The sequence below is a fragment of the Cellvibrio sp. ATLC23 genome (assembly GCF_057196725.1).
Window position 1 is genome coordinate 173,015 of sequence record NZ_JBXUOS010000002.1, and the last position, 115,343, is coordinate 288,357.

Annotated in this window: 96 protein-coding genes (1 of these 96 cut by a window edge); 32 read left to right on the forward strand and 64 right to left on the reverse strand. The window is 46.9% G+C overall.

Features of this window, described 5'->3' with window-relative positions; all coding sequences use genetic code 11:
* A protein-coding gene (locus AC2CG4_RS03775) for a type 1 glutamine amidotransferase (protein WP_484485000.1) crosses the window boundary here: on the forward strand, positions 1–244 show its end. The gene continues 464 nt to the left of window position 1, outside the view; 244 of the gene's 708 nt are visible here — the last part of the coding sequence; the start codon falls outside the window, past its left edge; the stop codon is at positions 242–244.
* Here AC2CG4_RS03775 and AC2CG4_RS03780 read toward each other — a convergent pair.
* The 3 genes from AC2CG4_RS03780 to AC2CG4_RS03790 are packed head-to-tail and all read right to left on the reverse strand — an operon-like array spanning position 224 to position 2,000.
* A complete protein-coding gene (locus tag AC2CG4_RS03780; protein ID WP_484485001.1) occupies positions 224–913 on the reverse strand; it encodes a VIT1/CCC1 transporter family protein in 690 nt (229 codons plus the stop codon). The genes AC2CG4_RS03775 and AC2CG4_RS03780 overlap by 21 nt on opposite strands.
* Before the next feature lie 4 nt (positions 914–917).
* Positions 918–1,472, reverse strand: coding sequence for a cytochrome b (locus AC2CG4_RS03785; protein WP_484485002.1), 555 nt, complete (start codon positions 1,470–1,472; stop codon positions 918–920).
* Positions 1,473–1,511: 39 nt separating this feature from the next.
* A complete protein-coding gene (locus AC2CG4_RS03790; protein WP_484485003.1) occupies positions 1,512–2,000 on the reverse strand; it encodes a DUF3465 domain-containing protein in 489 nt (162 codons plus the stop codon).
* 262 nt (positions 2,001–2,262) lie between these two features.
* Here AC2CG4_RS03790 and AC2CG4_RS03795 point away from each other — a divergent pair, with 262 nt between their 5' ends.
* A complete protein-coding gene (locus AC2CG4_RS03795) occupies positions 2,263–3,006 on the forward strand; it encodes a hypothetical protein (RefSeq protein WP_484485004.1) in 744 nt (247 codons plus the stop codon).
* Between the two features lie 99 nt (positions 3,007–3,105).
* Positions 3,106–3,723 (forward strand): TetR/AcrR family transcriptional regulator, encoded by a 618-nt coding sequence (locus AC2CG4_RS03800; RefSeq protein WP_484485005.1) that lies wholly within the window; start codon positions 3,106–3,108, stop codon positions 3,721–3,723.
* Between the two features lie 66 nt (positions 3,724–3,789).
* Here AC2CG4_RS03800 and AC2CG4_RS03805 read toward each other — a convergent pair whose 3' ends face one another.
* From AC2CG4_RS03805 to AC2CG4_RS03815, 3 genes are all read right to left on the reverse strand, one after another.
* Complete coding sequence (locus AC2CG4_RS03805) at positions 3,790–4,158, reverse strand: FmdB family zinc ribbon protein (RefSeq protein WP_484485006.1); 369 nt, start codon at positions 4,156–4,158, stop codon at positions 3,790–3,792.
* Between the two features lie 11 nt (positions 4,159–4,169).
* On the reverse strand, positions 4,170–5,399 hold the full coding sequence (fmdA, locus tag AC2CG4_RS03810; RefSeq protein WP_484485007.1) for a formamidase: 1,230 nt from the start codon (positions 5,397–5,399) through the stop codon (positions 4,170–4,172).
* A 211-nt stretch (positions 5,400–5,610) separates the two neighbouring features.
* Positions 5,611–7,932, reverse strand: coding sequence for a discoidin domain-containing protein (locus AC2CG4_RS03815; RefSeq protein ID WP_484485008.1), 2,322 nt, complete (start codon positions 7,930–7,932; stop codon positions 5,611–5,613).
* 370 nt (positions 7,933–8,302) lie between these two features.
* On the opposite strand from AC2CG4_RS03815, the gene AC2CG4_RS03820 reads away from it, so the two are divergent.
* The gene (locus AC2CG4_RS03820) at positions 8,303–8,623 is read left to right on the forward strand and encodes a hypothetical protein (RefSeq protein ID WP_484485009.1); all 321 of its coding nucleotides are present in this window, start codon (positions 8,303–8,305) and stop codon (positions 8,621–8,623) included.
* Positions 8,624–8,707: 84 nt separating this feature from the next.
* Here AC2CG4_RS03820 and urtE read toward each other — a convergent pair whose 3' ends face one another.
* The 7 genes from urtE to AC2CG4_RS03855 all read right to left on the reverse strand — a co-directional run bounded on the left by urtE (position 8,708) and on the right by AC2CG4_RS03855 (position 14,503).
* Positions 8,708–9,397, reverse strand: coding sequence for an urea ABC transporter ATP-binding subunit UrtE (gene urtE / locus AC2CG4_RS03825; RefSeq protein WP_484485010.1), 690 nt, complete (start codon positions 9,395–9,397; stop codon positions 8,708–8,710).
* A gap of 48 nt (positions 9,398–9,445) precedes the next feature.
* On the reverse strand, positions 9,446–10,195 hold the full coding sequence (urtD, locus tag AC2CG4_RS03830) for an urea ABC transporter ATP-binding protein UrtD (protein ID WP_484485011.1): 750 nt from the start codon (positions 10,193–10,195) through the stop codon (positions 9,446–9,448).
* Positions 10,182–11,372 (reverse strand): urea ABC transporter permease subunit UrtC, encoded by a 1,191-nt coding sequence (gene urtC, locus AC2CG4_RS03835; protein WP_484485305.1) that lies wholly within the window; start codon positions 11,370–11,372, stop codon positions 10,182–10,184. The genes urtD and urtC overlap by 14 nt, the downstream gene beginning before the upstream one ends.
* Positions 11,373–11,417: 45 nt before the next feature.
* Entirely contained in the window at positions 11,418–12,344 is a 927-nt protein-coding gene (gene urtB, locus AC2CG4_RS03840) for an urea ABC transporter permease subunit UrtB (protein WP_484485012.1), read from the reverse strand.
* Between the two features lie 63 nt (positions 12,345–12,407).
* Entirely contained in the window at positions 12,408–13,670 is a 1,263-nt protein-coding gene (urtA, locus tag AC2CG4_RS03845; protein WP_484485013.1) for an urea ABC transporter substrate-binding protein, read from the reverse strand.
* Between the two features lie 300 nt (positions 13,671–13,970).
* Positions 13,971–14,273, reverse strand: coding sequence for a type II toxin-antitoxin system RelE/ParE family toxin (locus AC2CG4_RS03850; protein ID WP_062066799.1), 303 nt, complete (start codon positions 14,271–14,273; stop codon positions 13,971–13,973).
* Complete coding sequence (locus AC2CG4_RS03855) at positions 14,270–14,503, reverse strand: type II toxin-antitoxin system ParD family antitoxin (protein ID WP_484485014.1); 234 nt, start codon at positions 14,501–14,503, stop codon at positions 14,270–14,272. The genes AC2CG4_RS03850 and AC2CG4_RS03855 overlap by 4 nt, the downstream gene beginning before the upstream one ends.
* Before the next feature lie 342 nt (positions 14,504–14,845).
* Here AC2CG4_RS03855 and AC2CG4_RS03860 point away from each other — a divergent pair, with 342 nt between their 5' ends.
* Positions 14,846–18,319 (forward strand): hybrid sensor histidine kinase/response regulator, encoded by a 3,474-nt coding sequence (locus tag AC2CG4_RS03860; RefSeq protein WP_484485015.1) that lies wholly within the window; start codon positions 14,846–14,848, stop codon positions 18,317–18,319.
* A 26-nt stretch (positions 18,320–18,345) separates the two neighbouring features.
* A complete protein-coding gene (locus tag AC2CG4_RS03865; protein WP_484485016.1) occupies positions 18,346–19,263 on the forward strand; it encodes a response regulator in 918 nt (305 codons plus the stop codon).
* A 128-nt stretch (positions 19,264–19,391) separates the two neighbouring features.
* Here the strand turns inward: AC2CG4_RS03865 and AC2CG4_RS03870 are convergent, their stop codons facing one another.
* On the reverse strand, positions 19,392–19,637 hold the full coding sequence (locus AC2CG4_RS03870; protein ID WP_484485017.1) for a helix-hairpin-helix domain-containing protein: 246 nt from the start codon (positions 19,635–19,637) through the stop codon (positions 19,392–19,394).
* Positions 19,638–20,199: 562 nt separating this feature from the next.
* Between AC2CG4_RS03870 and AC2CG4_RS03875 the strand changes: the two genes are divergently transcribed.
* Both AC2CG4_RS03875 and AC2CG4_RS03880 read left to right on the forward strand, forming a co-directional pair.
* On the forward strand, positions 20,200–20,934 hold the full coding sequence (locus AC2CG4_RS03875) for a hypothetical protein (protein ID WP_484485018.1): 735 nt from the start codon (positions 20,200–20,202) through the stop codon (positions 20,932–20,934).
* 186 nt (positions 20,935–21,120) lie between these two features.
* Positions 21,121–21,453: a hypothetical protein gene (locus tag AC2CG4_RS03880; protein WP_484485019.1), complete on the forward strand. Its 333-nt coding sequence runs from the start codon at positions 21,121–21,123 to the stop codon at positions 21,451–21,453.
* Positions 21,454–21,777: 324 nt separating this feature from the next.
* On the opposite strand, the gene AC2CG4_RS03885 is transcribed toward AC2CG4_RS03880, so the two are convergent.
* From AC2CG4_RS03885 to AC2CG4_RS03895, 3 genes are all read right to left on the reverse strand, one after another.
* Entirely contained in the window at positions 21,778–22,326 is a 549-nt protein-coding gene (locus AC2CG4_RS03885) for a pyridoxamine 5'-phosphate oxidase family protein (RefSeq protein ID WP_484485020.1), read from the reverse strand.
* Positions 22,327–22,391: 65 nt separating this feature from the next.
* Positions 22,392–22,868: a GrpB family protein gene (locus AC2CG4_RS03890; protein WP_484485021.1), complete on the reverse strand. Its 477-nt coding sequence runs from the start codon at positions 22,866–22,868 to the stop codon at positions 22,392–22,394.
* 5 nt (positions 22,869–22,873) lie between these two features.
* Entirely contained in the window at positions 22,874–23,335 is a 462-nt protein-coding gene (locus AC2CG4_RS03895; RefSeq protein ID WP_484485022.1) for a GNAT family N-acetyltransferase, read from the reverse strand.
* A 250-nt stretch (positions 23,336–23,585) separates the two neighbouring features.
* On the opposite strand from AC2CG4_RS03895, the gene AC2CG4_RS03900 reads away from it, so the two are divergent.
* The 3 genes from AC2CG4_RS03900 to AC2CG4_RS03910 all read left to right on the forward strand — a co-directional run bounded on the left by AC2CG4_RS03900 (position 23,586) and on the right by AC2CG4_RS03910 (position 29,045).
* Positions 23,586–24,737 carry a hypothetical protein gene (locus AC2CG4_RS03900; protein ID WP_484485023.1) on the forward strand — a complete coding sequence of 384 codons (1,152 nt, stop codon included), beginning with the start codon at positions 23,586–23,588 and terminating at the stop codon, positions 24,735–24,737.
* Positions 24,738–25,017: 280 nt separating this feature from the next.
* Complete coding sequence (locus tag AC2CG4_RS03905) at positions 25,018–28,392, forward strand: glycosyl hydrolase (protein ID WP_484485024.1); 3,375 nt, start codon at positions 25,018–25,020, stop codon at positions 28,390–28,392.
* Between the two features lie 104 nt (positions 28,393–28,496).
* The gene (locus AC2CG4_RS03910; RefSeq protein ID WP_484485025.1) at positions 28,497–29,045 is read left to right on the forward strand and encodes a PEP-CTERM sorting domain-containing protein; all 549 of its coding nucleotides are present in this window, start codon (positions 28,497–28,499) and stop codon (positions 29,043–29,045) included.
* 55 nt (positions 29,046–29,100) lie between these two features.
* Here the strand turns inward: AC2CG4_RS03910 and AC2CG4_RS03915 are convergent, their stop codons facing one another.
* The 5 genes from AC2CG4_RS03915 to AC2CG4_RS03935 all read right to left on the reverse strand — a co-directional run bounded on the left by AC2CG4_RS03915 (position 29,101) and on the right by AC2CG4_RS03935 (position 32,797).
* Positions 29,101–29,514, reverse strand: a complete 414-nt coding sequence (locus AC2CG4_RS03915) for a hypothetical protein (RefSeq protein ID WP_484485026.1) — start codon at positions 29,512–29,514, stop codon at positions 29,101–29,103.
* Positions 29,511–30,128, reverse strand: coding sequence for a DUF998 domain-containing protein (locus tag AC2CG4_RS03920; protein WP_484485027.1), 618 nt, complete (start codon positions 30,126–30,128; stop codon positions 29,511–29,513). The genes AC2CG4_RS03915 and AC2CG4_RS03920 overlap by 4 nt, the downstream gene beginning before the upstream one ends.
* A gap of 154 nt (positions 30,129–30,282) precedes the next feature.
* On the reverse strand, positions 30,283–31,380 hold the full coding sequence (locus tag AC2CG4_RS03925) for an aspartyl protease family protein (protein ID WP_484485028.1): 1,098 nt from the start codon (positions 31,378–31,380) through the stop codon (positions 30,283–30,285).
* 19 nt (positions 31,381–31,399) lie between these two features.
* Positions 31,400–31,885, reverse strand: coding sequence for a glutathione peroxidase (locus AC2CG4_RS03930; RefSeq protein WP_484485029.1), 486 nt, complete (start codon positions 31,883–31,885; stop codon positions 31,400–31,402).
* A 96-nt stretch (positions 31,886–31,981) separates the two neighbouring features.
* Entirely contained in the window at positions 31,982–32,797 is an 816-nt protein-coding gene (locus AC2CG4_RS03935) for a 3-keto-disaccharide hydrolase (protein ID WP_484485030.1), read from the reverse strand.
* Between the two features lie 526 nt (positions 32,798–33,323).
* On the opposite strand from AC2CG4_RS03935, the gene AC2CG4_RS03940 reads away from it, so the two are divergent.
* From AC2CG4_RS03940 to AC2CG4_RS03950, 3 genes are all read left to right on the forward strand, one after another.
* A complete protein-coding gene (locus AC2CG4_RS03940; RefSeq protein ID WP_484485031.1) occupies positions 33,324–34,652 on the forward strand; it encodes a CmpA/NrtA family ABC transporter substrate-binding protein in 1,329 nt (442 codons plus the stop codon).
* A gap of 15 nt (positions 34,653–34,667) precedes the next feature.
* On the forward strand, positions 34,668–35,519 hold the full coding sequence (gene ntrB, locus AC2CG4_RS03945) for a nitrate ABC transporter permease (protein WP_484485032.1): 852 nt from the start codon (positions 34,668–34,670) through the stop codon (positions 35,517–35,519).
* A gap of 228 nt (positions 35,520–35,747) precedes the next feature.
* Positions 35,748–36,233: a DUF3833 domain-containing protein gene (locus AC2CG4_RS03950; protein WP_484485033.1), complete on the forward strand. Its 486-nt coding sequence runs from the start codon at positions 35,748–35,750 to the stop codon at positions 36,231–36,233.
* Between the two features lie 57 nt (positions 36,234–36,290).
* Here the strand turns inward: AC2CG4_RS03950 and AC2CG4_RS03955 are convergent, their stop codons facing one another.
* Entirely contained in the window at positions 36,291–37,919 is a 1,629-nt protein-coding gene (locus tag AC2CG4_RS03955) for a sensor domain-containing diguanylate cyclase (protein WP_484485034.1), read from the reverse strand.
* Positions 37,920–38,051: 132 nt separating this feature from the next.
* A complete protein-coding gene (locus tag AC2CG4_RS03960; protein ID WP_484485035.1) occupies positions 38,052–39,137 on the reverse strand; it encodes a tetratricopeptide repeat protein in 1,086 nt (361 codons plus the stop codon).
* Between the two features lie 599 nt (positions 39,138–39,736).
* Here AC2CG4_RS03960 and AC2CG4_RS03965 point away from each other — a divergent pair.
* The 3 genes from AC2CG4_RS03965 (at position 39,737) to AC2CG4_RS03975 (ending at position 43,154) form a co-directional block, all read left to right on the forward strand.
* Positions 39,737–41,134, forward strand: a complete 1,398-nt coding sequence (locus AC2CG4_RS03965; protein ID WP_484485306.1) for a CmpA/NrtA family ABC transporter substrate-binding protein — start codon at positions 39,737–39,739, stop codon at positions 41,132–41,134.
* Between the two features lie 95 nt (positions 41,135–41,229).
* The gene (locus tag AC2CG4_RS03970; protein ID WP_484485036.1) at positions 41,230–42,207 is read left to right on the forward strand and encodes an ABC transporter permease; all 978 of its coding nucleotides are present in this window, start codon (positions 41,230–41,232) and stop codon (positions 42,205–42,207) included.
* Between the two features lie 86 nt (positions 42,208–42,293).
* Positions 42,294–43,154: an ABC transporter ATP-binding protein gene (locus AC2CG4_RS03975; RefSeq protein WP_484485037.1), complete on the forward strand. Its 861-nt coding sequence runs from the start codon at positions 42,294–42,296 to the stop codon at positions 43,152–43,154.
* A 108-nt stretch (positions 43,155–43,262) separates the two neighbouring features.
* On the opposite strand, the gene AC2CG4_RS03980 is transcribed toward AC2CG4_RS03975, so the two are convergent.
* A complete protein-coding gene (locus tag AC2CG4_RS03980) occupies positions 43,263–43,460 on the reverse strand; it encodes a hypothetical protein (protein WP_484485038.1) in 198 nt (65 codons plus the stop codon).
* Between AC2CG4_RS03980 and AC2CG4_RS03985 the strand changes: the two genes are divergently transcribed.
* On the forward strand, positions 43,431–45,251 hold the full coding sequence (locus AC2CG4_RS03985; protein ID WP_484485039.1) for a thiamine pyrophosphate-binding protein: 1,821 nt from the start codon (positions 43,431–43,433) through the stop codon (positions 45,249–45,251). The two genes, AC2CG4_RS03980 and AC2CG4_RS03985, sit on opposite strands and share 30 nt — an antisense overlap.
* 109 nt (positions 45,252–45,360) lie before the next feature.
* Entirely contained in the window at positions 45,361–47,898 is a 2,538-nt protein-coding gene (locus AC2CG4_RS03990) for a GGDEF/EAL domain-containing response regulator (RefSeq protein ID WP_484485040.1), read from the forward strand.
* 84 nt (positions 47,899–47,982) lie between these two features.
* On the opposite strand, the gene AC2CG4_RS03995 is transcribed toward AC2CG4_RS03990, so the two are convergent.
* The 24 genes from AC2CG4_RS03995 to ppc all read right to left on the reverse strand — a co-directional run bounded on the left by AC2CG4_RS03995 (position 47,983) and on the right by ppc (position 76,303).
* Entirely contained in the window at positions 47,983–48,705 is a 723-nt protein-coding gene (locus AC2CG4_RS03995; protein WP_484485041.1) for an SDR family NAD(P)-dependent oxidoreductase, read from the reverse strand.
* A gap of 59 nt (positions 48,706–48,764) precedes the next feature.
* The gene (locus tag AC2CG4_RS04000) at positions 48,765–49,598 is read right to left on the reverse strand and encodes a citrate synthase family protein (protein ID WP_484485042.1); all 834 of its coding nucleotides are present in this window, start codon (positions 49,596–49,598) and stop codon (positions 48,765–48,767) included.
* A gap of 13 nt (positions 49,599–49,611) precedes the next feature.
* Positions 49,612–50,430: a citrate synthase family protein gene (locus tag AC2CG4_RS04005; RefSeq protein WP_484485043.1), complete on the reverse strand. Its 819-nt coding sequence runs from the start codon at positions 50,428–50,430 to the stop codon at positions 49,612–49,614.
* A 56-nt stretch (positions 50,431–50,486) separates the two neighbouring features.
* Positions 50,487–52,643: a TonB-dependent receptor plug domain-containing protein gene (locus AC2CG4_RS04010; protein ID WP_484485044.1), complete on the reverse strand. Its 2,157-nt coding sequence runs from the start codon at positions 52,641–52,643 to the stop codon at positions 50,487–50,489.
* A gap of 207 nt (positions 52,644–52,850) precedes the next feature.
* Positions 52,851–55,208 (reverse strand): YfiR/HmsC family protein, encoded by a 2,358-nt coding sequence (locus AC2CG4_RS04015; protein WP_484485045.1) that lies wholly within the window; start codon positions 55,206–55,208, stop codon positions 52,851–52,853.
* Positions 55,209–55,354: 146 nt separating this feature from the next.
* Complete coding sequence (gene bdpA / locus AC2CG4_RS04020; RefSeq protein WP_484485046.1) at positions 55,355–56,872, reverse strand: BAR domain-like protein A BdpA; 1,518 nt, start codon at positions 56,870–56,872, stop codon at positions 55,355–55,357.
* A 72-nt stretch (positions 56,873–56,944) separates the two neighbouring features.
* A complete protein-coding gene (locus AC2CG4_RS04025) occupies positions 56,945–57,877 on the reverse strand; it encodes a polysaccharide deacetylase family protein (RefSeq protein WP_484485047.1) in 933 nt (310 codons plus the stop codon).
* A gap of 37 nt (positions 57,878–57,914) precedes the next feature.
* A complete protein-coding gene (gene gloA2, locus AC2CG4_RS04030) occupies positions 57,915–58,322 on the reverse strand; it encodes an SMU1112c/YaeR family gloxylase I-like metalloprotein (protein WP_062062266.1) in 408 nt (135 codons plus the stop codon).
* A 254-nt stretch (positions 58,323–58,576) separates the two neighbouring features.
* Entirely contained in the window at positions 58,577–59,800 is a 1,224-nt protein-coding gene (locus AC2CG4_RS04035; RefSeq protein WP_484485048.1) for an EAL domain-containing response regulator, read from the reverse strand.
* Entirely contained in the window at positions 59,797–60,843 is a 1,047-nt protein-coding gene (locus tag AC2CG4_RS04040; protein WP_484485049.1) for a protein-glutamate methylesterase/protein-glutamine glutaminase, read from the reverse strand. The genes AC2CG4_RS04035 and AC2CG4_RS04040 overlap by 4 nt, the downstream gene beginning before the upstream one ends.
* Before the next feature lie 128 nt (positions 60,844–60,971).
* Positions 60,972–61,469 carry a chemotaxis protein CheD gene (locus tag AC2CG4_RS04045; protein WP_484485050.1) on the reverse strand — a complete coding sequence of 166 codons (498 nt, stop codon included), beginning with the start codon at positions 61,467–61,469 and terminating at the stop codon, positions 60,972–60,974.
* Between the two features lie 5 nt (positions 61,470–61,474).
* Positions 61,475–62,308 carry a CheR family methyltransferase gene (locus AC2CG4_RS04050; RefSeq protein WP_484485051.1) on the reverse strand — a complete coding sequence of 278 codons (834 nt, stop codon included), beginning with the start codon at positions 62,306–62,308 and terminating at the stop codon, positions 61,475–61,477.
* 126 nt (positions 62,309–62,434) lie between these two features.
* Positions 62,435–64,102, reverse strand: a complete 1,668-nt coding sequence (locus AC2CG4_RS04055) for a methyl-accepting chemotaxis protein (RefSeq protein WP_484485052.1) — start codon at positions 64,100–64,102, stop codon at positions 62,435–62,437.
* Positions 64,103–64,141: 39 nt separating this feature from the next.
* Entirely contained in the window at positions 64,142–64,651 is a 510-nt protein-coding gene (locus AC2CG4_RS04060) for a chemotaxis protein CheW (protein WP_484485053.1), read from the reverse strand.
* Positions 64,648–66,852: a chemotaxis protein CheA gene (locus tag AC2CG4_RS04065; RefSeq protein ID WP_484485054.1), complete on the reverse strand. Its 2,205-nt coding sequence runs from the start codon at positions 66,850–66,852 to the stop codon at positions 64,648–64,650. The genes AC2CG4_RS04060 and AC2CG4_RS04065 overlap by 4 nt, the downstream gene beginning before the upstream one ends.
* 11 nt (positions 66,853–66,863) lie before the next feature.
* On the reverse strand, positions 66,864–67,169 hold the full coding sequence (locus AC2CG4_RS04070; RefSeq protein ID WP_484485055.1) for an STAS domain-containing protein: 306 nt from the start codon (positions 67,167–67,169) through the stop codon (positions 66,864–66,866).
* Between the two features lie 28 nt (positions 67,170–67,197).
* Positions 67,198–67,560 carry a response regulator gene (locus tag AC2CG4_RS04075; protein ID WP_484485056.1) on the reverse strand — a complete coding sequence of 121 codons (363 nt, stop codon included), beginning with the start codon at positions 67,558–67,560 and terminating at the stop codon, positions 67,198–67,200.
* A gap of 9 nt (positions 67,561–67,569) precedes the next feature.
* A complete protein-coding gene (locus AC2CG4_RS04080; RefSeq protein WP_484485057.1) occupies positions 67,570–68,829 on the reverse strand; it encodes a methyl-accepting chemotaxis protein in 1,260 nt (419 codons plus the stop codon).
* Positions 68,830–69,085: 256 nt separating this feature from the next.
* Positions 69,086–71,170 (reverse strand): hypothetical protein, encoded by a 2,085-nt coding sequence (locus AC2CG4_RS04085; protein ID WP_484485058.1) that lies wholly within the window; start codon positions 71,168–71,170, stop codon positions 69,086–69,088.
* Between the two features lie 48 nt (positions 71,171–71,218).
* A complete protein-coding gene (locus AC2CG4_RS04090; RefSeq protein WP_484485059.1) occupies positions 71,219–71,890 on the reverse strand; it encodes a PilW family protein in 672 nt (223 codons plus the stop codon).
* On the reverse strand, positions 71,880–72,338 hold the full coding sequence (locus AC2CG4_RS04095) for a hypothetical protein (protein WP_484485060.1): 459 nt from the start codon (positions 72,336–72,338) through the stop codon (positions 71,880–71,882). Before AC2CG4_RS04095 ends, AC2CG4_RS04090 begins: the two co-directional genes overlap by 11 nt.
* Complete coding sequence (locus tag AC2CG4_RS04100) at positions 72,316–72,807, reverse strand: prepilin-type N-terminal cleavage/methylation domain-containing protein (protein ID WP_484485061.1); 492 nt, start codon at positions 72,805–72,807, stop codon at positions 72,316–72,318. The genes AC2CG4_RS04095 and AC2CG4_RS04100 overlap by 23 nt, the downstream gene beginning before the upstream one ends.
* Entirely contained in the window at positions 72,804–73,250 is a 447-nt protein-coding gene (locus tag AC2CG4_RS04105) for a type IV pilin protein (RefSeq protein WP_484485062.1), read from the reverse strand. Before AC2CG4_RS04105 ends, AC2CG4_RS04100 begins: the two co-directional genes overlap by 4 nt.
* 434 nt (positions 73,251–73,684) lie before the next feature.
* Positions 73,685–76,303: a phosphoenolpyruvate carboxylase gene (gene ppc, locus AC2CG4_RS04110; protein ID WP_484485063.1), complete on the reverse strand. Its 2,619-nt coding sequence runs from the start codon at positions 76,301–76,303 to the stop codon at positions 73,685–73,687.
* Positions 76,304–76,911: 608 nt separating this feature from the next.
* Between ppc and AC2CG4_RS04115 the strand changes: the two genes are divergently transcribed.
* The 12 genes from AC2CG4_RS04115 (at position 76,912) to AC2CG4_RS04170 (ending at position 91,566) form a co-directional block, all read left to right on the forward strand.
* Positions 76,912–77,397, forward strand: a complete 486-nt coding sequence (locus AC2CG4_RS04115; RefSeq protein ID WP_484485064.1) for a hemerythrin domain-containing protein — start codon at positions 76,912–76,914, stop codon at positions 77,395–77,397.
* 180 nt (positions 77,398–77,577) lie between these two features.
* A complete protein-coding gene (locus AC2CG4_RS04120; RefSeq protein ID WP_484485065.1) occupies positions 77,578–78,093 on the forward strand; it encodes a DUF4142 domain-containing protein in 516 nt (171 codons plus the stop codon).
* A 115-nt stretch (positions 78,094–78,208) separates the two neighbouring features.
* Entirely contained in the window at positions 78,209–78,577 is a 369-nt protein-coding gene (locus tag AC2CG4_RS04125; protein WP_484485066.1) for a termination factor Rho, read from the forward strand.
* 36 nt (positions 78,578–78,613) lie between these two features.
* A complete protein-coding gene (gene glgA / locus AC2CG4_RS04130) occupies positions 78,614–80,209 on the forward strand; it encodes a glycogen synthase GlgA (RefSeq protein WP_484485067.1) in 1,596 nt (531 codons plus the stop codon).
* Positions 80,197–82,032, forward strand: coding sequence for a malto-oligosyltrehalose trehalohydrolase (treZ, locus tag AC2CG4_RS04135; RefSeq protein WP_484485068.1), 1,836 nt, complete (start codon positions 80,197–80,199; stop codon positions 82,030–82,032). Before glgA ends, treZ begins: the two co-directional genes overlap by 13 nt.
* A gap of 129 nt (positions 82,033–82,161) precedes the next feature.
* Positions 82,162–83,022 (forward strand): hypothetical protein, encoded by an 861-nt coding sequence (locus tag AC2CG4_RS04140; protein WP_484485069.1) that lies wholly within the window; start codon positions 82,162–82,164, stop codon positions 83,020–83,022.
* Positions 83,009–83,530 (forward strand): DUF2934 domain-containing protein, encoded by a 522-nt coding sequence (locus tag AC2CG4_RS04145; RefSeq protein ID WP_484485070.1) that lies wholly within the window; start codon positions 83,009–83,011, stop codon positions 83,528–83,530. Before AC2CG4_RS04140 ends, AC2CG4_RS04145 begins: the two co-directional genes overlap by 14 nt.
* A gap of 185 nt (positions 83,531–83,715) precedes the next feature.
* Positions 83,716–84,093 carry an ElaB/YgaM/YqjD family protein gene (locus tag AC2CG4_RS04150; protein ID WP_484485071.1) on the forward strand — a complete coding sequence of 126 codons (378 nt, stop codon included), beginning with the start codon at positions 83,716–83,718 and terminating at the stop codon, positions 84,091–84,093.
* 217 nt (positions 84,094–84,310) lie between these two features.
* A complete protein-coding gene (locus AC2CG4_RS04155; protein ID WP_484485072.1) occupies positions 84,311–88,183 on the forward strand; it encodes a PAS domain S-box protein in 3,873 nt (1,290 codons plus the stop codon).
* Positions 88,177–89,016, forward strand: coding sequence for a response regulator (locus AC2CG4_RS04160; protein ID WP_484485073.1), 840 nt, complete (start codon positions 88,177–88,179; stop codon positions 89,014–89,016). Before AC2CG4_RS04155 ends, AC2CG4_RS04160 begins: the two co-directional genes overlap by 7 nt.
* A 69-nt stretch (positions 89,017–89,085) precedes the next feature.
* Complete coding sequence (locus AC2CG4_RS04165) at positions 89,086–89,814, forward strand: Crp/Fnr family transcriptional regulator (protein WP_484485074.1); 729 nt, start codon at positions 89,086–89,088, stop codon at positions 89,812–89,814.
* 585 nt (positions 89,815–90,399) lie between these two features.
* Positions 90,400–91,566 carry a lytic polysaccharide monooxygenase gene (locus AC2CG4_RS04170; protein WP_484485075.1) on the forward strand — a complete coding sequence of 389 codons (1,167 nt, stop codon included), beginning with the start codon at positions 90,400–90,402 and terminating at the stop codon, positions 91,564–91,566.
* A gap of 163 nt (positions 91,567–91,729) precedes the next feature.
* Here the strand turns inward: AC2CG4_RS04170 and AC2CG4_RS04175 are convergent, their stop codons facing one another.
* The 10 genes from AC2CG4_RS04175 to AC2CG4_RS04220 form a co-directional block, all read right to left on the reverse strand.
* Complete coding sequence (locus AC2CG4_RS04175; protein WP_484485076.1) at positions 91,730–92,587, reverse strand: amidohydrolase family protein; 858 nt, start codon at positions 92,585–92,587, stop codon at positions 91,730–91,732.
* Positions 92,588–92,629: 42 nt separating this feature from the next.
* Positions 92,630–93,661, reverse strand: a complete 1,032-nt coding sequence (locus tag AC2CG4_RS04180; protein ID WP_484485307.1) for a class 1 fructose-bisphosphatase — start codon at positions 93,659–93,661, stop codon at positions 92,630–92,632.
* A 195-nt stretch (positions 93,662–93,856) separates the two neighbouring features.
* On the reverse strand, positions 93,857–94,936 hold the full coding sequence (gene fbaA / locus AC2CG4_RS04185; protein WP_484485077.1) for a class II fructose-bisphosphate aldolase: 1,080 nt from the start codon (positions 94,934–94,936) through the stop codon (positions 93,857–93,859).
* 18 nt (positions 94,937–94,954) lie between these two features.
* Positions 94,955–95,782 (reverse strand): triose-phosphate isomerase, encoded by an 828-nt coding sequence (gene tpiA, locus AC2CG4_RS04190; protein ID WP_484485078.1) that lies wholly within the window; start codon positions 95,780–95,782, stop codon positions 94,955–94,957.
* A 206-nt stretch (positions 95,783–95,988) separates the two neighbouring features.
* A complete protein-coding gene (locus tag AC2CG4_RS04195; RefSeq protein WP_484485079.1) occupies positions 95,989–96,921 on the reverse strand; it encodes a sugar kinase in 933 nt (310 codons plus the stop codon).
* Positions 96,922–96,961: 40 nt separating this feature from the next.
* Positions 96,962–98,242: an MFS transporter gene (locus tag AC2CG4_RS04200; protein ID WP_484485080.1), complete on the reverse strand. Its 1,281-nt coding sequence runs from the start codon at positions 98,240–98,242 to the stop codon at positions 96,962–96,964.
* Complete coding sequence (locus AC2CG4_RS04205) at positions 98,239–98,586, reverse strand: cupin domain-containing protein (RefSeq protein WP_062062323.1); 348 nt, start codon at positions 98,584–98,586, stop codon at positions 98,239–98,241. The genes AC2CG4_RS04200 and AC2CG4_RS04205 overlap by 4 nt, the downstream gene beginning before the upstream one ends.
* A gap of 43 nt (positions 98,587–98,629) precedes the next feature.
* Positions 98,630–100,873 carry an alginate lyase family protein gene (locus AC2CG4_RS04210; protein WP_484485081.1) on the reverse strand — a complete coding sequence of 748 codons (2,244 nt, stop codon included), beginning with the start codon at positions 100,871–100,873 and terminating at the stop codon, positions 98,630–98,632.
* A gap of 49 nt (positions 100,874–100,922) precedes the next feature.
* The gene (locus AC2CG4_RS04215) at positions 100,923–103,175 is read right to left on the reverse strand and encodes a chondroitinase-B domain-containing protein (RefSeq protein WP_484485082.1); all 2,253 of its coding nucleotides are present in this window, start codon (positions 103,173–103,175) and stop codon (positions 100,923–100,925) included.
* A gap of 112 nt (positions 103,176–103,287) precedes the next feature.
* Positions 103,288–106,332 carry a TonB-dependent receptor gene (locus AC2CG4_RS04220; RefSeq protein WP_484485083.1) on the reverse strand — a complete coding sequence of 1,015 codons (3,045 nt, stop codon included), beginning with the start codon at positions 106,330–106,332 and terminating at the stop codon, positions 103,288–103,290.
* Between the two features lie 261 nt (positions 106,333–106,593).
* On the opposite strand from AC2CG4_RS04220, the gene AC2CG4_RS04225 reads away from it, so the two are divergent.
* A complete protein-coding gene (locus AC2CG4_RS04225) occupies positions 106,594–107,334 on the forward strand; it encodes a FadR/GntR family transcriptional regulator (RefSeq protein WP_484485084.1) in 741 nt (246 codons plus the stop codon).
* A gap of 90 nt (positions 107,335–107,424) precedes the next feature.
* Here AC2CG4_RS04225 and AC2CG4_RS04230 read toward each other — a convergent pair whose 3' ends face one another.
* From AC2CG4_RS04230 to AC2CG4_RS04250, 5 genes are all read right to left on the reverse strand, one after another.
* Complete coding sequence (locus tag AC2CG4_RS04230; protein ID WP_484485085.1) at positions 107,425–108,174, reverse strand: SDR family NAD(P)-dependent oxidoreductase; 750 nt, start codon at positions 108,172–108,174, stop codon at positions 107,425–107,427.
* A gap of 352 nt (positions 108,175–108,526) precedes the next feature.
* Positions 108,527–109,405 (reverse strand): NAD(P)-dependent oxidoreductase, encoded by an 879-nt coding sequence (locus tag AC2CG4_RS04235; RefSeq protein WP_484485086.1) that lies wholly within the window; start codon positions 109,403–109,405, stop codon positions 108,527–108,529.
* A gap of 251 nt (positions 109,406–109,656) precedes the next feature.
* Positions 109,657–110,220, reverse strand: a complete 564-nt coding sequence (locus tag AC2CG4_RS04240) for a PEP-CTERM sorting domain-containing protein (protein WP_484485087.1) — start codon at positions 110,218–110,220, stop codon at positions 109,657–109,659.
* Between the two features lie 42 nt (positions 110,221–110,262).
* On the reverse strand, positions 110,263–111,678 hold the full coding sequence (locus tag AC2CG4_RS04245) for a polysaccharide lyase family 7 protein (protein ID WP_484485088.1): 1,416 nt from the start codon (positions 111,676–111,678) through the stop codon (positions 110,263–110,265).
* 576 nt (positions 111,679–112,254) lie between these two features.
* Positions 112,255–114,864 (reverse strand): glycosyl hydrolase family 8, encoded by a 2,610-nt coding sequence (locus AC2CG4_RS04250; protein ID WP_484485089.1) that lies wholly within the window; start codon positions 114,862–114,864, stop codon positions 112,255–112,257.
* Between the last annotated feature and the right edge of the window lie 479 nt (positions 114,865–115,343).

Genomic DNA, 115,343 nt, shown 5'->3' on the forward strand with positions numbered 1-115,343 from the left:
CGAAGGCTGTGCCAATCAGGCTTATGTGTATCAAGAGAAGGTTTACGGTTTCCAGTTCCATTTGGAAACCACACCTGAATCGGCGCGCGCGCTGATTGAACATTGCGGCGAGGATATTGATGGTTCGCGCTACACCCAAACTGCACAAGAAATTCTGGCGAGCGACGAAACATTTGCGCAGATTAATCGCGCCATGAGCGAGGTAATCGCCATTATTTTTGGATCAGAACACAACACCAAATAAATGCCCAGCGACAGAGGTTAACGCCATAGCGGCAGCCCCCCAAAAACCGACGCGGGCAGCGCCAAGCCAGAGATTGGCGCCGCCCACTTTAGCGGCAAGCCCACCTAACAACACCAGCGCAAGCAGTGAACTCGCTACAATCGCAAAGGATAAATATTGTGATGGATGCAACAACACAACCAATAACGGAATCAGCGCACCAACTGCAAAAGTGGCAGCGGAAGTAAGCGCCGCTTGCAGTGGCCGCGCGCTGTACATATCGGTGATGCCCAACTCATCCCGTGCATGAGCGCCGAGTGCATCGTGCTGCATTAATTGTTTGGCTACTTCGCGGGCGAGCTCCCGCTGTAAACCGCGCGCGACATAAATCTCTTCCAACTCGCGATGCTCGCCTGCTGCATCAGTCGCAAGCTCATGGGTTTCGCGTGCAAGGTCAGCCGCCTCGGTATCTGCCTGTGAGCGAACCGAAACATATTCGCCGGCAGCCATACTCATCGCGCCCGCCACCAGCCCCGCCACACCGGCCAACAAAACGGCAGAGGAATCAGCCTGCGCGGCGACAATGCCCATCATCAAACTAGCAGTGGAAATGATGCCATCGTTTGCGCCCAATACCGCAGCGCGCAACCAACCTGAGTGATGGGAACGATGTCCCTCGCGATGAGGCATAGTTTCAAGACTTTTTATTGGTCAGTGAAATGCGCGTTAAGGTATTGTCGCGCTTTACATAGTGGTGAAATAAACCTGCCAATACATGCAAGCCAATCAAGTAATAACCAATTTCACCAATCAGTTTGTGAATATTTTCAACCTGTTCCGCCAGCTCATCATTTTTACCGACTAAAGGCGGCAACTCCAAACCAAAAAAAGGAACGCCGTGGCCTTCAGCACTTAAAATTATCCAGCCGGCAATCGGCATAAAAATCATAAAAACATAGAGCGCGATATGCATGATTTTGGCGAGCAGGTTTTCAATCGAACGCGGCGCAGGAACAATTGCAGGCGTAGGGCTGGATAAACGCACACCAAGGCGAATCACTACCAGCAACAACACGGCAATCCCCAGCATAAAATGCAATGCCTTAACCAAGTCCCGCGGATCACTGCCGCGCGGAAATAAGCTGCGCATTTCAATGGTGGCAAACACCGCAATCAACAGCACAAACATAAACCAGTGCAAACCAATAATAATCGGGCTATAGCGGCTAACAGTACTGGGGTTATTCATCATTGTTCCTCGGTAAATTTCTTATTGTGTTAAAACTATTTATTTATAGATACGGCCTTCATATTTCAGCCAACCACCGGGATGCTGTCCCCGTGGATCATGATGAGTCCAGTGGATGACACCACCCTTCTGATTCCATTCGTACTCACCATAAAACTCCAAACGTTCGCCCTCGCGCAGATTCTCTACACGCGGCGCCAAATCAATATTATGAGCAATCAATAAAGTGTGACCAGAATCCAGCTCCAATAGAAATTTTTGGTGGCGACTCCCCTCGTTGTCATCCGGCAAAATGCGCAGCACCCTGCCCTCTCCGCCAAGCTGAACATTGGACCGCCCATTGCGAAATGCTTCCGCAATTAATACATCCGCCCCAGCAGCACTACCGCCCTCTGCCGTCAGCTGCAACTGTGCTTGTGCAGCATCCGATTCCAGCAATTGCTGTGTATTAACGCTATTGAGCACGCCCAGACCAAGGGCAAAAATCAACAGCGCCAACAGCGGCTTCATTTTACTGCGAGGTTTCATGGTCACTCCTCCATAATATGTAAGAGCCCTGCAGCATAACCCAGTCTGCCACGAGTGTTAACGCCCAGCACAACACAGCTTACTCACCCAAACTTAAAGCTGGATTAATTGAGCTTTCCATGCCCAATCCAAACTCCACACTTTTTCACAAAAGTTAAATTGACAGACCACTTGGTCTGTTATCTAATGACGACCGACCAATTGGTCGGTTTACGATTTAAAACACCAGGCACTACAAGATCGCTCAAGGAGCAAAACCTTAATGAAAGAGAGATTCAAATCGTTACTTTCGCAGATGCCATCACTCCAGAATTTTCCAAGCCTTGAGTTACGCTCGCCCTATCACAAAGCCGACTTCCAGCCATTTTCGCTGGAGTTGATGAGTTATACCAGCCAGATCAGAACAATAGCCTTCAGTTTTTTTATAATTGGCATATTGGCAATCAGTAGCACATTGAGTTTTGAGGCCTGGCAGTTCGACTCAGCAATTGCGCACGAAAACGCCCTGCTCGAACTAGCACAAGGTGGCTTTTTGCTTTTGGCGGCCTTAGTTCAAGGTTGGCGCGCGTTTAAAGACCATGACACCGGCCTAAGGCGCGATATTCGCATAGGCTTGGCATTGTTCGCCCTAGCGCTTTTCTTGCGCGAAGTGGATATAGATAAACTAGGCAGCAGTGTCGTGTGGGATATACTGGAAAAAACATTGCGTGTAATTGCCGTATTAATGATTCTAGGTTTTACTTGGCATATGTCGCGCAGGATCAAATTGGTTGTGCGCAACTTAGGCAGCATTTTGTTATCGCCCACCGTTATGCTGACCATACTGGGCTGCATTTTCTATGCCTGTGGCTGGCCGTTTGACCGGGAGTTTTTCAGTATTGATAAGGACTTATCCCAATGGTTTGAGGAAACCTTCGAGCTAAATGCATGTCTGCTAATATTCTGTGCAAGTTTAATAGCCAATATCAAAAGCAATGTGGTAAAAATTCAAGCGCCGTCATTTTAACGGCGCTGTGTTTTAATGAGACTGTTTTTACTAAAGTGTTTCACTGGGATGTCATGAAACTCGACAACAATAAAATAATTACATACCCAAGAGACAATTATGACCACTGAACGTAACGCCGAACAAACACGCACCCGCATACTGGAAGCCGCACGGGAAGAGATTTTCCAAAACGGTTATCAAGGTATGCGTATTGACTCCATACTGCAAAAGACCAATCTAGCCAAAGGCGCTCTTTATCATTATTTTCCCAATAAATTGGCCTTGGGTTATGCAGTGGTCGACGAAGTTTTGATGGGGCAGTTTCAAAGTGTGTGGGAAGAGCTGTTTCTGGAATCCAAAGATCCGCTGACCACTCTGCAAAAAATGTTTTTACGAAAAGCTGAATCTTTTCAAAATGCCGTCGCCTTTAATGGCTGCCCGCTGAATAATCTGAATCAGGAAATGGCTGCAATCGATGCCGGTTTTCACCAGCGTTTGGAAAAGGTATTTGAAGGCGTACACATGACCATAGTGCATTCGCTTGCACAAGGGCAAGTCGATGGCATAGTCAGAAAAGATATAGATCCGGCAAAAATTTCGATGTTTATTTTTAGCAGCTATCAAGGCATTATGGGCGCAGCTAAATGCATGCAGGCACCGGAATTGCTGGGCGATTTATTTGGCACGCTGAACGACTATATTGACACCTTGCGTGCACCGGCACAAAAACATTAGAAAATCCCATTTATTAAAAAAGGGCTTCACAGGAAGCCCTTTTTTATTGCACAAACCCAGATCAACTCAATGGCTAATCATCCACGGTCGCATTGATGGAAACATTTTGTTGCCGCCAGCGGTATACATTAAATTCGATTTCCGAATCGGTTTGTCGCCACACCCACAACCCTTGCCGTGTTTATGCTCGCGATGCGCTTGTTGTTCAGCGCGATACTCCGGTGTGGAAAACACCGGGGCATGCATGGCTGTTTCATTGCGCGCATGCGCTGCACGATTTTCTTTTTTCATATCCAGAAATTCTGGCGCAACCATAATGACGCGCGGGCTTAATTTTGCACAGTTAGGGCAGGCAGCCGGTTTGCTCGAATCATCCATAGAGGCCAATTCATAAAACAAACCATGATCTGCGCACTTGTAGTCGTAAACGGGCATAGTTATTACTCCTATTTATCCTTCGACAAAGGTACATCCATTCCCGGCGATACTTTTTTGGAGGGGCCTTCTGCCGATGGATTGATATCGAAATCAAAAATATCCGTGGGCAACCAGAGCGTCGCGCAGGCATTTGGTATATCTACCACACCCGAAATATGCCCCTGCACCGGCGCACAACCGAGAATGGAATAGGCTTGGGCTTTTGAGTAACCAAATTTGGTCATGTAGTTAATCGCATTCAAACACGCCTGGCGATAAGCGACATGCACATCCAGATAATGTTGCTCGCCATATTCATCAACAGAGATACCCTCAAAGATTAAGTAGTCGTCATATTTCGGTGCAATTGGGCTCGGCTTGAAGATCGGATTTTTAATTGCGTATTTCGCCATGCCGTCTTTAATTAAACTCACCCGCAAATGAATCCAACCGGCCATTTCAATCGCACCACAAAAAGTGATCTCGCCATCGCCCTGACTAAAATGCAAATCACCGACGGATAAGCCGCCGCCTTTTACATAAACCGGAAAATAAATTTTAGAGCCGCGCGATAAATCTTTAATATCGCAGTTACCGCCATGCTCACGCGGCGGAACGGTGCGCGCGCCTTCTGCAGCGGCAATTTTTGCAGCATCGGGAGCCATCTTGCCCATATGAGCTGTATCGGCATAAGGCAGTGTCGCGAGAGCAGGAATACGCTCAGGTTCAGTGTCGTAAAGCTCTTTTTCGCGTTTATTCCACTCCAGCAACATTTCTTTGGAAGGCAAACAACCAATCAAACCCGGGTGCACCAAACCAGCAAATTCCACATTCGGAATATGGCGGGATTTAGTGAACATGCCGTTGATATCCCAGATCGATTTTTGCGCTTCCGGAAAATGTTCCGTTAAAAAACCACCGCCATTTTGTTTGGAGAAAAAGCCGTTAAAGCCCCAGAGACTTTCTTGAAAGGCGCCAATATCAAGAATATCGACCACCAATAAATCGCCCGGCTCTGCACCTTCAACACCCACAGGGCCGGACAGAAAATGCACTTGCGATAAATCTACATCGCGCACGTCATCGGCACAGTCGTCATTTTTAATTTGGCCGCCAGTCCAGTCGTAACATTCAATAATAAAATCTTCGCCAGGCTTCACGGTTTTCACCATGGGAATATCCGGATGCCAGCGGTTGTGAATCATTTCATTTTCATAGGGCGATTTAGTTAAATCTATTTTGATAATCGTTTCAGCCATGGTACTGACTCCTGCTGTGGTTGGACAAATTGTCACGGAACAGGCTCAGTATCTGGTGCGCACCGATGATTCACCATACGACAAATAGCGCGCAGAGCTACGTCATTTAACGTATGGAAAAATAGATAGCGCTTTCTCTACGCGAAAAAAAACCGATCCCTCGCGGAATCGGTTTTTACATGCAAAGCATAACGCCTTACTGATTAATCGATTAAGGAGCGTTACGACCTACATTACTTGCGGTCAGCGCAGCGGGCTTGGAAACAGCAGGTTTACTGCTCAATACCAATACTTGCGAAGCGCTCAAACTTCCACCACTTACTGCAGTTGCAGATCCGGTGGCATACGCCTGATTGTTAGACCAAAGGTTAGTGGATTTATCGGCAACGTTGTTGAACAAAATGCCGCTGCTTGATATCACCGTATTCCCAGTTACAGAAATATTGTATGGCATGTTTTTGTAGACATCACCACCAAGATGAATGCCACCGCCTAGGCTATCAACAATAGTATTGTTGTAAACCGCGATATTGCTAGAGGTTTCATGGCTATCGCCACCGGAGCTGTCTTGCGTATCACCCGAGTCGATCAAAATCGGACGACGCCAGCTAAGCCCCGTCAAACCTTCCATATAGTTGTTGTAGATCTCGTGACCAGCACCATACACACGAATACCGCCGGTTTCATAGTTGTCATTGGTTACTGTAGCACCAGTACCTTCACCGTAGAAATAGTTGCCATAAGCCTTGTTGTTTGAACCTAAACGGAATGACAGAGAACCCATAGAGTTTTTGAAGGTGTTGTACCGGAATACGTTGTTCGATGTTTTCACCGTAATAATTTCGTTCTCACCATCACAATTTTCAAACAAGTTATATTCAACTACGTTATTGGTCACTACGTCTTGTGAGTTGGCAATTCCCATCGCAATTACTTCACGATCAGAATCACCAGCAGGCACACCATTTACAAGAAATGGCACTATATTTTTAAAGTGATTGCGATAAATGTGCACATGCTTGCTCATCAGCGGATCATCAAATTGTGTTTTGATGTAACTGCCAGTCACTTTGGTGCCGCTTACATCACCAATATTTTTATCGCGAAATTCGTTGTAACCAATAGAGATGTAGTCACTTGCTTGCGATAGCACAATCGCCGTCTGGCTATTGGTCACATTTTTATGATCAAACAAGTTACGCAAAATTTGTACATTGGTGGAGTTAACAATCTTCAAGTAGGTACTTTGTGTGCTAGGACCAAACACAAATCCCTGCAAGATAATGTTATTCACATTAGTGAGCGCCGCATTGGTCAGCGTAGTGCCGCCAATTGACGCTGCGCGAATCAATACCGGGGAGCTAAAGCTAATATCTTTAATGCTGATTGAACCAGAACCGGTAACAATAATTTGATCACCTGCTCCAGCAGTCGCCAATACGCTGCTCAAGTTGCTTGGCGTTGCATTTAAAGTTTTGCCACTGGACACCCAAGAAGATGCACTGCTGCTTGCCACAGATGAAGCAACACTTGATTTAACTGAAGAACTGCTAACAACAGATGATGCCAAACTCGACTTCACTGAAGAGCTGCTTACAACCGAAGAGGTCACACTCGATTTCACCGAAGAACTGCTTAAGCTGGATGAGGACGCGACGATTGGGTTAACGCTCATTTCAGTCACAGAATTCCAACTGTTTGCGCTGTTGCCATAACCGAGGAAGCGCACGTAACGTGCATTGCTTGATGTAACCGCAAAGGTTTCCAACCCAGTGGTTGAACCAGAAGCGGTAGCGCCAGATAACACAGTCGTCCAGGAAGAGCCGTTGGTGCTCACTTGAATATCAAACAACGCTGAACGCTGATCGCCTTTAAAAAAAGCAAGATTCACACTGCTAAATTGTTTCGTCGCACCTAAATCAAGTTGCAACCAAGCACCACTGCCATTAGCAGACCAGCGAGTATTCAAATCATTATCTAATACATTAGCCGCTACATTGCCATCATCGGCACTGGCCGACGCTGTAACAGGAGCAGCAGAAGCAGCTGAACTACTGCTCACCGGAACGGCGGCAGTATTTACATCCACTTCGGTAATACTATTCCAGGTATTGGATGTGTTTCCGTAGCCAACAATTCTTACGTAACGGCCAATAGAATCCACAACATCAAAATTTTGTTGTGCACTAGAGCTAGAAGGCTGAGCGCCGTAAAAAACACTTTGCCAACTGCTGCCATCGGCAGAGGTTTGAATATCAATAGTTGATGAGCGCTCATTACCTTTATAAAACGCGACATCCAGTGATTTAACAAACAGCGTAGAACCCAAGTCATATTGAATCCACTGACCATTGCCATTGGCTGACCAACGGGTATTTAAATCGTTATCGAGAGTATTTGCTGGGAGATTGCCGTCGGAATCACTGGCAGTAACAGTGATGGCTAATGCTTCAGCACCGATAAGCATTGCCGACATAGCAGATAGACAAAATAGTCCGCGTTTGCCCACACGAGTAAAATTTTTAATCAACATAGAGACGGTCCTAATTATTAACGTTATTAGATAGGGATTATTGGTATTACCAATCAGACGAATGGCGCAGGAGAATTTCAGCATAAAATCTGTATGACAATCGATACTTTTAGCGATTTTTCATACCTTGTCACAAATACACAAGCAAATAGGTATTACCAATATCAAACAAAAATGGAATAGCGCGCCAATTAATACTGACCAATTATAACAACTCTAATAATTGGCCTTACACCGAAATTCTGGTGCAAATCGATTGTGCAAAAACTATGACGCTGGTCATGCCGTTAGAACCAACACCATAAGCTTGCGTCTTATGGATAACTGTTTGCATCCATCAACCAAGACCAGCAAGTAAAAGAGGTAACCAATGAAAACATTAATTAAAGCGGCGCAATGCTTAGGAATAGTTGGCGTTTTGTTTCATTCATTTGCACTGCCAGTTTATGCAGCGGAGCAACAACGTCCATCGCGTGATGAGCGACATGCAGGGCCATCGCAACAAGCCCTGCTCGCCTGCAAAGGCTTAAGCGCAAATGACGCTTGTACATTTGCGGGGCGCAATGATGAATTAATCAACGGCGTATGCAGCACACCACCACGCCAAACCGACGACGCGACACTTGCTTGCAAACCCGAAAACATGCCTGAACCGCGCGATAGAAAACCGCCGGAAGATCGCCAGGATTAATCCGCAATAAAAAAGCCAGCGATCGCCCGAGACATAGCGAAAGCTGGCTAAAGTTAAACTGTTTATGTAAACGAAATTAAAAATTTACACCGATAAATAAGACGCTACCTTGGCTTCATTAATCGTCGCGCGCAATTCTTCATGCACAATTTCACCTTTTTCAATCACCAAAATCCGGTCGGCAATATCCAGCGCAAAACTCAACACTTGTTCCGATACTACAATCGATAAGCCGCGCTGATCGCGAATCATTTTTAGAGTGCGGCCTATTTCGCGAATGATGGACGGCTGTATGCCTTCAGTGGGTTCATCGAGAAATAACATTTTCGGATCGCTCGCCAAGGCGCGCGCAATCGCCAACTGTTGTTGCTGCCCGCCCGATAAATTGCCACCGCGCCGATTGCGCATTTCCAGCAATACCGGAAACATATCGTAAAGCTCTTTGGGTACACTGCGGCGCTTGGTGGTAGTTAAACCAGTTTCAATATTTTCTTTCACCGTCATGCTGGAAAAAATCATTCGCCCCTGCGGCACAAAACCAAAACCACCCGCCACGCGCTGGTGGCTTTTCATATGGCTGACTTCCGTCCCCTCCAATTTAACACTGCCGCCCGAGCTGGGAATTACGCCCATTAAGGATTTCATCAGGGTCGTTTTACCCATGCCATTGCGCCCCATAACGGCGACAATTTCACGCGGTTTTATTTCAAAATTTAATCCGTGTAACACTTCACTCTGGCCATAACTGACGCGGTAATCTGATACAGACAACATAACTTTTTCTCCGGCTGTTACTCGTACTATTAGGGGTGTAAAACCCTGTTAATGGCCAAGGTAAACTTCAATCACTTTCGGATCATTTTTGACTTTATCCACTGAGCCTTCGGCGAGAATTTTTCCTTGATGTAACACGGTCACTTTGTCGGCGATTTGCGCTACAAATTGCATATCATGTTCGATTACGATCACCGAGCGATCTTTGATAATGCTGCGCAGCAATTCTGCAGTTTGTTGCCGCTCGCCTACGGACATGCCCGCCACCGGCTCATCAAGCATCAGCAGATCAGGGTCTTGCATCAGCAACATGCCAATCTCCAGCCACTGTTTTTGCCCGTGACTGAGCAGTTCCGCTTGTTTATCCAACTGATCGCCAAGAAAAATCATATCGGCAACTTCATGAACCTTATTGATCACCTCTTCATCGCGCTTGAATACCAAGGCACCAAATACTGAGCGACCGCGCGGAAATGAAATTTCCAAATTTTCAAACACACTTAAATCGCCATAAATGGATGGGGTTTGAAACTTGCGCCCGACACCTGCTTTTACTATGTCGTGCTCTTTCATTTTGGTGAGTTCTTTATTGCGAAACTTGATTGAGCCTTCGGTGGCTTTGGTGCGGCCGCAAATTAAATCCAGCACCGTAGTTTTACCGGCACCATTGGGGCCGATAATCACGCGGATCTCATTTTCATCCACATAAAAACTCAAATCATTCACTGCTTTAAAACCATCAAATGAAACGGTGAGACCTTCCACCGCCAATACAAAGTCTGTATTACTGGGGCTCATGGAGTGCTCCTTGTGGCAGCGAGGTTGATTCGGTTTTGGTTAGTGTTTTAGTTGCAGGTGTAGAGGGTGGAGCAGAAGTATCCATGGGTTTTTTACCAAATAATTTAGCAAAAAATGCGTCCACTTTAGGCGCGGCATAGGTGTTGTACAAACCCGCCAAACCATTGGGGAATGCCATTACCACCGCGATAAATAATCCGCCCATCGCAAACAACCAGAGTTCCGGAAAACTTTCCGAGAAAGACGTTTTAGCAAAGTTCACCACCAAGGCACCGTACACTGCGCCGATGATAGATAAACGCCCGCCCACTGCGCAGAAAATTACCATTTCAATTGAGGGCACAATGCCAACCAACGTGGGCGACATAAAACCCACTTGCAACGTGAACATCGCACCGCCAATCGCCGCGAAGATGGCACCAATACAGAACACAAATATTTTAAAGTTGGAAACGTCATAACCCGAAAAGCGCACGCGATCTTCTTTATCGCGCATTGCCACCAGCAAACGGCCCAATTTACTTTTGCGAATAAATTGTGCGATAAGCAAACATACAAACAACATAAATACACACAAAAAGTAAAAAATGTATTTGGCGTTGTCGGTGCGAATATCCCAGCCGTGCAGTGTGCGCAAATCTGTCATGCCATTTACACCACCGGTATACCCCTGCTGACCGATAATTAAAATAGTCAGGATCGCCGCAATCGCCTGGGTAATAATCGCAAAATAAACCCCACCCACACGCCGTTTAAACATAGCCACACCCACTATGTAGGCAATAATCGTGGGCACAATAATGAGCGCGACCAAGGTGAAGGTGAAGCTGTAAAAGGGCTGCCAGAAAAAAGGTAATTCGGTGATTTGATTCCAATCCATAAAATCAGGAATGCCGGGGGTAGATTGAATTTTAGTGCTTTCAGGATCAGACGCTTCCAGCTTGAGAAACATCGCCATGATGTAACCACCCAAACCAAAAAACACGCCCTGCCCCAAACTTAAAATTCCACCGTACCCCCAACACAACACCAAACCCACCGCGACAAACGCATAGGTTAAATATTTACCGACCAAATTGAGGCGAAAAATATCCAGCGAAAGTGGCAGTACCACAACGAGAATTAACGCGAGCACCAAAAATCCGTACAACTCTTTTTTGGGTAGGAGCGATGCCATACCCGCTTTTGATTTCAGCAAAAGGGACATAATCAGTGACTCCTCTTAACGGCGCACTTTGAGCGTGAACAAACCTTGCGGACGCAACATCAGAATCAACACCACAAACAACAGCGTTAATACTTTTGACATAGAACCACTCATAAAAAATTCCATCGTCGATTGCGCTTGCGAAATACTAAATGCCGACGCGATAGTGCCGATCAAACTCGATGCACCACCAAACACAACAACCAAAAATGTATCCACAATATAAAGTTGGCCAGAGGTAGGGCCAGTCGAACCAATCATGGTAAACGCACTACCCGCAACACCGGCAATGCCGCAGCCCAAAGCAAATGTCACGCGATCTACCTTGCCGGTATTAATCCCAACCGCACCGGCCATAGGACGATTTTGCACTACAGCGCGAACTTGTATTCCCCAGCGCGAGCGATACATTAACAATGCAACCGCGAGTGAAATACCCAGCGCAAGGCACATCACAAATAATCCATTAATCGGTAATTCAATCGTTTCAGTAAGTTGATAGGAACCCATCAACCAATCCGGTAATGTCACACCCACTTCACGCGGACCAAACACAGTGCGATAGGTTTGTTGCAAAATTAAACTTAAGCCCCAGGTTGCTAATAAGGTATCCAACGGCCGGTGATAAAGATGCCGGATCATCGCCCATTCAACGAATGCGCCTAATGCGCCAGCCACAAGGAACGCGAGAATCATGGCGAGAATAAAATAGAGACTAAATAAATCAGGAAGGTAAGTAGAAAACACATTAGATGTTAAATAAGTAACATAGGCACCGAGAATCATAAATTCGCCGTGCGCCATATTGATCACGCCCATCTGGCCAAAAATAATAGCCAGCCCCAAGGCCATAAGCACAAATACCGAAAACAAAATCAATCCCGCTACACCTTGCATGGCAAAGATTGATAATAGTTCCGAGCTACTGTATTCAGCGAACATAGCTGCACCTCATCTCGACGACAAAAATTTAGCTACCAGCCAAATGGCTGGTAGCTTTTCAACTTATTGATAACCTTTAGGGAATGGATCTGGCTCGATCAGCTCTTTAGTTTCAAACACTACATCGTATTGACCATCAGCACGGGCATGGCCTACGCGGGTTTTGGACCAGAGATGATGATTCGGGTGAACTTTCACATAACCTTCAGGCGCAGTGGTCAACTCAATACCGGGCGATGCAGCGCGCACTTTATCAATATCAAATGAACCCGCTTTTTCCACTGCCGCTTTCCACAACCAAGGGCCAAGGTAAGCAGCTTGGGTTACATCGCCGATTACAATGTCTTTGCCGTACATAGCTTTAAAATCAGCCACAAACTTTTTGTTGTTTTCGTTCGGCAAGCTTTGGAAATACTTCATCGCCGCATAAGCACCCACCATATTTTCACCACCGATACCGAGAATTTCATCTTCAGTTACCGAGATGGTCAACACCAGTGGTTTCTCTTTAGTCATATCAATACCCGCTGCTTTTAATTGTTTGTAGAATGCAACGTTAGAGCCGCCCACTACAATCGCATAAATAACATCGGGTTTTTTCAGTTTGATTTTGTTAATCACCGAGTTAAATTGGGTATGACCGAGTGGATAATATTCTTCACCCACCACTTTCAAACCTAATTTTTCAATATGTTTACGCGCAATTTTGTTCGAGGTGCGCGGCCAAATATAATCTGAACCGAGCAAGTAGAATGATTTTGCACCTTTGGTTTTGGTTACCCAGTCAATGCCCGCAATAATTTGTTGCGTCGCTTCCTGACCGGTGTAAATCACATTAGGTGATTGCTCCAAACCTTCATAAAAGGTGGGGTAGTAGAGCATGCCGTTGTATTGTTCAAAAATCGGCAATACGGCTTTGCGCGATGCAGAAGTCCAGCAACCGAATACAGCAGCGACCTTATCGTTCACCAATAATTTTTTGGATTTCTCTGCAAAGGTTGGCCAGTCACTCGCACCATCCTCCTGGATATATTCAATTTTGCGTCCAAGCACACCGCCCATGGCATTGATCTGTTCAATCGCCATTTTTTCTGCTTGCACAGAACCGGTTTCACTGATCGACATAGTGCCCGTCACCGAGTGAAGAATACCGACCTTAACTGTAGTGTCTGTGACTGCAAGGCCAGTGGTATTCACATCAGCAGCATGGGCGGTGCCGAACACCAGCGATGCGGCGAGTGTTAGCAAACATTTTTTCCAGGTTTTCAATCCCGCCCCTTTTTTATGAAGCGGCGTCTGGAGGGTAGATAGCATGGTCTTGTTCATGGTCGTTCCTCAGGTAATTAAAAATTGTTTAGGTTGCGCACAAGCTGTAAGTGAAATTGGCAGATTGTTACCACTGAGTTTTAGTCCTTACTGAGACGTTAATTGGCGAGAGGAAACTTTGAAGCGGAAGCTTTCTCGACGCTTCACAATCTAAGCGCGTGTAGGATTGAGAACCATTCGATAAATGACACACACCACTACGTCATTTGACGCATAGCAATTAGCGGTAGGCTTGGGTATTTTTCAAAAGAATTAATGCAGAAGGTATATTCGACGATCAATAAAGGTGAATGCCGGCTTTCAGAAAAACCTTGGCAAATCACGACTGCCGTGAAGAATGCGGACAACACGGATATGGTCCGTGCGAATGCGATAGAAGATGACGTGACTGGTATAAGCAATACTGCGCAACCCAGCGCGAATTTCTTTGCGCTCGCGCCCCAGTTTTGGATTGGCAGTCAGTTGGACAAGTTGCACCTCAAGCCCAGCAAGATAGCTGGCAGCCTGATCTGCGCCAAACTGTTCGGCGGTGTAATCAAATATATCGCCCAGGTCAGCTTCCGCTGCCAGCGATAGGCGATAGGTTTTTAATGCAGAAGTCATTTGTGCTTGGTTTTGCGTTTGTCAGCAATGATGTCCTGAACGGTTTTACTGCTGGTCGCACCTTCCCAGCCCTTGGCAATTTCAGCGCGCAGCTCATCGATAACACGATGACGGTATATCTCATGTAACCGCAGCGCATCGCGCACGACTTCGCTGGCATTTTGATAATCGCCACCATCAATTTGCGCGGCTATATATTGGGCTTGTTTCTCGGTAAAGCTGATATTCATGGCTCGGCCTCTTCTTTACGTACTTGGCTTGGCCTAGGCTAGCACTCATGTCCATATTTGGCAAACTTGGACATTAGGTTTAAAGCTGGATAAAACCTGAAACAGCTTAATTTCAGCGCCCCATAATGTTGGTACAGCAATTGAGTAGAGATTGGCGGTAGGTGTTTAAACGCCAGCAGTAAGTACATGAATTGATTTCACAGCAACAAAAACGCACCAAGAAAGAAACCATAAGTGCATAAATGCACACAAATAACGCGCAAACATAAAGTGCGAATAAAAACCACTCACTTTTAATCAACGAGACGTTCCCGGACGAACAGACTGTTTAACGGGTATTCCATGACTGCCAAGCAGCATATATTTCGCGTGCGCCGCAACTACAACCAGTGGGTTGCCAACCAAACCCTGGAAGATTACGCATTGCGTTTCACCGCCAAAAGCGCACGGCGCTGGTCTGCTGCGCGGGTAGCCACAACTGCACTAGGTGCTATTTCTTTTCTCGCGCTCGAAGCCATCGGCGGCGCTATTACCTTGCATTACGGTTTTAACAATGCAGTTGCTGCCATCATGGCGGTCAGCCTGATTATTTTTCTCACCGCTATTCCTATCAGCTATTACGCGGCTAAATACGGTGTTGATATAGATTTGCTCACCCGCGGCGCAGGGTTTGGTTATATAGGTTCAACTATCACCTCACTGATTTACGCATCGTTCACCTTTATTTTTTTTGCGCTCGAAGCCGCTATTATGGCGATGGCGTTGGATTTATTATTTGGCATTCCACTCGCGTGGGGTTATTTAATCAGCTCGCTGGCAATCATCCCGCTGGTAACCCACGGCATTACGTTTATTAGCCGCTTCCAATTATGGAGCCAGCCGCTGTGGATTATTCTGCAACTATTACCGTTTGTTTTTATTATTTATGCCGATGCCAGCGCAGTGGAAAGTTGGACAGCATTTTCCGGCAGCCTGCAGGCACAAGACGTACCCCGCGAAGGCGTTAATATTTTATTGTTTGGTGCAGCATCCGCCGTTATTTTTTCGTTGATTGCACAAATTGGCGAGCAAGTAGACTTTTTACGTTTTTTACCTGCACCCAAACCTCACACCCGTTTGCGCTGGTGGGCGGCATTAATTGCCGGTGGTCCGGGTTGGATTGTGATTGGCGCAATTAAAATTCTCGCCGGTTCCTTTCTCGCGGTGCTCACGTTAAACCACGGCATTAGTATCACCGAAGCCGCCGACCCAACACGCATGTATATGGTGGCGTTCAGTTATATCGCCAGCTCACCGGAAGTGGCCTTATCCATCGCCGGTATTTTTGTCATCCTGAGTCAATTAAAAATTAATGTGACTAACGCTTATGCCGGTTCAATTGCTTGGTCTAATTTTTTCTCGCGTTTAACGCACAGTCACCCGGGCCGCGTAGTCTGGTTAGTGTTTAATGTTGCGATTGCCTTATTGTTGATGGAACTTGGCGTCTATCGCGCACTGGAACAGACACTCGGTTTCTACGGCATAGTTGCCGTCGCCTGGCTCGGTTCACTGGTGGCAGATTTGGTGATCAACAAACCTCTCGGCCTCAGCCCCAAACATATTGAATTTAAACGCGCCCACTTGTACGACATCAATCCCGTTGGCGTAGGCTCTATGCTACTGGCTTCAATCGCCGGTATTGTGTGCCACTCCGGAATTTTGGGCGAAGTCGCGCAAGCACTTTCTCATTTTATTGCGCTCGGTTTGGCATTGATCTGTGCGCCGGCGATAGCATTAATCACACGCGGCCGCTATTACCTCGCTCGCCCCGTGGTCAATGTGATGGATGATGCCGAATACAGCGATGGCGATCACGCCACTATTTCCTGCTGTATTTGCGAACATAAATTTGAAACGGAAGATATGACCTACTGCCCCGCTTACGCTGGGCACATTTGTTCGCTCTGTTGTTCACTCGATGCGCGCTGTCAGGATTACTGTAAACCCGGTGCAAATTACTCCACTCAGCTGAGTAATTTTTTTAAAGTCTTTTTACCGAAATCGATCACCGCCAATATTAATTCTCGCGTAGGTCACTTTGCCGTTTTGGTGCTGTTTATCAATGGGCTTTCAGCAATACTCTTGTCGCTTATCTATTTTCAAACACCGATTGATGCACCAGAAACTGCAGCTTTATTGGAAGCCACCTTATGGAAAGTATTTTTCTTACTGGTGATTATTACCGGGGTGGTGAGTTGGTTATTTGTATTAGCCCACGAAAGCCGCGTAGTTGCACAAGAGGAATCGCAACGCCAAACGCGCTTATTAATGGAAGAAATTGAAGCACATGAACGCACCGACCGCGCACTGCAAACTGCAAAAGAAGAAGCGGAAGCCGCCAACCAAGCCAAGAGCCGCTACCTCACCGGCATCAGCCACGAATTGCGCTCACCGCTCAATGCAGTGCTCGGCTACGCACAATTATTAGAAAAAGATCCAAGCATGCCCACCCATCGCAAAGATGCATTGGGTGTTATTCGCCGCAGCGGTGAACACCTGGCAGATTTAATTGAAGGCTTGTTGGATATTTCCAAAATCGAAGCAGGCCGTTTGGATTTGCATCAGGATCAAGTGCGCATTGCCGTGTTAATGGAACAGCTCGTCCACATGTTTCGCTTGCAAGCGGAGGCCAAGGGTCTCGCGTTTATTTATGAATGCAAAGATCGTTTACCTAAATTTGTCCGCACCGACGAAAAACGCCTGCGTCAAATTTTAATTAATTTATTATCCAACGCGATTAAATACACCGACAAAGGCAGCGTGATGTTTAAATTGCGCTATCGCAGTCAGGTTGCCGAATTCACCATTAGCGATACCGGTGAAGGTATTGCACCGGAAAATATCGAACGGATTTTTCGCCCATTTGAGCGCGTGCGTCGCGCCGGTTCGACCGCAACAGGAACCGGACTGGGTTTAACCATCACCCGCTTGCTCAGTGAAATTATGGGCGGGGACATTTCTGTAACCAGCACCCTTGGCAGTGGCAGCACCTTTAAAGCCAGTTTAATGCTGTCGAGTATTAGCACACCGAAGGCGGAATTTATCACTGCACCGGTACAAACTATTTACGGTTATAAAGGTGCGGTGCGCAGAATTATGTTGGTAGATGACGAAGCATCTCATCGCCAACTTATGCGCGCCATGTTGACACCACTGGGTTTTAACATTATCGAACTGGATAATCCGCTGCTCGCGCTAAGCCGCCTTGAACAGGAAATCGATAATAACAATCGCCCTGATTTGATTATGCTGGACGTCTCCATGCCCGGTCTTAACGGCTGGCAGCTCGCCAAACAATTGCGTGAAGCGGGTTTTAACTCACCGATCATTATGGTGTCTGCCGATGCCAGCGAAGGCAAAGATTTACCTACACACAACAACACCGAAATCACCCCACTACACGACGCTTATGTGATAAAACCAGTGCGTATTAATGTGTTGTTGGATCATATTGGTCGGCTGTTAAATCTGGTGTGGTGTTATGAAAAACAAGAGGCAATTACACCGCAGGCACAGCTGATTGGCGCACTTGAATTACCTGCTGATCAACATCTGGATGATATAGCCCAGCTCGCCAGTATCGGCCATAAAAAAGGCCTGCAAGACAAAATTCAACAACTGGAACAAACCGGTGCCGCGCATCCGATATTTCTTCAGGAATTAACCAGGCTCACCAACAATTTTCAGTTTGAAAAAATATTAGCGCTGATTGACGCAGATACCGATGACGCTGAATCAACAGAAGAATTGATGACAGAACCCCTTCAACACCATTGATTAGTGAAAACCACGAGTAAATTGCAATGAACACTAAAGCCCAGTCGCAAGTTGTATTAGTGGTAGATGATGCGATAGACAGCATTCATATGCTGAATGATGTATTGGAAGAGTCCAACTTTACGGTGTTAGTCGCACTGGAAGGTGCACAGGCGCTCACCATCACCAAAAATATTCGCCCGGATATTATTTTGCTCGACGCCATAATGCCGAACATGGATGGCTTTGAAACTTGCCGTCAATTAAAACTTAATCCACAACTCGCCGATGTTCCGATTATTTTTATGACAGGCCTGAGCGATACCGAACATGTGGTGATGGGTTTAAACGCAGGCGGGGTGGACTATGTAACTAAACCGATCAACCCGGAAGAGTTAATGGCGCGCATGCGGGTGCACCTCGCCAATGCACGCATTACTCAAAGCGCCCGCGCTGCGCTGGACACTGCCGGGCAATATTTATTTACCATCGACTTGCACGGTCAACTGGTCTGGGCCACCCCACAGGTATATCAATTACTGGACGGCGCTGGCGCAACCGCCGACTCCATCGCGCTCACACACACTATTAGCCAACAATTGCGCGAGTGGATAAGCCACAAACCGGAGACCGGTCGGCAATTGCCACTGCAACAGCTCACACAAGAATTGAGTGTGGAAATGTTAAATTTAATCGACGGCAAAGAATATTTACTGCGCCTCACCAACCCACCCAAACCAGCAGATGATACCCAATCACTCAAACAACAATTTGCCGTAACCGGCCGCGAAGCCGATGTGTTGTTATGGATCGCCAACGGCAAAACCAACCGCGAAATCGGCCAAATTTTAGAAATGAGCCCACGCACGGTGAATAAACATTTGGAGCAGATATTTAAAAAGTTAGGCGTAGAAAATAGAACATCGGCTGCCGCAGTGGCGATAAAGTGTTTGTCGCGGGGGTGAAATAGTTATGAGGCTATGGACACTAATCAGAAAAAAATATTAGCAACTGATTCGTAGCCTCCATGAAGCCTAACGAAATGCGGGATCTTTAGACTCCATGCGGGCTACTCGCTTTATTGAGGATTTATTTATTTCGTTAAAGAGTAATTTGACGCAACTTGAATTGCAGCAGCAATAGCAACCTTTGCTTGAAGGCTATTTTTCCAACACGTTGAACCAGTAATATTCGCACCGTGCTCTAAAATTTGATTTAAATCCGCGAGCGCCAATTGCGACAAATTTACAAACCCCATCTGCTCCAAACGCTCTACAATTTTTGGGCCTACACCTTTCACCTTCAGTAATATGTCTTTTTCAATTTCAGATAACGGCACAATTCCTTTCCTTTTGTTGGATTAATGTCGAATGCAGACACTGGCTCACGCATAACAATAGCTTAACTCAATTTTACCTATGAAAAGCCACCTATTTATACTGTACCGCTATTGCGGGCTACGCTTGTCTGGCTTTCAGTAAATACAAATATTTATTGGCTGCCCCAAATTTTTACCACTTGAGTTCATTTAGTGAAATTTATTCGCCAATGAAAAATAAACCAAAACAAATACAAATCTATGCGCCAAAAGTGGTTCATTTACAACAGATATATGTAACCGCTAGATCTTAATATAGCGTTGAACCCATAAAAAACATAATTTTAAAAAATAAAAAACCTTTTTTCTTATTGCACAAATAAAATCTGGAGCATTAACAGATATGACAAACTCGAAATCTGTAACGTTATGCAGAGTTATTTTTAACATTACATACTTGTATTACACAAATCGATAAAGTAGCCTCCCTGCATTAAATATTATTTGTAAATTATTTTTCTTGTTGAATAAAAATTTATTTCTATATTTTCTTAAAGCAGAAAAGTGAAAGGAGAGTGTTTAGATGACAACAACCAAATGGATAATAGCTGTAATCGCTTCGTCTGCAATAAGCTCTTACGTGACATTTCAACTTAATCAATCCAATCAAAATGACTTAGACGTCACACCAGGTATAGAATTTTCTTCCCGCCTAAAATTTGAAAGAACTAATGCCACAGAACAGCACCAAGAAATAGTAAAAACAAAGAAAACAACTGGCAATGTTCAGGACAACTGCAATATAAATATTAACAAAACCGCGCACCATAACGCTGATATAGATGACAGCTATGCGGATCAAAAATCGCTCTCACCACCTACCAACATTGAAGAACTTCAACTTGCTTATGAAAAAAAACAAAATGAAATATCCTCATTTCGTAATTTTATTGAAAGAACAGGTGATGGTGCATTAAGTGCCATTAGCAAAAATTACAATTCGGAATCCATTGACCCTGCATGGGCAAGGTTGAAAGAGGATGAATTACTTGCACTCCTAGACAATAACGAGACGTTGCAAAATATTGCCCCGCTCGATTTAAGCTGCAAGTCTCACAACTGTCGCTTGATATTATCCGCGCATGATGGAGCTCGAGGTGAATCCCTTTATAACGCTTTTAAAAATGAAGCTTTACAAGGAAGCGACGAAAATAAAAAGCAAATCGTATCTTATTTTACTGATCCGGATAGTGGCGAAATACATATCTATTTATCCAAAAATACCACTCATCCGTTGCTCAACGGGAAAATGGATTAATTCACCACACAAAATGTTCAGTACATACGTAATATTTCAGTATTTAACTGACTAATTCATATTTTATTTTTAAAGGAGAAGTCGTCGCGATGACGCTGGCTAACGTCATCTATGCACAAGAATAAATTGTGCCGACCAAGGATATCTGGCCAAAACCACAATAACCGTTTAAAGGAAAAAACCACTATGAGAAAATCATCTATTGCTTCATTTGTTGCCGTACTTGGATTAGTCGCTGTATCTAGCCACGCCTTTGCGGGTGTAAAAGTGGCAGAGTATGGTGACCCGATATTAGGTAACTCCTATCGCAGTTGCACCTGGACCCAAACCTACAGCAGTGGTGGCGGTGGGTATTTATACACACAATATAACGTAGTGTGCCCCGCATCCAATGGAATACCTGCCATTAACATAACCGCAGGTATAACCGTAAATGGTTCATCTTGTACTTTCACAGTACCCTCTGGGTACTCTACTTCTTACAACAGCTGTAGCAACTGGAGAATTTACTTAAACTAAGCATCTCCTGAAGGAAGCAGGAAACTTAAAAATCCAGTATCTATAAAATACTGGATTTTTTATATACGCTCTAACAGCTCTTTACATCTAGATTCATATTTCCCGCGCAGTGGTCAATAGGTTAGATTAAAGCAATAAACCAATTCGTAGATGTACGGTTCAATATATTAGGAAATATACGGCAGACTAAATTTAAGAGCCTAACTTTCGCTTTGGGCAAGATTCTACCCTTAAAAAATTTAGTACACGAATGCAGACTACAAGTAAATTACCCGACATAACATTGGTAATGGGCATGGCCGCCCAAGCCACGCACCTTATCGCTCAAATTTTTTCTTCCATGCCTGTTGGCTTGCCATCTAAACTTAGCTGATTTTTTTCTTTCCAATATTCCTTAAGACCATCTTCACCCTTATTAATTGCCCAATTGGTCAATTGCTCGCGCTCGCCCACATAATCAAAAAATGGGACTGCCATGCCGCAAGAGGTTTGCACCAGATCGACTTGCAGATCAAAAATCTGGCGGGCGCCTGGGGTTATTGGAAAGCGGGCGTACAGTGTATTCCACTCTGAATCGCCGTGATGAATTGCTTTTGCATTGCCGTATAAACGCAAAATCATCGGCGCGCCGTCAAAGGCAGCGAACATAATTGTCATGCGTGAGTGGGTTTGCAGATGTGCAGCGGTTTCATTACCACTGCCGGTGACATTGAGCCAGATAACGCGGTTGCTATCGAGCACACGCAGTGAATCCATGCCTTTGGGCGAAATATTTACCCGACTGTCGTCCGTTGCGGTGCCGACAAAAAATAATTTTTGCTGCGCAATAAAATTTTTAATTTCAGCAGAAATTTCCGAATAACGCTTTCCCATAATCAAACTCCTTATTACTGTTAACTATGCGCATTCTATTTAAAAAATAGTTGCCTTGCCCGAAACTAGAGCATTCGATGAATTTCGTCGTAAAAGAAGACCTTAGCTTTTTGATAAGCGTCTTTATCTAACGGATATTTACGTTCAAGCTCTAGTTTCAAATTGTTTAAATTAGCCACCAGGTCAGGCCTAGACCTCATTATTTCAACAAAGCCAAGATGCTTTTTTATATTGACACTACCGGCTTTAAATATATGCAGATGCACTTTTCGCTTTGCCTTTGAAAAATATTCTCTATCAACGATGCCATAGCTGCCTTTATATTTAAACCCTAAACATTGCAGGCAATTTATATTGTTTTTTACTTGAGTTAAATCATCGACCACACCAAGAATATCGATGCAATTTTTAGCAACGAGACCAGCCACCGCAGTGGAGCCTATATGGTGCAATTGAATTATTCCCACGTAGGCAGCAAGAATTGCTTGCTCTTCTTTACGATATTCCTCTGGCCATTCATTGTTGTGTGGATAAAGGTACATTTTTATTAACCAGCCCCAATCTTCATCAATGTCGCTTCGCCACCGCGATAAGATTCCTGCGCGATAAACTGCCAACCTAATTCGCGATAAAATTTGGCTTGATCCGGTGTAAACAGATAAATCGGATTGAACCCATGCGCATTAGCTTGACTGACAACATGCTTCACTAAAGCTGCGCCCACTCCGCGCTTGCGATAAATCGGGTTTACATAAACGCTCGCGAGCCATGGCGATAATTCCGGATGGCTGTCCATATCGCTCTCTACTAATGCCGCTGTACCTATTAAATGTTTACCATCTACACAGATATACATTGCGGGCATAACCGCGCCTTTTAAAAAACGCTGCATTCTTTCGATCCGGGATTCAAGTGTTCCACCCGGATTTAAATAGCCCCACTGGGCATGGTGCCAAGCGGCAATGGTGGAAATATGTTCAGGTGCGTCGGCTAAATTAATAATTTTCATATGACTTTCTTTTTCAATTCTTTAGTAGAAGAAATTTAAATGAATTTTTTATGTTCGGTTTTTGTCGCATCAATTAGCTTAAATTAAATATTTAGTTTACTTAAACGACAATTAAATTTATTTCGTCTTTCGTGTAATACGGCGTAATAGCGGGACTCGCTTTTGCCAACTAGGCTCCATGAGCTGTTTGAAAATATGGCATCGTTTTTTTAACTAACCGTGGAGACACACAACAATGAAAATAAATTTTATGTCTAAATCTGTTTTGCTCTCGCTAGGCGTGTATTTGGGGTGCTTCACGTCATTAACCTGGGCAGCAGAAGCTGATGCTGCAGTCGATGCATGTGCTTTACCCAGTAAACCAGCCGCAACACAAGAAGAGACTGCATGGCGGATTTTCGTCGCAATCAATTGCAAAATAAAAAACAATCAATTGACGTGGGAAACATGGAAATCCCAAGCTTGTTTAAATAATCCAGCGGATTGCCCCACCCAACGTTTGCACGGAAGCGCGTTGCGTACAGCCAATCTTGCCACGACACCCGACTCACCAAAACGTACAGGCGGCTGTGCGCCAATGACAACCTCCGCAACAGCTTCAGAGTCCGGCTTGGAAAATTTTGTCCCTAAAAATCTATCGGCATCACCGGTTTTCTGTGAAGAAGTGACTATTAGCCCGGCGGAAGAAGCTTACGGTAAAAGCAAAGGACTATTAACCGTTGCGGGGCAACAGACCTATTTGCAAGCAGGCGGTGTTATTGATTTTCCAACTGGGGCAATTGAGGTCAAAGCAGATTGGGTGCCCGCATCATCCTTTACCGATGTAAGCTTCGATTGCACCAAACCAAGCAAAACTCACTACCAAGAAATCATTGATGGCCAATGTTACGCTCTGGTGGGGATTCATATCAGTTCAAAATTGTATCCCAATTGGCTCTGGGCTACGTTTGAACCGCAAGATAAACGCACCAACCCCAACCGCTGCAACCCTAGCCTCTACAATGCCTGTTTAGATCATTGGGGCTCAAAACCAGCGAAGTCCACTGGAGCAAAAACCAAAACCACGCCCAAGCTACAGGCGCTATTCAAGGCTGCAGGTAGCAAGTTAGATAAGTCATTCCAAAATTACCGCTTGGTAGGAACACAAACGCAATACAACCAACCCACTGCAAGCAACGGTAACCTGGGGAACTCGTTTGTGGAGTTTAATGCGCAGGTGTCGCCATACCAAGCATCGTGTATCACCTGCCATTCCTATGCACAGCGCAATGCTGCAGGCAAAACCCCTCCAGGCGGCCCACTGCCGGGAGCGAATAGCGTCGGCCTGCCCACACCTTTACCTGCAGGCTATAAGCCACTGGACTTCTCCTGGTTCCTCGGCTTTGGCGTCCCACAAAAATAACCAACCAGAGGCTAGCGCCCCATTGGGCTGCTAGCCTCATGCGCAACAGCAGCGCACCTTAAATAGATTATCTGCATAAACAAAAACCCTTTCATGCTTATTCCTCAAATAATACTGTTTCACTCTTTATATTCCTAAAAGTGAACCATCCCACCTTGGCTTTATTTTCAACTTGGGACGATTTCGCTCCCGCCATGAACTAGGGTGGCGCGTCGGACAAGGCTTGCCCGCCGGGTGAGCCTCACGCGTACCAGACTCTAACAATAAAATGGGACAATTCATGAAACAGCTAAAAAATGCCTTACTCATCTGGGGGGCAGTTGCACTCGCACCTGTCTGCTCAGCAACAATCACAACCTATGGTGCCGGTAATATCACCAACGCCGCCAACCCCGCCGGTTACAAATGCGCCGTTGACCATGGCAATTGGATTTACAACGCGGGTATCGTCAAACCGGGAGTCAGCAGCTGCAGCCCGATTGGTGCGCCCACTCCGCTTTATCCACAAAAAGTTGCACCGGCCACAACTAAACACACCATGACTCATCGCTGGTGGGGTTCGATTTCGTTTATGGGTGAGATGAAAGTGGGCGATCCGAATGGCGCTGGCTACATCACACCCGACCCGATGACCGCGCGAATCACCGAGCGCGGCGTGCGCATCATGGGTATTCCCGGCGGCCTGCGCACCAATCCAACCGCAACCCAGTATTCAATTCCCGATCCGTTTAATGAAGTGTTCGATGGCATAGCCGTTGGCAATAGCGATTACAACAATCTTGAAGCCTACTTGAAAGATTACAGCGATGGCTCAGTCACCGTGCAATGGAACAGCGGCAGTACACCGGTAATGGAAGCCACTTTTGTGCACGGCTCACCCTATGCCTATTTCACAGCACTGCAAGGCAATTTACAGCTGCGCACCAAAGCCGGTGATAGCGGCGAAAAAGGAATTTTTTACCAGCACGGAAATTCGTTGGGCGTTTGGACCAGTGTTGCGGGAAACTACAATAACTTCCTCATCACCGGTCACGATGCCACCAGCTTTAGCGGCGTAAACAGTTCGACCATTGGTGTGAACAACAGCAGTAAACGCATGACCATAACCCTGCTACCGCAAGTGTCTGGCACGCCATCCACGGCGATGATTCAGGATTTTGCACAATACGCAACCCAGCGTGTCGATGCTGTTGATATTACCTACAGCGTTCATCGCACCACACAAAAAGTTACCGTCAGCCATAAATACAAATTCAATAATGCGGCGGTTACCACCATGGCGGGCATGCTTCCTATGGCATGGAAAAATTCTTCGCAAGCAGTAAGCAATTACAAAGTGCGCAGCGCGCGCGGCGTAACCAAATTTGCTGCAACGAATGGTTTTAGTTACACCATTCCGTTTGTCGGCGTGCTGCCCTATTTGCCGGAAAACATTGGCGATTACGATGCAAACCAATTAAAAGCCTTTGTGAGCGAATTTGTGAATCAAGGGCCAAATGCTTGGAACGATAAAACTGATACTTACTGGGCGGGTAAAAATTACGGCAAGGTTGCAGAACTCGCGGCGATTGCACGCTCCATCGGTATGGATGTAGAAGCCGATCAATTAATTAATTGGCTCAAAGCTGAATTGCAAGATTGGTTCCGCGCGAATACCAACGGCAGTCTCGATACTACGAAATATTTTTCCTACGATAGCAACTGGGACACATTGCTTGGCTACGATGAATCTTTCGGTTCACAACAACAATTAAACGATCACCACTTTCACTACGGCTATTTTGTGCGCGCCGCTGCGGAAATTTGCCGTGTCGATGCCAGCTGGTGTAGCGCGACCAATTACGGCCCGATGGTAGATTTATTAATTCGCGATTACGCCGCACCGCGCAACGATTCTATGTTCCCCTATCTGCGCAATTTTGACCCGGCTTACGGTTTCTCCTGGGCGTCGGGCCACGCGAATTTTGTCTTGGGCAACAATAACGAATCCACATCTGAAGCGGCCAATGCTTACGGCGCAATGGTGTTGTACGGTCAAATCACCAATAACCGGGCGCTTACCGAACGCGGTATTTATTTGCACGCATCATCAACTGCGGCGTACTGGGAATATTGGAACAACCTTGATCGCTTTCGCGGTTTAGGCGGCGATTACGATAACTTTGATGCAGCCTATCCCAAAATGACGACCTCCATTATTTGGGGCAATGGCCATGTATTTTCGACTTGGTTTAGCGGTGCTTATGCACATATTTTAGGGATTCAAGGTCTACCACTTAGCCCGTTGGTTTTCCATATTGGCCAACATGCAGATTATCTCGACAAGTACGTCGCGTTAGGCATGACGCAATCAAGCAACGGCAAGCCCTCTGGTTTGATCAACGATCAATGGCGCGATGTCTGGTGGAATATTTGGGCGATGAGCAATGGTCAAGCTGCAGTCGATGATATGAATAGCTACGGATTTAATTACGTACCTGAAGCAGGTGAAACCAAAGCGCACACTTATCACTGGGTTCACACATTGAAACAATTAGGTCATCTGGCGACAGGCACAGGAGCATTAACCGCATCCAACCCAATGGCTGTTGCATTTAATAAAAATGGCTTGATGACTTACATCGCGTACAACTATGGTTGCAGCCCGCTGTATGTTGTTTACTCCGATGGTATGACGCTCAATGTGCCCGCAAGAAGTTTCCGCGTAAAACGCACCGGTGAAACACCGGATTCGTTGCCGGGATCAACCAGCTGTACCCCAGCGACGACTTCATCCAACAGTAGCCTTGCAAGTTCGGTGACTAACAGCGTTACTTCTTCACAAGCAAGTAGTTCCGCTGCAATAAATAGCTCGGTTGCACCTAGCTCTGTCGCACCATCCAGTGCGGTAGGTTCAAATAGCTCTGTTGCTACCAGTAATTCGCAAGCATCAAGTTCATCTGTTGCCAATGCAAATTATGGTCACACGATTGTAGCTGCGGGCAGCGTGCAATTTTTTGCTAACAACGCCGCTTGGGCCGATATTCACTTCACCATCAATGGTGGAGCACAACAAAACTTTCGCATGACGCACAACGCGGACAACTCCAACACCTACTCATTAACTGGTTTAACGGCTGGCGCAAACGTGCGTTATTTCATGACGATTGCGCAAGACATTGGCGCCATGGATACGCCTTGGGCTGAGTTTGTTGTGAGTGGTTCCGCCGCATCCTCAAGTGCTGCATCCAGCACACCCGCAACTAGTTCATCCAGCGCAAGCTCGGTGGCCGCTTTCAGCCGCCATATCGAAGCAGAAACCTATGCCTTTATGTCAGGTGTTGAATTGTTTGGCACCACGGACATAGGTGGTGGCCAAGTGGTCGGTGCAATTGATGCGGGCGATTGGATGGCCTTTACCAACATCACCTTCCCCACTAGCGGAAATTATTTGGTGGAGTATCGCGTCGCTAGTCCAACGGGTTCACTGCTGTCGCTCGATTTAAACGGCGGCTCAATTGTATTGGGTAACGCAACAATTCCCGCCACGGGCGATTGGAGCAATTTCACCACCGTCAGCCAAACCGTTAGCATTAATGCAGGCACATTTAATGTCGGCATTTATGCACAGCAAGGCGGCTGGAGTATTAACTGGCTGCGCATCACCAAACTATAAAAACGAGCGCCAAATATTGGAAAAGAAAAAGATACCGCAGCGTGATTTTTCAGCTGCGGCAATGTAGAAAAATAAATCGCAACACTTATACACGGAGATTGACCATGAAAAAGTTTCTATCCTCTATCGCGATCAGCGCGAGTTTGTTATTCGGTGCGCAAGCACATGCCGTTATTATCGATGCATCCACCATCATCCCTAACGACAATATTCTATTGAATTTTAATGGGTTGGATTGGGTATACGCTGGCCCGATTCCCACCGAATATTTTGGCCCCGGCAATTTAGAAACGCCGGACTATCGCGCAAGCGAAGGCTGGCGCTACGCTACCGATGATGAATGGGCACTGCGCCCGGATTGGACAGATTTTATTATTGGTGGCGCAGTCATCGCCCCTGTTTCCGGTTTTGGCGATCACTCGCTTTACCGTTTTGCATCGGAATACTGGAGCAACTACAACCACATAGATTTAAGCGATGCAGCCAATGGTTTGCTGACCAATGGAGAATACATCAACTGGGAAGCACAACACGAAACCTGGTACGTCCGCGATGCACGTATCAGCAGCAGCGTGCCAGAATCTTCATCGCTTATTTTATTGGGATTAGGATTATTAGGTTTAGGTGTTGTGCGCAGAAAGCGTAGTAAATAGATAATTGCCAATTATTAAAAAACAAAAAGCCGCAAAGAAATGCGGCTTTTTATGATTACTGCTCTTTTCTACAAAAGGCAATAAGCAACAGGGATGCGAGAATTAATGCAACAAAACGAAAACCCCAGTCTCGATTAATTAAGCGCAATGTCAACGGCTCGTCTTGAAATATAGGCTGTTCAAAACCCACCCAAGAATAACCACTAAAAGAAACAACTATTTCAGACATTACTAATACAATATAAATTAAACAAAACATTAGAGACAAGCATGGGCGAATATAAGCAGCGATTACCATAGCACAAACGGCAAATACTTGGGCAAAAGCAAAGAATACTGTATCTGTTAGCCATTGATCATGAAACACAGATGCGACCACAAACCTGTAGCTACCTACAATGGTGAGCGCCGCAACAGTTATCGCCAGCCAGCGTAAACCTGAATTTTTTTGAAAAGCATGTAATGTCATACTGAATAAACTCCTTTTTCAATTATCAACATAATACTCAATACCATCACCCAAACCGCTAACACGCCATAATTAATACGCTGATACAAACCCACATTAATGTTGTTCTTGAGTGCAAGTAACATTAGCACCAATGTAACAACAGATATTGCGGCGCTCGCTCCAGAATAGTATGTGAACCATTGCGGCAGATCATGTTGTTCAATTACCCACAACAAACACGCAGCGAGTAAAGAAAAGTACATAACCAAACCAGCAAGATTGTGGATTATTTGCACCACTGATGGTTTAGGTATACCCAGATCTTCATCACAGGGAAACAATCCTGTTATCCAATGCGAAATCCCCTGCACTATCATCAAAACACCAGTTGCAAATAATAAGTTACTCGCTGGCGTAAGCTTCAATAAGGCTGCGCCAAATAATAGAAACCACAAACCTATTGGGAAATTATTGATCCATGGATGAATTTTTGTAGTGGTGCGGTTACGCGCACCTAACTCACTCATGACTTGTTGACGATGACTATAACCGGGATACAAACGCGCCACAAAAATGACGACTAGTAACATCCATAGCGGTGCAATAACTCCGGCTAGCAATAGAAATGTCATCACATGTCCTTTTTAATATCATTAAATTTTAACAAACAAAAGCTCATGGTCACTCCCGCTTGCGGGAGTCCAGCGATTGATATTGCATTTAAACCTATGGATCTCCGCAAGCGGGGATGACGACTCCAAAATTTATTTGTCATAACTGCGTGCGCTACCGCTTCTTCAACCGCAATACCGCTTTATTCTGATCAATTACAAAATCAAAACGGCCGAGAATATCGATACCGAGTAAACCATCGAATTGATCACCATTATCCATCGGCAGGCGGGCAAGCATATGTTTGTTGAAGGTAACGCTTTCGATGGTGAAGGTATCCACTAAAAACAAATAACTTTCGACCGTACCACTTGCAGTGTTGAGTTGAATGGGCTTGGGAGATTTAACAAAGGAATAATGGCGATTGACGAAACTTGCAGTGAGGCCGCTGATGGATGCGCCGGTATCCAGTAATAACTTTACTTGCACACCTTCGATAGTGACTGGCACCAAAAATTGGTCGCCGAAGCGAGCTAGCTGCACGCTTATCTCAGGCACTGCATTATCGTCAGCTGTTGAGCCTTCATCCAACTTGGCCAGTATGCCCTCAGCGCGCGCGCGGGTTACGGGCTGGTTGGCGGCCATCAGCGCGTGGTATTGCGCTTGCTCTTTATCTTCAATTTTTAGATTCATTTTGGCGAGCTGTAAATGTAATTCGCCATTGTCAGGCGTGAGTTTTATCAGGTCGTTAATTTGCGCCATTAACCATTCGTAGCTCTCACCAAAAATAGAAGGATTTTCCGTGAGGCGAATTAAATACTTGGCTAAATAGGCGAGTGCATTGTCAATTTTTTGTGCGTCCACTTCGGTGTTGATGTAGCGAAACCAACTGGCGACCGATTCTTTGTGCTGTCCCTGCTGCTCATAGACACGCGCCAGCAGCCACAGAGCTTCGGTGTATTGTGGATTCTGTTCAAGCAATTTATTTAATAGGCGAACCGCTTCACCATAAGCGCCATTGGCAATTAATTGATTAGCACGCTCAATGGGTGTTTGTGGTCGGGTGGGTAAAAACTCAGCCGCGCTGGCAGACGGTTTCGAGCTAGCAGCTTGCGCAGAAGAATGTATTGGCGATATAGACGGCGCGTCATTTACAGCGACGCTTACACTCATTTGCGGCTGTTGATTGTTGTTGGCATGACGATACTCGCTAAGGTAAAAACCCAGCGTAAACGCCAAAGCGGCGACAAGTATAACTTTTTTATTATTCATTGTTGAATTGGGATAGGTGTCAGGATTTTAGTAATTGTTGGCGAATAAATTCAGCCATTTTTTCCGGTTTGGTTATAGTGGCAAAACGTTTGATGGGTCTGCCATCGCGGCCGATAATAAATTTAGTAAAATTCCACTTGATTGATTTGCCCAACCAGCCGGGTAATTCTGCGGTGAGCCATTTAAATAAAGGATGTGCATTGCTGCCATTTACATCCACCTTGGCAAACATGGGAAAACTCACACCGTAATTAATCTGGCAAGTCTGCGCGATTTGATTTGCATCGCCCGGTTCCTGCCCGCCAAATTGGTTGCAAGGAAATCCAAGAATCACCAAGCCCTGCTCGCCAAATTCTTTATGCAGCGCTTCCAGCCCCGCATACTGTGGGGTAAAGCCGCATTGGCTGGCGGTATTAACGACTAATACCAACTTGCCAGCAAAGTCAGACAAGCTAACGGGCGCACCGCGCAAAGATTCAGCAGTGAAACTGTAGAAAGGGCTCATAGGTCACCTGTGAGAGTTATTGGTGAAAGCAAGCATAAACCAGACTGCAGGGCGGGCGGTATTAAAGCAGCCCCCGCCCTCCGTTTGCGTAGCATATCAGTATTCAGCGGCGGGTTTATCCAGCGTTTTAATTTGAATATTGCGATAAAACGTTTCCGCGCCTTCCGATTGGATTTGCAATTTTCCGCGCGTAAGTGGAACAAATTTTCCACCCACCTTGTGACGTGAATTAAACCCGCGAAACACTTCGTGACCATTCACTTTGTGAATCAGGGTTTTGCCGTCGGCGATGACTTCCATGGTATCCCACTCGCCACTAGGTTTTTCATAATTGCCGAGTTTTAATACGCGCGCAGCTATATTTTTGCGCAGCGGCAATTTGGGATCGTAACGATAAAATTTCCAATCACCTTCGTTCGCATCGCCCGCGTGCACATCAATAATCACACCATCGAGACTGTGGTAATCGCCACTGTCGCCCTCTTGCACCTGAAATTCATGGCTGCGCATCCAGTGGCCGCTCTGTGCACCTTGCGCGCCGACAGCAAAGTACAACAGACCGCTGTCACGCACTACATCCAAACGCGGATGCCATTTTTGTTTGCCCCACTTGATATCAAACTTCAGGTGAAAGTTTTCAAACTCCTCCACACTGGTCAGCCCGCCCCACTCCGCACCCGACACCCGCAACAAGCCATCAACCACGGAGAAGATATGGTTAGGGTCATTATTCAAACCATGGGACTGATGGCGGGATACCAAATTGTATTCATTGGTTTCTGGCTGAAAGCTAACATAAGGCTCCCAGCCACTGAGATCCTTACCATTAAACAGGGATTTCCACTCGCCGCTGCCCGCAAACACCGGCGCACTGGCCAGTAAAGCACATAACAATAAACCGCCCAATTTCATCGCTTATCCTCATTTCATCTTTATAGAGTTGTGGGTTTCTATCCCCTAGTGGTACGCCTGACTGCAGCAGGCTAAAGGCTGAATTGCGGCGAGTCCACCTATACAGATTAACAATTACAGACCTTTACCCTGAGCCAAATTCGGGCAACCACAGGTAATTGGATAGTCTTTAGCACAGCAACCGTGCAAACACTCCCGAGCAGGATAAACCCAAGCGCAAAACCACTCAGCTTAAAACATCAAAACTGCACCATTTTGAGGAAAAGCTGCCGATAAAAATGCATCTAAAAAAATCACTACTTTAGCTCCCGCAAAAAACTGGGCACCACAAAAATGCACAATCACTTTTTACCACGAAAAAATAACCGAGAAAATAATTTGAGAATTTTTCGTTGGTGATTGGCATTAATTATGCCTTAGCGAAATTGAGCTCACACACCGCTGTAAATGTTGTAAGGATCGATACTGCAAGGATTGTCCGTCTATCACCTGATACCTAAACCATACTGACTGCGAGAATTATTTCATGGACAAAAAAAACACCCCCGATAGCAATGATCAAGCTTTGCAATTAAATCGTCGCCAATTATTAAAAACCGGCCTCGGCGCTGTAGGTGGGGCCGCCGTGCTCGGCATGTTGCCCGGCTTGGGCAGCCTTGCCTATGCCGCGCCTGCCGCACTGGAAACCACTAAAGCAAAACTGGGCTTTATTGCATTGACCGATGCAGCGCCGTTATTTGTCGCGCAGGAAAAAGGTTTTTTTGCCAAGTACGGCATGACCGGCGTGGAAGTATTAAAACAATCCTCCTGGGGCACCACGCGCGACAATCTTGTTTTAGGTTCGCAAAATAATGGCATCGACGGCGCACATATTTTATCGCCAATGCCCTACCTGATTACTACCGGCGCAATGACGGCAAACAATCAGCCGGTGCCTATGTCGATACTCGCGCGGCTGAATTTAAACGGTCAATGTATTTCAGTCGGCAAGGAATACGCGAGTTTAAAAGTGGATGTGCAGGCAAAAGGTTTTAAAGAAGCTGTTGCCGCGAAAAAAGCCAGCGGTAAAGCCGTGAATGCCGCGATGACATTCCCCGGCGGCACCCATGATTTATGGATGCGCTATTGGCTCTCAGCGGCGGGCATTGACCCCAACAAAGATATTTCCACCATTGTGGTTCCACCGGCACAAATGGTTGCCAACATGAAAGTCGGCAACATGGATACCTTCTGTGTCTGCGAGCCGTGGAACGAACAATTAATTAATCAAAAAATTGGTTACACCGCGTTGACCACTGGCGAGCTGTGGCACAACCACCCGGAAAAAGCCTTTGCTATGCGCAGCGATTGGATTGAAAAAAATCCGAATGCCACACAAGCTTTGTTGATGGCGGTAATGGAAGCGCAAATGTTTTGTGAGAAAGCAGAGAACCGCGAAGAGGTTGCAAAAATTTGCTCCGACCGCAAATGGATCGGTGCACCATTTAAAGATGTGATCGAGCGCATGAAAGGCAATTTCGACTACGGCACTGGACGCGTGGTGGAAAACAGCCCAGAGCAAATGCGTTACTGGAAGGATTTTGCCTCTTACCCTTTCAAGAGCCACGATGCCTGGTTTATCACCGAAGATATTCGCTGGGGCTACTTACCCGCCAGCACCGATATTAACGCACTGGTTGATAAGGTAAACCGCGAAGACTTATGGCGTGCAGCAGCAACCACGTTAAAAATTCCCGCAGCAGAAATTCCTACCAGCACCTCGCGCGGGGTAGAAAAATTCTTTGATGGAAAAGTGTTTGATCCTGCTAATCCCAAAGCCTATCTCGATAGCCTTGCGATTAAAACCTTGGCATAACGCGGAGTAACTACCATGGCCGAATCCAGCATCACCACCAGCGGGTTTACCGATGATTCACGCAGCATTGCACAGCGGGCAAAAGCAGTTGGGCAATATTTTTTAGTCAGAGTGACGCCGGCACTGGTTGTGATCAGTTTGCTGGTGGCGCTCTGGCAAATTACCTGCTCGCAGCCGGACTCCAGTTTGCCTTCTGCCAGCACTGTGTTTGAGGAGACGCGCTACCTGATTGAAAATCCGTTTTACGACAACGGTGGCACCGATGTCGGAATGGGCTGGCAATTATTAGCGAGCCTCAAACGGGTAGCGATTGGTTATACGCTAGCAGTGATCGCTGGAGTGGCGCTGGGCATTTTGGTTGGCCAGTCGGTATGGGCGATGCGCGGGCTTGATCCACTCTTTCAAGTCTTGCGCACCGTACCACCACTCGCATGGCTGCCGCTTTCCCTTGCAGGATTTCAGGACAGCAATCCCTCGGCACTGTTTGTGATTTTTATTACCTCTATCTGGCCGATTATTATCAACACCTCTGTAGGCGTGCGTAATATTCCCGCCGACTACCGCAATGTTGCGCGCGTGGTGCGCTTAAATGGCTGGCAGTATTTTTACAAAATCATGTTGCCCGCCGCAGCGCCTTATATATTTTCAGGCTTGCGCATCGGTATAGGTTTGTCCTGGTTGGCAATTATCGCCGCCGAAATGCTGGTGGGTGGAGTGGGTATTGGTTTCTTTATTTGGGATGCCTGGAACTCATCGCGCATCAGCGACATTATTCTCGCGCTGATTTATGTGGGGCTAATTGGGTATGCGCTGGATCGGCTTGTAGGTCTGGTGGGTTATCTGGTCACCCGGGGAACCGCTCAGTAACACGCAAAATAAACGTCAAACGTCATAACACCCAACGCCAGCAGCCACCTCTGCTGGCGTTTTTTATTGGGCGTAACTTGATAGGTAAATGATCGCCCCGCCTAATAACGGCGTATTTACGACTAGGCTATATAAATTCAGCTCACTCTCCAGTGAGCTTTCACTCGATCAAGGCGCCTATCCATGTATACACACTGGAAACTACTCTTCGTATCAGGTCTGATGCTTATGCTCTCTTCATGCTCAACCACATCCATCGACGAATACGCAAGCAATCAACCTAAGCTTGACCCCCAAGCATTTTTTAACGGCCAGCTGAGCGCCCACGGCGTGCTAAAAGATCGCGGTGGAAAAGTCACGCGTTACTTCAACGCGAGCATCAATGCCTATTGGCAAAACGGTATTGGCACACTGGAAGAAAAATTTATTTTTGATGACGGTGAAATTCAATACCGCAACTGGACTCTCACCCCAACCGCCAAGGGCTATGCCGCAACCGCAGGAGACGTGATTGGCACAGGCACGGCGCAAATCAAAGGCAATGCCATGCAGTTAAATTACGTATTGGAGATCGATTACAAAGGCTCGCCCTTACAACTCAACGTGGATGACTGGATGTGGCAAGTCGATAACAAAACGCTGCTCAACGAATCCACTTTGCGCAAATGGGGTTTTAAAGTTGGCAGCATCCAATTGGTGATAATTAAATCTTAGCGAGTGCTGGCATAAATGATGACTGGCGCCCCGTTGGCAATTCGTTTTGCCATCAACCTAATGAACATCATCAAAAACAACGACACGATTGCGGCCAGATGCTTTTGCCATGTACAAGGCTTCATCGGCGCGCTGTATAACCCCAGTTGCGCCCACCTCACCCTCTAACCAATCACTACTGCCGATGCTGACGGTCATATGGCCGACCTCAGGGAAGCTGGCGGACTCAATCGCACTACGAATTTTTTCAGCGACAGTACCAACTGCAGATGCACTAGGAGCATTTGGTAAAATTACGACAAACTCTTCGCCACCATAACGCGCAACAAAATCAGTTACGCGAATATTATCGGCAATTAATCGCGCGATATGTTTTAGCACAGCATCGCCCACTAGGTGACCGTAATTATCATTTACTTTTTTGAAGTGATCGGCATCAAGCAATAAAATTGAAAAACCATGCCCTGTACGTTGCCCCATGCGGATGCAATCTCTCAACTTTTCGTCAAACTGACGGCGATTGTTGACGCCCGTAAGCGGATCAGTTGTGGCAAGGTATTCCAATTTTCTATTCGCAACAACAAGGGCTTCTGTGCGTTGCAAAACTTGTTGTTCCAGGGTTTGATTGAGCAATTCCAATTCACGTTCCCGCGCGAGCAAAGAGTCAGTCATGGATTGCATAGCACTGCTCAATTGCGCAACTTCACGCAAGTTAGTGCTGGTTGGGTAGTTCGGTGTAGCCGTATGGGATTTGATGGCTCGTGCAGCAGCGGCGAGCTGCTCAATGGGTTTGCTAACACTTTGTGCCAGGCGCCATGCCAGTAGCGAAAATAATATAGTTGCAATCAGTGTAAGAATCAGAAAATGCCAATAAGCGGCATACACCGGCGCCAATGCCTTATCCAAGGGTTGACGCACTACAATGCGCCAACCGAAATTGGTAGCCGAATACGCATCGACTAACACCTGGCTGGTTAGGTATTGATGACCATCATCCCAAGTGACGATCGAATAACTTTTGTGATTGGGTAAATTTTCAGGGAGCCGGCTCACACCAGCCAATGCTTCGGGATAAAGCACATCCCCTGTTTTACTGACAATAAGTGTTTCCGAAGTGCTATCGCGTTCAGGGTGACTGGCAACTCTTTGCACAGTTTCCGTCACCCAACTCCAGTGTGCGTGGGCAGCTACAACACCTATCGCCTGCCCCTGCTTATTACGGATAGGCGCGGCAAAATCGATAAAACGCAGCGGTTCATTACTGGCAGAATTAGGTAAAAGTTTAGCGAGCAACAGGGCTTCATGAACATCACCGCTATAAACATCATTTAACCCCGCAATAAACCATGGACGCTGCGCGACTGATTCGTTGACCAGCATATTATTGCTGGCTTGAATGACTTTACCTGTCGCATCTGCCACGCCCAACCACGCAAATTCACTACGCAGTATTCGACGACGCTCGAGTGAAGCAAAAATATCAGGGCTGGTTAAATCCCCGTGCACAAAATGGGGGGCCTGGCTGAGTATCAGTAATTCCATTTCTCGCTCATGCAGATTTGCGCCTAACAACTCAGCAGCAGCCATCGCATTGGCATACACTGATTCACCGGCATTCACCTTGATTTGCGCTGTGGTTAACCAACCGGCATAGATTCCCACGCTGAGCAGCGTGAACAGTGACAATCCACCAAACCACAAGGCCAGCCTTACCCTAAAGCTATTGTGCTTAAACAACTGATATGCCCTTTGTATTTGAATTGTTATTGGGTTCTATAATACAAATTCGAATCCGAAAGTAGAGTGCGGAAATAAACATCAAAAACGAATTGTACCTAATTGATAAACTTTGTCGCGCATATATTGTGCATTATCTGTATCACCCAACTGATCGTATATTTCAGCTGCCAATCGATAAAAACGCACTTCATTATCCTCTTTTTTTATAGCCTTCTTTATCAGTGTCAGAGCCACTTCAAGATCATTTTTTTTCATCTTTTCCTCGGCGCGCTTGTACATAAAATACGGGTTGGCATTGCGATACTGGCGCACCCGCTTTTGGTAATACTCGCTCTGCTCAGGCTGGCCCATCTCTTTATACAGGCCAGCGAGATTGTGCATGATATTGTAATCGCGCGGGTTAATACTCAATCCATGCAAATATATCTTCTCTGCTTCCAGCAGTAATTTTTGGCGGCGATAAAAACTGCCGAAATTACTCCAGATATAGCTCGGCTCCTGACTCATCAGCAGCGCTTTACGCAAATGCAAAAAACCTTCGCGCGCATTGCCCTCCGCCGCCAATTCCATTCCGCGATTGGAATAAAACTGGGCGGCCACCAAATTCTTGTCGATCACCTGCTGTTTGTAGTGGGAGCGATAACGCCGCATTTCCAAATCCACCACTATATCGCTCACATCTGCCGTACCGATGAGGCGGATATACGTTTTGTTGGCGCGCGGCATAAATACTTTGGCGTTGACGTGGCGCATCAGTAAAAAGGTGTCACTCGCACGCATATCCCAGGTAGGCGGCAGGATCACTTCATTGACCTCAGCCTTCAACCCTAAATGGCGCGCCATAGCCACATAGAGCAGCGTATAGCTGATGCAATTGGCCTGGCGCCGCTCGAATGCTTCAATGCCGGTAATGGTGTCATAGGCACTGTAGGTAATGCCGCGCCCGCCGTAACTAACCGATGTCATCAAAGCTTTATGCAGCGCCTCGGCTTTGGCATCGCTGCGCTTGAGCTGAGCGGTGGCAGCCTCAGCAAACAATTGCATTTCTTTTGTCAGGCCGAATAAATCCGCATTGGGCAATTCTTCCGGCAAATAGGGGCGCCCTAAAATTAACTCGCCCGACAATTCCCGAGCCAAAACACTCTTATCCGCCATAAATGGCATTTTCTGCACCATGGAAGCACAGGCGCAGAGTGTCAAACAGCTGAAAAACACTAGTAATCGGAATAATTTCATTCTTTTCAGGCTCATCGGGGGCTGAATACTCCATTTGAGTATAGGGGGTATTTAGCGCTTGTGCGTGTCACAAATGTCACGCTAACCCCACGAGATACAAGCCTTTTTTTATTTTGAGTTAACTTCGCTGGCAGATGTAAAACACACATGATTGCACGCACTGAATGATATCAACGCACCTCTGCGCAAAATAAGTGCAAGCACATTCGGCTTCGGCAACTTCCAGTGCTCACTCGCACCACAGATCTTGGCACCAAAAAAAAGCAGTCACTTTTTTCCTGACCCAGCAGCGCGCAAAACCAAATAAAAAGCCACGATAAGTGCAAAAACCCTGCGCCGTTAAAGTGCATTGCCGATCTTGGCACAGTGTTTGAATAAGCCATTGTGTACTGAATCATTACATCACTATTTTTTACACGCATTTTATTTTTACGTTTTGTTTTTTTAGAACGGCCACCACACGAATTTTTACTTTATTTTTTTGCAGATAATTTTTTAATTGATGCCAGGAGTAAGAGATGAAAAACATCACTACAACAACAGATAAAATTTCACGCTTATTGCGACCGCTTGCAAAAACCACATTGGCAATTGCCACTGCATTTTCATTGCTGACCAGCGCACACGCCGAAACCGGCCCGGCGGAAAAAGACACATTAAAATTCGGTTTTATTAAATTAACCGACATGATCCCTCTCGCTGTTGCCTATGAAAATGGCTACTTCGACGACGAGGGCTTGAGTGTAGAACTCGAAGCGCAAGCTAACTGGAAGGTGGTACTTGACCGCGTTATTACTGGCGAATTGGATGGCTCACATATGCTAGCTGGACAACCGATTGGCTCCACCATCGGCTTCGGCACCAACGCACATATAGTGACTTCATTTGTAATGGATCTAAACGGCAACGGCTTAACAGTTGCTAACGATGTTTGGAAAAAAATGAAGAAAAATATTCCCGTCGGTGCCGATGGAAAATTAGTTCATCCGATTAAAGCCGATGCATTAAAGCCGATCGTTATGGCCGCCAAAGATGTAGGCCAAACATTTCCAATGGGAATGGTATTTCCTGTTTCAACCCACAATTATGAAATTCGTTATTGGTTAGCGGCGGGCGGTATTCATCCTGGTTTTTACGCTCCAGCAAAAGGTGATATCACCGGCCAAATTAAAGCCGACGTTTTGCTCTCAGTAACACCGCCACCGCAAATGCCGGCGACGTTGGAAGCCGGCACCATCAAAGGTTATATGGTGGGCGAGCCTTGGAACCAACAAGCAGTGTTCCGCGGCATTGGGGTGCCGATTGTGACCAACAACGATATTCACAGCAACTTCACTGAAAAAGTATTTGGTGTTACCAAAGAGTGGTCAGAAAAATACCCCAACACCCATATTCGTGTAGTGAAATCATTAATCCGCGCCGCCAAATGGTTGGATGAAAACAACAACGCCAATCGCTCTGCCGCTGCCAAAATGATTTCCGCTTCGCACTATGTGGGCGCAGATTACAAAGTTATCGCCAACTCTATGACCGGAGTTTTTGAATACGAACGCGGCGACACACGCAAACTGCCCGACTTTAACGTGTTTTTCCGCTACAACGCCAATATGCCCTACTACTCAGATGCCATCTGGTACTTAACCCAAATGCGTCGCTGGGGCCAAATTGCCGAGCCAAAACCTGATAGCTGGTACGCCGAAACCGCGAAAAAAGTGTTCCTGCCAGAAGTGTATCGCCAAGCAGTGAAGGATTTGATTGCCGAGGGGAAAATGTCTGCAGCTGATTTCCCCGAGCTAGATAAGACCGATGGTTTCCGCAAACCAGAAGACACTAAATTTATCGACGGAAAAGTTTTTGATGCCACCAAACCCAATGACTACCTCAAGCAATTTGATATTGGTTTGAAAGGTAATGAGCAAATTTAATTAGCCGTATTGTTTAGTGTTAATGGTTAAGCATTAAAAATATAAGCCCGCTTAATGGTTACACACACATTAAGCGGGCATGCAGAGGAAAGGTTATGAACAGCGCACTCGCAGTAGCAAAAATTGAACAACTCAAAGGCATTAAATGGGCAGAGTTAATTGTTAAAACCGTTATGCCCATGATTGGTATCGCATTGTTTTTAATGATTTGGCACGCCGCTGCACCGAACATTAAAACCTCGCTGGGTGATTTCCCTCAGCCACAACAAGTATTCGAGCAATGGGGCAACTTGGTGGATGAATACACCGCCGAACAAGCGCGCGAAGAAAAGTATTATGAGCGTCAAGATAAGCGCAATGCTGAGCGCATCGCCAATGACCCAAATGCAAAATTAGATGAACGCCCCTTTAGTGGCCGACCCACTTTTTTCGACAAAATTGAAACCAGTTTGGTAACCGTATTATCCGGATTTTTAGTCGCGACCATTATCGCTATTCCGGTAGGTATTATGATCGGCTTGAGCCAGCCGCTGTATAACGCAATCAATCCACTGATTCAATTATTCAAACCCGTATCACCCCTGGCATGGCTGCCATTGGTCACGCTGGTGGTGAGCGCGGTGTATGTATCCGATGCACCCATGTTCTCCAAGTCTTACATCATTTCTCTCTTGACCGTTAGCCTCTGCTCGCTCTGGCCCACCATGCTCAACACTGCGGTCGGCGTTGCAGGTGTGAGCAAAGATTTAATTAATGTAAGCCGCGTGTTGCGCTTGGGATGGTTTACTCACGTAGTCAAAATTGTCTTGCCCTCCGCCATTCCGATGATGTTTACCGGCCTACGCATTTCACTCGGCATTGCCTGGATGGTGTTAATCGCCGCTGAAATGCTTTCGCAAAATCCAGGTTTGGGAAAATTTGTGTGGGATGAATTTCAAAATGGCTCATCCGACTCGTTAAGCCGCATCTGCTTGGCCATTTTAGTGATCGGTCTGATTGGCTTTTTACTCGATCGCACTATTTTGATGCTGCAGACCTACATCAACTGGGATAAGAGCGCAGTGGTTCGTTAACCACTGCATGATTGGGTACGTTAATTGCCTATTAAATCCTGACCACTTTATTTTATTTATTTTAGTTTGTTACAGAGGAATCCAGCATGAACCAGATCCATTTGGAATTGAGTAGAGTCGGCATTGAATTTCCCACCCCTAAAGGCCCGTTTTGCGCACTGCAAAATGTGGATTTGAAAATTAAAAAAGGTGAATTTGTTTCGCTAATTGGCCATTCCGGCTGCGGCAAATCCACCGTGCTAAATATTGTCGCCGGTTTATATCAAGCGACCACTGGCGGCGTAATGCTAAATGGCCGCGAAGTGAACGAGCCCGGCCCAGAGCGCGCGGTTGTATTTCAAAACCATTCACTGTTGCCGTGGCTCACCGCTTATGAAAATGTCGAGCTAGGCGTAAAACGTGTATTTAAAGGCAAAAAAACCAAAGCGGAAATGCGCGAGTGGATTGAGCACAATTTGGAATTAGTGCACATGACCCACGCGCTGCACAAACGCCCCGATGAGTTATCGGGCGGCATGAAACAGCGTGTGGGTATCGCCCGCGCACTGGCGATGGAGCCACAGGTCTTGCTGATGGATGAACCCTTCGGCGCGCTTGACGCCCTCACCCGCGCGCACCTGCAAGACTCGCTGATGGAAATCCAAAATGAGCTGGGCAATACCGTCATCATGATCACCCATGATGTAGACGAGGCCGTGCTGCTCTCTGACCGCATCGTGATGATGACCAACGGCCCCGCGGCAACCGTGGGCGAAATTCTGGATGTGCCCCTCCCGCGCCCGCGCAATCGCCTCGAGTTGGCCGACAATGCGGAATACAACCACTACCGCTCATCGGTATTGCGCTTCCTGTATGAGAAGCAAAAAAAAATTGAATCGATCGATGTCAAACGCGCCGAGAAGAAGCAGGACAAAAACGCCGCAGAGAAATCCAAAAGCGTCGCCTGATTTCGCTCCAACTTATCCAAAAGTGCAGCGCCAGATGCATCTGGCATGCACTCAGGTCCTCTGTTTGCCCCGGTTTGCCGGGGCTTTTTTATGCCCCAAAGAAAATGTTTAATCTAAGCTGACTTTTTCACCAGCAAATAGAGTGAGCAAATATTGCCCGAAATGATTATTTTTTTGTCTGGCGCATTTTTCATCATTGGTATATATTATGCAGCATATTTTGACGACACTCATCCGTGATGGATCACGCACTTCTGGCAACAAGGCGCGAACTCCATGCTGCAGCTCATCAACAACCCCGTTCATTTTTCCAATCCTTCAACGCAGGCAGCTGCACCCACTCTTCCGGCAGCAACGTCCGAGCTAACAACAACATATGCAGACCTGATTGTGGATTATCTCGCCCAAATGGGTATAGATAAGGTATTTGGTGTGCCGGGTGGTGCAATTGAACCGCTACTCAACTCGCTGGCACGCAGCGAGCGCAATGGAGGGCCGCGTTTGGTCGTTGCGCGCCATGAATGCGGCGCTGCCTTTATGGCTGATGGCTACGCGCGCGAAAGCGGGAAAATGGGTGTGGTCTGCGCCACTACTGGCCCCGGCGCAACCAACCTGATTACCGGTGTCGCCTCGGCGCTGGCTGATGAAGTCCCCATGCTGGTGATTACCGCGCAAACGCCACTGCCCAAGTTTGGTAAACGCGCCCTGCAGGAATCCAGCTGCACCGCCATAGATACCGTGGGTATGTTCCGCTATGTCACCCAGTTTAATACCTTGGTATCGCACCACGAACAGCTTGAAAGCAAATTGGTCTCGGCCATCATGGCGGCGCATCGCAAACCCAACGGCCCCGTGCATATCAGTATTCCCGCCGATGTACTGCGCGCACCAGCAACTATCAATGCCCATATCCACAGCGACTTATTAGTGCACGATTTCGCCATGGCCGACGACTCCGCCATCGCCCGTCTGTGCGAAAAACTCGGCCGGGTCGATAACATCGTCATGTACATAGGCAATGGTGTGGGCAAGGCCAGCAAACAGATCATGGAGTTTATCGAGCTGACCGGCGCGGCGTTTGTCACCGGCCCTATGGGCAAAACCTGGGTCGATGAGCATCACCCGCTCTATCGCGGCGTATTTGGCTTTGCCGGGCACGAGAGTGCCAAAAACCTGCTGCAAAACCCGGCAGTGAATTTGATTCTGGCGGTGGGCACTGAGCTGGGCGAGCTGGGCACTAGCGGCTGGAAGGACGACTTGCTCAATACCAAGCTAGTACACATCGACTCCTCAATCGAGCACTTTACCCGCTCGCCCATGGCGAACCTGCATGTGTTCGGCAATATCGATGTGATCTTTGATCGCCTGGTAAAAAGCGTGCACGAAGCGCGTAAATGGGGGCGCCGCTGGCAGACACTGCCGGGCGCCGCCGCTGAAAATGCCAACGGCGGTTTTTTCACCCTTAGCGATGCCGAAAAGTGCTACTCCAACGCCAGCCCAGTGAAACCGCAGCGACTGATGTCACATCTCTCCCGCACACTGCCCGACAACACCCGCATTTTTGTCGATGCCGGTAATGGTTGGTCCTGGGCTACCCACTACCTGACTCGTGCAAATAGTGAAGGGTTATATCGTATCGCCATGGGCTACGGCTCTATGGCCTGGTCGATTGGTGCCGCGATTGGTTCTGCCATTGCCAATCCCGCTGCACCTACCTTATGTATTGTGGGCGATGGCTCTTATTTGATGAGCGCACAAGAAATCACCGTCGCTGCCCAGCAAAAGCTGCCTGTGGTTTTTTTAGTATTAAATGATTCAGCGATGGGCATGGTGATGCACGGGCAAATGCTCGGGCAGCAAGAATCTATCGGCTGGGAATTAAATGATGTCAATTACGCACTCATGGCGCAGGCGATGGGCGTAGACGGCATAGTAATCGATTCACCAGAACAATTAGACGCGCTGGATTACGCCGCATTATTTCAAAAAAATGGCCCCACCCTGCTTGATGTTCGCATCGACCGCAATGAAATTCCACCCATGGGCGACCGCATCAAAGGTCTCGCCGTAAATGGTTCTGCAACACCGGGAGGTTAATACTAAACTGGTTGATTATTGAGGTAACTTCTAACGCAAAACATACCTAGGCGAAAAGGAACTCGCAGTTTATGCTAGGCTGAAAGGATACTAATGCGGAGACCGACGAGTGTTAACTGATAACACCCAATCCAATCAACCAAGCTCGCCTATTAACCTCCTTATCGTTAATAACGACAGCCACGCGATGACTGCCATTACCGGCAGTTTACGTTCGGCTGGGCTCAATAAGTACACCTGCGTAGATTCTGCACAGCAAGCACTACGCGCGCTTCGCCAACAGCCAGTTGATGTATTAATAGTCGATGTGGATACCGCCGACATGGACGGCTGGCGCTTATCGCGCTTGGTGCGCAGCGGCATTCTAAAATGCCGCGCCGATCTACCGATTATTATTATCGCCAGCACCTGGTGTGAACGCATTGCCGAAGTTACCGCGCGCGAATATGGCATCAATCAACTACTGCCTCTCGATCACATCAAACAACTACCAGCGGCCATCAACAAACTTACCCAGCGCGAGTATAGCGGTACCCATAAGCCACGCTTGCTGGTGGTAGAAGATGAACCGGACACCGCCGATTTAATCAAGCGTGTACTCTCGCCCTCATTCGACATTGAAGTTGCCTACGAAGGTGACACTGGCCTGCGCGCCTGGGTGCAAAGACGACACGATTTGGTTTTGCTCGATGTGATGCTGCCCAAATTATCCGGGCGCGATATATTGATTGAAATCCAAAGCATTGATCCCAATCAGCCAGTGGTGATTATGACAGCGCACACCACTATCGATCAGGCCGAAGAGTTAATGTTGCTCGGTGCCGTCGATTTTTTACCCAAACCGTTTCGCGCTGAACAGTTGCGCAAAGTCTGTGATATCGCCATTCATCGCGACGACTTTTTAGTGAGCAACGCGCAATTTGCCGCGCGAGTAAAATCCCTGCAAGAGCGCGAGCTAGCCTACCGCCAACTCTACCAAAACCACCATCAACTACTCGAAGATTTACAGTCAGTGGTAATGGAGCTAGATGAGGATTTTGCAATTTGCTACCTCAATCGCGCATGGGAAACCATGATGGGTTACCCCATTAGTGAATGCATTGGCCAGCCACTGGAAAACTTTATTGCTCCGGAAGATCTGGCGCAGTTCTCGCTGTTCCAAAACAAAATTCGCAAAGCCCTGCTACAGAATAAACCTTGCCCGGAAATCGAGATTTGCTTAAGCAACAATCGTCATCAGAAATTGTGGGCGCAATTAAAAATCAGCCGCTCCAGCAATAGCAAACAACAGGGCAATTTAACTGTGTGTTTGGATAACATTACCGAGCGGCGCGAATCGCAAGAGCAACTTAAATATTTAGCCATGCACGATTCGCTCACCGGTTTGTACAACCGCCACTTTTTTGAAACCACACTCGCGCAATTAACCGCCGATTCGGTGCGCAACAAGCGCCAACACGCGCTGGTGTATTTAGATCTGGATCATTTCAAAGTCATTAACGACACCTTCGGCCATCAAAAAGGCGATGAAGTACTGCGCGAAATGTCGCACCTATTGAGCAAGCGCATTCGCGGTGCCGATATCCTCTGCCGTTTGGGCGGCGATGAATTTGCCATCTTATTGCGCGACATTCACAGCACCGAAGCACACGAGTTTGCCCGTAGCATTCAGCAGATTATTAGCGAGTTCAGTTTTCAAATGCATGAGCAGCGCGTCAACCTCGGCAGCAGTATCGGCCTCACCTTAATTGACGGCAGCACCAATAATGCCGAAGAACATTTAATGCGTGCCGATATAGCGCTCTATGTCGCCAAAGGGCGCGGGCGAAATTTGATTCATCAATACGACCCTCTCGATAGTGAAAGCGATGAATTGCGCAACTCGATTAACATGTCGCAGAAAGTGCGTAAGGCGATTTCCGATGATCGAATGACACTCTATTTCCAGCCGATTTTTGATATTAAAAACAATAAAGTGTCCTATTACGAAGCATTGGTGCGCCTGATAGAAACCGATGGCAAAATCATTGGCCCCAATAGTTTTATTCCTGCACTGGAAGCGGCAGGAGAAATGCATTTGTTGGATCGCTGGATTATTAAACTGGCGACACGCAATTTAAAAGCGCACCCAGAGCTGAATCATATCGCGATCAATCTCTCTGCACAGGCCTTTAAAGATGAAAACCTGGTGCCGACCATTCTGGAAAATTTAAAAGAGACGGGAGTGGATCCCAAGCGCATCACCTTTGAGCTCACCGAAAGCGCAAGCTTGTTTAACCTGCACATCACCCAGCGGGTGATTGCCGAGCTACACAAGTTGGGCTGTAGCTTTTCAGTGGATGATTTTGGTTCTGGTTTTAGTAGTTTTGCTTACTTGAAAGATTTACCGGCGGATTACATTAAACTCGATGGTTCGTTTATTCAAAACTTACACCGCGATACGATTGACCAAACGCTAGTGCGCTCCATGATTCAGGTCATTCAGGCGCTAGGTAAAAAAGCGGTCGCAGAATACGTTGAGAACGAAGCGATACTCGATATTTTAAAAACCATGGGCGTGGATTTTGTGCAGGGTTATCACATTGGCCATCCATTACCCATCACTCAACTGTTTACTCAACACGCCATCAGCAAACGCTCCCGTTGACAGCTTTACAAGGCAATCATTGCACGTGAGTTATTCGTGCAATGATTGCGATGCAGCCGGCAGAACAATCGACATTACACAACATCAAGTCACGTTTACACCACCGTCAACAGCCCAAATTGCGCCCGTGGTATAACTCGATTCCAACTGCGCCACAATCACTTCAGCCACCTCGTCGGCACGACCAAAGCGAGCCAATGGAATGGTCGTCTCCATATGGGCTTTTACTGCAGCCTGCATTTGCTCATCAAGACCTAACTTAGTAATAATTGGTGTATCAATTGCACCGGGTGCAACTGCATTAATGCGCACGCCGACAGGAGCAAATTCAATCGCAAGACTTTTGGTAAATGCCTCCAAGGCACCTTTGGTTGCTGCATAGAGCGCTGCATTCGCCAAACCATTATTCACAACAGCAGAAGAGACATTAGTAATACTACCACCCACTTTTTGCAGCGCAGGCAACACACCTTTAATTAAATCCAAAGGCCCGCGCACATTGGTATTCATAAACTCATCGAAGTCATCACTGGTGCAATATGCCAACGGGGCAAAGCGTGCAATCGCCGCATTGTTCACCAAAGCGTTAAGCGATTTTCCCTCAAAGTGCCCTGCCAATTTGATTACGTCGCTTGCGCTCCCCATATCGGCCACAACACTATTTACCCCCAACTCCACCGCAGCTTGCTCGACGCGCTCCTTATTGCGCCCACAAATAGTCACATCGTAACCCTTGGCTTTTAACAGTTTTGCCGTCGCATAACCAATACCGGAATTGCCACCAGTAACTAACGCTGTTTTTTGCATAATGATTTCTCGATTAAAAATAAATTGCGGAAAAGAAAAAGGGAAAATATAACAAGGAATTAATCAGGAACAGAACGCGCTGTAACACCTTGATAATCAATATCATCACAACGCAACGGTAAAAAAGTATCTGGTGGGCGATGGTAAGTATCCAAATAACAGGCGGTCACACCACTGGCGACCAATGTCGAAAACATCTGATACGTCTGCTGTGCAGAAAAGCCATAGTCGGATAACACTGCAGAAACATAGCCATTAATATTCATACCTTCGTCGTAAGTTTCTAGAAGTACCTTTTCAATTGCATAGGCCAATGCTAAATGCTCGCCAATCGACATGCACAATTTTTTGGCAACTTTCTCCATCACCTCAAGCCGCTCATCACCTTTCGCGATAGGGCGAATATATCCAACTATATAAGGTTTGCCGCCACGCGCAGATGCGGCTTCACGCACTATGTCACTCGCGGTGGATCCCTGCTGATGTCGCAGCAACGCATTTTGAATAAAGTTAACACCCTCAATTAGCGGTAAAACACCATAAGAGCGCGAGTCAGTCGCAAGTACTCCCATTGACGTTCCTGTAACAACTGACGCTCGGGCGGAACCTGCCAATGCACCAATTTGATTACACCAAATGCGCGGGTCCGGCCAACTTAAACAACCGTACACAGCTTCAATCCAATCGGCGAGTTCACGCTCAACTAAACGTCCGGTTGCGTTTAATATCAAAATTTGAAAATAGGATTTTTTACCTACCAGCTCTTCAAGCATGGAATAGCCATGACTAAAAACACCCGTTCCCGGAAACCAACCACCGGTATTACTGATAATTTTTCCTCGGCGCCGATCAAGATACTCAATCACCGCAGGATCACTATGAGTAGTCGTCATTATGGTTTTACCGCTATCGCTCAATGACATAGTTTTCGTCGCTGATAAAAGGCATGGCAGTGATAGGTTTGTTGGCCAACTCAAGGCCATGAGCCACTAGCCCAGGCGCACCTAACAATTGAAATAAACTACCGCCAGCACGCGGTTGAAAACCAAGATCCGCAAAAACTGCAGCGGCTATTCCCGTGGTTAACCAGCCTACACCACCCGGCTCAAGCTGCTCTGCCAACTGGCACCCCCATTGCAGCGCAGCACCCGCCGCTTCACATTGGCGAAGATGTGCCGCAATATTTTTTGCCAATAGGTGTACGCCACCATGATGAGAACCAAAACCGGGAATATCAGATCCGGACTCCACATCGGACTGGTTATTTGTTTGAGTGAGCGATTCAGCAAACACGTGCGGATCCGTTTTTTGTTGTTTACGCAAAAACCGCATCGCACGTTCTATTTCACCGCCACCCTGAAAATCTCCACCCAATATTGCAGATGCGATGGGCAGTATGTGCACCGGATCTGTTTTGCCAACGCCAACATTCATGGCCGCACGTGTCGCCGGGTGACGCGGGCCTGGATTAATTAATGCAATCATTAACATCTGTAACAATTGCGCTTCCGCTTTGGTGGGCAGCTCACCGCGAAACAGTAAATAGAAAACATCGACAAACGATCGCTTTTCCATGAGTTCAAATAAATCGTACCCATGACACAAAGCCCTGTTGGCAATGTAGGGATTATCATCGCTCGGCTGCTCGTACCAAATGCGAGTGGCAACACGCTCGACAAAAGGCTCATTACGACTGCGCACTTGATCGTGTTGGGGTTCTGACATCAACTTATTCCATTAGGGATTAGTGAGTAAATTGCGGAGATTCATACACCGCAGAACTAATTAAAGCGGTAGCGTAATTCCAGCCAGATACTGCGCGACTCCAGCGGATAGTCGTCGGCAACTTCACCACTGCTAGGTTCACGCGCGTCTTCATCGGTAAGATTGCGCAGTGCAAGTGATGCATCGAGATTAGGGGTAATTTTTTTTCGCCTGAGCGTTACGTTTACGAGTGTGTAATCACTAATATCCACCCGCAAATCGGCAGCCGGACGCTGACGATCACCGACCCAATGAAGTTGCCCGTGCACAAACCAGCGCGGAGAAAACTCCCAATTGATAGTAGCTTTGAGCTGTTGCCCAGGCGCATCGGCAATTGCCCAATCTGTGTCGGCATCACGCGCATCTTGCTGTGAATAACTGCTGGAAAAATACAACTCGGATGACGGCTTCCAGTTGAGCTCTAACTCAAACCCCCTGCCATCCTGATCACGGGCATTATCAGCAGTTTTGGTAGTAGCATTTTGATCCTGAATAAATTCGATCATGTCCTTAGCGCGATATTCAAACAGGGTTAGGTTGGTATTTAGATCCGGCGTAAAACTGTAGGCAAAACTCAATTCAGCCGTATCAATTTGCTCAGGCTGAAGATCGGGATTACCGAGTGAAACCGGATTATTTTTACTGAACTGCTCAGTAAATGAGGGCGCGCGAAACGCACTCGCAAACAGTAACTTTGTAGTCAGCTTATCGCTGGCGGCCCATACCAGGGCCATCCGGGGATTGGTCGTAGCGCCAAAATCCGAGTAGTCATCGTGGCGTAGTCCCGCCGTGAATTGCACTGCGTGCGCCAGCTGCCACTCATCTTGTACCGATAGGTAGCGAATGGTGCGTGAGCTGTCCTGAAGAAATACATTCGGAGTATGACTGACGTCGGTGAGTGTGCCATCGACAACTGACTCAGTTCCATTAATAACACCAGGACCAAAGTTTTTTTGTTCGCGCGGTGCAATGGATTGATAGCGGCTACCAAGGGCAAACCGCAGACGATGTGCATCCCGCCCATTATAAATAGAGACAAAATCCACTTGGGCATCCTTGGCAATACCCCCAGGGCGCCCGAGATAGCCGTCGGTAAATCTCACTAAACCCACGGGGTTTTGGAAATCGATATTGCCATCACCGCCAATAAGCAATTGTGATTCCGGCGGCAGCAAAACAAATTGCGACTCTTGATCGTAATGAAAATAACTCGTTCGAATACTGTTATCCCATACGCTGGTATCGCTGTTGAAATGATAGGTAATATCCCCCAGCCAAAGATTACTATCATCCCGTCCAACAGGATCAAGCGCCTGTGCCGCCCCGACTCCTACACCGGCATCTCTGGAATACCAATTCCAAAGATTAAAATGGACCTGTTTGCTGGTTAACGCCAAATGCGTATCGAGAAGGCTATAGCGTGTCGATAACGCACCTGGCGCTCGCGACACCTCAGTGCCTAAGGCTGCATCCAATGCGGACTGTAAATCAGTACTCACCCTGCGCTTATCATCGCCACCACTTTCCTGATAGGCAACACTCAGTGCAACACCTATATCATTCCACTCCCCCGCCGTTTGCAGCCACAGATCACGCGTATCAAACGATCCAGCTCCACCACCCATTTGCGTGGCATCAATCGCACCCACGTCTTTAGTAATGACATTAATAACCCCTGCGTAAGCATCCGCACCGTAAACTGCAGATCCAGGCCCTCGAATAACCTCGACGCGCTCAATACTGGTAACCGGCAAACGGAATAGAGTGGGGCGGCCACCCTGCGCGTTGTATTGCACCGGAACGCCATTCAACATCAACAACACTTGCGGATTAAAGCCAGTATGAATACCGCGAATGGAATAAACAGAGTCCAACCGGCTGAGAGAAGAAAGAGAGACATGCAACCCAGGGACTGTCTCCAGCACCTCATTGAGGTTGCGCGCGCCCATAGCGAGGATTTCACTCGAAGAGATAACAGTAGCTGTCGCAGGTGCACGATCGAGCGGCGTGCTATTGCCCGTGGCTATCGAGATTTCAATCTGACCTAATTCAGCCAGCGAGAGATTATAAAAATCACCGGAGGAAATGGGATCCCCGGATTGAGCACACAGGCTATTTGCCCAAAAGACAAATGCCAGCGTTGATAAGGTCGTACGTATTCTTATCACATGCATAATGACAACCTATTCAAAAAAGCCGGTGTCATTCCGCTGACAATATCACTCAACTTACTGGCAAGTTATATTCGCCACCAAGATACGCTGCAACTATAAAGCTGGTCATCTAAAAAGAGGAACTAAGTACTTTTTGCACTAAGGAGGACTAAAGATAGTTTACCTTTGCATGAAAGCAAAGAGGGAAAATGTGAGTTTCCGTAAAGATCAGGGATTTTTATGCGGAGCTAAACGCTCAATCGCAAGCTTGAGCGTTTCGCGCCTGACGGGTTTGGTCAAATATTCTTCCGCAGGTTGGCGATTAAACCGCTTACGCTCCTCAATCATGGAAATCACAATGACCGGAATGTCGCGTATATCCTCATCAGCCTTAATTCGCTCAAACAATATCCAACCGTGCTGGTCAGGTAAAAATAGATCCAGAGTAATCACATCGGGCTTAATCGATTGAATTAAGCGCCAACCACTTTCAGCATCACTGGCCGTATGAACTTGATAACCTTCCGCGCGAATAGTGCGCGCCATAATATCGAGAAACGCGGGATCATCATCAATCATCACCACTTGCTCGCCAGTTGTTGGCGCAACAACCGGCGCCACAGGTAAAACCTGTGCGTTTTCATCGCCAACGGATGGGGTTTGAACTGCCGCAGGATCGATCGGCAGCGGCAACTCCACAATAAACTTGGAGCCTGCACCCAGTTCGCTTTCAACGCGAATCTTACCGCCCATTAATTCACACAATTGACGAGTGATGGACAAGCCCAGACCACTGCCTTGGAATTTACGTGTAGTGCCCGAGTCGGCCTGCCTGAATGGATCAAAGATCGCGGCCTGCTGCTCCTGCGATATACCAATACCTGTATCAGCCACACTGATATAAATTTGTTGTGGTTGATGATACGCCTTAATCAGCACCTGGCCACCTGGAGCAAATTTAATCGCATTACCCAATAAGTTGATCAAGATGTGGAGTAGTTTTTCCGGATCAGCCATGGGCAAAAAATCACCATCATCGACATCTACCTGCAGCTGTATGGTATTTTTTTCGGCGAGTGACGCCACTGTTGCTTGCGCCTCTTCCACGAGACTCGACAATTTCACTTCGGTTAAATCCAGATCCATCCGCCCGGATTCAATTTTGGCCAGATCCAATACACTGTTGATCAGTTTTAGCAAACGCTCACTGTTGAGAATAACGCGGCTTAAATCTTTTAGATGATGCTCGTCATCCGCCAGCTTTAACTCTTCGATCACCACTTCGGTATAACCAATGATAGCCTGCAAGGGGGTTCGCAACTCATGACTCATCAAGGATAGGAATTCACTTTTGGCTTTACTCGCATCCTCTGCTTTGCGCTTCGCAATCGCGAGCCGATCCCGTGCAATTTGTAGATCCTGTGTGTGCGCAGCCAAGCGCTGGTTGTCGCGACGCTTGATGGTATAGGCAATCAATATGGTGATAATTAATAACGCACCAAGAATCACGGAGCCCCATAAATAGCGCAATGCCACTTTTTGCGAATCGACCAGTTCATCCAAATCTACAATCGCATTTTTTTGTTTAAGGATGGTTTCCTCTTGGGTTTTAATTTTCGAATTTAAATAGGTGAGCCGTTTTTCCCGTGTATCAATCTCTTGCAGAATCGTGCGCAAGTGTGCCTGCTGCTCATCCAATTCTTTGGTGCGCAACTCCACTTCTAGCAACAGCTTCTCACGTTCTTGCTTGCTCGTTTCAATTTGGGTTTGTTGGTCTTGCAGCAATATTTTTTGTTGCGCGATCAAGGCATCGCTTTTTTGAATATCCTGATTCAACTCCGCCATTTGCGCTTGCAAACGGGCATTCATTGACTGTTGGGTTTGAATTGCAGCGGTCAATTCATTGAGCGTTTGTTCGCGTCCGCGCAATTGTTTTTGCAGCGCAATCAAGGAGGCTTGGCCTTGACGATACAACTTAGCCACATCAATTTCAGTGCCGCCATTTAAAATCAATTCCGGCAAAGGTGTTAAACCGTGATTAATAATATTGGATTTATTAACTTCAAATTTAAGCCGATCATTCTCGGTAGTGATTAGGTTAATCATCACCAATTGTTTATTGTTATAGGAATCAGTGACCAGCAACACAGGCTTGCCTTCTAGCGCATCATAAATATCCGTGATGGTTTTTGCGTTCACCTTTTCAACATAGACCATATGATATTGTGCTAGCGAACTCACCCGACTAACTTGAGTTACCCGAATGGGCAAATTGCGCAATTTCATTCTATCGCGCAACACCGCCAGTTCTGCCATTAGCGCAGGATTACTCGCACCATAGACCGCGAGGTCGAATGAGGTCATAGATGACTGGTTTGGCCACTCAATATTTTTAGCGAAGTTGTATAAATAGGAGGCGGTAATTTTTTCTTTGTTCAGCCCCTGCGCCCAAACTGGATTGGTGCTGAGCAGAAAAACAATGAAAAAAGAAGAAAATATTGCAAAGGGCGCTACCTGTGCCCGGCCCAGCGGTTGCAACCAAGGGCGGCACAAGACGACGACTGACAGGAAAGTTTTTATTAACATTTTTAGTAAGTCTTATCGCTATTTTTAACCACTGAAGCATAGCCTGTTCATTCAGCTATTGATAGGTCTTGTAAATTCTCCCATCGCGAAAAGTCAAAAGGCTCCCTCTGGAGCCTTTGCTGATCAGCACTCAAATGTCCGCTGGACTACATATAAGCCTTGGCAAAGGCAGCTTTGGACTCTTTGATATAGCTGCGCACTTTTATAGCATGGGACTCCCATAGTGCGCGATCTTTTTCATCAGTAAAGGGGTTCTGGTCTTTGGCTACTGAGCGATCAAATTTGTCATAAAATGTAATGACCGAAGAGGCAATCTGATTAAAACGTTCTTTAAAAACTTGCGTCTCTTCCATAGTGCCTGTTGCTTTCATCATAAACTGCACAAATTCCGTATTGGAGCTTGAGTGATTTTGATAGCTCTCGGCCTGCACCAAAAAGTAGTTGTTAATCTCCTGCAGCGCAGCACTGCGCGTAGCCTCATCTTTGCTCAGCACGCGATTATAATTCTCTTGCCCGCGCCCCATTCCTCCTGCTATTAACGACTCTTTCAGATGTTTGTCCAAGTCTTTACGAAATTTATCCACTTCGCGCTGGATATCGACCAGATCCTTGTCTAGTGCCAGCACCGTAGTTAATTCTTTTTCAACCTCCGTCATAAAGCCTTCAACTTTAGTAAAGGTTTTCAAGCCATTGGCCTCAGCAAACTTACGCGCCTTGCGGTCAATACCCGCATTTTCGTAGGCGACCTTATCAAATGCAGTGGCAACAATAGTTTTAAAGGGTTCGGCAAACGCAGCATAGGCGCCTTGCGTCATTACGTTGAGCGTTGCGGTAGCTATATCACCCAATGGGCGCAAGAGTGAATCCATACGCGCTTTTTGCAATGGCGATGCCACCAAGCGCACATCATTCACTATTCCTTTAAACGTTTGGTAACCGAGTGGATTGGCCATTTTGCCGCGCTCCGAGGTCGCCAACACCAGAGTGACGCTGGAGTAAATGCCATTGGCATATTCCAAATACTGGCGCTGCACATCAATTTGCGCCGCATAGTTTTTACCGAGCGTGCGCAATGCATCGGCTTGCACCTGATAGTTTTTGTCATCGCGCAATTTACCCAACACTTCAGCAATCACTTTTTCCTGATTTTTTTGCAGCGCGGTGTCGAGCAAAATTTTCTCTACGCTAAGGTCATCTAACCATGCGTGACCGTTGGTCACTTCAAAATCAAGGCGCAAATATTTTTTGCCTGGGTCGTCAATGGAGATGCGTTTGGCATGATACTCGGCCGAATCATTACTGCCCTGTATTTGCCCCACCCGCACCCAACCACTATCGCTATTTTGGTTACTAGCGACAAGAACATTGATTTTATATTGCGCCGCGGGCGATGAGGTTTTTATCCAAAACTCCAGCGTACCCTGCTCGCTTAAATTAGCACGCAAACGCACCGACGCCTCACCCTGTTCAAGCTGCAATGCACCTGTACCGGTGCGCGCTTGCTCTTTAGAAAATTTTGCACCATACATCAGCGCCCATTTTTTTTGCTCTGCATCGTTTTCAAATCCGTTTTTAAAAATCACCGATTTTTGCTGCGCGCCGGCAAAAGAGGCCGTCAGACTGAGGGTGGATACAACCAAAACACTTGCGATTTTTTTTAACATGTCGGTCTCGTAGTTCTTCATCATTAATGTTGGTTAACAGTAAAAATAATGTTCAACAAAGCATTTCCAGCGTCACTCAACTAGCCCGGGCACTCTATTCTGCAAGAAACTATCGACAATCGCTTTGCGCTCACCCAAGACGCGTGCATAAGCCACACGCTCGTCGCGCAAGCGAGTAATTGAATTTAAATAGTTATTCGCACCCCAGCGGTTGGCTGCAATCGGGTTGGCAATGGGGTCATTCATGGCGCGCTCAGCGGCGATCATTGTCCAACCTTGTTCATGCAAGCGATCTACCAGCGCAACAATAAAATACGCGGCCAAATCATTTTCCTGCAATACCAGCACTTGCCTGGGCGAATAACCCAACAGGTTAAACGCTTTGGCATCCTGCTGCGCAAGTGACTGTGCAATAAAATCGACATAGGCATCTTCCAGCGCGGCCATATTCACTGGGCGATTAGCGCGAATTTTTTTCTGGTACAACTGATCCAGATATTGATCTACCCCGCGCATAGGGTTTACACCGGTAAATGCAGGTCGATAACCGCGCGCTTGCAAAAAATTCGCCAGTCCAGTTTGGAGATTCACGTCGCCGTGTTCGTGTAGATAAGAAAAATGAACATGTTTCTTATAACCGCGATAAGCCTGGAGCACCCGATTAGCTTTAAGGATGCCAACTTCGTAAGCATAGAGATCGCTTTTGGTTACCAAACTGTGTCCATGCCCGGCGTTTACCAATAAGTGGCCCTTATCGCTGTAAAGTGCCAAACGCGCTTTGTCTTTTTGATCAACACCTTTGGTTTTAATTAAAAACATCGCTTGCGGAACCCCTGCTGTTGCCAAATTGCGCACCAGCATTTGTGAACGCGCCATAGCATCCAGCGAGGTGGACGCTTGCAATGCATGATCAAATGCAATAACTACTTCGCGCGCGTTAACCGCCCCGGAAGTCATCATGAGACCAATCAAACACAAACTGCCGAGCAACCAATTTTTCAACACAGGCTTATCTCATGTAAAAAAGTTATTGGGTAAAACCTTACTCGGGTAACTCATACAGCTCCAGCGGTAAACCGTCCGGATCCTGAAAAAATGTAAACCGCTTTAAGGTGTACTCGTCAATACGCACCGGCTCCACATTAATCTGGTGAGACGCTAACCAGGCGATATATTGATCCAGGTCGCGCACCACAAATGCCAGATGGCGCAAACCACAGGCCTCAGGTTGCGATGGGCGAGCCGGCGGATTGGGGAAGGAAAACAATTCCAGCTGTGTGCCATCTGGCAAAGCCAAATCCAACTTCCACGAGGCGCGCGCCGCGCGATAATGCTCCGCAATAATCTGCAACCCTAAAACATCGACGTAAAAGTGCTTGGATTTTTCATAATCCACACAGATCAGTGCAACATGGTGAACTGCTTGTAAAACCGGCGCGCCAGACGTCATGAATCACTCGCTTTACGTTAACGCCACACCACTCAACTGGGCTATCCGCCGGGCGGGCAAGGGCAATAGGGTTTTAGTATAACCTTCCCCCTTGTAAAAACGATGGTTTTTACCCAAGCCAGATGGCCCGTGCTTATGCTGACCCGCTCTAGCTGTATCCTGTCTGAACAGCCACCGCACCTCTCGCCCATGCCGGCATAGTGGCGCAGATTGCGGCCATAAAAAATCCCGGGCTAGCCGGGATTCAAAGACATCTATTTACGCTGTTGCCGTCGCAATTGGCTTAAGCCGGTTTTAATAAAGGCCAATAAGTCATCGGGAAATAAGGGTTTGGAAAAATAATACCCCTGTACCAAATCGACCCCCAACGAATGGATAATGTGAAAATCCTCTTCCGTCTCGACTCCTTCCGCAACCGTTGTCAGATTTAAATTTTTAGCCAGATCAACCGTGCTAGCCAAAATCGTTAACTGTTGTGGGCGAGCGGCAGAACGATGCACCAGTGAGCGATCGATTTTTAATTCGGTCGCAGGCACACGGGATAATTGCTGCGCATTCGCAAAACCAGTGCCGTAATCATCAATTGCAATATGAAAACCTTTCAAACGCAAGCGTGCCAAAGTGCGAATGGCACTGGCCAATTCGCCCAACAACGCGTTTTCGGTGATTTCAAATGTTACATCCGCAGGGGCTATACCATAGTCTTCGGCAAGCTTGCATAACCAATCAACCATATCGGAATCCGCTAATGACAGCGGTGATAAATTAAACGCAAGATTGAAACGCAAACCATATTTTTGCCAAGTCTGTTTATGCTGAAAGGCAACTTGCAATAGATGCCGGGTGAGCATATCGATCATACCGTGGCGTTCAGCCAGTGGGATAAATACACCGGGTGAGATGGTTCCCTTTTGTGGATGACGCCAACGCGCCAAGGCTTCAACTCCTTTCAACATCAACCCCTGCACTGTGAGCTTGGGTTGAAACGCCAAGGTCAACTCACCATTGGCAAGTGCCTGCCCCAACTCAACCGCAGTGACATCATTTTCCGGCACCACGTTGGGCTCGGATGCTTTGCTTTTTGCATCCTGAATAAAGCGCAACAGACTGCACTCTAGTGCATCGGGTAGCAGCGGTTTTTGGAAGGTACCGAGCACATGCAAACCATCGGCTTCGGCCATAGTGCCAACACTGGCGATTAAAATAGGGTCTTTAGCACTGAGTATAATCACACTGCTGGCACACTTGTTCTGTGCCATCGAACGAATCAGTTCAACACCGTCCATAATCGGCATTTCAAGATCAATCAGCACTACATCCACACTGCGCACAGCAAGTACCTGCAGCGCATCTACACCATTGGCCGCATCGTGAAGATCATTCACGCCCAAATCCTGACAAAGCTCTTTTGCGTACTGACGCTGGGTCAGGCTGTCGTCAGTAACTAATACACTCAACTCGGAAATCGCAGATTTCATGCCTTGCCCCCCAGAACTGCAGGTATTTGCGATAAGGGCATAACCTCCTTTGCCGCCCCGAGGTTAATTGCCTCTTTAGGCATACCAAACACAACACAGGACTGTTCATCTTGCGCGATAGTTCTACAGCCAACCTGCCGCATTTCCAATAAACCTCTTGCGCCATCATCACCCATTCCGGTCATGATAATACCCATCGCGTTGCGCCCAGCTGCACGAGCTGCTGAACGAAATAACACATCGACTGAAGGACAGTGCCGGTTCACGCTTGGGCCGCGAAATACTTTTGCGACATACTGCGCACCCGAGCGCTGCACTTCAAGATGATGACCACCCGGCGCGATTAATACGCGTCCGGGAATCAACCGGTCCCCCGTCTCCGCCTCTTTTACATCGACTTCACAAAGACCGTCCAAGCGCTTGGCAAAAGCAGCGGTAAATTTTTCAGGCATATGCTGTACCACGGCGATACCAGGACAAGTGCGAGGAATTTTACTGAGGATTTCTTCCAGTGCTTGAGTGCCACCGGTTGACGTACCAATCACGATGATCGTATCAGTAGTCGCGGTCACACTGACCAAATCCGAAGCAGGCATTAAGGGGGCTATTTTTTTGGCGCTAATGGTGGTCACGCGCCGCGCGACATGAGCGCCTGCTGCACCTCTCACCGTTTGCCAAAGTAAGTGCTTTGCCTCCAAAAGAAAATCTTTAACGCCCAGTTGCGGCTTGGTAATGACATCAATCGCACCTGCCGACAAGGCCTGCAAGGTCAGCTCAGCGCCTTTTTCCGCTAAGGAGGAACAAATAATTACCGGTGTCGGCCGCTCATGCATAAGTTGACGTAGAAAGGTCAAGCCATCCATGCGCGGCATTTCGATATCCAACAAAATGACATCGGGCCATTTTTTTTGCATTTGTTGCTGGGCAAAAATAGGATCAGAGGCTGTGGCATAGACATTAATATCCGCTGCTTCATTGAGCACACCACTCAGCACTTGGCGCACAACGGCTGAATCATCTACTACCATCACATCAATTGTCATAATCTCTCTACTTTCAGCACGTTAAATGAATCGACCCGTTCACCGAACATTGAAGACTAAACACAGCACTTGCGACGGCCAGACTGCAATTAACCAAGTATTGTCGATCACACCGTTATTTCAATGATTCAACGCTGATTCATTTGATAATGTTTTAACTGAATTTCACCCGTAGAAATAACCAACATAAGTGATCGGGAGATGTCACCACCCACATCAGTTTGTGTAGGTTGAAGTTTTTCTCGCCGCAACCACTGGCAGGCATAGGCAATATTGTCCTGCCCAATTGAGGTTGAGGTACGATAGGCAAACATATCGCCGCCGCCAAAAAGCCCGAGCTGATACTCAGCAATATTGGCATGTGCCAACATTGACTTTTTCATCTGCGCCAAAGCATGAACAGCATAGCGACAGTCACCAACAGCAGCTTGGGCGCGAACATTTTTTTTCTTTGGTTCAACCGCAAGTAAATAGTGACACAAGCCACCAATTTTCAATTTAGGATGCCATGCGGTCAAGGCGACGCATGAACCCAACACTGTATGTAACCGCTCATATTCACCGCCGAAATACCACTCACCAGGATGGATGCTGTGTAATGGCTTGATAAGTGGCGCAATGGCCATAAGGTTCACCGCCCGACCAAACGATAAATAGCGGGCTTAACCGGCGCAAATCGCGCGCTGATGCCATGTAAACTCTCCGAATGCCCAACATACAAAATTCCGCCAGGGTTTAATTTTTCCGCAATTCTTTCCAAAATTTTTGTTTTGTTTTCGTTTTCAAAATAAATCAGCACATTGCGTAGAAACACTAAATCAAACTTTCCTATATCAGGAAAATCCTCATGCAAATTTAACGTGAAGAAATGTACCGATTCGCGCAACTCAGCAGTTACCCGCACATTGCCCTGCTGCGGCCCAACCCCCTTACGACAAAAACGGCGCAAATACTCTGGTGGAATATTTTTGGTGCGCATTTCAGGATAAATACCCACTTTTGCCTGTTCGACCACCGTGCGATTGACATCCGAACACAATAATTCCCAGTCGCTTTGACAGCGATCCTTCAGCAGCATGGCAATACTATAAGGTTCTTCGCCAGTAGACGATGCAGCGCTCCACACCCGAAAACTACGACCCGGCCTCAATGCGGGTAAGATTTCCTGTTGCAAATAATCGAAATGTTTTTGTTCGCGAAAAAAATAGGTTTCATTCGTAGTGATCAACTCTAACGCAAGATTCAACTCGGTTTTTCCCTGCGGACTTTGAATCAAACGATAATAATCACTAAATCCTTTAACCTGACATGCCTGCAGACGCTTCCACAAACGATTACTCAATAGGGCTTTTTTCTGGGCGGGTAAAAAAATTCCCAACTTATCTTGAATTAGCCGCTGAAACAGCTGGAACTCTTTGTCTGAAGGGATGGGAGTAGTGTTGTCCATTTCCATAGCGAGACTCATCTTATTAACTTTTATCGACGCACAGTCAGCCACCTTATTGTGCGCCGCTTATTGCCAACCAATGTGAAGCGCCTGATTCACTACTGCAAAACAAAGGCATTCATCCTGATTGGCAATAGCGCCCTCTCACGAAAATCGCACAAAATTTTTGTCCAGCTCGTCATCACTAATATGGACTTTTTTAGCTGCCCCATTCTTCGGCTTATTTTCTGGTGGGGAATTTTTTTTAGCAGGCGTTTTGAATGAGGCGGTTTTACTAAGCCCGTCCAATTTGAAATAGGTCATGGATTCCTGTAAACGAATCGCTTGCGCGCTCATTTCTTCCGAGGTGGAGCTCAACTCTTCTGACGCCGCCGCGTTTTGTTGCATGGTCTGACTCACCTGACCAATCGCACCATTAATTTGTGCGACACCAGCATTTTGCTCAGACGAGGCAGCGGCAATTTCCTGCACTAAATCAGCCGTTTTACGAATAGCGGGCACCATGTCTTTGAGCATAGTTCCAGCCGTTTCTGCCCGTTTAACTGTATCCAGTGCAAGGGTGCCAATTTCTTGCGCGGCAATCTGGCTGCGCTCAGCTAATTTACGCACTTCCGACGCAACTACGGCAAAACCACGCCCATGCTCACCGGCGCGCCCCGCTTCGATTGCCGCATTCAACGCGAGCAAATTTGTTTGATAGGCGATGTCATCAATCACACTGATGCGCTCGGCAATTTTTTGCATTGCCTCAACGGTGCCCATTACCGCTTCACCACCGGTTGCCGCATCGCGCGCAGCTTTTTGAGCCATACCATCGGTAATTTTTGCGTTCTCACTGTTTTGTGAGATAGAGGCTGACATCTCTTCCATAGACGCGGAGGTTTCTTCAACGCTTGCAGCTTGCACTGACGCACCTTTTGCCAATGATTGTGCTGTGGCATTTACCTCTTCAGAGGCAGAAGAAAGTGCATCGGCAGAACTACGCACATCGCCAATAATTTCTGCGAGCTGTTTGCTCATATTCGCCACACTAGCCAATAGCGAGCTGCTGTCTCCCGGCTTCAGTCGTATATCAATATTGAGGTGACCATCTGCAACCTGCGAGACCACATTGGCAGTATAGGCAGGCTCACCACCCAAGACGGCAAACATATTGCGGAAAATAAACGTCATCACTGCAATAATAATAACCGAAGCCACAAAACAAATAACAAGTAATAAACTTACTGTATCAGTATAAATTTCTTCTGTTTTTGCGTTCGAATCTTTTAGAAACTGATCAAAGTCAGCCAGTGTTTTAGTTGCCAACTCTTCCATTTGCTTACTGGTTTCACGATCCATCCCACTAACAGCCCGATCGACTAACTTGCCTGTCTCTGGGTTTTCCTGATCAAAACTTTGCAGCGCTTCGCGATAGCGGCCACCCAGCTCTGCATGCTCTTTTTGCAGTGCAACAATTGCTGCCACCGATTCTTTATTGTCCTTTTGCAGTGCCATTGCACTTGCCAGAAGAGCTTGCACTTCCTTCTCTTCTTTTTTAAATCCTTCCGTATATTTTAAGAACATATCCGGATCATTGCCGCGCAACAAAATATTTTTCCATTCTTGCACCTGGGTTTTAAACCCAATTGCAGCGCGCTCAATTTCCGCCAAAAAATCGGCTCTTATCTGAACACTTTTTGATGTCTCGCTCACTACCGAGTTGTAAGAGCTAATTTGTAAATAGGCAGTAATTCCCAAAGTTGACAAACCCAACACAATCAAAATGCTGAGCACAAGAATTTTAAATTTTAATGTAAGGCTATTAAACATAACTACTCCCTCAAAACCACCGAGTTATTTGTGTGAAAATTATTGCAGCTGCGCTTCAACCAGGTGCGCCAACTCGCGGATAGAAAGAGCACTATTAGCGTCTAACAGCACGACAAACTCATCATCGCGCTTAGCGATCCCCTGAATAAAATCAGCGCGAATATTGGCGCCAAAAGAAGGGGCATCCTCAATATTATCGTCATTCATATCAATTACTTCGCTGACCGAATCGGCCAACAAACCCAGCACATGATTTTGCTCGCTGTTTTGTAACTCAACCACAATAATGCAGGTACGCTTTTGGACTTCGATGGATTTACGCCCCAGCCGAACAGCCAAATCAATTACCGGTACAACTTCACCGCGCAGGTTGATAACACCGCGCAAAAAACTGGGCATCAGTGGCACTTCAGTAATGCCGCTGTACTCAATAATTTCACGCGTTTGTGACAACTCCAAACCATAATTTTCATTGCCAATTCGAAACGTCAGATATTGTTTGATCACCTCTACTGACTGATTCTTCTTTTGTCTGCTGGGCTGACTCATTGTTCCTGCTCCTGCGCGCTCACTGAAAAAGCGTTGTTACGTAAATGTTCACGATTAATAGCAAAACCAATCAATTGCTGGACATCGAGGATCAGCGACACCGCCCCTGTACCCAACAGACTGGAGCCACCAATACCTTTGAGCGCCTGAAATATAGGCCCCATGGGTTTCACTACAGTTTGAATCTCTCCGTGCAGCTCATCTACCACTATACCTGCGCGCTTTTCACCAAATTGCACCACCACGATTTTTTCGCGACTGTGATCTTTTGGCTCCAAAGAAAAAATTTCTCGCAAGCGAATATAGGGCACCTGTTCACCGCGCAAATTCACACAGTTCTGACCTTGCACATGGCTCAATGAATGTAAGTCTACGCATTCAAGAATAGTGTTTTGCGGAACAATAAAATCAATGTGACCAGCGGTAACATGAAAGCCATCAATTATCGCCAACGTCAGCGGCAAACGAATACTAAAGCTAGTGCCGACACCAACTTCACTTTCAATTTCAATTCCACCCTGCAGTTCTTCAATATTGCGTTTAACAACATCCATCCCCACGCCACGCCCGGACAAATTAGTAACCTGTTCCGCCGTAGATAAACCCGGATGAAAAATTAATTGGAATAGTTCTTGACGTGAAAGGTGTTCGCCGTCATCAAGAATGCCATTGGCAATCGCTTTTTTTCGAATACGTTCAATATCCAAACCTCCACCATCATCGTGAATACCTATAACAATGTTGCCCGCATCGTGGCGCGCGGTCAGCTTGATGGTGCCGGAACTGGACTTGCCTCGCTCCTGACGCACAGAGATAGCTTCGATACCATGATCCATAGCATTGCGTACAATATGCATCAGCGGGTCATTCAATTTTTCTACCATTGAGCGATCCAGCTCGGTTTCTGCACCTTCGATTTCCAATTCAATCTCTTTGCCGATTGATTTAGCAGTATCGCGCACTACCCGTTTGAATTTTTGAAACGTATCGCCAATTGGGACCATGCGCAAAGTGAGCGCCGCATCGCGGATTGCCTCAGTGAAATTCCCCATTGAAGTTACCGCTTCAATCAGTGTGGGATTGCCCATTTTCGAGGACAACAAGTCGACCCGTTGACGATTGATAACCAACTCACCAATTAAATTAATCAAAATATCCAAACGCTCTGCATCAACACGGATAAAACGATTTTCGCCGCTGGTTTTTTTCTCGCTGACTTTTTTTTGCTTATCGAGCGCAGCATTGACAATTTCCGCCGGAACCGCCTGCTCCTCGATTAATATATTGCCTAACATTCCCACTGCGCCGGTGCTTTTAGCCTGACTTTTTTGGGTCGCCAATGCCGCCTCCAACTCTTGGAAGCTAATGGCGTGACTTTTTACCAATATCTCGCCCAATCGCTGGGTGTTTTCAGGCAGGGATTTAATTAAATTGACATAGGCCTCGATATTACTTCGCGGCGGGATAATCTTTAACTCTGACTCTTCGCGCACAAACATGAAAGCGTCTTCGATTTGTTGCTGCGACGCATCACTTATAAGGGTTATCTCAAAGCCGAGATACAATTGTTCAGGGTCATAGTTATCGAATGCAGGCAAATGGTCGGTAATTGTGGTGATGTGGCTGATCTCGCCCATTGTGCGTAAGAAACGTAAAATCGACAAAGGGTCCATGCCATTGCGCAGCAAATCTGGCCCAAAACGAACAGAGATATGCCATGCATCGTGATTGGTGTCTGCGCCCGACTGACTAGCCGCATGTGCATTTACCGCGTTTGTGGCGGGCGTATTTTCTTTTGTTTGTGTTAGTGATGGTTCCAACCAAGGCTGCAATGAATCGAGTAAGACCTTGCCTTGCGCTAGACATGCGGCGTCATTTTTTTCTCCGAGCCGCGCATTTTCTACCAGCACGGCAATGTGATCGCGACAAGGAAGAAAAATACTTAACAGATCACTACTGATAACAATTTTTTCATCCCGTGCACGATCCAATACGTTTTCAACAATATGCGTAAAGCTGACAATATCATCTAGACCGAATAAGCCTGCAGAACCTTTAATTGTATGTGCCGCACGAAAAATTTCGTTGATGGTCTCCATATCTGTATCGCCCTCATCCATGCGCAGCAATGCTGCCTCCATGGAATTGAGCAAATCTTCCGCCTCTGCGAAGAATGTCTGCAAAGCACCGTCGAGGTTCATGGTGTGATTCCTTATGATTCGATTGCAAATTGCGTGTTTACATCCAACGCAGTTAATACACTATCTACTGATTCATTACTCTTGCTGATGAATAACGGTCTACGCACAGAGGAAAAGAACTTTTTCGCAAATAAAAGCAACTGCACCCCAGCCGTGTCTATCTCACCAATCGAGGACAAATCAAGCGCAACCTTATCGCCCAGCTTTTCGTAATCGGCAAATAGCTCATCTTTAATTTGTGCGACGTAATAGATAGTGAGATCGCCGTCGAAAATCAGCGTCGACGTATCCTTGCTCTTTTTTCGCGAAATGTTCATAGCCTATTCCTATTAGAGATAATACCGATTAGATCAGCATAGAAACCGCTTGCAACATTTGTTCAGGACGGAAAGGTTTTACAATCCAGGCTTTCGCACCTGCAGCTTGGCCTTCACGTTTTTTATCTTCCGCCCCCTCTGTGGTGAGCATAATCACCGGCGTAAATTTGTAGTTGGCTTTAGTTTTCATTTCTTTCAAAAAGGCAATGCCATCCATATTGGGCATATTCACATCGGAAATAACTAAGTTAATTTTTTGTCCATCCAGCTTGGTTAGTGCGTCTTTTCCATCACTAGCTTCAACAACGGTATAACCTGCGCTGCGCAAGGCAATTCCTACTACCTGTCTTACGCTGGCAGAGTCATCAACTATGAGAATTACTTTGGACATTCATTACTCCTAAAAAAATGTGATTTCTGAATTATTTGCGCCTTTGGATTGCGCGGAGCCGCTACCGCGATGCACATCAACCTGCTCTAAGGTGGTGTAGGTTTTTTGCAGCGAGCGCAACCATTCGCTGGTATCAATTGCAATCACTGGCTTGCCATGACGCAAGTTGGCTTCCTGATCGGCAATAGCACCCACCAGTTTCTCCATATCACCAATTACATGACCTAAAATTTGACTGACTCGATCCTGAAATTGCAGATTCACCAAAACTTCTTCCACGCTGGTTTGCACCGCTGCGCTTTCGTGTTCTAACACTTGTGCCGACTGCAAAATGCTTTCACTGGAATGCTGGAACTGCTCAAGCACTTGCGCGATCGAAGATTCAGATTTGATAAGACGCGAATTATCTTCAGCGGCATATTCGGCGGTGCGATCAAGCGTGGTTTGCAATGTAGAATTGACTTGCTCAATACGGCGACCGATACGTGCACCGGTTTCACCCGAGCGAGTGGACAGAGTGCGAACCTCATCGGCCACCACGGCAAATCCGCGCCCGTACTCACCGGCCCGCGCCGCTTCAATAGCAGCATTAAGTGCGAGCAAATTGGTTTGCGACGCTATACCGGCAACCTCCGCACTCATGCCACTCAATTCCACGGTAATTTTCGAGAGGCCAGAAATTTCCGACAGCAATTCATCGCGCTGTTCAATGGCTTGCCGTAACGTATGCGTAATTGCACCTAATTCTTGGTTAGCAAAACGAATTACACCGCCCAAGCCAGTATCACCTTTCATGTTGACCGCGGTGGTGGAGGAACTAGCCACTGCAGCTTGTAAGCGCTGGTGAATTTCTGAAAAACGCCCCACTAATTCAGTGATACTGTTTTCTAACTGGTGTCGCGCCAATTCAGTTTGGCGCTGCCATAACGGTAAAATTTCTTGTAATAAATGCTGATAGTTTTCCAACAATGGCCGATACATTTGCGCGAGTTGCTGCCCGCCTTGCGCTTGAGCCAACGAGCTCTGCAGTTCACTTTCGCGTTTTGCCGCTTGCATCACTTGCATTCCGGCCATCGCGGCGGCAGCAAGCACAACAAACAGCAGCAAAGCTTTCCAAAACATCGAAAGCGAGGCGAGAAAAAGTAACAACAAACCAATTACACCCATAACCGCGATTGCCCCCATTACTAATAAATGAGATGAGCCGCGCTGTGTGTTTGAGAATGAATTTAAAGTGGGAGATTTCCCGTTCGGATAGCTGGTATTCATTGCTTGAGCCCGTCAAATTCAATAGCAAGATGCAGATTTGCGTTCATTGTTATTCCTGCACACGTTGCTGCTATGTAGGTTAACTAGGTATAGACGGGGTTTATATAGGTGTCAAAGCAATGCTTCTGAGTGAATCTACTCAGAAGATGCACGTCAAAGGCGGTAACCGCAGCGGAAAAGAGACGCCATAAAAAAATGGCGCACGGGAGAATTATCCGGCGCGCCGATTTGAACAATTGCTAAAAAACAAACGATTTTATAAATAACGCGACCAGAGCACTACACTGGATGGCTCTGCTGTGACGCCGCTCATATCCGGCACTTCTCCTGGGTCCGCTCCTGTGGGTATGCCGGTTAAGTCGATAGTGGTACTGCCCCCCATAGTGTTCTCTTCAGTATCAAGATTTTTTAACCCTGCTGCTGACACATAACCATAAATGTAGGTGGAACCACTGGTGCCAAGCAGATTGCCAGCGAGAACAGTACCGTAAATATGGTTACCTGCTTTCAAGGTGACGTAACCACCACTGTAAACTGTTTTGGCGGAACCAGTATTGTCCGCGGGGTTGTATCCGCCGGCTAGTAACGCAATATTACCAAGGGAGTTGGGAATCAGCTTTTTATTGGCTATATCACAAAAGTTGGAGGGATAAAGGCCAGAGAAATCTGCTGTTTTATTGATCGGAAACTCGTTATTGCAAACCGTGCCATAACCAGCCTGATTTAGCGCATAAGCATTAAGGCTCCCACTAGAAGTGATATTGCCAGAGGCAACAAAAGTGTTGTAATAATCGCCAGTACCTATGTCGAGATTACCTTTAAACCAAACTACACCTGGAGCCATATTTCTCCCCCTGATCTCCCACTGGCTCTTGCCTTGATCGTAAGCAAAACAAGCATTCTGCACAGAAAATCCATTGCAAATCGTTTTGGCTTCAGCCGAGGTCGCGGGACTCGTACAACGCTTGCTGGAGGGATCAACAGCCGTACATAGATATTGTCGATTTGAGGTATTACTGTAGGTTCCCAAATAATAGTCACCACTGGGGATGCCATTAATGTTGCGCACAGCCACCATCATCGCGCCGTTTTTGTATTCAAAGATGTAATTGGCCGTCGCCTGCACCGCCCAAGCGTCTACAACTGGTTGACTCATCACCACCGGGGAAACCTTAGCTATGGTGGTGATAGCCGGGCTTGGCAAGGTGTTCACCCTAAAGACCGCCCCCGGCGTACAGCTAGTGATGGAGCCACCTGCAGTAATACTGGGAAACCTTTTCCAGCTCAAGCTAGCCGAACAGCTGACATTACCGTGCGCTTCAATCACCGGAATATCAATATTGCCCGTGATACTGGTATTGCGGATGGAGCGGGTAGTCGCGATGCTATTTGCCTGTTTAGCAAAAATATCGCGCCCGGCAGTAAGCACACCATGCACCGAGCCGCCACGATCAACCGTGATATCACGCAAGGCATCTACAGTTTGCGACACCCCCCCACCAGCTAACTTCACGCTGCCATTAGCCTGGATAATCTCTGCTCCGGTACCGCCGGTCATATCCACATTACCGCAGCAACCAGTGCCAGTCGCATCGGGATCACCAAACGCATAGATACGTTTCGCGGTTGAGCCACCAGTAATGGTGATATTTTTGCCCTTTAACACCTGCGCGGCTATATCGGAGCCAACGGTCACACTGCCGGTAACCGCAACGGTTCCCAACCCAAAACCATCCATGCCAACCACACTACCTTTCGCGTTAAAGTCGCCATCGACATTGATATTAGCGCCGCCGGGCACCTTCATGACAATGCCGCCGCTCAAGGTCAAATCGTTATAAAAGTCGAGCACCCCGCTGAGAACCACATTGCCGCCACCCTTAGCCGGTGTCACCTCATAAACCACCTCGAGCACGGAAGAGGACTGCGCTGCAGTCGCCGTCGCTGTGACATGGGTGGTGATTCGGTAGGCGATTTGAGGGGCAATTGGCACAGCCACATCGACAATTTTCACCGATTGCACCAAGGCATCATTGCCCGCAATTGCCCAAGTACTATCTTCCGTCAAACCGGCCAATTGTTGCGGCGTCAGAGTTTTCAGATATTGACGCACCACATCTACGGTTGCCCAGACTGCCGCTTGCGCATTGACTTGGGCATGTGCCACCAATTGGCGCTCTTGGGTACTCCGCACCGAGTGTAGGGTACCCAGTGAGACAGATACCAATCCTACTCCCACCATCAGGATGACCAAAATTGTTGCCACGCCGCGCTGTCTGCGCATCGACGCCATTGACAGTTGCAGGGCGATACGTTTAAGCCCGGTGATTGAGTTCGTCATAGTTTTCACTCACAAGCTATAAAGATAAAAAACATTGCGCACTTCGAATTACAGATTCGATAAGCAAAAGTTATGTATCACTGGCGCGTTGGGCGCTGCCGTACCCTCATCCGCCGCTGCACGACGGGCAGCATTATCGGCAGTGACAGTCACCATCTGGTGTTCCGCGGCCTCACCCATGCCATAAGGAAAACACTCTTGCCGGGCAAGGGTTATCGCAATTGCTGGCAAATTTGCTCTGGCGGCCTCTGACGCACGAAACTCTGCCAATACAGTGCTGACCGCCCAGTTGGGTAAGCCGCTCAACACGCCGCTGGCGTTGCAATTGGCGGCGGGAAGCGCCAACAACTGCAGGCGCCGACGAGTGTTATTTTCAACATCTTCTATTTGAAAACCGCGACAAACAAAAGTCGCGCCCGCGTCTTTATAGCGCCAATACAGAGTCTGCGGAGGGCCAACAACCAATTGCACGTGCGTACCCGGCTCACCCGTGGCGATACCATAACCCGCCGTCTGCAACTCCAACTGCAAGCTCAACATGGCAGAGGCCAACTGGCCATCCTGTACTGCATCGGTACGGGATTCGATCGAAACCTGCACCAGACTTTTATAGAGAGAAAGGGCAGCCAGAATACTGATCATCGAAAGCAATAAGCCCACCATCAAACTAATCAAGGTCATACCCCGCTGGAGGCGGCTAAACGACAGGTTATAAGCCATTGCCAACTGCCCCGCCAACACGGACTAATGTATCGCCCTGCCCCACCTCCAACACCAAGGGCTGGATTGCCTGAATCGTTTGTTCACCAATAATGGCGCCATCGATTTTGATGCCGGTGATTTTTGCGGGCGCCAATGCACACCCCTTAACCGTCACTGCCAGCGGCTCAGCTTGACCCGGCAGGGTAAGACTGTAGTTACCGGAGCATAAATCCGCACCAGCCACGGAACGGCTCATCAACATAGTGCGCATTTGATCAACTGCCAGATGATTGATAGCCATCTCCCGCTGCGCATTGGTCATACGCGCAGTGGCATGCATAATCCCACCGCCGATCAGTGCTAAAACCAACATGCCAATCAGCGACTCAATCAGTATTCCACCCTTTTGGTGGTAGCTATGGTGCGAGAAGGTTAGTGCTCCCTTAATAGATGTTAATCGTTTCACTTTCTGCTCCTGATGAGACCGTAAACGTCAGGTTGGTAGCACAGGCATTGCAGTTGGGAGCCGTAGCGCTGAGCAACCCCTTATTGGTAAAGCAACTGCACATCCAATCGCTTATCCCGAGCTCACCCCATTTGATATCTACCCTCTGGGGAATTGCGGTTGACCAAAGCACCGCATCCGCTACCACTGCATTGCAATCGATCGCACTACCAGCAACTGCTGCCACAAGCTGTAACTTGCTATCAGCCAAACAGAGTGCGCTGGCAGCTGCATCGCCCTGCACCGCGGTCGCATTACGCAGCGCCGCAGCCTTGGCTCCGCCCACTGCTTGCTCCAGCGCCGCCACAGTTTTACTCACATCGGCACTATCAACCCAGGCACTACTGAAGGGGGATGCAGCAAGTGCAAGCAATCCGATAAGCAGAACCACAATCATCATTTCAATCAGGGTCATACCTATCTGCTTCATAGCCAGCTACCGCTGCTGTATTTACAACCGGAGTTCGCGCGCACATTGGTATTGGTAAGCGTGATGCTGCAGCCGCTCTGACGATTTTTACCGGTCGCTTTAAGGGTATATTTCGCCGCCTCAGTAACCGACAGGGAGTAATTAAAGTTGTCGGCACTGGGACTCCAGCCCTTGAACAGATCTTTCAAGCCGGCAGTGTCATTGTCATCACTCGCAACCACCGGATAAGCTAAGGTGCGCTGATAGCGATTTTCAAAATTCAAACTCAATGCAAGCAAATCCGCCTGAGAACTGCGAATTTCGCTTTTAATGATGTAGCTGTTGTAAGAAGGTAGGGCAATAGCGGCCAAAATACCGGCAACGGCAACCACAATCATCATTTCTATCAGGGTGAACGCACGCTGAGCGGAGTGAATAGCATTTCTACTACTGGAGACTTTCATTGGAGTAAATACCTCACTACTACATGACCTTGAAATGAAAATTAATAGTCTTAAGCTATTTGGGCAGACTACAGCGTCGCTGCTCAGCAAAGGTGCTATGAACGTGCTATCCGTAGATGACCGGGAGTACCGGCTGATTGGTGATGGTTTGCTTCGTACTTGAAGCTATTGTTTTTGCCTTAATTCTATTATTTTTCTCATGACTACGTTGTCAGTCACACATTAATGCAAACTTTAGCGCCAAAAAGACGGTATGCCAAGGCTTTTCGCTATAAGCAGATTAAATAATATACCCGCTGGCTTTTTAGATGAATTGATTACAAAAAGAATATAAACGGAGGAAAAAGACGTGGGGAGAGGGAAAATAAAACACTACTGCGGTAAAAATAACACTGCCAACACCGCATAAACGGTGTTGGCTGACACAACGGAAATCAACCCGTATTACGCATACCCGCCGCAATACCCGCCATGGTCACTTTGAGCGCGCGCTCGAGGTCGGGGCTTATGGTTTCACTGCTGCGATAGCGCTTGAGCAATTCCGCCTGCAGGTAGTTGAGCGGGTCAACATAGGGCTTACGCACTTCCAGCGACTGGCGCAGCATAGGCTCATCGGAAAGTAGAACATCCTGATTTTTCAGTTGGTTAATTAAGCCTTCAAGTGCTTGTAGATCACCGCGCAACTCTTGCCCCAAACCGCGATACTCCACCGGTACCAACTGTTGTTCGTAGTAGGTGCAGATAGGGCCATCAGCTTTACCGATTACCATCTCCAACAGATCGAGGAAACTGGAGAAAAATGGCCAGTTGCTTACCATATCTTGCAACAATTCAGGGTCATTTTTTAATGCATATTCAAACGCTTGGCGAGTACCCAACCAGGCGGGCAAATTCAGGCGCACTTGCGTCCAGGCAAACACCCAGGGAATAGCGCGCAAGCTCTCAACTCCACCGGTCGATTTGCGCTTGGCCGGACGGCTGCCCAGCGCCAGCAAGCTCAATTCCTGCTCTGGAGTAAGATTACGGAAGTAAGGCACGAAGTCTTTGTGGCCGCGCACCACTGCGCGATAAGCCTCAAGGCTTGCCTTGCCCATGCGCTCGATCAAATCGCGCCACTCCGCTTTGGGTGCGGCGTTAGGTGCCATAGTCGCACGCAGAGTCGCCACCACATAAGATGACAAGCTGCTGAACGCCACACGCGGCAAACCAAACTTGTAGCGGATCATCTCGCCCTGCTCGGTCACCCGGATGCGGCCTTTCACCGAGCCCGGTGGCTGGGATGCCATGGCTTTCTCTACCGGGCCGCCGCCGCGCCCAACAGTGCCGCCACGGCCGTGGAACAGCACCAGCGATACATCGAACTTATCGGCCAATGCCACCAGTTTTTCCTGTGCCTTGTATTGCGCCCAGGTTGCGGCCAGTTTGCCTGCGTCTTTAGCCGAGTCGGAATAACCAATCATGACGGTTTGTTGATTGGCGGAATACTGCTGATACCACTCCAGATTCCACAAACGCTCCATCACAATCGGCGCGCGATCAAGGTCATCCAGCGTTTCAAACAGCGGCACAATCGGCATGTTCCAGGTCATGCCACACTCTTTCAACAAGAGCGCTACAGCCAGTACATCGGATGGCTGCTGTGCCATGGAGATCACATAGTGCGAGAGAATTTCACGGGGTTCTTGCGCCACCACACGGCAGGTCGCCAATACTTCGGCAGTTTCATCGCTCATCGGCCAGCTAATCGGCAACAGCGGACGCTTGCTGTTCAGCGACTCCAACAAGAATGCCTGACGCTCTTCTTCTGACCAATCGCGATATTTACCCAAGCCAAGGTATTCCACTAACTCATCAATTGCTTGCACATGACGCTCGCCATCCTGACGAATATCGAGCGGCACCAAATTGATCCCAAAGCAGTGAATGCGGCGAATCGTATCGACCAATGGTCCATTGGCGATATGGGGCAGACCCACTTCATGCAGCGAGCGGAAGCAAAGCATCAACGGCGACAATAAATCTTCACGGCTGGTGATCAGGTCGGCCGGTACTTCTACCGAGCGCCCCTGCAAGCGCGCTTCTGCCCACTCTAGGGTAGATTGAATACGGCGACGCAAATCAAACATCACATCGCGATAAGGGGTAGTGCTCTCAGGGTACAAAGCGCGCAGTTCGTCGCTCGCCTCGATCATACTCAGGTCACCACCCAAGCTGTATACATCGCGCGAGTAGAGCTCGGCTGCCATCCAGCGGCCCAACAGCAATACTTCGCGGGTAATTTTGTGGGTTACATTGGGGTTGCCGTCGCGGTCACCGCCCATCCACGAATAAAACTTAACCGGGCGGATATCCACCGGCAGGGACTCGCCCAAATGGCGAGTGCACATGCGATCCAAGTGGCGGATAAAATCTGGCACCGCCTGCCAGAGGCTGTTTTCGATCACGGCAAAGCCCCATTTGGCTTCATCTACAGCTGTCGGACGAGTGGTACGAATCTCATCGGTAGCCCAGATCTCTTCGACCAAACGGTGCAGGCGACCACGCAATTTGTCCTGCTCAAATGCCAGCAGGCTGCCATTTTGGCGATCGGCCAAGGTATCAACAATTTGATCGTACTTGCGGATCAGGGTGCGGCGAGTGACTTCGGTGGGGTGCGCGGTAAGAACAAGTTCAATACGCAGCTTATTAATAATCTGAGCGAGTGCATCTTTTTTGCCGTGAAGACCGGCAAACTCTTGAATCATGATTTGCAGGCTGTCATCGCGCTCGGCTTCTGCGCTGGAGAAATACTCCTGATCGGCGATGTTTGCCAGATTCAGGAATTGGTTAAAAGCACGCACGATCGGCAGAATATCCTGATCATCCAAGCTGCTTAGCATAGCAACCAAAGGCGCGGAATCACCGTTTTCAGCTTTAGTGATGGCTTTCCCTAATTGGCGAATACCCTCTACCTTGGTAAACAGTTCTACGCCTTCATGGGCATGAATTGTCTCCCCTAATAGTTCACCTAATAGGCGGACATTTTCGCGCAGGGTTTCAGGTAGCTTTAACATGGAGTTTCTCCAACAAATCGAGGATTAAAAACGCATTAACGAATCATCAAAACGGCAGGCATTCTACGCCATCCCTCCTGAGGAGGGTAAATACTGACGATAGGAATAGCCGGAATATTGATAAAAATTCGCTAAGTGAATGATTCAGGGCTTCCCGGCGGGCGCGCAGATTACAAAGGTGTAGGCCGCGATGCAAGCGCACCACCCAAGCGCGCGCACTTCTGCCACATAAAATGCGGGAATTTTACGCCGAAGCCGTCAAAATAAGAGCCGTCGAGCCAGATCCTACCTACATCCTCCTCACCGGGTCACGCCCAAAACTTGCTGTATTTTTCGAATGCCTTTCCTCGCCACGCTCACGGACGTCATGCCCATTTCATTGCAAGTATTATGCCCACTTATGGGGGCCGAGCTAAACATCTCCCGCCTTCATAAGCCCCTGATGAATCATACGAACCTTGCAGGAGCGTACAAATTGAACAAGAAACCACACAAAAATATCTTCGCATAATGTTCGGTGGAGTACGGAGTGCCCTAATAAACCTGTTTATAAAAGAACTCAGGCTTTATGTATGAGCCTTGCCTTCAAAAAACACTAGGAGATTAATATGACAGCTACTCAAAAAAAACCTGCCAGCACCGAAAAAAATACCAAAGCTCAAGAAGCCACTGCATTGCTCAGAGCAGATCATAAAGCGGTGGAAGACTTATTCGAACAATACGAAAAAGCGCGCTCCACCTCCAAAAAACAATCTTTGGTTGCTGAAATTTGCATGGAATTGACCGTGCATGCGCAAATCGAAGAGGAAATTTTTTATCCAGCAATTAAATCCATTTTGGATGATAAGGAATTAGTTCCTGAAGCCATTGTAGAGCATGCAACCCTGAAAGATTTAATCGCACAGTTGGAAGACGGCAAACCAGGCGACGAAATGTATGATGCAAAAGTTAAAGTACTTTCTGAATATGTAAAACATCATGTTAAAGAAGAACAGGGCGATATTTTCCCCAAGGTCAAATCCAGCAAACTGGACTTGTATGAACTTGGTGAAAAATTACAACAGCGAAAAGAAGAATTAATGGGAGAAAAATAATTTTTTGTTTAGTAAAAAACATTTAACCGCAGATTTTGTCTGAGGTTTTATTTGCTTTGGTTCGGTAACACACGGAAATATAACTTTTAGGCAAGCAACATTTCAGCACGACACATCATTTTATTTTATGTAATGCGTGTCGCTTTGAAGAAGGATTAATCACACAAGAGGTAACTAGCAATGAATTTCAAGAAAGTATTATCTACTAGCGCAATGGTATGCGTGTTTGGTGCAACTTCCAGCTTTGCACTAGCCCTGGACAAAATCGACGCAGATGACTTTGTCGAGGAAGTGTCAGCCAAAGGAATCGCAGAAGTGGAAAGCGCGAAACTTGCATTGCAAAAATCCACGTCATCTGATGTGAAATCATTTGCGAAAAAAATGATTAGTGACCACAACGCTGCCAATATGAAATTGGCCGGTATCGCCAGCCGTAAAAATCTGGACATAGCCGATGAAGCTGAGCTGACCGCCAAGGCGAAAAAATTCGTTTTGGAGCAACGCGACGGTGAATCATTTGATGAGGCTTACGCCAATAATCAGGTGAAAGCACATGAGGACACCATTGAATTGTTTAAACGCGCAGCCATGTCTGACGATGTCGAAATCGCAGCTTTTGCTAAACAGACGCTGCCTAAACTGGAGCAGCATTTGAAAATGGCAAAAGAATTAGCGGCAGCACACGACGACGAATGACGAGTAACGCCTTATGCGCAGCGCTGTCCCTTTGGCCTGCGCATAAGATGTGGCCTGCACTTAAAGGATGTAATTTAGTTTTTGTAAAGAAATTAAACATAATGCGGAGGCTTTTATGACTGTCGGAAGCAAAGAAAAATACACCGAAAAACAAAAAAGAAAAGCGGAACATATTGAAAACAGTTACGAAAAAAAAGGCATGTCACACGAGCGCGCAGAACAAATTGCGTGGGCTACCGTGAACAAACAATCAGGGGGTGGCGAGCTCTCGGGATCAGGCACAACCACCTCTGAACAAGACAAAGAGGCCGCGCGAAAAAACTCTGCGCAAAATGCCGCAACAACCCGGGAGCAACAAGCCCAGCCTTATGCGCTGGAGCATCAACCGCTTGCAAGGTTGCGCGCTCAAGCGCGGAAAAGACATATTCACGGCCGTTCTACCATGAACAAAGTGGAACTCATTCACGCCTTGCGCAGGACTTGAATCAGGCTCAACTTCTTAGTACGACTCGGAGTATCTATGTTAAACGTCCACTCCCACCCTTTTGACGTACTTACCGATCATCAGCGGGAAGGGAAAAAATTATCCAGTAAATTGATACCCCGCAGTGAAGAAAATCAGGTCGCACAAAAAAATATCCTATTTGTCACTAGTGAATACACCGGTTTAATCAAAACCGGAGGGTTAGGAGATGCCTCCGCAGCACTACCCAATGCGTTATTGGCACAACACGATGTACGCATTTTAATACCAGGCTATAGTCGGGTGATTAACAGCGGTCACGCGATCGATATTGTCGATAAGTTAGAAGCTTACGCAGGCTTACCCGCGTGTAAAATCGGTCGCCTAAAAATCGCTACAGGCCCCATTATTTACGTACTTATCTGCCCCGAATTATATGAGCGCCCTGGATCACCTTATGGCGACTTAGAGGGTAATGATTGGGAAGACAATCCGGTGCGATTTGCGCGACTAAGTGTTGCAGCCGCAGAAATCGCCAAAGGCCGGCTCAAATTAAACTGGAATCCTGATCTCGTTCATGCCAACGACTGGCCGACGGCGTTAACACCTGCATATATGGCTTGGCAAGCACAAACCACCCCGAGCGTGTTCACTATTCACAACCTGGCGCACCAAGGATTATGCGAATTCGAGTGCGCTACACAATTGGGAATTCCGACCCACGCGCTCTCCGTAGACGGCATGGAGTTCTACGGCAAACTTTCGTTTTTAAAGGCCGGTATTAATTATGCTAGCCACATCACCACTGTCAGTGAAACTTACGCGCATGAAATCACCACCCCTGCATTCGGTTGCGGTTTGGACGGCTTACTCCGCATGAAATACGGGCAAGGTTTGTTGAGCGGAATTGTTAATGGCATTGATGAAAGCTGGGAGCCAACATCCGACCCTCACTTGGTACAAAGCTTTGGTCCCCAGCAGTGGGAACGCAAGAATTTAAACACCCGGTATATTGAACAAATATTTAACTTACCGCCTAACCACGCGCCGCTTTTTGCAGTGGTATCGCGCCTCGCGCATCAAAAAGGGGTCGATCTAACACTCAAGATCGCCGACACCATCGTTCAAAACGGTGGTCGTTTAGTCGTAATGGGGTGTGGGGAGCCCGAGCTGGAAGAAAACATGATCCAATTGGCACAGCGCTACCCTCGGCAAGTAGGTGTCGACATTGGCTTTGATGAAACCACCGCGCGGCGCATTTTTGCAGGAAGTGATTTTTTACTAATGCCATCGCGTTTTGAACCCTGCGGTCTCAGTCAACTATACGCGCAACGGTGTGCTTCTTTACCTATAGCACGACGTACGGGTGGACTCGCCGATACTATTCATGATGGCTTGAGTGGTTTCTTATTTCATGAAACCACCGCTGACAGTTACCGCGATGCGATATATCGCGCCCTGAAAGTTTTCAAACGTCCCGAATTACTCAACGCCATGCGCTGCAGCGCAATGGCCGCACCTTTATTCTGGCGCCAATCAATTCGACCTTATAACCAACTTTACCATCGCCTAATGACCGCAGTCGGACGTGAATGGAAATTGATGTCAGCTACGCGTAAATACTCACATGAGGAGTTGATATGTCCAACATGAATTGCCCTTCAGATTTACTCAACTCCCCGCCATCGACCTCAAATACCTATACTCACGGTGCTTTTCCACATGCTGATGGCACAACATGTTTTTCCCTCTGGGCGCCTGACGCAGACAAGGTTGAGATCAAATTTGGTGATGGCAGCCGCCACACTCTCGATTATGTAAACGATGGCTGGTTCCGGCTGACAATAGCCTGCCCGGTAGGCACTTCCTATCGTTACATTATTAATGGCAAAACACCTGTACCGGATCCCGCCGCCCGATTACAGCACGGTGATGCCCACGGACTAAGCTGTGTAGTTGATCATACTTATGCATGGAAAACCGATACATGGCGTGGCCTGCCTTGGCACCACACGGTGTTGTACGAGTTGCATGTCGGCTTACTGGGTGGGTTCCGAAAGGTAGAAAACATTTTACCTTCGCTCGCTCGCTTGGGTATTACCGCAATTGAACTTATGCCTATTAATGAATTCCCAGGCACTCGCAATTGGGGCTATGACGGAATATTGCCATTCGCACCCGAGGTTTCTTACGGCAGCCCCGATGAATTAAAAAGTTTAATCGACACTGCACACAGCTTGGGAATAATGGTGTTTTTGGATGTGGTATACAACCACTTCGGCCCCGACGGCAACTATCTAAACGAATACGCCAGCGCGTTTTTTCGACATGACATTCATACCCCTTGGGGTGCGGCTATTGATTTTCGCCAACGTGAAGTGCGCGATTTTTTTTGTGAGAACGCACTTATGTGGATACTTGATTACCGTTTTGATGGTCTGCGCTTGGACGCGGTACACGCCATCAGCGAGAAAGATTTTTTAATCGAATTGGCAGAGCGAGTGCGCAAGGCCATTGAGCCCGCTCGACATGTTCACTTAATTCTGGAAAATGAAGACAACAGTGCAAGCCTGTTGCAACAAGGATTCAATGCCCAATGGAATGATGACGGCCACAATATATTGCATTACCTTCTCACCGATGAAGACGAGGGCTATTACGCCGACTTCGCTAAGTCCTCTACGGCGAAACTGGCGCGATGTCTTCGCGAAGGATTTATTTATCAGGGTGAGCCGAGCCCACAAGGCTGCGACCGGGGCGAACCTAGTGGCCATCTATCGCCCACGGCTTTTGTTCTATTTTTACAAAACCATGATCAGGTAGGAAACCGCGCACTCGGGGAACGCCTCACGCAAATCGCCCACCCTGATGCACTTAAAGCAGCCACAACTCTTCTGCTTATGTCGCCTATGATTCCTATGCTATTTATGGGCGAAGAATGGGGGGCAAAACATCCGTTCCTTTATTTTACCGACCATGAAGATGAATTAGCTAAAGCCGTGCGAGACGGCAGGCGGGCGGAGTTTGCAATGTTTGAAAGATTTCGAGACCCTAATGTACGCCAGCAAATTCCAGACCCTAACGCAATTAGCACATTTTTAAGCTGTAGATTAGATCTCGCACCAGACCTTAATACGGATGCAACTGCAGGTTATTTATCAGACCAAGTGCAATGGTGGGGTTTTTATCATCAATTACTGTCATTGCGTCACAAAGAGATCATCCCTTACCTTGACGGGGCATATTCAACTTCCGTAACTGTTATGGGCCATCGAGCAGTGTGCGCCGAATGGCAGCTTAATAATGGAAAACTTTTAGCAATTTATTTAAATCTTTCCCACACCCCACTCGCTGCAACTCCGCTTTGGGACACAGATAACATTTTATTTCGGCACTTATTAACTGACGATGATCTTCTACAGGGAGTTTTGCCTGCCTATGGTGCGCTAGTAACTTTACGCAACGCGAAAAGTTAATAAGTTAATACGCGCCACCTGACCATACCTCGCTGTATATTTATGTTAGCTAACCCACAGACAGATATTGGTGGTTCTGAGAAAAAGGAAAACAGGTTGTAACAAGTTTCTATCAGAGATTATTTATTAATGCTAACAACTCATACTCCTCGCGCCCCACACCCTCCCCGCGATTTCATCGGCGATGGCTCTATTTCCAAGCTTCCGCACTATAATCATTTAGGCATTGTTCGGCACAACTCGTCCGTTAATACAAGTGAAGACAGCACTAGTTGGCGCGATGTATTAACCTGGGGTCAAAAAAGTCGCCACGCAAGCGACTATGACATCCGTTGGAGCTCGCCGAATCATGTCCGAGCCGCGCAACTTATATTGCCCATTTTGGATAGCCATTACAGCGAGGTGCTATACGCTGGAGAAATCAGCATCCACTTTAATAGTACTTCCGCTGAATTCTACGCGTGTTATTTCACGCACTTTTTACCACTATGCCCTACAAGTTACAGTCACATTCTCAATCAGACCCACAATCCTTTTTTTCAAGGATTAGCGCGACTCTTTAGTGCACTGGAAAACATTATTGATTGTCGAGATGAGACAAAAGAATTACACAGCCAATTACGTCATCTGGCGCAGCAACCGAAATTTCAAGCCGATATCAATAAAGTATTGTCGCATTACAACTGCCCCCGCTTAACCCAATCTAACGATCAGCTTCCATCAACGCAAAGCAGTGCGCTAACACACCAGCTTACAAAGCAACGACTCTATTGCCTCAATCAATTACTGGAATCACAACATTATCGTCTCACTCATTGGCGCACCGGAGGATCTGTAAACAATCAGCCTACTCGTTGCACCGAGATAGGGCTTGCAGCGGCCAAGCAAATTACGCATGAACCAAAAACAACGACATCATTTATTACAACCCCCCGCCAAACTATCAGTACAACTTTCGCACGAGGAGAAAAACACAATGAACGCATTTGAACAACGTGTCCGCGAACTTGCTTATCAAATTTGGGAGTCTGAAGGGTGTCCGATTGGACATGAATATCGTCATTGGGAAATCGCCTGCAAGCTGGCGCAAACACCAACAAACTTAAATAATGATTCACTTGGCAGCGCAACTGTCCTGAGCATAATCGCCCCTGAGGAGCCATTTGATCCCAATCCCAAACCTGAAATCGACCCTGCCCCACCGCAACCTGGGCAGCCGTCATCCCCCCCCAGCCCCAAACCTCAGCCGTCCACTAATCCTGAAGAACCAGCAGACCCCATAGCACCGGTGGAGGATCCGCCACATATTTCACCTACGCCACCGCCTGAGCCCATTCACCCGACAGACCCAGTAGCACCAGGCAATCCGAACCAACCAATTCAGCCCTACGCAAGTAAGCGTACGATGGAAGCAGCTAAGGCAGCGCTTGCTATTGATGGTGTCAAACCGGCACGCAATAAAAAACCGCGTGAGCTCCGCAAGACTCAATCGCTTTAACACTACAGTAAACGTTTTAAATTATTTTTTGCCTAGGTTAGTTGTCACACAGATTACGCCCTAACTGAACATTATTCTGGTACTGACGTTCGGGAATTCCCATCGGACGGGAAGCCCACCGAAAGGGAAGTTAGATGAGTTTTCCGAACATCATTCTTTTAACCAAAACCAAATAGGTGGTGCTCATGTCTACATTATCTGATATATCAAAAACCTCTACGGAAACTAGAGGAAAAGTGTCGCAAGCCTCAACTGATATCACCAATGAATTTAAAACTTTCGTTAACGATATTGAAGCGCTCGTAAAGGAAACCGCTCATCTCACGGGTGATGAACTTGCACAAGCGAAAATAAAACTCAATCAACGGATCAATAACGCGCGACAATATGTTAGCAATATAACTAACACTGTAGCGGAACAGGCTCAAAGAGCGGCAATTCACACGAACGAATTAGTTCACGAAAAACCTTGGGCCGCGATAGGTACAGGTGCGCTTGTTAGCTTTGTACTGGGGGTGTTGCTCGGCCAACACACTAATCACGACAATAAGACTAAGCATTAGTATCAAGTGAGGGGGGCAGCCCCCTCTCTCTCTTATTTTTATAGGTTGCACATCTATCTAATCGCTTTATCCCCTCCTGTTTGTGTACCCCCTCAATGTGCCTAATGCAACAGACTTTGTAGCTATAAGACCTGATTATCCGTGAATATTAATCGGCCACCTACCAACTAACTGCTGTATATTTGCATTTATAGTGCGATAGCATAGAGTGGATTTTATGAAGGCAAAAGTTACACGGAAGAATGTATTACTACTCAGCATTCCGACTATTGTTGTCGTTATTATAATAGTTACGCTTCTGTGGTTTTTTGACCGGATGAAAAACGCCGATCATCTTAGAATGCAAGCAACCCTCGCGCTAAACAACGCGCAAAAAATTCTCGCGATGGTGGTTGATGCCGAAATCGGCACGCGCAGCTATATTCTTACCTACGATCAATCTTTCCTCAAAGATTATACGTTGGCGCGAAAAACAATTAGTGCCAATTTAGAGCAGTTACGCAAGACCTCTGATACACCCGCGGCGGCGGAAATAATAGATCAGCTCGCTCCCCTTATCGATCAAGAGATAACATTTCTTACCGCCGCCATCACCGCTACCCGCACCAAAAACTCGCGTGATTTAATCCTCCAATTCACTAATGGAGAAGGCACAGCGCGGATGACCGCGATACGCACAACGATTAATAACTATGAAAATCTGCAGACCCATTATTTGCAACAATTTCGCAACGACCACCGTAAATACATGGGGTATTTGTTTTCATTTATAATATTCGTCAGTATTTTTTTACTCCTCTTTGCTCAAGCATTCGCTTACGGTATTTATCGCAACATCCATCAGCGATTGATGGAACTTGTTCATCTCGAAACCCGGCGCTCGCTCGATAAACAGGAAGCCATGAACCAACAATTAAATTTGGCCTATGTCGCAGTACAAGATAACGAGCGAAAATTAGATGTAACATTGAACTCTATAGCTGACGCGGTAATCGCTACCGATTGTAACGGCAACATAACTTTGATGAATCGTGTGGCAGAACAACTGACTGGTTTCGGGGTAACCCAAGCTGCCAATAAATCAATTTGCACCGTTTTTCACCTCGTTCATAAAGAAACAAGAGAACCGGTGTTAAACCCGGTTCTTGACACACTGTTAAGCGGAACCGCGCAAGGCGCCAGCGACAACCTATTAATCTTGCCCGACGGATCTGAAGGTAACATAGCGCACAGTTGTGCTCCGATTCGGGATAGAGATGGCTTAGTGATTGGTGCCGTCTTGGTATTTCGCGATGTCACTGCTGAAAAAGCCGCGCAGCAAGCGTTAATCGACAGTACCGAACTCATTAAAACAATACTGAGCACGATGATTGATGGCATAGTCACTTTTAACGCCCGTACACAATGTATCGAAAGCATCAACACCGCAACAGAGAAAATGTTTGGCTATAGCGCGGTTAATCTAATTGGAGAAAAAGTTAACCTCCTTGTTCCAGAATTGAGTGATGGAGAGGACTCGATTAATGAATACATCAGATCAGCGATAGATGGCAAATCAGGAATCGTCCACGAAGTCACCGGAAGGCATAAAGATGGCCATGCTTTCCCCTTGGAAATTGCTGTTAACGAAATGCGGCTAAATGGTCAACGTTACTTGGCGTGTGTCTTGCGCAATATTACCGCTCGCAAACATGCCGAAGCATTAATGCTTGAATCCGAATACCGCTATAGCAATCTGTTTGAAAGTATTGACGAAGGTTTCTGCGTGGTTGAAATGATTTACGACCAAGGAACCCCTATCGACCAACTTTTTTTAGAAACAAATCCCTCGTTTGAAAAACACACTGGCTTTCACCACGCGAAAGGAAAACACCTGAGCGATTTTATTTCAGAACTGGTTCCTGATTTATTCACAACCTATGATCAAGTACTCCAAACAGGTGAACCAGTTCGCTTCGAATTCCATCTTGAACCATTGCAGCGTTGGTTTGATATTTATAGCTGTCCGTTTGGAAAACCTGAAACTAAACGTGTTGCGATTGTTTTTAATGACATTACCCAGCGAAAAATATCGGAGCAAGCAGTTCGTGAAAGTGACCAGAGGGTTCGATTAGCTACGGCCGCGACCGGCGTAGGTATTTGGGAGTTAAATTTGCGCGATAACCGCATGCGCTGGGATCTACAAATGTTTAGGATCTACGGAGTAGAACCTACCGTTGATGGAATAGTAGACCGCGATGTATGGGCGCAACACTTGCTCCCTGCAGACCGTATCAACCAATACGGCTGGGATACAGCTGCCGACTTGCAAGAAGGTCGGTGTCGCGAGTTTCGCATTATGCAAGGCAGAACAAATGATATACGGCACATCCGTTCAGTAGATACAGTACGAGTCGATGCCCAAGGCAAAGCGGAATCTATTATCGGCACCAATCTTGATATCACCGAAATTAAACGAACCGAAGGTACTTTACGCGAAAGTGAACGCCAATTACGCGCCGTAATCAACGCACTTCCGGTAGCGATATACGCGACCAATGCTACTGGACAGCTCACCCATTTTAATCAAAGTGCAGTAGAGTTTTCCGGCTGCACTCCAGAACTGGGAAGCGATAGCTGGTGTCGCCACTTGAATCTCTTTCATCCCGACGATACACCTATGCCTTATGAAAAATCGCCTATGGCGATTGCACTCAAAGAAGGGCGCGCCCTATTTGGAGTGGAAGCCATTATCGAACGTCCGAACGGAACCCGCAGCAATTTTGTCGCCCATCCTACGCCGTTACGAGACACGTCAGGTGAAATTGTTGGCGGTATCAACATGTTGATCGATACCACCGAGCGCAAACGACTAGATCAAGTTCTATTAGAAAACACATTGGAACTGAACAAAGCAAAAAACCTCGCCGAAAAAGCCAACCGCGCAAAATCGGACTTTTTGTCTAATATGAGCCATGAGCTGCGTACGCCGTTAAACGCAATTCTAGGTTTTGCACAGCTTCTCGACGCCAGTAGCCCGCCGCTTACATCGTCCCAAAAAAGAAACATCACGCAAATTCTTCAGGCGGGTTGGTATTTACTGGATTTGATTAACGAAATACTTGACCTGACCCTAATTGAAACAGGACGTTTACCAATATCCCTAACCTTGGTTTCTCTACCTGAACTTATACACGAATGCAAAACCATGATTGAGCCCCAAGCACTGAAGCGTAAGATTACACTAAATTTTCCAGAATTTGATTCGCGATTGCTAGTGACTGCAGATGTCACACGACTAAAACAGGTGCTCATCAATCTTCTGTCCAATGCAATTAAATATAATCGCGCCTACGGCTCGGTTACACTTCGTTGCGTTGAAATAACACCAGATCTCGTTCGCATTGATGTGGCAGATACCGGGGAAGGTTTATCACCTGAGCAAATAACACAGTTATTTCAACCGTTTAATCGTTTAGGGAAAGAATCGGGTAAAGAAGAAGGAACAGGAATAGGATTAGTAATGACTAAACGCTTGATCAAATTAATGGGTGGTAAGATCTCTGTTTCTAGTGAAGTGGGTAAAGGAACTATTTTTAGTATTGAATTATTTAAACGCTTAACGGATTTCGCTCAAGAGAAAAAAATTCTCAAATCAATTTCACCCACGCAATCACCTCAGGTCGTAACTGAAACGAAATATACTATTCTTTGTATTGATAACAACCCTGCTAATCTAGAGTTAATGGAAAAAATAATTGCTACCCGACCTGATTTTTTCCTTCTCACTTCCCGGGATGGATTTGCCGGAATTGAACTTGCCCGCTTAGCGCACCCGCATGTCATATTGATGGATATTAACTTGCCCTGCATGAGAGCTGAAGAGGCCTTAAAGATCCTCGCCCGGGATTCTTTGACTCGAGATATTCCAGTGATTGCAGTCAGCGACAACGCGCTGCAACACCCCCAACAAGAACACGGAGATAGTTTTTTTTGCCATTTAACCATGCCGATTCAAGTTAATGAGTTGATGCAAGCACTTGAAGCTATTGTCGATCTCACCACCGCTCACACCTCTAAATTGAAAAACGAGGAACACCTAGAATGTTAACCGAAGAAGATTTCCTTAACGCCCGTATTCTCATTGTTGATGACCAACCATCTAATGTGGCTTTGCTTGAAAGCTTGCTGGAAGACTCAGGTTATACCAACGTCAGTGCAACGATGAACCCCCTTGAGGTGGCCCCACTGTATCGCAAACATCAATACGATTTAATCCTATTGGACTTACAGATGCCTGAAATGGATGGGTTCCAAGTCATGGAGTGCCTTAAGGCAAATATTGAAAATGATTATCTCCCTGTCATTGTACTTACGGCTCAGCCCGGCCATAAATTACGCGCGTTGCAAACTGGCGCAAAAGATTTTGTCAGTAAACCATTTGATGTAATCGAAGTAAAAACTCGTATTCACAATCTGTTAGAAGTTCGCCTGTTATACAAAAAATTGGAAAACCACAACAGAATATTGGAAGAAAAAGTGCAGGAGCGTACCGCCGAGTTGCGAGAAAGTGAGGCGCGTTTCCGCAGCCTTACCGAACTCGCATCAGACTGGTATTGGGAGCAGGACGAAACAGGAAAATTTACTAAAGTATCCGGACCAGTTTTGGAAATGCTCGGCATTCAGGTTGATACCCTCGCTGGAGATCAGGCACCCTCAAACGAACTCGACAGTGAAAATACAGCCGGCTGGAATGAAGCTGAACGCACAGAATTGCAAAATATTATCGCAGCACGGCAACCGTTTATTGACTTCTCACTCAGCCGCATTACCCCCGGTGGAAATAAACAATTTTACCGAGTGAGTGGTGCTCCCATGTTTGATCAAGCAAGCCGATTCATCGGTTATCGCGGAGTTGGTATCCAATGCAAGGAAATGCCGTGAACGAGGCGGACTCCTTGAAATTGAATTTAATCTTCACCGCACGTTAATGTGAACAGGAAAGGATGATCCATGCAGAAACACATGGCTACCGAAAAACTGGATCCAGATCAAAATTATATTCTCGCCGCATTGAAAGGCCCCGAGCTGGATCGTTTATTACCACACCTGGAACCTGTCTGCTTAAAATTAGGTGAAGTCATCTACGGGCCAAATCAACATATTGGTTACGCTTATTTTCCCACCACCAGTATTATTTCGCTGCAATACATGATGGATACCGGTGCCTGTGCAGAAGCGGCTGAGGTAGGCAAAGAAGGCATGCTAGGTTTACCCATATTATTAGGTGCTAATGCAACACCCAACACCGCTATTATTCAAACCGCAGGGCATGCTTATAGACTGGAACAAAGTATTTTGAAACGGGAGTTCAATACAGCGGGTCTCTTACAGCGATTGCTGCTGCGTTACACGCAAGCCATCATGACCCAAATGTTTCAAACGGCCGCTTGTAATCGTCACCATACCGTTGAACAACAACTTTGTCGTTGGCTTTTATTAACAGTTGATCGAATTCCTTCCGGTGAATTATTAATGACCCAAGAACTCGTCGCTAACATGCTCGGGGTGCGTCGTGAAAGTATCACCGAGGCAGCAAGAAGTTTACAAAATGCAGGTTGCATTCGTTATCGGCGCGGCCATATCTCAGTCTTGGATAGAGATAAATTGGAGCTGACCACCTGCGAGTGTTACTCGGTTGTAAAAGATGAATTCATCCGATTAATGGCCAATGTACGCTAGCGTGCTAAACCCCCTACTCCGCTCCAAACGTCAAATACGATAAACACTCATGCATCATGTCAAAATATCCACAAAAGCTGTGGATAAGTCTGTGAGCGAACTCTTGGTAAGAGTATCTAGCCCCTGCTAACCCTACTCTAAACAAGGGTGCTCAATTCGTGGCCGCCCCGAGCTCCACTCAGTTTTGCGTGCAAATCAATCCAACTAACTGGTTAAAAATTTATCTAATTTACCAATTGGGGCCGTTACCGGGCTTTTTTTCAAATGCGTTATACATCAGCAAATGGCTCCCATACTGTTGCATAACCCACCGCAATTTATCCCTCCTCACGTGAACTTGATCACCTCATCTGGCACCTCAGTTTCCCTTCGTACTTGTTCGCTTCATTTTGTCGCAAAGTCGAACGTAAAAACGCCACTTTGGCGAAAAGTCAGACTAGCGTTTTGTGGCGAGCACCGTAGACTCGATTTCCGGATAAAAATTGTACACATGAGTTGTGTAATTTTTTATTCGCTCAAAAAAAGACTTTTGTTTTTGAGCAATTCCAACAATCCGACAATCTTGATCAAAGATGGAGAGTGAAAGTGAAAATAATCCATAATCAACCCGCTGTTTCCCGCATCAAATCGCTTAGTGCTTTCAGCTTGTCTGCCGTTTTAGGTGCTGCAACCCTGTTAGGCGCAATAGAAGCCAGTGCTCACGGTTATGTTTCCAGCCCGAAAAGCCGCGCGTTTTTGTGTACCTCTGCGCAAGGTGGCGGAAGCTCAGCTGCATGTCAGGCAGCAGCTGCTGCAGGTAATTCAAGCCAATATGAGCCGCAATCTATCGGTATTGGCGGCGCCAATGACAATCATCAAAGCCTGATTCCCGACGGCAAGTTGTGCAGCGCCAATATTGGCAGCATGAATGGGTTAAACCTCGCGCGTGGCGATTGGGGCGCAACCACCGTCACTGCGGGCACTCGTGCATTTGTGTGGACTAACACCGCACAACACAAGACCAAATATTTCCGCTATTACATTACCAAGCAAGGCTTTAACCCAGCAACGACGCCATTGAAGTGGTCTGATCTGGAACAGATCCATCAATCCGGCCCATCCGATCGTGAAGCCACATCCACTCATATGGTTAATCTACCAGCGCGTACCGGCCGCCATATTGTGTACAGCATTTGGCAGCGCGATCCGGTAACCGATGCACCGGAAGCCTTCTACCAATGTATCGATGTGGTGTACGGCACACCTAACAGTTCGTCGTCTGTTTCGGTCACCTCCAGCTCGTCACCATCGGTTGCTTCATCCAGCGTTTCCAATAACACTTGTGCCGGATTAGCCAACTGGAATGCCACCACTGTGTACGACAAGCCGCAACAAGTACAACGTAACAGCAGACGCTATCAGGCGAACTACTGGACGCAAGGCAATGACCCTGCACTCACCAGCGGCCAATACAATTACTGGTTGGATTTAGGTGCCTGTAGCGAAGGCGGTACATCCAGCGTTGCATCTTCGGTCGTAGCAAGTGTCGCCAGCAGTGTAACCTCATCCGTTGCTTCATCCACCGCAACCGGTAATTGCACCTCACCCGCATTTGTTAATGGTGCCAGTTATGCAACTAATGCACTGGTGCAAAATGTTGGCAATGAATATCGCTGTACTGTAGGCGGCTGGTGCTCTCAAGGCGGTGCCTATGCTCCAGGTACTGGCTGGGCATGGACTAACGCCTGGTCGCTGGTACGCAGCTGCCAGTAAATAGCAATTGGTTTGTTTATGAGATGAAAAATGGCAGCTTCGGCTGCCGTTTTTTATGACTGATAAATAAAAAAACCCACACAACAATTGCTGTGTGGGGGAGAAAAAATTAAGAGTTACGGTCGTCACTCTTAATCAGCGAAATTTTTAATTCAGTAAATATTTACTCAGGGCGCCAATCCAGCCACTCACAAATACCGCGTCCCATTACCCATTCCAAGTCACTGCCTTTCAACCAGTCTATGGTTTCAATAAATTGGTCGGCTGCACTGCGATAAGTCGCATTCAAACGCGAAAAATCACTGCCCCAAAACATTCGCCGTGGGCCGAAAGCGTCAAACACACGCTTTAAATGATCCTGCGTATCGCGAAACGGATAGGCTGTTTGCGACCAACTGGGTACCGCGCTGGTTTTCACCGCGAAATTTTTATATTTTGCCAGTGCGCACCACTGCTCTATTTGTTGCGCAACATGGTCTGCATCTGAACGCTGGATATTTAAATGATCCAGCGATAATTTTAATGCCGGATGTTTTGCCAATAACTTCTGAATAATCCCCGAGGCATTTTCCAAACCAGGCAACATAAGCGTGACAGGTAAGTGATGACGTTCGGCCATAGGCCAAAGCCAATCGAAAGCACCATCGCGCAATAATTGTTGATAGCGCTGGCTGTGAAAAATGCAGCGCACGCCCAACATCCCCTGCTGTTGCCGCCATAGAATAAACTGCTCATCATTCATTGGCTGCTCTAAAAAAATGCGTCCCATTATGGCAAAGCGATCAGGGTGTGACTGCACTGCATCCAAGGCTAAATCGTTGTAATGCCCCTCCCAAGATGGCGGAATTAAAATCGCGCGATCCACGCCTGCACTATCCATTGCCGCAATCAGCATTTGTTTGGTCATGCCCCAATCACTGACGCCGGGATACGCCGTGTGCGGTTTTGCCGCCACCGAATTGGGCCATGGGCGCGCCGCACAGTGGGGCGCCCAGATGTGCACATGGGAATCAACAATCAATTCAATCTATCTCTGCCGCACGCAGTCACAGCGATTAAAAACTTAATAGGCTTCATCATTCTCGATCAACACCGGCTCGGCCTGTTGATCGCGTTTAAATAAATAGGTATTGCAAATATCCACTTCATTGGCCGAGCCGAGTACAACCGACACCCGCTGATGCAGCGACTCAGGAGTAATTTCCAAAATGCGCTGGATTTTATTCATCGCTTCACTGCAAGCTTTGCCGCCTGCGTTTTCAATTAACAACGCCATAGGATTCGCTTCATAAAGTAAACGCAATTTTGCTGGCTGACGCGGGTTGCGGTTGTCATTGGGGTACATAAAAATACCGCCACGGGTTAATACCCGGTGCACATCGCCCACCATGGCTGCATTCCAGCGCATATTAAAACGCTTGCCGCGCACTCCGGTTTCACCCAACAATAGATCTGCAACATAGCGCTTAAAGTTATCGCTCCAAAAACGTTGGTTGGCCATATTGATGGAAAACTCTTGCGTATTTTGCGGAACCTGCAGCTGCGCATTAGTTAACACCCATTCATTGCTGTGTGGGTCGAGGGTAAAACAGCGGGTCGGACCGCCGCTGGTCAACACCAATAAAGTGGATGCACCGTAAAGAACATAACCTGCACACAACTGATTTTTGCCCAGCTGAAAAAATTGTGCGGGGCTATCTGCGGCAACATTTTCCAATGCGGGGTAGATAGTAAAGATAGTGCCTATCTGACCATTGATATCGACATTTGATGAACCATCCAGCGGATCAAACGCGACAATATATTTACCCGATTGATGCAGTGCGACAACATGCTCCTCTTCTTCAGAGGCCAAGGCGCGTACACAACTATTTTCGCTCAACGCCGATTTCAATAAATCATTGGCGATGACATCCAATTTCTTTTGTGTCTCGCCTTGCACATTTTCCACTTGCGCCGAACCCAACACCCCGGCCAATGCACCTTGACGAACTGCGAATGCTATTTCTTTGGTGACGTCAATCAGTGTGGTAACAACACTTTTTAGTTCGGCGGCAACCTTATCGTGATTGAGACAATTTTCCAGGTCTTGCATTGGCATATACCTTCTGAAATTGCGATTAATTGAGCTGGCAACAATCGCTGGATTCTGTTTATTGGCCGCTGACCGCTTAGCCAGTTCATTGCTAATAGAATGCATTGCGTATTGCGCTGAATTAATCATAAAAATAATGCTTCATTGGGTTAAAAAAAGGGGTTGATATAGATCCGCTCAAAGAGCGGATTTGATTTAGCTATAGCGACCAACGCAATTTAAATCGCGAAACGATTGCTGCAAACGCAACACCATACTTTCTTCCAGGCTGCGCAGCCAAACGCGTGGATCATAATATTTTTTATTCGGCGCATCGGCACCTTTGGGGTTGCCAATCTGCCCCTGCAAATAATCTTGATTGGTTTTGTAGTAATCCATTACTCCCTGCCAAGCCGCCCATTGGGTATCTGTATCTATATTCATTTTGATTACCCCATAGTTGATGGACTCAGCGATTTCCGCTGGGTCAGAACCTGAACCGCCATGAAAAACAAAATCCAAACTATTGTGCGGCAGATTAAATTTTTCACTCACATAGGATTGTGAATTTTTCAAAATTTCCGGAGTGAGTTTTACATTGCCGGGTTTATAAACACCGTGCACATTGCCAAAGGAGGCCGCAATAGTGAAACGCGGGCTGATTGCACTTAAACGCTCATAGGCATAGGCCACATCTTCCGGCTGGGTATAAAGCGCCGAGCTATCCATCCCGGAATTATCTACACCGTCTTCTTCACCACCGGTGCACCCTAATTCGATTTCCAAGGTCATGCCCATCTTGCTCATACGCACCAAATAGCGCGAGCAGATATCAATATTTTCTTCCAGCGACTCTTCCGATAAATCCAGCATATGCGAACTGAAGAGAGGCTTACCGGTTTCAGCAAAAAACGTTTCGCCCGCATCGAGCAAACCATCAATCCAGGGCAATAATTTTTTTGCCGCGTGATCCGTATGCAAAATTACTGGCACGCCATAGGCTTCGGCAACGGTATGCACATATTTAGCCGCAGCCACTGCACCCAATACCGAGCTTTCCAAACCGGGCAAGGACAAACCCTTACCTAAAAAAAATGCCGAACCGCCTTGGGATAACTGCACAATGACGGGTGAATTAATTTTTTTTGCTGCTTCCAAAGTCGCGTTGATCGAGTTAGTGCCCACAACATTGACGGCGGGATACGCAAACCCCTGCTGCTTGGCAATACTAAATAACATTTGTACTTGATCACCGGTTGCGACACCGGCAGGTACTACATTCACAAGATTACTCATCATGATCACCTGTCCCGATTAATTAATTGAAGCTGCAGACTGCGGCGCGGTATCAGGTTGATTGCCTTTGGCAATGGCCTGCTCGGATACCTGCTGACAAATCGCTAAAAAATGGCCTGGGTCAAGGCTTGCGCCACCCACTAACAAACCGTCGATATCGGTTTGCGCCAACAGCTCTTTGGCATTGGTTTTAGTAACGCTGCCGCCGTATAACAAACGAATACGCTCCGCCGTAGCCTGACCCAATAACGCTGCCAATTCACGGCGAATAAATTGATGCACTTCCTGCGCCATTTCTGGGGTTGCAGCAAGCCCGGTACCAATTGCCCAGACTGGCTCATAGGCGACACATAAATCTTTACCATCCAGATTAATATTTTCCAAACCTTCACTGAGTTGACGAAAAATAACGTCTTTTGTGATATTGGCATCGCGCTCTTCCAGATTTTCCCCAATACACAACACGGGCAAGAGACCGTGATTAAGCGCGGTTTGCACTTTAATCTGACAGCTCTGGTTATTTTCGCGAAACATCGCGCGGCGCTCTGAGTGGCCAATCAAACAAAGTTTACAACCCGCCTGTTTTAGCATTTGCGCCGAGGTCTCACCTGTGTAAGCGCCCGATTCAAACTTGCTGACATTCTGGCTGCCGATACTGATCTCTGAATGCTGCAAAAAGGTGAGCATATCGCGCATATAAATATAGGGCGGACAAATCGCAATTTGCGTTTCAAAATGTTTGCCGATAAAGGAAGCCACCGAGGTACAAATTAAATCTATGCCGCCATTGAGCTTCCAATTGGCAATAACCATGGGCTTACGCTTGTGCTGTTGAGCATTCATCATTTTCTTCCTGATAATACCGAATACTGATTCGGGACAAGGTTATTCAGTACAAAGTGATCGGCAATAGTTACCCGCAGCTGTGCAATGCACGACTGAAGCTAACATCCAACGCAAAATTGACTTACGAAAAGAACTTTTTGGATAAAACCTTACACATAAAATCGATGAGTGATCTATTGCTCCGCAACACATCACTCAGCAGATTGTTAAGCAGTGAGGCCGCTCCAAAAATCGATAAAAATTTGCTCCGGAATAATGGCGCCAGGATGTTGGATCACCAAACCTGCCGTGCGTGCCGCCCATTCAATAGCGGTCGCCACCGACCTGCCCGACATACGCGCGCCCAAAAACACACCATTAAACGAATCGCCGGCAGAGGTGGTATCAACAACGTTGCTGGCAGGCGTGACCGGATAAATGTCTAGGGCATCGCCAGCGATATAACAAATTTCAGCTGGACCATTTTTCAATACCACTTCAGCGATATGAAATTGGCTTAATAAAGCGCGAATTTGGTTCACCTCGGCCAAACCATAGAGCTGCACAAAATCATCGACACCGGGTAACAACAAATCGCAAAAGCCAAATGCTTTTTCAAAATTTTGTTTGGCGATATTCGCATCTGGCCACAACCGCGCGCGGTAATTAGGATCAAAGGCAATTTTTACACCAGCGCGTTTTAAATCGGCCAGTAGCGCCCAAAATAAAGGGCGATCCTGCGGCTCCAAAACAGCCAGTGAAATGCCTGAAAAGAAAAACCAATCTGCGTGCAGCAAGCGCTCGCGGACCACTTCATCCATCAGCGACATAAGTTGTCGCGCGGCAGAATTTTCACGCCAGTAAGTAAAGGTGCGCTCGCCTTCCGCATCGGTGTTAATCCAATAGAGCCCTGGAATACGGGTCGGCGAACGCACTACTGATGCACAATCCAATTGCTCTTTTGCACAGTATGCGAGCATGGCTTCACTCAATTTGTCATTGCCTACTGCGGTTAACAGGCAAGTATCTATGTGGGCAAAGGCACGCTTTAAATACACCGCCGTATTATAAAAATCGCCTGCAAATGATTGGCGCAAGTGACCGGGTTCGATCTCTTGCAACTCTGCCATACACTCGCCCATGAGAAATATCTGACTCATAAATAACTCTTTACTCAACCGTTAATCCGCACACCATTGACTATTTGCTGTCGGGTTTTGCCACCGGCTCAATACGCCCAGCGAGAAACACCGAAGCCAATACTAATGGCACTAGCGCCGCGCCCAGTACAAAGAATGGGCCGTAATTTCCACCGGCAGTCAGCATAGGTACCAACTGGATGCTGATAATCACACTCAATACTGCCGAAGTGCCACTCATACCCGCCAAAGAACCCACGCTTTTGCCCGAGAAAAAATCACTCGGCATAGTTTGAATGTTGCTAATGGCAGCCTGGAAGCCAAACAAAATAACGGCAATTAATAACACCGCGAGTAAAGGTGTATGAGCCATTGAAGTCAAAATCAACGCGGGCATCATAATCACGCAACCTAACGTGATTACCGTTTTGCGCGCTTTATTGACTGACCAATTACGTTTGATTAAACGACCTGCTAGCCAACCGCCAAACAAAGCGCCAATTGCAGCACCCACGTAAGGCACCCATGCGAAAATACCAATTTGTTTTACATCGAAACCAAATTTTTCATTCAAATATAACGGCAACCAGGCCACAAACAACCACCAGATAGGGTCGATAAAAAAGCGCGAAAAAATCACACTCCAGCTTTGGCGATGTTTTAATAATTCCAACCAACCAGGCACATATTCTTGTTCTGTGGTCTCAGTTACTTTTTGGCCGGATAAAATATATTCGCGTTCTTCAGGGCTAATCCAAGGGTGAGAGTCTGGTGAGGACTTATAAATAATCAGCCAAGGCACTACCCACAAAAAGCCAAGACCACCAATAATCAAAAACGTGGCTTTCCAGCCAAGAAAGGCATACATAAAAGCAATAAGGGGCGGTGCAATAATTGACCCCATAGAAGCACTTGCCCCAAATATACCTTGTGCCAATGCGCGCTCGCGTACCGGAAACCATTCAGCATTCGCTTTGGTTGCGCCAGGCCAGTTTCCCGCCTCACCCAAGCCGAGGAAAAAACGGAAAATACTGAAGCTCATTACCGAGCTGGCAACCGCATGTAGCGCAATCGAAACCGACCAAACCACAATCGACAATAAAAAACCAATACGTGTACCTAGCGCATCGAATATTTTTCCGAAAAGCGACTGACCAATCGCATAGGAAATCATAAACACCGTAATGATATTGGCGTAATCCTGTTTATCCATGCCCAGCTCTTCCGCTATGCCTGGCCACATAACAGAAAGCGCAGTGCGGTCGATATAGTTAATTACCGTCGCAAGCCCGACTAAAGTAATAACAAGCCAGCGCAAGTTTTTTACAGTTTTCTGGCTCATACTTTTGCCTCTAAGAGATCTTCACGATACGGACTAAACGTATCAATCAAAATACCTTCTTCAATACACACCGCGCCATGCTCAACATAGGGTGCAACAAAAAAGCTATCGCCCTCTTTCATGCGCTTAATAACACCGCCGAGATTCACATCAAAAACACCTTTGGCGATATAGGCAACTTGCGAGTGAACGTGGCTGTGAACATAGCCTTCTGTGCCAGCCGCAAACCAGACCTTCACCACCATTAAATCTTTGTTATAGCCAAGCACCTGGCGAACCATGCCGCCGCCCAAATCTACCTTGGGAGTTTCTTCGCTAAATATAAAATCTTTACTTGTTGTCATAAAATAATCCCCTTCGTGGAAAGACTGTGAATAGTTGGTATTTTTAGTTTTCGGTAAGGTCTACCAGACGGAAACGTCCGCGAAACGAATACGACTTACCCTTAACTGTAACCTTATTTATTTTTTGCTCATCAAATTTACGGGCATTGTTTACTAACAGTAGCAGTTTCAAACCATTGTTAAATTCAACACTCAATTGATCTATATTGCCCTGTTGTTGATGGGCTATAACGCTCACCTGACTGTTGGCAGCGGTGGTAAATTCACTGACCGGGTTATATTCGCCGTGCGGTTCAAATACGCTGGCAAATGCGGCATTTTTTGCACTGGGTATACGCAGCACAAAAGCATTTTCAGTGCGCAAATTAAAATTCGGATCATTCGCTCCAATTTGGGTAAACAGTATTTTCATATCAGCTTGAGCAAGTGTGCTGAGTGTATAAAAGCGACCATTATCATTTAACCAGGTGATTTGACTCAGCGGTTTTTCGGCGGTGGCTGTAGCTTTTAACCACAAATGTTCATAACCAAATTTTTTGCCCAGCGGCGCTAGCGTTTGAGTAGCCGTATTCAAGCTAAAATTGGTTTCTACCAAGTGCCCTTTATATTGCAGGGGCAAATCTAATTGATGCGCCTTACTAGCCTTTACCGTCAATAAATCCAATACTACTGGCTGGGCTAATTTTTTATGGCTGACTTGTGCCATAGTGCGTACAAATTCAACATCCGGGTAAGCATTGTCTACCCGTGCAGCAGAAATCTTTAACGCGCCTTCATTGGCAAAATAAAGCAGCTCTGGGTGGTTGCGATCACCCACATCAGTGTCACCGTTAAAATGACTGGTTTCATCCACCACCAACGTGTTATGGGCAATGGTTTGATTGGCGTAGGTTTTATTTTCGGGCAAATAGCGCCCACCAAATTTTGCTTCGACATTTAAAAAGCGCGCCGCACCATAATCTGAAACAATTTCTGCGCCTTTGTCGTAGAACAGCCAATTTAATTTATCGAAATGGCCATGCCCCATACCTTGAGCGGTTGCTTTAAATACTAAAGCTTGATCCTGTTCGCGCATCACCACCAAACCGCCAGCATCGCCTTTGGCACCATCCTGAAAGACCATGGATGAAAATGCGTAAGGTTGCTCCAAATGCTGATCTAATGCCTGCGCAACACGCAGACCATCGCCAGTGAGAATAATTTTATTCTGCTGTTTGGCGATCGCTAACAAACCCGCATCTTTTGTTGCGGAATAAGCGATAGCAACACCATTGACCAATTCGATGGTATTTAAGCCCTTATCTTTAATCGCATCATTAATAGGGAAAAATAAATTGTTGTAACTCAATTGAATGGTGGTGTTCACTGCTTTTAATACTATGCCATCGCGATAGGAAAATATTTTTCGCTGCGGCTCATTCACCGCAATCGCCTTGGCAAAAGTCACAAAGGGCAGCAGCGCATAACGCTGATAGTAGGGACCTTCGGTGTAGTAACCCTGTGGTGAAAACAATTCATCTAGCTGGCGAAGAAAGCCGCCTTTACCGGATTTATCCGCACCGTAAAGAGCTTGCTCTACCCACTCCTGTTCACCCAGTACATAACCGGTCATACCCACCGCACAGGTTGCCCAGGTCGCGTGGTTGTGAATAGTGTTAAAGGTATGCGGTGAACCCTCGGATAAAAACAGTGCTACCGGGCGCAAAATTCCCGCTTCAATTTTTTTGCGTTCGGTCACTGTGAGTGCAGGCATTACTGCATCGTAAGCTTGAATGGTATAAACCAACCAAACCGATTCATTCAGGTTCTGCCAAAATAGTTTGCCCGCCGATATAACCGAATCTGTTTTACGCTGCGGATGCAAAGGCAGAGTCGGGTACAAATCTGCGTACATCAACAACAGATCGCGCACATAACTGGCGTACTTTTTATCGCCCGTTAATTGATAGACAATTGCCGCATCGTACATAGTTTGTGCATTGTTTTTATGCACTTCATGAGTAAAGCCACCACCGGAATCGCGCGGCACCGGCACTTGTTTTGGTTGCGTCAGTTTTATATCCAGCTGCGCTCTTTTAGCTTGAAATTCGGCTTGAAAACGCCCTTTGCGCGCAACTTCTGCCCGCATGTCTTTAACATCTTGCGCGGTCACAACCAAGGCAGGGTGTGACTTCGCTGTTGCGTCATCCGCAAGTGCATATTCAGCAAGGCCATAGCAGACAAAAAGTGCAAGCAATCCAAGACGAGAAAGCAGGCTTTTATGCATTGTTATCGTTGCTTTTTTCATAAGGAAATCCAGATTATTTAACTAGTAGAGCAATAGGGCTGACTCAACGTTACTCTTCACGGTTGTCGATATACTGCACAGTAGAAGCGCCTTTGGTGTGCAACTCAGTTACCTTAAGAGCGGGTACTTTGGCAAAACGATTGGCTCGAATTTCAGTATCGGGATCGCCAACGGTATGCTCAATCACAATGCCTGCCGTATCCATAAACTGACTGTTGTTAATGCGCGTAAATTGCACTCCGTGTAGATAAAGCGATGCCTGACGTTTGTTACGACTACCCTGCCCCACTTTTTCAACATGGTTATTTGTAAATAAAAAATGTGGACCAAAAGTACTTTCGTCGGTTCCGCCGCGATACATACTGAGTAAGACACCCTCAATATTGGTAAAACGATTCTTATCCATAATGAGTGTTTCAGCATTGTAATTACCGAGGTCGTCAATCTCTTTATCCAACTTCAACAGATCGCCGGTAATCTTGTTAAATTCTGAATTCTGGATATGAATTTCTTCTGCCAAACTGCGACTGCCAGCATTTAAAAAATGATGTGAGTGATTGATATTTAAATTTTCCACTTTGGTATTTTCAACAATCAACCGGTAACTGACATACATACCACTCTTAAGTGTACGAATCAGAATATTGCCTGCCGAGTCCGGGCTTTCACTGCCATCAATAGTGAGATTGCTCAGTTTTAAGGAGCCGCCATTTTGGATTTCAAATAAGGTAGTGCGCCCCGGCAATATCACTACAGTGCCGGATTTTTTAGCGCGAATACTTAGCACCTTATTAATTTCCAAAAGCTTGGCAATTTTATAGCGGCCAGGCGCTAGGACTAATTCATCGCCGGTTGCAGCTGCTGCTATAGCATTAAACAGGGAGTTTTCTACTCCGGCTTTAACATTAATCACCTTGCCTGAACCAAACTCCACTCGATCCGCTTTTTTCTCATACCACTGCGGACCCACTGCTGATTTTTTAATAGGCTGCAGCGATGCAGGCGCACCGACATTTTTATACGCATCACCCTGCGGCATTAACAATCCCGCCGAATTACGCTTCATGGTTAATTTTGTCCTGCTAAAGCCTTGTTTTAAATTCGCTGAATCCGCGTTGTGCAGAACATTATCTGCAAACGCGATTCCGCTCATATCATCAAAAATTTTAAATACGTCGGCAGCGGCATCATTGAACACCAAATTTTTCTGCATACGGCTATTCACTGGTGGCGCATTTCGCTCTGCATCGCTGCCAGCACCTAACTGAATATTATCGACATTGATAAACGTATTGTTTTCAATCTGTGCATTAACCACTTGACCATAGCGATTGATCGGCGCATTGATTGTGCCATTCATTACCGCAAAACCACTGCCAAAACGGGTTCCGGTTAAACCTTCCAAATAGTTATTGCGCACCACTTGGTCGCTATTAATAACGCGGATACCACCGGTGTGCTCTGCGCCATTTCCGAAAAACACATTGCCTTCAACCAAATTGCCGTTGCCGTGACGCAAGGTCAGGGTTCCGCGCGCCTCAAAAAACACGTTGTTGCGGATAACATTTTTGCCGGACTTAATTGAAATAATTTCTACCTCGCCGTCGCAGCGATCGAAATAATTATTTTCAATGACCGTATGAGAGTCAGTCAGCGAATAGGTGCTTGTGCCTACCCGCAAGGTTTCGCCGCCATTGGAACCAAGAATTGGGCGATGACCAAAATAATTGTGATCAATTCGGTGATGATTTTGCTGGCTATCGGAGCTGTTCAAGCGTACTGCCATGGTCACGCCCAAATTACGCTTGCCAGCCAAATAGCTATGATCAAAGCGGTTATGCTTACCGTATAACGCGACCCAATAATCGGAGGAGTCGCGATCGGGGTTATTAAAATTATCGATCACCACCTGGGTGACACGGGAGTGATTTGCCAAATGGGTATCGTTGCGCTTAAACGCAATCACTTCCTCTGTAGGGGTATAGCCATTTTTAAACACCAACCCTTCTACAACTAAATAGTTTCCCGCCAAACGTAAGTTAGAAAGGCCGGAGATGATTACCTTACCGGGCGTTTCCGCGCGTAAGGTAATGGGTTGCTGGGCAGTGCCCTCTGCAAAAAAACCAATTTCAAAATCAGACCAGACACCATTTTTTAACACTATGGCATCGCCCGGCACTACTTTTTTCAGTGCTGACTTAAACGCGCTTTGGCTTTCAACCAGAACATCTTTTGCCAATAGCTGAGCACTCAGTGACAAACCGAGCACCAGAACACTAAAGATTTTTCCGAACCATTGCATTGCATTACCTCATCAACATTGTGTAGCGCTGGGATTGAATAAAAATGGTGAAACACGCACCTTAATCGATCCGTGTTTCACCCAACTTCCACGAGCAAAAACAACAACCAGTTTAGAAAGTAGCTTTTAATTTCAAATAGTATTTAGTACCTGAGGCCGAGATACCCGCCGTTAAATCGTCAACCGCGCGAGTGAAATATTGCGGCTCTTCCAACACATTGATGCCCTGTAAAGATACTTTCAGGTTATCCAAAATGTTGTAAGAGATAGACACATCCACATATTCAAACGGTTCTACATAACGGTTTGATGCCGGGTCTTCATTAGGTTGGAAGTAACGCGAGCGGGATTTATATAGCGCGCGAATTTCCCAGTCTTCGTTTTCCCAAAATACCGAACCAGAAAACACTTCTTTAGAAAAGCCAAACAGATTGGCGGGTTTAGCAAATGGATAAGCCTCTGCGATTTTTGCACCAGTCTCATCGTATTGCGCACCAAAGATAGGGTCTTCGTTTTCGAAATCAGAATCGGCATAGTTATAAGCGAGCTTCACACCAAAGCCATCAAACGGCGCGGGCAACCAAGTAAAACTATGCTGACCTGCTAACTCCCAACCAGTAAGACGTGCCGAATCATCAGTATAGGTGCCGGTGAGTAATTCGGTTTCTATATTTACGCCTTCAATAGTTACTGTAGTAGGAATTAACACTTCCCGGAAATTAGCTTTGAAATTTTTGTAGTAGTAAGCCAACGAGATAGATGAATCTTTACTCGGGTACCACTCCAGCGATATGTCGGCATTATCGGATAACAATGGCTCTAAAAATGGATTGTCGCCCGACGCACGAGCAATCAAGTCATTGGGGTTGGTAATATTGTCGCTACCTTCAACCAGCAGGCGACCAGAACCCATGTCTTGCAAATTAGGACGTGACATGGCGCGATAAAGTGCACCGCGCAACAATAAATCGTCTTCAAGATAGAAGGTGATATTAGAGCTTGGCAGCACGGTAGTGACACTGTGCTCATTGGTAAACTCAGTTACATCGCCACCAGTGACCGCGACCAGCGAGTAAAAAGTTTCACCATTTTCTTCACGGGTATCCAAATCATATTCTCTGGAGTAACCGGTAGATGTCACCTTGGTATTCACCACACGTACACCAACATTACCGGTAACAGGCACGCCCAGATTGCCTTCAAAACTTCCCATCACATAGGCGGCAAATACATCTTCATTGATTACGTCATCACCTACGCTGCGGCGGTCTGCCAACTTACCAAAGTCAGCAAAAGTACCATCGCTGTTGTAACCCGACATAATGCCGAAACCACAGCGTCCATCGAGTTGCGCATAGCCGCCATCAGGGAAGCCCGAGCCACCAACAGTGCCGAGAAAATCTGAATTGGTCCAACCGATAAAGCAATTGTCAACAATACGATCAACTGTAGGTGCACCCGTAACATTGTATTCACGCTGTTCTACTTTTCCGGTTACCGGGTTCCACATTGAATCGGTATCCTGATCGGAATAAAGCTCTTGTTCCGAGTAGCGCACACCGGCTTTGACTTTGGAAATCACGCCAGTATCGAATTTATATTCCGCATCAAAACGTGCAGCGGCAATCGTGTCGAAACGCTCTTCCAGTTGGCGGCGATATTTAGCAACGGTTCGATTGGCGTTGTTGGCCATCGACCAGCTCGCTGGATCGGCCGGATTAAATGCTTCACTCGCAACAAAGCCCGCATCGTCTGCACTGCGGCGACTCTTATCGAGAAACTCCAGTTGCGGTACAAATGAATCCATATTGCTGATGGAGTAGTTGATATAGGCATCAGTACCCAAGCGCGACTGGAAACTACTGCGGTCGCGATGCGAACGGGAATAGGAGATATCACCTTCCAGCGTTAAATTATCGGTCGCATCAAAAGCTGCATTTAAGCCCCAACCAAGGTAGGTTTCTTGCTCTAAACGGTAGTAGCCCTGAGTTTCAACTTTAGAAGCACCAGTGGAGTACCACAGCGAATGATCTTGACTGACTACTTGGTCGCGCAGGTCGCGACGGGTATCGGTCAACACAAAATCGTGGCGATTTTCAAAATAGGAATTGTCTGAAGTCACTATGTCCGCATTAATATCCCAACGCTCATTGGGCTGCCACTGAACCGCACCTACCAGACCTTCGCGATAGTCGCCATCAGTCTGATTGCGCCAAGTATAGGAGCCAGAGCGTACATAAATAGAATCAGGATCAAAGCTGTCGTAGTTGTCGCGCGTTACACCTGTAGCAGCAGATGTTTCGCAGCGCGCATTTGTGCCAGAAGTGACCGGCGTACCATCAGCTTTACGGCTAGCGCACGCGACCATGGTGCCGCTACTCATTGTGATAGTTTCTTCGGGATTGGCCGAGTCAGTGCGTTGAAAACCAAGGGTCACACCTAACTTACCAAAATTATCTGTATCAAACTGGTCTACATAGGAAATGGTTTGCTCATTGCCAAGCCCATTTTCGCCGTCTTGGTTTGCACTCACCTCATTGTAAATTGCGCTTACATCAACAGTGATTTTACGGCGACCAAAATCCAGTGGGCGCAACGAGTTAATGTTGACCGTACCAGCTACACCACCTTCTACCAGATCTGCCTGCTGTGATTTATACACAGTCACTTTGTCGCTCAAGTCTGAAGGGAATTTTTTGTAGTTCACTGCGCGCGTATAACCCGCACTGGTAACCACACGGCCATTAAAGGTGCCAGAGCCCAAAAAGGGGCCAAGGCCACGAATAGACATTTCAGATGCACTGCCCTTACCGCGATGACCTGAAACCGAGGTGATATTTTCAATAACATCGGACATAGACAGACCAGGCAAACCACCAAAGTCAGATGCTGCTATAGCATCCACAATTGCCGTGTTTTCTCTTTTTACATCCATAGAGCGAGTCATTGTGGCTCGCAATCCGGTTACGACTACTTCTTCAACCACACCTGAAGCATTCTCTTTAGTTGCGTCAGGTGTGGTCTGCGCTATAGCGGGAACACCCATCAAACCAAGCAGGGCTGACGAATAGAGCAGTGGGCTCAAGCTTGATTTTAGATTTAATAACGCCAAAGCCTCTGCAAGCTTGTTGCGTTTTACCGGTAGTTGTGCAGGCATTCTGCTGTCCTCGTGAATATTATTGTTACTAACCACAAAATCTTAACAGTTAAGACCAGCATGTCAATCTAAAATTGACCAATAAGCAAATATAAATATTACCGATAATTCAAATCTGGTATTACCAATAAAAAGACCAAGAACTCTTGAAATATAGACACACACGACAGGCCTTTTTAGAATTGGCTTTGCCAATTACCTAGCGATTGAGTTATCCTTGACCAGAAACCATATTTTGGTGCGCACCAATGAGGATAAGAAATGAAGAACCGTCGTTTGTTTTGGCGCATTGTCGAAAAAATTGAAAACCTGATTGATACCGGTATTTACCCGCCGGGCAGCAGACTGCCGCCAGAGCGGGAGCTCGCTGAAAATTACGGCGTGAGCCGCCCCACCATTCGCGAAGCCATCATTGCATTGGAAGTGCGCGGCCGAGTGGAAGTGAAAACCGGCTCAGGTATTTATGTTGTAGAAAACCAATCCGCCGAAAATAAAGATTTAAAAATTAGCGCCTTTGAGCTCACTCAAGCGCGGGCATTGGTAGAAGGCGAGGCAGCCGCACTTGCCGCCACCACCATTACCGAAGAAGAACTGGCAGCGCTACACCAAACACTGGTTGATATGGAAAATGAAGCAAGCGCCGAAAGTGCCGACAAAGAGTTTCATTTAATTATCTCCAAGGCGACACGTAACAATGCAATTTTGGTTGCAGTAGAAAAACTTTGGTTACTGCGCGGCGCCAATGAAGACATCATCGATGCATATAAAGGTGTGTGCAATCAAAGCTCCCCCAAGCGCATGGAAGAGCACACCGCCATTTACAGCGCACTTAAAGAGCGCGATGCAAATGCAGCGCGCGCCGCAATGCACCACCACTTCAAACGCCTGATCAACGCCTTGTTTGACGCAAGCGAAAGACGCGCACTGGAAGAGATACGCCGAAAAACCTCGGAAAACAGAGGCCGATATTCACTCGACCACCTTGCACCTGCGCACAACTAACCTGACAAAATCGCACAATGTTCCGATTAGAAGCCCAAAAAAAAGACCTGCATCAGCAGGTCTTTTTTATTTAACAGCAACAAAAAATAATTACGAAAACAGCAAGCCGCCATTAATATCAACGCAATTACCCGTCATAAAGGAAGCCTCTTGCGACATTAAAAATGCCACAAGACTACCCACCTCATCGGCAGTGCCTTCTCGCTTCAATGCAGTTGCTGCAGCGACCTTGGAGCGAATATCATCCTGCGTAAATTGATCGTGAAAGCCAGTACTAATCATGCCGGGACAAACACTATTGACACGAATATTTTTAGCGCCCAACTCTTTTGCCAAACCGCGCGTAAAAGTCATGATCGCTCCTTTTGATGTTGCATAAGCTACAGCACCGCCGCCACCGCCATCGCGCCCCGCTTGCGATGCAAAAGTAACAATACTATCGCCATCTTTTAAATGCGGAATAGTGGCGTGCACCATCATAAACAATGAGGTCAAGTTCACATTCATTACATTGTGCCAATGCTGTAGCGACATATCTTCTATTTTAATACGCTCTAGCAAACCACCCGACACATGTACCAAACCATTAAGATGACCAAACCCTTCGAGCGCCGCAGTCACAACACCATTCGCCTCAGCCTCTTGAGTGAGATCAGCCCTGAGGGCGATCGCGCTAACACCATAGCTTTCTATTTCCTTTACAACGTTAAGTGCAGTGCCTGAACTGGAATGATAGGTCAACACTATATTAGCGCCGCGCTTTGCCAAAGCTATCGCACATGAGCGCCCTATATCGCGCCCACCACCTGCCACTATGAATACCTTACCTTTCATGTCCATTACTGTCTCCAGGCTTAAATAAAGAAATTGGCGCCGCTATCTGCCCCAATAGTTATTGGAATAAGTCATTTAAATTTACCATGATAATCAAGCATGTCAAACAAATTGTGCCGCAGTGGCATTACCAAAACACCAGCAACACCCATCCAATACAGCAGTAAAAAACTGCAATACTTTTGGAGAACTATTGAAAAAAACAGACAGAAAAACCGACCAATTCAGAGCAGATAAATGCTTATGAAGCAGACACAATACAGCGAGGAGCATCGGGAATTTCGATGCAATAAATAGAAGAGGCAGCCGCGCACCACCACATGAATTAGCGCGCGACCGCCATTAAGCAGGACTCAAATTACTTCTCTAGCTTAAGGAAGTAGTCAAAAATCTCCGGCACATTACCGTTACCCATACCTGCCTCAACCGCCGCCTTGAGATTAGCGGAGGTGCCTTCGGCGATCTGGGCGCGCGTACCAAGGTTATCAACCATCTCCAGGAAATAGCCCAGATCTTTATTGGCATTAGCAATCGAGAAACCCAAGTCACTCACACCATCAACTGCATAGTTTTTGCAGAACTTCATAAACGGCGAACTTGATGGACCAGTCGACATAATGTCGAACAGCTGTTGACGGTCTACACCGGCGCGATCAGCTACAGCGAAGGCTTGCGACATAGCGGCAACAGTGGTCATACCCATAAAGTTGTTGATTAATTTGGTGGTGTGGCCAGCACCAAGCGCACCAAGATAAAAGACGTTCTCGCCCTGCATCTCAAGCACGGGCTTCACTTTCTCAAAAGTCGCCTTGTCACCAGCAGCCATAATATTGAGCAGACCATCTTTTGCATGCGCTGGGGTGCGACCCAGTGGAGCATCAATCATGCCCGCGCCTTTTTTCGCTAAATCAGCGCCAATTTTGCGGGTTGACGCTGGAATTGAAGTACCGAAATCGACCAATACCGCACCTTCTTTGATACCTGCCAGGATGCCATCTTCGGCATAAACCAGCTTTTCAACAACCGCCGATGTGGTGAGGCAGAGCATCACTATATCGGCAGCTGCAGCCAGTTCACGCGCAGAGGTAGCCTCGGTAGCACCACGAGCAACAACTGCGGCAACCGCCTCTTTGTTGAGGTCCATTACAATTGGCTTAAAGCCTTTCTTTTGCAGGTTCTCAACCATGTTGCTGCCCATAAGGCCAAGACCGATGAAACCAATGACAGGTTTTGTCATATCTAACTCCTAGAGAGATTGATGTGCGTTAAATGACATACAAGACGAAACAATTATTTCCCCCTGCAGATAGCTTACCAAATTATATCCAAATAGCACATTTTGTCAATCCAATATCAACATAATCATTACCAAGCTGCATTACCAATTAATGAAGCACACTAAGACCACCCAGCAAATTCAGCCCTGCGACATAAAAAAGGCGGGATATTCCATGAATATCCCGCCTCTGGTACAACCTCTACCAAGCCTTAGGCTCGACGGCAGCGCAACAAAACTCCAGCCAGCCCTAGCAATGCAAGCAACAAGCTGCTCGATTCCGGAACACTGACAGCGGGTCTAGCGCTTTCACCTTGCAGGTTGATTTTCACCTGGGTACCAGAATTAAACGCCAAGCCCTGCCAGTTCACATAAACACTGCGCGCATCAAAACTGATACGGCTCGCATCCAAACCCACCATATTGGACGACACATCCAGAACGGCTGCGGTTAAATTGATAAAACCACCCAGATCGCGAATCACAAAACCGCTAAAACTAGCGGCATCCCAAGCGGTATCGCTGTCACTGTAAAAAAAGTTATTGATCACAATGGAGCTATCCGCAACATCAACGGAAAACATATCAAAGAAATCGAATTCAACACCATCGCCAACCACAGCAGAATCCAACTCCGCATAGGCACTAGCCAGCGTAGGATAGTAATAGGTAAAACCAACACTCTCGCCATTTAACAGGCCCGCTTGAGCATGCAAGCTAGCCAGCCCAAGACCGACAACGGCGAGTAATTTTTTAACCGTGATATTTAGCATCATGCAACATCCTTCACTTAACAATTAATAGAGAGGCAGAAATGATTAATCTAATGAAAGACCATAAATTTCCAGCACAGAAGTACCCCATGGATCCGTTTCATAACGGCCCGGCACCCAACCCTTGGCCGCACAGTTATCATTAGTGCCACCATAAATATCGGTGACTGTACATGCCTGATGATAATTGCCCGCCTTGAAGTAACAGCTGCCAATCACACCACTAAACGCCTGGGTTTTAGTTGACGTCACACCGGTGCGCTCATTGGTATAAGACACGGTTTGATAACCACTACCATCGGTACTGATCACCACATTCATCATGTCGCCGATTTGGTATGCCGCATCCAAAATGTCGTAAGAGGTGTCGTTATTCCAATGTGCTTCAATTTTTCCAATATCAGTCAAACCATTTCCGGTGCCAACACTGCCAGCACCCTTAGGCCCAATGTAGCGAATCTCCAAGTTGTCATTTTTGCTGTCATGAATTTGCCCAATACTCATTTCAGGTTTGTGGATTGGCGATTTGGTAATGCGCTGGCGCACAGTCATTTTGCGCACCGCATCCGTACAACTCCACGCCGCACTGGTGCCGCTCGCGGTCATTTCGCGCAATTCCGTACGCGCATAAGCGGTGCCGTTACTGGTGCGCGCACCACCAAATATATCGGTCATGACCATAGCGGTTTTATCGCTATTCAACGCAAAGTAAGTTGACGAATAAGTTGCCAATGCCGGCTGCTTAATTTCTTGTGCGCTGGTACCCACACCACTAGCACTGATCGGCAGGGTTAATTTCCACAGCGACAAACCGCCACCCACATCCGCCGGATACACAATGCCGCCAGTAGCAGGAACTGACGAAGCCGCTGCCGACGAGCTGGTCGCCAATGAGGGTACCGAAGAAGAGGAGGAAGACGAGGACGGTGTTACCGAAGCGGCAACACTGGACGAAGCCGCAGTGCCACTGTCTAATTTAAATTCATCAAAACGCCCTTCACTGCCACTATAGGCAGCAGACAAAGTAACCGAAGTCGCCATCCCGGAATTGAATGTAATGGTGACCAACTGCCAACTACCCTTTGCAGTGACCGATTTTGAATAATTGATCAAACCGACCTTGGCACCGACCTTGCCACCGCCCAATACATAAGCAGTAAAGGTATAAGTGGTATTGGCGGCTACAGATACGACTTGCGACACCACACCCGATGAGGCGGTAATTTTTGCCGACTTAGTGCCTACATAAGCATCGCCCGAAATGGCCACGCTGCCGACCCGCGTCCAACCAGTCCAGCTGCTTTCGAAGCTGGGATTGTTAATCGCCACTGATGCTGCATTCGCGCCCACTAACGGCAGCGCACAGAGCACACCGGCTAAACCCGCATTGCACATGATGTGTTTGAAATTATTGAACATGTAATTCCCCAGATTATTGATTTTATTAACGGATGTTGTCATCGACCCTCTTTGCCCCAAACAACCCAAAACACCCGACCAAAGGGCGCAAAGGCTGGCCAAGCTACATCCAGATCAATATTTATGTCAATCCAATTTTTAGAGGAATTGTCCATTATTGGTATTACCAATAATGGACAATGCGCAAACATCGTCATTACTCGGCAAATATCCGTGAAAATGCAATCATGCAGGGGCTGAGCGGCTATTGAAAATAACATTATTGAATGAACATGAGGCTGTAACTTAAAGTCACAACCCAGTCCAGCAGGATAATTGGTATTACCATAGAAGCTGTCGAATGCGGATATTTGGAGCAGAGCCCACCAGATCAGCATCTTATCCACAAAACCTGTGAATAACTCTGTGAATGAACCTGTGGTAATAGTGGCCAACCCCCGCCAATACTGACCTAAGCGCCCGTGTTCAATTCATGGACGCGCGGAATTGACACGAGTTTTCGGATAATGCTCGCGCTATTGTTCGGCAATGATTGGAGAGGCTGAGTGAATCGCACAAGGTGATTAGCGGTACTCAGGCGACTCGCTGTCGCCTGAGCTTGGTGAGGCATCAATCAGGTTAATTACATGCTACTGCTGCAGTGGGTGCCGGACCATTAGCGACACCTTTTACACCCTGCACACCAACTTCTATTGTCTGACCAGGATTGATGGTAGTCATCCAGGATAATGGCTGTGCCAGATAAGGGTTGTTACCCGTCACCGTAGCATTCCAGGTATTGGTTACCCGCGAACCATCAGCATACCGCCAGGTGATCGACCAACCGGTGATTGGTGTTGAGCTGTTATTACTAACTCGTACGCCAGCAGTGAAGCCCTGACTCCATTGGTCGATGATCACGTGACTGCACACCAGACCATTCACAGCGGAGCTGGCCTGACTTGAGCTACTGGAGCTTGCGCGCGAACTACTAATACTGGATGAGCCAGTAGACAGGGAAAAGTTCATCCAATTTAAATTGAATAAATAATTGCCGCTGCCGGCAAAATTCAATCGCAACACTTGTGGGCCAGCGGTTAATTGAATTGCTTTTGATACGCTTGTCCAGGCTTGCCATCCACCGGTATTCGCTACGGTTACCGCGCCAACATTTTTACCGGCAGCAAGTATATTAATAGTACCGCCCGCTGTGTTGCTCGCCACACGGAACTGCACCTGATACAAACCCGCCGTTGGCACATTGATTTGATACTCAACAAAATCACCATTTTGTATATAACCAACATTCAATCCGCCACCAACATCGCTCGTGGTTTCAGTTTGAACACCAAATTGATTGGTAAAAGCTTCAGCTTCAATGCGCCCCAATATCACAGCAGCAACTGAACTTGCTGAACTGGAAGAGACTGAGCTTGATGAACGCTGGCTGGAACTGCTTGCCAAAGAACTAGCAGCGCTTGAGCTTTGCACCGATGCCGATGATCGACTGGACGCAACCGAAATAGTTGATGAACGCGTACTGCTTACACTGGATGAGTTACCCGTTTTAATGCAGGTATTATTCGGGCAATAAATGCGATAGTTTCCGCTCGCAGCCAACATGCCAAACAAATAAAGACTGCCATCGTAATAGCGATATTTTCCCCGCGGAATTGGTGTGTTCCAAAGATCCTGAACAAACGCCCAAGTCTGGGCCTTGCGGGATGCCAATGAACCCACCGCATTCATCGCCACCAAGCCGGGCGAATGATCGGTATTATTTTCATAAGCATCACCATTTAATTCATACAAAGAACCGTAAGACTCAACCCCTTTACCGGTAAAAAATGTTTGCAAACGCTCGGCATAAGTCACCGCCCATTCGTCTTTTTTAAACCAGGCATAATCCAGTGAGGCATTGCTGATGGTACGCCATGCATCGTATTGAAATGTATCTTTCCAATGCTGGAAAGCACCATGTGGGCGCCCGTCGAAATAGGCGTAGTCCGGGTTCAATCCTGTTGTTGGGTGAACTGTAGTTTTAAAAAATGCGCGACTGCTTACTGCCAAATCAGCCCAAAAATAATTGTTGTTATCAGCCCACAGCGCCCACAGCTCATAAAACCCTGGCAAATGATAAGAGGGGTCGGTCCAATTGCGATCACTGGGCGTCGCCGGTGAAAATACTATTTGCTTAACCTTATGATCAAACAAACTAAAATATTCCAGTTGACCGTTATTGCCGTAACGGGTTTGGCCGTTGTTGAACATATCATCCAATAATTTATTTGCTTGCTGACGGTAATTAAAAATACCGGTTCCATCACCCCAGCGATGCGAAGCAAAAAATAATGCCGTGACAAAATACTCTTCCCCATCCGGTGCAGGGTTCTTATCCAAAATCGCGCCGGAGGTCGAGGTTTGCCACGCGAAATAGCCTTTCATATCACCAGATTTATTCAGCGCATATTGATTGGCCCACTTCCACAATTTATTAAAATCATCTTGGCGATTCATTTGCACTGCCGCCATCATCCCGTACGACAACCCTTCGCTGCGCACGTCGTTATTGCCGGTATCCCAGATATACGCCATGCTCGGATCATTTGGCATTTCAATAAAAATTGCTTCGCCATCCAGAGTTTTATTGCTGCTGTGGAAGAGTTGGTTGTAAGTCGCATTCAGCTTGGCCGTAATCTCCGCTTGGGAGTAACCCGCCTCAGCAAATAGGTTGCGATACACACCCGAATAATAGGAACCCGTTACTGGCAATACAGGTGGTGGGGGTGGCGGCGGAATTGCGCCCACGTAATGCAGCTCATACCAATCTAAAAAAGTATCATTAGCACCGGTATCCGTTTCCAACACAAATCGAATTTTTGGTGACGCCCCCGCTGATTCCAATTTAAATTCAATGCTACTTACCTTTGGCGTGGTTCCCGAAAAAGAAACCGAGCCTACTTTTTTTGCATCGATATAAATGGCCATGCCCGCTGCGGAATTTGAGCTACTAGCGCCGCGCACATCAAGCCGAAAAATACCGGGCACATTGGTGAATTTATTAGTCGCGTGTTCAACGCCGTCATTATTTCCGTAGGCCGCGACACCGCTAAATGGCGAAGCGATTCGCCCCGAGTAACCCGGGAGCAAGGAGCCGCTTTCCGATTCAACATGCTCCAATAATTGCGCCTGCGCTCCCGCACCTAACGCCCATAAAAAAACAACTATAAATAGAGAATTGATTTTCACTTTTTATCTCCCAGAAACTTCTATTTAAAAAATGCGCCGATGAATTAATTATTTTTCAAGCAAAGCAATACCGTTCAACCTTGATTTAGGTTGAATTAAAGACAGCTCGATGATTAATTTGCACGATCAACTTTTTACGGCGCGAACGAACCCACTACAAAGTATTAATGACTTTGCACCCACATCACCTTACGAAGAGATTTTTTTGAAACTAAATTGCCGTTATTGTCGTTGTATAAATTTTTTTAACATTGTTATCCGCCGACAACATAAAATCACTGTCGGCAAATTAATTATAGTCACCTTAACTATATATATGGTTAAGCAGTTCAAAATAGGGAGTCTATATGCTGGATGTTCGCTTCATGTAACAGATTACACATAAAGACTTTTTTACTATTGATTTCTTGTTTTGTATAAAAAAACACTTATTCAATTCGATTCAAGCTCATAGGCACTCGCAGCCATAATGCTCCAAC

Coding starts and splice junctions, on each gene's coding strand:
- AC2CG4_RS03780 (WP_484485001.1), bottom strand. CDS start 913: ATGCCTCATCGCGAGGGACATCGTTCCCATCACTCAGGTTGGTTGCGC.
- AC2CG4_RS03785 (WP_484485002.1), bottom strand. CDS start 1,472: ATGAATAACCCCAGTACTGTTAGCCGCTATAGCCCGATTATTATTGGT.
- AC2CG4_RS03790 (WP_484485003.1), bottom strand. CDS start 2,000: ATGAAACCTCGCAGTAAAATGAAGCCGCTGTTGGCGCTGTTGATTTTT.
- AC2CG4_RS03795 (WP_484485004.1), top strand. CDS start 2,263: ATGAAAGAGAGATTCAAATCGTTACTTTCGCAGATGCCATCACTCCAG.
- AC2CG4_RS03800 (WP_484485005.1), top strand. CDS start 3,106: ATGACCACTGAACGTAACGCCGAACAAACACGCACCCGCATACTGGAA.
- AC2CG4_RS03805 (WP_484485006.1), bottom strand. CDS start 4,158: ATGCCCGTTTACGACTACAAGTGCGCAGATCATGGTTTGTTTTATGAA.
- fmdA (WP_484485007.1), bottom strand. CDS start 5,399: ATGGCTGAAACGATTATCAAAATAGATTTAACTAAATCGCCCTATGAA.
- AC2CG4_RS03815 (WP_484485008.1), bottom strand. CDS start 7,932: ATGTTGATTAAAAATTTTACTCGTGTGGGCAAACGCGGACTATTTTGT.
- AC2CG4_RS03820 (WP_484485009.1), top strand. CDS start 8,303: ATGAAAACATTAATTAAAGCGGCGCAATGCTTAGGAATAGTTGGCGTT.
- urtE (WP_484485010.1), bottom strand. CDS start 9,397: ATGTTGTCTGTATCAGATTACCGCGTCAGTTATGGCCAGAGTGAAGTG.
- urtD (WP_484485011.1), bottom strand. CDS start 10,195: ATGAGCCCCAGTAATACAGACTTTGTATTGGCGGTGGAAGGTCTCACC.
- urtC (WP_484485305.1), bottom strand. CDS start 11,372: ATGGCATCGCTCCTACCCAAAAAAGAGTTGTACGGATTTTTGGTGCTC.
- urtB (WP_484485012.1), bottom strand. CDS start 12,344: ATGTTCGCTGAATACAGTAGCTCGGAACTATTATCAATCTTTGCCATG.
- urtA (WP_484485013.1), bottom strand. CDS start 13,670: ATGAACAAGACCATGCTATCTACCCTCCAGACGCCGCTTCATAAAAAA.
- AC2CG4_RS03850 (WP_062066799.1), bottom strand. CDS start 14,273: ATGACTTCTGCATTAAAAACCTATCGCCTATCGCTGGCAGCGGAAGCT.
- AC2CG4_RS03855 (WP_484485014.1), bottom strand. CDS start 14,503: ATGAATATCAGCTTTACCGAGAAACAAGCCCAATATATAGCCGCGCAA.
- AC2CG4_RS03860 (WP_484485015.1), top strand. CDS start 14,846: ATGACTGCCAAGCAGCATATATTTCGCGTGCGCCGCAACTACAACCAG.
- AC2CG4_RS03865 (WP_484485016.1), top strand. CDS start 18,346: ATGAACACTAAAGCCCAGTCGCAAGTTGTATTAGTGGTAGATGATGCG.
- AC2CG4_RS03875 (WP_484485018.1), top strand. CDS start 20,200: ATGACAACAACCAAATGGATAATAGCTGTAATCGCTTCGTCTGCAATA.
- AC2CG4_RS03880 (WP_484485019.1), top strand. CDS start 21,121: ATGAGAAAATCATCTATTGCTTCATTTGTTGCCGTACTTGGATTAGTC.
- AC2CG4_RS03885 (WP_484485020.1), bottom strand. CDS start 22,326: ATGGGAAAGCGTTATTCGGAAATTTCTGCTGAAATTAAAAATTTTATT.
- AC2CG4_RS03890 (WP_484485021.1), bottom strand. CDS start 22,868: ATGTACCTTTATCCACACAACAATGAATGGCCAGAGGAATATCGTAAA.
- AC2CG4_RS03895 (WP_484485022.1), bottom strand. CDS start 23,335: ATGAAAATTATTAATTTAGCCGACGCACCTGAACATATTTCCACCATT.
- AC2CG4_RS03900 (WP_484485023.1), top strand. CDS start 23,586: ATGTCTAAATCTGTTTTGCTCTCGCTAGGCGTGTATTTGGGGTGCTTC.
- AC2CG4_RS03905 (WP_484485024.1), top strand. CDS start 25,018: ATGAAACAGCTAAAAAATGCCTTACTCATCTGGGGGGCAGTTGCACTC.
- AC2CG4_RS03910 (WP_484485025.1), top strand. CDS start 28,497: ATGAAAAAGTTTCTATCCTCTATCGCGATCAGCGCGAGTTTGTTATTC.
- AC2CG4_RS03915 (WP_484485026.1), bottom strand. CDS start 29,514: ATGACATTACATGCTTTTCAAAAAAATTCAGGTTTACGCTGGCTGGCG.
- AC2CG4_RS03920 (WP_484485027.1), bottom strand. CDS start 30,128: ATGACATTTCTATTGCTAGCCGGAGTTATTGCACCGCTATGGATGTTA.
- AC2CG4_RS03925 (WP_484485028.1), bottom strand. CDS start 31,380: ATGAATAATAAAAAAGTTATACTTGTCGCCGCTTTGGCGTTTACGCTG.
- AC2CG4_RS03930 (WP_484485029.1), bottom strand. CDS start 31,885: ATGAGCCCTTTCTACAGTTTCACTGCTGAATCTTTGCGCGGTGCGCCC.
- AC2CG4_RS03935 (WP_484485030.1), bottom strand. CDS start 32,797: ATGAAATTGGGCGGTTTATTGTTATGTGCTTTACTGGCCAGTGCGCCG.
- AC2CG4_RS03940 (WP_484485031.1), top strand. CDS start 33,324: ATGGACAAAAAAAACACCCCCGATAGCAATGATCAAGCTTTGCAATTA.
- ntrB (WP_484485032.1), top strand. CDS start 34,668: ATGGCCGAATCCAGCATCACCACCAGCGGGTTTACCGATGATTCACGC.
- AC2CG4_RS03950 (WP_484485033.1), top strand. CDS start 35,748: ATGCTCTCTTCATGCTCAACCACATCCATCGACGAATACGCAAGCAAT.
- AC2CG4_RS03960 (WP_484485035.1), bottom strand. CDS start 39,137: ATGCCATTTATGGCGGATAAGAGTGTTTTGGCTCGGGAATTGTCGGGC.
- AC2CG4_RS03970 (WP_484485036.1), top strand. CDS start 41,230: ATGAACAGCGCACTCGCAGTAGCAAAAATTGAACAACTCAAAGGCATT.
- AC2CG4_RS03975 (WP_484485037.1), top strand. CDS start 42,294: ATGAACCAGATCCATTTGGAATTGAGTAGAGTCGGCATTGAATTTCCC.
- AC2CG4_RS03985 (WP_484485039.1), top strand. CDS start 43,431: ATGCTGCAGCTCATCAACAACCCCGTTCATTTTTCCAATCCTTCAACG.
- AC2CG4_RS03980 (WP_484485038.1), bottom strand. CDS start 43,460: ATGAACGGGGTTGTTGATGAGCTGCAGCATGGAGTTCGCGCCTTGTTG.
- AC2CG4_RS03995 (WP_484485041.1), bottom strand. CDS start 48,705: ATGCAAAAAACAGCGTTAGTTACTGGTGGCAATTCCGGTATTGGTTAT.
- AC2CG4_RS04000 (WP_484485042.1), bottom strand. CDS start 49,598: ATGACGACTACTCATAGTGATCCTGCGGTGATTGAGTATCTTGATCGG.
- AC2CG4_RS04005 (WP_484485043.1), bottom strand. CDS start 50,430: ATGTCAGAACCCCAACACGATCAAGTGCGCAGTCGTAATGAGCCTTTT.
- AC2CG4_RS04010 (WP_484485044.1), bottom strand. CDS start 52,643: ATGCATGTGATAAGAATACGTACGACCTTATCAACGCTGGCATTTGTC.
- AC2CG4_RS04015 (WP_484485045.1), bottom strand. CDS start 55,208: ATGTTAATAAAAACTTTCCTGTCAGTCGTCGTCTTGTGCCGCCCTTGG.
- bdpA (WP_484485046.1), bottom strand. CDS start 56,872: ATGTTAAAAAAAATCGCAAGTGTTTTGGTTGTATCCACCCTCAGTCTG.
- gloA2 (WP_062062266.1), bottom strand. CDS start 58,322: ATGACGTCTGGCGCGCCGGTTTTACAAGCAGTTCACCATGTTGCACTG.
- AC2CG4_RS04035 (WP_484485048.1), bottom strand. CDS start 59,800: ATGAAATCTGCGATTTCCGAGTTGAGTGTATTAGTTACTGACGACAGC.
- AC2CG4_RS04040 (WP_484485049.1), bottom strand. CDS start 60,843: ATGACAATTGATGTGATGGTAGTAGATGATTCAGCCGTTGTGCGCCAA.
- AC2CG4_RS04045 (WP_484485050.1), bottom strand. CDS start 61,469: ATGGCCATTGCGCCACTTATCAAGCCATTACACAGCATCCATCCTGGT.
- AC2CG4_RS04050 (WP_484485051.1), bottom strand. CDS start 62,308: ATGAGTCTCGCTATGGAAATGGACAACACTACTCCCATCCCTTCAGAC.
- AC2CG4_RS04055 (WP_484485052.1), bottom strand. CDS start 64,102: ATGTTTAATAGCCTTACATTAAAATTTAAAATTCTTGTGCTCAGCATT.
- AC2CG4_RS04060 (WP_484485053.1), bottom strand. CDS start 64,651: ATGAGTCAGCCCAGCAGACAAAAGAAGAATCAGTCAGTAGAGGTGATC.
- AC2CG4_RS04065 (WP_484485054.1), bottom strand. CDS start 66,852: ATGAACCTCGACGGTGCTTTGCAGACATTCTTCGCAGAGGCGGAAGAT.
- AC2CG4_RS04070 (WP_484485055.1), bottom strand. CDS start 67,169: ATGAACATTTCGCGAAAAAAGAGCAAGGATACGTCGACGCTGATTTTC.
- AC2CG4_RS04075 (WP_484485056.1), bottom strand. CDS start 67,560: ATGTCCAAAGTAATTCTCATAGTTGATGACTCTGCCAGCGTAAGACAG.
- AC2CG4_RS04080 (WP_484485057.1), bottom strand. CDS start 68,829: ATGAATACCAGCTATCCGAACGGGAAATCTCCCACTTTAAATTCATTC.
- AC2CG4_RS04085 (WP_484485058.1), bottom strand. CDS start 71,170: ATGACGAACTCAATCACCGGGCTTAAACGTATCGCCCTGCAACTGTCA.
- AC2CG4_RS04090 (WP_484485059.1), bottom strand. CDS start 71,890: ATGGCTTATAACCTGTCGTTTAGCCGCCTCCAGCGGGGTATGACCTTG.
- AC2CG4_RS04100 (WP_484485061.1), bottom strand. CDS start 72,807: ATGAAGCAGATAGGTATGACCCTGATTGAAATGATGATTGTGGTTCTG.
- AC2CG4_RS04105 (WP_484485062.1), bottom strand. CDS start 73,250: ATGAAAGTCTCCAGTAGTAGAAATGCTATTCACTCCGCTCAGCGTGCG.
- ppc (WP_484485063.1), bottom strand. CDS start 76,303: ATGTTAAAGCTACCTGAAACCCTGCGCGAAAATGTCCGCCTATTAGGT.
- AC2CG4_RS04115 (WP_484485064.1), top strand. CDS start 76,912: ATGACAGCTACTCAAAAAAAACCTGCCAGCACCGAAAAAAATACCAAA.
- AC2CG4_RS04120 (WP_484485065.1), top strand. CDS start 77,578: ATGAATTTCAAGAAAGTATTATCTACTAGCGCAATGGTATGCGTGTTT.
- AC2CG4_RS04125 (WP_484485066.1), top strand. CDS start 78,209: ATGACTGTCGGAAGCAAAGAAAAATACACCGAAAAACAAAAAAGAAAA.
- glgA (WP_484485067.1), top strand. CDS start 78,614: ATGTTAAACGTCCACTCCCACCCTTTTGACGTACTTACCGATCATCAG.
- treZ (WP_484485068.1), top strand. CDS start 80,197: ATGTCCAACATGAATTGCCCTTCAGATTTACTCAACTCCCCGCCATCG.
- AC2CG4_RS04140 (WP_484485069.1), top strand. CDS start 82,162: ATGCTAACAACTCATACTCCTCGCGCCCCACACCCTCCCCGCGATTTC.
- AC2CG4_RS04145 (WP_484485070.1), top strand. CDS start 83,009: ATGAACGCATTTGAACAACGTGTCCGCGAACTTGCTTATCAAATTTGG.
- AC2CG4_RS04150 (WP_484485071.1), top strand. CDS start 83,716: ATGTCTACATTATCTGATATATCAAAAACCTCTACGGAAACTAGAGGA.
- AC2CG4_RS04155 (WP_484485072.1), top strand. CDS start 84,311: ATGAAGGCAAAAGTTACACGGAAGAATGTATTACTACTCAGCATTCCG.
- AC2CG4_RS04160 (WP_484485073.1), top strand. CDS start 88,177: ATGTTAACCGAAGAAGATTTCCTTAACGCCCGTATTCTCATTGTTGAT.
- AC2CG4_RS04165 (WP_484485074.1), top strand. CDS start 89,086: ATGCAGAAACACATGGCTACCGAAAAACTGGATCCAGATCAAAATTAT.
- AC2CG4_RS04180 (WP_484485307.1), bottom strand. CDS start 93,661: ATGCAAGACCTGGAAAATTGTCTCAATCACGATAAGGTTGCCGCCGAA.
- fbaA (WP_484485077.1), bottom strand. CDS start 94,936: ATGAGTAATCTTGTGAATGTAGTACCTGCCGGTGTCGCAACCGGTGAT.
- tpiA (WP_484485078.1), bottom strand. CDS start 95,782: ATGATGAATGCTCAACAGCACAAGCGTAAGCCCATGGTTATTGCCAAT.
- AC2CG4_RS04195 (WP_484485079.1), bottom strand. CDS start 96,921: ATGAGTCAGATATTTCTCATGGGCGAGTGTATGGCAGAGTTGCAAGAG.
- AC2CG4_RS04200 (WP_484485080.1), bottom strand. CDS start 98,242: ATGAGCCAGAAAACTGTAAAAAACTTGCGCTGGCTTGTTATTACTTTA.
- AC2CG4_RS04205 (WP_062062323.1), bottom strand. CDS start 98,586: ATGACAACAAGTAAAGATTTTATATTTAGCGAAGAAACTCCCAAGGTA.
- AC2CG4_RS04210 (WP_484485081.1), bottom strand. CDS start 100,873: ATGAAAAAAGCAACGATAACAATGCATAAAAGCCTGCTTTCTCGTCTT.
- AC2CG4_RS04215 (WP_484485082.1), bottom strand. CDS start 103,175: ATGCAATGGTTCGGAAAAATCTTTAGTGTTCTGGTGCTCGGTTTGTCA.
- AC2CG4_RS04220 (WP_484485083.1), bottom strand. CDS start 106,332: ATGCCTGCACAACTACCGGTAAAACGCAACAAGCTTGCAGAGGCTTTG.
- AC2CG4_RS04225 (WP_484485084.1), top strand. CDS start 106,594: ATGAAGAACCGTCGTTTGTTTTGGCGCATTGTCGAAAAAATTGAAAAC.
- AC2CG4_RS04230 (WP_484485085.1), bottom strand. CDS start 108,174: ATGGACATGAAAGGTAAGGTATTCATAGTGGCAGGTGGTGGGCGCGAT.
- AC2CG4_RS04235 (WP_484485086.1), bottom strand. CDS start 109,405: ATGACAAAACCTGTCATTGGTTTCATCGGTCTTGGCCTTATGGGCAGC.
- AC2CG4_RS04240 (WP_484485087.1), bottom strand. CDS start 110,220: ATGATGCTAAATATCACGGTTAAAAAATTACTCGCCGTTGTCGGTCTT.
- AC2CG4_RS04245 (WP_484485088.1), bottom strand. CDS start 111,678: ATGACAACATCCGTTAATAAAATCAATAATCTGGGGAATTACATGTTC.